Raw genomic sequence first — 111650 nt, forward strand, 5'->3', positions numbered from 1 at the left:
GGCCTGTCCACGGTGCTGATCGGCCTGCTGCCCACCCACGCGCAGATCGGCCTGTGGGCGCCGGCGCTGCTGGCGCTGTGCCGCTTCGGGCAGGGTCTGGGCCTGGGCGGCGAATGGGGCGGGGCGGTGCTGCTGGCCACCGAGAACGCGCCGCCGGGCAAGCGTGCGTGGTACGGCATGTTCCCGCAGCTGGGCGCGCCGATCGGTTTCCTGCTGTCGGCCGGCATCTTCCTGGTGCTCGGTCGCTGCCTGAGCCAGGCCGACTTCCTGCAGTGGGGCTGGCGCATTCCGTTCGTGGCCAGCGCGCTGCTGGTCGGCCTTGGCCTGTGGGTGCGCCTGAACATCCACGAGACCCCCGACTTCAAGCAGGCACTGCAACGCAAGGCGCCGGTGCGGCTGCCGATGTGGACGGTGCTGCGCGATCATCCGGTGCCGATGCTGCTGGGCACGCTGGGCGCGTTCGCCACGTTCGTGCTGTTCTACCTGATGACGGTGTTCAGTCTCGGCCATGGCACCGCCGTGCTCGGCTACAGCCGCGAGCAGTTCCTGCTGATGCAGATGGCCGGCATGCTGTTCTTCGCGCTGGGCATCCCGCTGTCGGCGCGCTATGGCGACCGCTGGGGCACGCGCCGCACGATGATCGTCGCCAGCGTGCTGATCGTCGGCTTCGGCGTGCTGTTCGCGCCGCTGTTCCAGCCGCACAGTCCGTGGCTGGTCACCGCCTTCCTGTGCTTGGGGTTGTTCCTGATGGGCCTGACCTACGGCCCCTGCGGAACCTTCCTGGCCGAGATCTACCCGGTGGAAGTGCGCTATACCGGTGCCTCGCTGTCATTCAACCTGGCCGGCATCCTCGGTGCAGCGCCCGCCCCGTACCTGGCCACCTGGCTGGCCGAACGTTTCGGCCTGGTGGCGGTCGGCTACTACCTGTGCCTGACTGCGGTGGCGACCCTGTGCGCGCTGGTGGCCCTGCATCGGCGCGCGCTGCGGCTCAGCCAAAGAAGCGCTTGAGCGTGCGGCCGAGCCAGCCACCGCCCTGGTGCTCGCGGGCGAACTGGTTCAGGTGCGCCTTGACCTGCTCGGCGTAGGCCTGGTCATCGCCACGGATGTGGTTGAACAGCCAGCGCGAGAGCATGGTACGCAGCTCGTCGCTGATGTCTTCGCCGGCCTGGAAGCGCAGCCGGTACTCGGCCACGCGCTTGATGAAGACTTCATGCACGCGCTTGTGCGCGGCACAGAACGGATAGCCCGCTTCCTCCATCAGCTCTTCCTCGAACGCGAAGTGCGACATGGTGTAGTCGACCACTTCATCGATCACGTCGCCTACCGCCGTACGCTGCAGGCTGGCCTGGGCCACATGCAGATGGTTGAGCATTTCGATGATGCGGCGGTGTTGCTGATCGATCACATCGATACCGATGTTCAGATCGTCCTGCCAGACCAGTAGTGCCATCCCCGGCGCCCCTTCTTGCGTATGTCGGGGCCGACTGTAGAGCCGCCAACCGCAGGCAGCGTTGATCTGGATCAAGGCGCGGCCATCAGGACAGCGCAGGCTCGCGCGGGCGCAGCGGGCTGGCCACCGTCGTGCAGCTGACCCGGTTGCGGCCGCCGGCCTTGGCCAGGTACAGCTGGCGGTCGGCTTCGGAGATCAGCCGGTGCAGCGCGTCGCGTTGCGGGCGCAGGCAGCACAGGCCGATGCTGACGGTCATGCGCAGGCTGGCCGCGCCGATGTCCACGTCCAGTGCGGCGATGCGCTGGCGCAGTTCCTCGAAGTACAGCAGCGCCTCGTCCTGCTCCATGTCCGGCACCAGCAGGCAGAATTCCTCGCCGCCGAAGCGCGCGATCAGGTCCTGGCTGCGCGCATGTGCGGCCACTGCGCCGGCCACTGCGCGCAACGCATCGTCGCCAGCCTCGTGGCCGTAGGTATCGTTGATGTGCTTGAAGTGATCGATGTCGATCATCGCCACCGCCACGCACTGGCCGTGCAGCTGCAGCTGGGGCAGCTGGCGCTGGCTCTGCTCCAGGAAGCAGCGGCGGTTGGGCAGGCCGGTGAGGAAATCACGGGTGGCCAGATCCTGCAGGGTGCCGATCAGTTCCAGCTGATCCACGTTCTGCGAGACACGGCAGAAGAATTCCTCGCGCGAGAACGGCTTGCGCAGGAAGTCGTTGGCGCCGTTCTTCAGGAAGCGCGGGATCAGCGAGGCGTCGGCGTTGCCGGAAATGCCGATCACCGCGACCTTGTCGCGTGAGCGCAGGGTGCGCAGCCGGCGGGTGAACTCCACGCCCTGCATGCCGGGCATTTCCTGATCGACCACCGCCAGGCGGATCGCAGGATGCGCCTCGATCGCGGCCAGGCCCTCGTTGCCGTCAGCGGCCTCGTGCACCTCGTGGCCGTACATGCGCAGCAGTGCGGCGGCATAGCCGCGCGCGGACGGCGAGTCGTCCACCACCAGCGCGGCGATGCGGCGGTTGCGTTCCAGCCGCTGCACCAGCCAGACCAGGTAGTCGATGCTGCCGGGGGTGTTCTTCAGGACGTAGTCGATGATCTGCTGCTGCAGCACGCGCTTGCGCAGGTCCTCGTCATAGACGCTGCTGACCACCACGGTCGGCAGGCCGCGCTTGAGGAAGAACTCCACCACCGTGTCGCGGTCGCCGTCGGCCAGCACCAGTCCCGTCAGCACCAGGAACCAGCCGCCGCCTTCGCTGAGCAGGCGATCGGCCTCGGCCAGGGTGGAAGCGATCACCACCGGCAGTTCCAGGCGCTGCTCGATGGCTTCGCGCAGCATGCTGGTGAATGCACGGGAGTTTTCGACCAGCAGGATCCGCTGCGGCAGCGGATCGGCCAGGTCGCCATCGACGGCGGCCTGCGGCAGCACGGGCATGATGCGGTGGCTCACGAGGGAGGGGCTCGGCACGGATAGCGGCAGTTTCGGGCGTAACTTTAGGACGAAAACGTCCGTGCTCGTCATTTGGCCCATTGCTCAGATGGGAAGCGGTTAGTATCAGGTGGAGGTTCTCGACTTCAACTTCGACCTGGAGGTCACTGTGCGATTTTCATGTTTTGGTGCGGCCACTGGATTTCTGATGCTTGCCGCTGCCCCGGCAATCGCGGGCGGTCCCTCGGATTTTCATGGAAAGCCATTGGCTACGGCTGGGTTGGGGCAGGCCAGTCCGGCTGCAGTCAATCTCAGTCAGGATCCCAGCTGGCAGCTGTATGGATTCCAGCGTGACGGCATCACCTATCTGCAGGTGAACGACCTCCTCGGAAACGTGCAGCTGATCATCGGTAACGCAGGTGGGGCCTACTGGGTGCTGCCGGCAGGCAGCAATGTGGCCAGGGTTTCGCTGCCCCAGCAGAAGATTCAGATACCGGCAGGCGCCAGCCGCTCGCAGATCTACAGCGGCAGCGATTTTTCGCTGGTGCGTTATCGTAGTGGCGGCGAAGTCATCTGGTCGGTTGAAACACCGTAGAGACGTAGAAGTGGGCAGCGGTGTCGGGATGTCCTGCGCCGCTGCGCTTGCCGCGATGAACGCGGGTAGGGGGCGGTTATGGTAAGGCCGGCCCCTTGGCTCACACTGGTCATCAGATCTGAGTCTGCGAGTTTCCCTGCCCGGAGGTCGTCACGTGATCCATAGCGTTGAACGATGCAATGCCGATGGCGGCGGAGTCACCCGTTTCCACCATCGCCATCCGTATCCGATTCCGATGGCACTGCACTGTCCCGCCATAGGCAATCGTCCGGCCAGCCAAGCGCTCGACCGTGGCGGTGACAGTGGACGGCGACAGGCTGCGGTATGAATCCAGTAGTGCGACCGTCATCAGGATGCCGCGGCGTCCTCCTCTCCTGCCGCAACGCACGCGGATGCTGATCTGGCCGGATTCACTGTTGATCAACAGCGAAACGGCATCGGTGAGGGCGCGATAGGCGGCCAGCTGCAGGCCGACACTGAGCTGACAGGGATCGCCGAGCAATCGAGGACGCATCACGCGATGACTCAGGTCCCAGGTTTCGCGTACGCCGCCGGCCTGTAGGGCGACGTAAAGCCCAAGATGTTCCAATGCTGCGGGGTAGACCATGCTGGTTTGTTCGCGGAACTGTCGCGAATGGACAGAAGCCATATGCAGGAGACTGTTCGCTATCGTGGGGTGGCCCTGCGCATTGAGCCAATTCACCACCTCGCTGAGCGAGGTGTCGATGCCGTCCCCCAGCTTCCTCAGGTGCCGCGCGCGCTCACGGAGATCAAGCTCGCTTGCGACCAGTGAATTGCGCGCGTGCTTGAGCGCATCTCTTTCACCCACTTCGCCCAATCGCGAACGGTGGTAGTAGTGGGTGATGCGCGACCCTAACACCAGCAGTGCAGCGCCGGTGACAGCCATGATCTGCTGGGTCGCGAACGCAGCTGGATCGAACGCACCTGTATAGGGGCTTGGGGTGGTCAGGCCAATGATCAAGTTGAGGGACGGCACTCCGATCGCCGCACCTCGCCAGCCATACAGACAAGTGAGCACGACGACTGGCAGCGCCATCAGCAGCTGCATCGATGTCTTGGCGTTTGCTTCGTCCAGGGGCAGTTGTGCGGCATACAGGCCAATCATCGCCATCAGCGTCAGGGCAGCGATTGCAGGCGGGGCGAAACCTGATGTCCAACGGGCGTTGCCAGTACGGCGTGTCCACAGCAACGCAAGCGGTGCAAGGGTCAGTATTCCGATGAAGTCGCCAACGACCAGGCGCGCGATGCTGGCAAGCACCGGCATCTCCGGCGGTGTCGGCCACAGAAGGTGTGCCAACATCAGATTGAGCGCCGTGACCACCAGCGCCGAAGCCGCCGCGACTGAAATCAGCCACGCATTCTTCGTGGTCACCATCATTTTCCGGTGCAGATGCACGATCAGCATCACTGCAGGCATCAGCAGTGCCGAACCAAGCACTATCCAGGCCAGTCCATACTTCTCGATCATTGGCACGCGCATCTGCGCAAAGTAGGCGTATTCGCCCAGCAGCAGGTACGGCCACCATCGAGGGGGGAACAACAGCACCGCAGCCACGCGGACGCCGGCGGGCAGATAGAACTGGTCGAGCGACAACTGGCGAGACGCCCAGCATGCGATGGCGTACAACAGCGCAAGGACCAGCCCCGCCGGGCGGATACGCAACTTCAACTGCAGGCCTTCATTCCACCAGCTCAATCGCACTTCTCCCTCTAGTACGTTCCCTGTCAGTATCCATTCGCCGCGGGACCCGGTTCTGAGGGACGGTATCGGCATGAAATAGATAATGCAATTGCCGATGCGATCTACCGATCAAATGAGAATTCCGTCACGCCCTTCTGAAGGAGTGCTCTTCACATGCCGTGGAGGACCAAAAACTGCCAGTACTTCGGAATCTCTCCGTGTCAGCTCACTGTTTCACCACAACGCATCCCGCAGCTTGTACCACGACATCGCCGCCACCAGCAGCGGCGTGCGCAGCAGCCGGCCGCCGGGGAAGGGCGCATGGCGCAGGCGCTGGAACACGTCCAGGCGCTCGCTCTGGCCGGCGATGGCGGCCGCGATGACCTCCCCGGCCAGCCCGGCGGCGGCCACCCCATGACCGGAGAAGCCCTGCGCGAAGTACAGATTGCCGTCCAGCCGGCCCCAATGCGGGGCGCGGTTGCGGGTGATGTCCACGTAGCCGCCCCAGACCTGGCCCAGGCCCACGTCGGCCAGCTGTGGGAACACCTGGTGCATGCGCCGCTGCATCACCCTGCGCAGACCGGGCGGTGGCAGCGCCGAATAACTGGCACGGCCACCGAACAGCAGCCGGTGGTCGTGGCTGAGGCGGAAGTAGTCCAGTGCCCAGGCGGTGTCGGCTACCGCCATGTTGTTGCCGATCAGCGCCTGGGCACGCTCGGCCCCGATCGGCTCACTGGCGCCGATATAGGTGCCGACCGGCATGATCCGCCGTTCCAGCTCCGGTAGCAGGCCCTGCAGCCAGGCGTTGCCGGCCACCACCAGATGTGCGGCGCGCACGCTGCCCTGCGCGGTGTGCAGGGAAGGCTGCGGCCCACGCTGCACGCGGGTTACCGCCGAATGCTCGTGGATCACCACGCCGGCCGCGCGCGCCGCATCGGCCAGACCGCGCGCATAGGCCAGCGGGTGCAGGTGCGCGCTGAGCGGATCGAACATCGCGGCGCGGTAGCGCGGACTGTCCAGCTGCGCGCGCAGGGCATCACGCTCCCACCACTGCATGGGGTAGTCGTAATGGCGTTGCAGGTGCTCGCAGCTGGCCCGCAGGTCGCGCTCATGGCGCTCGCGGATGGCGACGCTGGCGTGGCCCTCCACCCAGTGGCAGTCGATACCGTGGCGATCGATGCGGGCGCGCATCGCCTGCACCGCGTCGCGCGACCAGTCGAACAGGTGGCGCGCATCTTCACGGCCGAGCTGGCGCTCCAGTTCGTCCACCTCGCAGCCATAGCCGACCAGCGCCTGGCCACCATTGCGGCCGGACGCGCCCCAGCCGATCCGCTGCGCTTCCAGCAGCACCACGCGCTGGCCACGCGCGGCCAGTTCCAGGGCTGCGGTCAGGCCGGTGTAACCGGCGCCCAGCACAGCCACATCGGCCTGCACGTCGTCGCGCAGTGCGGGCAGTGCGGGCGGCTCGGGCAGGCTGGCGGCGTACCAGCTCGGTGGGAAGGCAGCGCTCACCGGGCTCCTCGCGGAGAGGGAGGAAGCGGAGCGGGCGGGGCAGGGCGATCAGCGTTCACCTGGTCAGTTTCGCCGATGCGCGACGGCCCCGGTGTGACGGCGACGTCTTGTCGCCGTCGCACGCCGGCGGGTAACGTGTCCGCACGCCAAGGAGCTTTCCATGCGCCGCCTGCCCTGGGTGGGCCTGCCCACCGACAGCACCGTGCTCGGCCACCACCGTTTCGAGGTGGCCGGCGAGAAGTACGTTCGCGCGCTGGCCGAGGCGGCCGAGGTGACCCCGGTGGTGTTGCCCAGCCTGCAGCCACCGCTGCCGGCCGGTAACTGGCTGCAGGGGCTCAATGGCCTGCTGCTGACCGGCGCGGCCAGCAATATCGAACCGCAGCACTACGAAGGTGGCCGCAGCTGGCCAGGCAATCCACATGACCCGGCCCGCGATGCCAATGCCTTTGCGTTGCTGCACGAGGCACTGGCGCTGGACCTGCCGGTGCTGGCGATCTGCCGCGGCTTCCAGGAGTTGAACGTCGCGCTGGGCGGCAGTCTGCATCCGCAGGTGCACGCGGTGCCTGGCCTGGCCGACCATCGCGAAGATCCGCAGGCGCCGGTGGAGGTGCAGTATGGGCCGGCGCACGCGGTCACGCTGGCCGCCGATGGCTGGCTGGCGCAGTGGCACGGCAGTGGCCGCGCGCAGGTCAATTCGGTACACGGGCAGGGTGTCGCCCGCCTGGCGCAGGGGCTGCAGGTCGAGGCCGTGGCCGACGATGGCCTGATCGAGGCGGCACGCAGCCTGCACCATCGGTTCGTGCTCGGCGTACAGTGGCATCCTGAGTGGCGCGTCATGCAGGCGCCGTTCTATCACGCTATTTTCCGTGCATTCGGCCAAGCTTGCCGGCAGCACCAACAGGACCGACTGGATTCCCGATGAGTTCCCGAACGCGCCCGCGCAAGACGGCCACGCCCCCCGCACCGCAGGAAAGCAGCCTGCTGCGCTGGCTGAAGGAACGGCGCATCACCGAGGTCGAATGCCTGGTGCCGGACATCACCGGCAACGCGCGCGGCAAGATCATTCCGGCCGACAAGTTCTCGCATGACTATGGAACACGGTTGCCGGAGGGCATTTTCGCCACCACCGTCACCGGCGAATTCCCCGATGACTATTACGAGCTGACCTCGCCGTCGGACTCGGACATGATGCTGCGCCCCGACCCGGACACCGTGCGCATGGTGCCGTGGGCAGCCGACGCCACCGCGCAGGTCATCCATGACTGCTACACCAAGACGGGCGAGCCGCATGAACTGGCGCCGCGCAACGTGCTGCGCCGCGTGCTGGCAGCCTACGCCGAGCTTGGCCTGCGCCCGGTGGTGGCGCCCGAGCTGGAATTCTTCCTGGTGCAGAAGAACACCGACCCGGACTTCCCGCTGCTGCCGCCGGCCGGCCGCTCCGGCCGCCCGGAAACGGCGCGGCAGTCGTACTCGATCGATGCGGTCAACGAGTTCGACCCGATCCTCGACCTGATGTACGACTACGCCGACGCGATGAAGCTGGATGTGGATACGCTGATCCACGAATCCGGCGCGGCGCAGCTGGAGGTCAACTTCACCCATGCCGACGCGATGGACCTGGCCGACCAGGTGTTCCTGTTCAAGCGCACCATGCGCGAGGCGGCGATGCGCCATGGTGTGTATGCCACCTTCCTGGCCAAGCCGATGGAGAACGAGCCGGGCAGCGCGATGCACATCCACCAGAGCCTGGTGCGGGTGAGTGACGGCAGCAACGTGTTCGCCGGCGATACCGATGCCGAAGGCGAGTTCAGCCCGGTGTTCGGGCACTATCTGGGCGGCCTGCAGAAGTACGCTCCGCAGGCGATGGCGTTCTTCGCGCCGAACGTGAATTCCTACCGCCGGCTGGTGTTCGGCGAAGTCTCGCCCAGCAACGTGCACTGGGGTTTCGACAACCGCACCTGCGGCCTGCGCGTGCCGCTGGATACGCCGGAAAACATGCGTGTGGAGAGCCGTTTCGCCGGGTCCGACGCCAACCCGTACCTGGCGATGGCCGCGACCCTGGCCTGCGGCCTGCTCGGTATCCGTGAACGGCTTGCCCCGGACGCGCCGGTGACCGGCAGTGCCAAGGAGCTGGGCTACAACCTGCCGCGCTCGCTGGGCGAGGCGCTGGATGGGCTGGAGCAGTGCGGCGAGCTGCAGGCCTTGCTGGGCGAGCGCTTCTGCCGGGCCTACATCTCGGTCAAGCGCAAGGAATATGAGACCTTTTTCCGCGTCATCAGCTCGTGGGAGCGCGAGTTCCTGCTGCTGAACGTCTGAGCATCCGGAATAGAAAAATCCGCCGCCGGGGGGTAGGCTGGCACCCGTCGCCGGCCCCGCCGGCCCCCCTTCCCGCATTCTGGAGCATCCGATGAAGCTGCGTATCCTCACGCTCGGCCTGGCCTCCGCCATGCTCGCCGCCTGTGGCGGTGGCAACGGCGGCGCGCAGGACAGCCAGGTCCTGAACGTCTACAACTACAGCGATTACATCGCCGAGGACACCATTCCGACCTTCGAGAAGGAGAGCGGCATCAAGGTGACCTACGATGTGTTTGACAGTGATGAGATGGTCGAGACCAAGCTGCTGGCCGGCAACAGCGGCTACGACGTGGTGGTACCGACCCTGAACTTCTTCGGTCGCCAGATCCAGGCCGGCGTGTTCCTGCCGCTGGACAAGAGCAAGATCCCGAACCTGGCCAACCTCGATCCGTCGGTGATGAAGCGCATCGCCACCCAGGATCCGGGCAACCAGTACGGCGTGCCGTACATGATCGGCACCACCGGCATCGGCTACAACGTGGACATGCTGAAGCAGCGCTTCGGTGGCAGCACCGACATCGCCAACAGCTGGGACCTGGTGTTCAAGCCGGAGAACATCAGCAAGATGAAGGACTGCGGCGTGACCATCCTGGACACGCCGGCGGACATGATCCCGATCGCGCTGCATTACCTGGGCCTGGACCCGCACAGCGGCGACCCGGCCGATCTGCAGAAGGCGGCCGACCTGCTCAAGTCGATCCGCCCGTACGTGCAGAATTTCCATTCCTCGCAATACGTCGGCTCGCTGGCCAACGGCGGTACCTGCCTGGTGGTGGGCTGGTCGGGTGACATCATCCAGGCCCGCGACCGCGCCGAGGAAGCCAGCAATGGCGTGCACGTGGCCTATTCGATCCCGAAGGAAGGTGCGCCGCAGTGGTTCGACATGCTGGCGATCCCGAAGGATGCCAAGCACCCGGAAGCCGCCTACAAGTTCATCAACTACCTGCTGCAGCCGAAGGTCGCCGCGGCCAACACCAACTTCATCCACTACGCCAACCCGGTGCCGACCGCCACCCCGCTGGTGGACGAGGCGATCCGTACCGATCCGACCATCTATCCGCCGGCCGACGTGGCCGAGAAGATGTTCACCTACTCGATCAATACGCCAGAGACCGACAAGCTCTACACCCGCCTGTGGACCGAGGTGAAGACCGGCAGATAAGCCGGTCCGGCGGCGCCGGGTCATGCCTGGCGCCCGCTCTCCGGGAGGGAGGCGGGCCTTGCCCGGCGAAGGCAGGGGCCGCCCGGCCCCGCCCGCCAGTTGCCGTCATATCCCCTGCGCGCCCCGGCCGGTAGAATGGCGGCCGCTGTCCACCGCCCGCTCCCGGAGCCCCCATGCCCGTTGAAGCCCAGCCGGTAGCCACCGTCGTCGACACGACCGGTGCGCCCGGCTATCTCTCCATTCGCGACCTGCGCAAGGAATTCGACGGTTTCGTCGCCGTCGACGACGTCAATCTGGACGTGCGCAAGGGCGAGATCTTTGCCCTGCTCGGTGGCTCCGGCAGCGGTAAATCGACCCTGCTGCGCTGCCTGGGCGGCTTCGAGACGCCCACCAGGGGCAGCATCACCCTCGATGGCCAACGCCTGGATGCGCTGCCGCCGTACCAGCGGCCGGTCAACATGATGTTCCAGTCCTATGCCCTGTTCCCGCACATGACGGTGGAGCAGAACATCGCCTTCGGGCTGAAGCAGGATGGCCTGGGCAAGGACGCGATCAGCAAGCGCGTTGGCGAGATGCTGGAGCTGGTGCAGATGGGTCATCTGGGCAAGCGCAAGCCGCACCAGCTTTCCGGTGGCCAGCAGCAGCGCGTGGCGCTGGCGCGGTCGCTGGCCAAGGGGCCGAAACTGCTGCTGCTGGATGAGCCGATGGGCGCACTGGACAAGAAGCTGCGCTCGCAGATGCAGCTGGAACTGGTCAGCATCATCGAGTCGTCGGGCGTGACCTGCGTGATGGTCACCCACGACCAGGAAGAAGCGATGACCATGGCCACCCGCATCGCCGTGATGGATGCCGGCTGGATCCAGCAGGTCGGCAAGCCGGACGAGGTCTATGAGCAGCCGGCCAACCGCTTCGTGGCCGAGTTCATCGGTTCGGTCAACCTGTTTGACGGGGTGATCGACGAGGACCTGCCCGAGTACGTGACCGTGCGCTCGCCGCTGTTCCCGGCGCCGATCTACATCGCCCATGGCATCACCTGTTACGAAGGGCAGCCGGTCGCATTCGCGCTGCGCCCGGAGAAGGTGATGATCGGCAAGGACGAGCCGGAAGGGCACACCAACAAGGCGCAGGGCGTGATCGAGGACATCGCCTACTTCGGCAGCCACTCGGTCTACCACGTGCGCCTGCCCAGCGGCGCCAAGGTGCTGGCCAACTTCGCCAACTCGCAGCGTTGGGCCAGTGACGGCCTCACCTGGGGCGACGAGGTGTGGGTGCACTGGCGCGACAACGATGGCGTGGTGCTGACCTCATGAGCACGGCCGGCCTGAAGCGCTGGCTGCCGGGGCTGCGTGCCACGGTGATCGGCATTCCGTACCTGTGGCTGCTGCTGTTCTTCGCAGTGCCGTTCCTGATCGTGCTGATGATCAGCTTCTCGCTCAGCCGGGTTGGCTCGCCGCCGTACACCTGGCTGCTGCAGTATGCCGACGGCGGTTTCTCGCTGAAGCTGAACCTGGAAAACTACCTGGCGCTGTTCCGCGATTCGATCTACGCGCAGGCGTTCCTGAGCTCGATCAGGATCGCGGCGATCTCCACGTTCCTGACCCTGCTGATCGGTTACCCGATGGCCTATGCCATTGCCCGGCTGTCACCGGCTGCGCGCAACGTGGCGATGATGCTGGTGGTGCTGCCGTCGTGGACCTCGTTCCTGATCCGCGTGTATGCGTGGAAGGCGATCCTGGACCGCAACGGCCTGCTCGACCAGTTCCTGCAGTTCACCGGCCTGCAGACGCTGATGACGTCGATGGGCCTGCCCAAGCTGCAGCTGATCGATACCCCGACCGCCGCCTACATCGGCATCGTCTACTGCTACCTGCCGTTCATGGTGCTGCCGCTGTACGCCAATCTGGTCAAGCATGACCACCGTCTACTCGAAGCAGCCTACGACCTCGGCGCCAAGCCGTGGCAGGCGTTCCTGCGCATCACGTTGCCTTTGTCCAGGGCCGGCATCATCGCCGGCTGCATGCTGGTGATGATCCCGGCGGTGGGTGAGTTCGTGATCCCGGAAATGCTCGGTGGTTCGGAGACGCTGATGGTCGGCCGCCAGCTGTGGAACGAGTTCTTCAACAACCGCAACTGGCCGGGCGCTTCGGCGATGGCGGTGGCGATGATCCTGTTGCTGCTGGTGCCGATCCTGCTGTTCAACCGTTCCCAGCAGCGCCTGCTGGAAGGGAAGCAGGCATGAGCCCGCGTACCGCCAAGGGCCTGGGTCTGGGCGTGCTGCTGCTCGGCTTCGCCTTCCTGTACCTGCCGATCCTGCTGTTGATGTTCTATTCGTTCAACAGCTCGCGGCTGGCGATGGTCTGGGCCGGGTTCTCCACCCGCGCCTACAGTGACCTGTTCGCCGACCGCGCGTTGATGGATGCGATGTGGACCAGCCTGGTGGTCGCGTTCTGGACCGCCTGTACCGCCACCGTGCTGGGCACGCTGGCGGCGATGGTGATGACCCGCTTCAAGCGTTTCCGTGGCAAGCCGATGTTCGGTGCGCTGGTCACTGCACCGCTGGTGATGCCGGATGTGATCCTGGGCTTCTCACTGATGGCGCTGCTGGCCTCGATGGGCGCGATCCCCGGCTTCCCGGCGCGCGGCCTGGCCACCATCTGGATCGCGCACGTCACCTTCACCCTGTGCTTCGTCACCGTGGTGGTGTCTTCGCGCCTGCAGGAAATGGACCTGTCGCTGGAAGAAGCGGCGATGGACCTGGGCGCGAGCCGGCTCACCGTGTTCGGCCGCATCACCTTGCCGATCATCGCCCCGGCGCTGGTGGCGGGCTGGCTGCTGGCCTTCACCCTGTCGCTGGATGACGTGGTGGTGGCCAGCTTCGTGGCCACGCCGGGCTCGACCACGCTGCCAATGAAGGTGTTTGCTTCGGTGCGGATGGGCATCAGCCCGAAGATCAACGCGCTGGCCACGCTGCTGGTGTCGGCGGTGTCGATTGCCGCGGTGATCGGCTGGTACATCAATGCGCGTGCGGAGAAGCGCCGCCAGCGCGACCTGCAGCTGGCGCGGCAGGACAACGGCTGACGCCGCTGCAACACCCGGCTCACGGCCGGCGGCGCACAATGGGGGTCACTTTGATGGAGATCCCCCATGACCGTCGAGATCATCGACCCGGCCAACGGCCAGGTGACCTACCGCCATGAACTGATGGGCGCTGCCGATATCGAGCAGCGCCTGCAGGCCGCCACCGAGGCGTTCCCTGGCTGGGCTGCACGTTCGTTGCAGGAGCGCGGGGTGATCCTGCGCCAGATCGCCGAACAGCTGCGCACGCGCCGCGACGACCTGCAGCAGGCGATGACCCACGAGATGGGCAAGCTCAAGGCCGAGGCGCTGGCCGAGGTCGACAAGTGCGCGGCGGCCTGCGAGTACTATGCCGACCATGCCGCCGACTATCTCAAGCCGCAGCTGATCGATACCGAGGCGCAACGCAGCTACGTGCGCTATGAGCCGATCGGCTGCGTGTTCGCGGTGATGCCGTGGAATTTCCCGGTCTGGCAGGTGTTCCGCTTCCTGGCGCCGGCGTTCATGGCCGGCAACGTGGCCCTGCTCAAGCACGCCAGCAACGTGCCGCAGTGTGCCGACCTGATCCTGGCGGTGTGCCGTGACGGTGGCCTGCCTGATGGCGTGTTCGACGTGCTGCACATCGACAACGACCAGGCCGCCGAGGTCCTGCGCGATGCACGGGTGAAGGCAGTGACGCTGACCGGCAGTGAGCGGGCAGGGCGCTCGATTGCCTCCAATGCCGGCAGCCAGTTGAAGAAATCGGTGATGGAACTCGGCGGCAGCGATGCCTTCGTGGTGCTCGACGATGCCGACCTCGACAGGACCGTCGTCGCCGCGGTGAAGTCGCGCTTCGACAACAGTGGCCAGACCTGCATCGCGGCCAAGCGTTTCATCGTGGTCGAGGCGGTGGCCGATGAATTCACCCGTCGCTTTGTCGAGGCGGCGGGCGAGCGCCAGTACGGCGATCCTGATGCGCGTGGCACCACGCTGGCACCGCTGGCCCGGGCTGACCTGCGCGAGGAACTGCACAAGCAGGTGCAGGCCAGCGTGGCCAAGGGCGCGCGCGTGCTGATCGGCGGCGAGCCCATTGCCGGTACGCATGCTGGCTATCCGGCCACCGTGCTCGACCAGGTCGGGCCGGGCATGCCGGCCTATGACGAGGAACTGTTCGGGCCGGTGGCGGCGATCATCCGGGTCAAGGACGAAGCCGAGGCCCTGCGCGTGGCCAATGACACCCGCTTCGGCCTGGGCGGCAGCGTGTGGACCGGCGATCCGGTGCGGGGTGAGCGCTTCGCCCAGCGCATGGAATGCGGCGCCGCATTCGTCAACGCCATCGTCAAGAGCGACGCGCGGCTTCCGTTCGGTGGCAGCAAGCAGTCCGGTTTCGGCCGCGAACTGGCCGAGCACGGCATCCATGAGTTCATGAACATCAAGACCGTCTACGTGGCTTGATGTGGTCGCCTGCGTAGAGCCGAGCCCATGCTCGACGCTACAAAATGCGGGTCACAACCACTTGGCCCGCTTGAACAACCGGTACAGGCCCACACAGACACCCCCCACGCCGACGATCATCAGCGGGTAGGCCCAGGGTTGGCTCAGCTCCGGCATGTGGCTGAAGTTCATGCCATACCAGCTGGTGATCAGCGTCGGCGCGGCCAGCAGCGCGGCCCATGCACCCAGCCGCTTCACCGTTTCACCCTGTGCCAGCGTCACCAGCGACAGGTTCACGCTCAGCGCTGTGCCCAGCATCTCGCGCAGGGTATCGATCACGTCGCTGATGCGCACCGCATGGTCGTGCACATCGCGTACGTACAGCTTTACCTCGTCCGGGATCAGATCGCCCTGGTAGCGCCGGATCTGCGCCAGCACATCCTGCAGCGGCGCCACCGCCATGCGCATCTTGTTCAGTTCGCGTTTGAGCTCATACAGCCGTACCACCGTGCTGCGCTTGTAGGTGTCGGCGAAAATGTCCTTTTCCAGCAGGTCCAGGGTGTCGCGGAAGCGGTGCACGATCGGCAGGTAGTTGTCGACGACGAAGTCGGTAACCGCGTACAGGCAGTACGACGGGCCCATCTTCAACAGCTGTGGCTCGCGCTCGACGCGCGCACGCACCGGCGCGTAGGACAGCGAGGCGCCATGGCGCACCGTCACCAGGAAGCGCGGGCCGAGGAAGGCGTGGGTTTCACCGTACTGGATGCGTTCGTCGACCATCTGCGCAGTGGTCACCACCACGAACAGCGAGTTGCCGTAGGTCTCGACCTTGGGCCGCTGGTGCGCGTTGCGCGCATCCTCGATGGCCAGGTCGTGCAGGCAGAATTCCTCCTGCAGCTTCAGCAGCACATCGTCGTTGGGGTCGTACAGGCCGACCCAGACGAAGCCGTTGCCACTGGCGATGACATCGCTGATGGCGTCCAGGCTGATGTCGTGGCGTTTGCCTTCGTCATCGTAATGGACGCAGTTGATGACGCAGGTCGGGTTGGCCGAAGCGGGGGCCGAAGCAGTGGCGGGCAATGACATGCCCGCCATCGTGCGTCAGTGCCGTGTTTCGGACAAGTGAGGGCGGCGCCCCAGCACCCAGGCCAACGCCACATGGATCGGCAGCAGCAGCACGATCCACTGCACGTTGACCTGTGCCTGCAGGCTCAGCCAGTGCAGCACCAGCGCGGCCACGGCCTGCACCGCCAGCAGCCACAGCACGATCCTGAACATGCGGCCCGGCACGCGCCGGCGCAGCAGGGCGATGGCACCGGGCAGCAGCAGCACGGCCAGCGGCGAAAGCAGCAGCAGGTTGCGGTTGGCCCAGGCAGCGTAGTGGATGCTGAAGCCCCACAGGAACACCAGCAGGCCGCCGGCAACGGTACAGAACAGCCAGAACGGCAGCGCCAGCCCGGCCAGCAGGCGTGGACGCCGGCGCAGCGCCAGCGCACCGGCGGCGGCGGCCAGGCCCAGCAGCAGCCAGGGCCACCCGCGACGCGCGGTCTCCTTCGGTTCCGGATCGATGCGGTGCGGCAGCAGCTCCTGCTCGGACTGCACCAGCGGCCGGCCATCGCTGTTGCGCGCCTGGCGCAGTGCATCGGCCAGCCGCATCGGCACGAACGCTTCCTGCCAGCGTGACAGCGGCTGGTCGGCGAACGGTCCCAGGCCGAGATCGAAGCCCAGCCACATCCACGGTGCCGGCGAAGCCAGGCGCACCGACTCGCTGCGGTAGGTGTTGCCGCGCGAACGCCCTGCCAGCTGCGACTTCAGGCCGCCGCCCAGCGCCTTGTCCAGGGTGTCGCGCACCATCGTGGCGCAGTTGGCGGTGTAGTAGTCGTAGTGGTAGCGCGCGTTTTCCGGCTTCGCGCGCTCGGCCAGATCGGCGGCCATCGCCCGCGCCTGGTCCGGGCGCAGGTCCAGCCACTGCACGCTGGCGCCGCGGCCGGTCTCGTCGTAGTACGACAGATCCTGCTGCAACGGCAGCGCAACCAGGTAATACATCATCTCGCCACGCACGAAGCGGCCGATGAAATCGTCCTCGGACGGATCGAAGTAGCCGAAGTTGTAGGAGGTCGCCTCGCCACTGACCGGATCGAGCACGACGATGGCGTCGTGGCCGAAGCGCTCGAAGAACACCGTACCCGGCTGCATGGTCACCACGCCGATGCGCGGGGCGGGGGCTTCAGTACCAGCAGGCGCCGCAGTGGCCGGCGGGGCTGCCGCCGGCTGCGCGAAGGCGGCCAGCGGCAGGGCCATGGCCAGCACGCACAGTGCCAGCCAGAGGGTCACGATCAGGCCGCGGCGCTTCAAGCGTCGTCCTGCGCGTCCGGCGGCAGCACGGTCACGTGGAAGGCCTGCACCCGGCGCGCATCGGCACGGGCGACGCGGAACATGAAGCGGTCCAGCGCCAGCTCGTCGCCGACTTCCGGCAGATGGCCCACGGCCTCGGTAACCAGGCCACCGATGGTGTCGTAATCCTCGTCGGAGAACGTCGCGCCGAATCGTTCGTTGAAGTCGCCAATCGGGGTCAGCGCATCGACCACGTACTGGCCGTCGGACTGGATGGCGATCTGCGCCGACGGATCCTCGGCCTCGTCATGCTCGTCATCGATCTCGCCGACGATCTGTTCCAGCACGTCCTCGATGGTGACCAGGCCGGCGACACCGCCGTACTCGTCGACCACGATGGCCATGTGGTTGCGTGACAGGCGGAACTCCTTCAGCAGCACGTTGAGCTTCTTCGCCTCCGGGATCAGCACCGCCGGGCGCAGCAGCTCGCGCACGTTGGCCGGCCCGTTGTCGGCCACCACGCCGCGCAGCAGGTCCTTGGCCAGCAGGATGCCAAGGATGTCGTCCTTGTTCTCGCCGTGCACCGGGAAGCGCGAATGGCCGGATTCGACCACCTGCTTCATCAGTTCCAGGAACGGCGCCTCCACCGGCAGCGAGACCATCTGCGAGCGCGAGATCATCACGTCGCCCACGGTCAGCTCGGCCACCGAAATGGCGCCTTCCATCATCTTCAGGGTATCGGCGGCGATCAGGCCCTCTTCCTGCGCGGTGTGCAGGACAGCGACCAGCTCGTCGCGGGTATGGGGTTCGCCGGAGAAGGCCGAGGTCAGGCGTTCAAGCCAGCCGCGCTTCTTTTCACTGGGCTCCGCGGGGGAGCTGCTACTGTCGTCTTCTGACATCTCTGGAAAAAGGGCACCCGGCAAGCCGGGCGTTGGGCCCAGTCTAGCAGGATGTGGCGCCCTGTCAGTGACCGTCGCTGCCCGGGCCGGTGATCGGCGGTGGCGCCAGCGCAGGGCGGGCTGGCGCCTCTTCCTCCGGCAGGTCCAGGCTGTAGGTACAGCCGGCCAGGGTTTTGCCCGGGTGGGAGGCCACCGTGGAGACACTGAGGATGATCGATTCGATCCGGGCCTCACCACTGTCCGCGTCGGTCACGTCGCGGCTGACCAGTTCGCGCCCGGCCATGAACTTGCCGTCCTGGTCGTAACCGGTCTCCAGCGCCAGCCGCCTGGCCAGCGGCCGCGGGTCGGCCTGGTCGAGGATGGCCATGATGCTGGAACCGGCCACGGCCACATGCTCGGTGCGTTCCCCGAACACGCTGATCGGCTGCGCCAGCCGGTATTCGCTCATGAACTGGTTGCCCTGCGGCAGCGGCTGCAGGCCCTGGGCCACGGCCTTGAGCGGGTCGGCCAGCAGCGGCGCCAGTGCGGCCTGGTCGGCCACACCCTGGCGGCATTCGATCAGGGCCGGCAGGTCAAGCGCAGAGGCGGGGGCGGACACGGCAAGCAACAGGGGCAGGGCAATACGCAGCGGCACGACGAGGCTTCCTTTGTAGAGCCGAGCCCGTGCTCGGCTGCATTTCACCCGGGTTTGCAGAGGGCGCCGTGAAGGCGCGTTCAGCGCTCGCCGGCGTAAGGGTCGGCAATGCCGAGCTCGGCGAGGATCTCGCGCTCCAGCTGTTCCATCGCCTCGGCTTCCTTGTCGTCCTCGTGGTCCCAGCCCAGCAGGTGCAGCACGCCGTGCACCGTCAGGTGCGCATAGTGGGCACTGAGCGCCTTGCCCTGTTCGTCGGCCTCGCGGGCCACCACCGGCGCACAGATCACCAGATCGCCCAGCAGCGGGAACTTCACGCCCTTGGGCAGGCCTTCGGGCACTTCGGCCGGGAAGCTGAGCACGTTGGTGGCGTAGTCCTTGCCGCGGTAGTGGCGGTTCAACGACTGTCCTTCCTTGGCATCGACCACGCGGATGGCCAGGTCGGCCTCGCGGATGCGGCCCTTCAGCGCGGCCGCCACCCACTTGCGGAAACTCACCGCCGCCGGCAGGCCGGCACGGGGCAGGGCGTAACTGACGGCGACATCCAGTCGCACGGGACCACGGGTCATGGAGTCGCTCCAGGTTGGATCTGATGCAGGTCGCGGCGATCGTAGGCGCTGACGATGCGCGCCACCAGCGGGTGGCGGACCACATCGCGCGATTCGAAGAAGGTGAAGCTGACGCCGTCGACCTCGCGCAACACGTCGATGGCGTCGCGCAGGCCCGACCTCACATGCTTGGGCAGGTCGGTCTGGGTCAGGTCACCGGTCACCACCGCAGTGGAGCCGAAGCCGAGGCGGGTCAGGAACATCTTCATCTGCTCGATGGTGGTGTTCTGTGCCTCGTCCAGGATCACGAATGCATCGTTGAGCGTGCGGCCGCGCATGTACGCCAGCGGCGCGATCTCGATGACGTTCCGCTCCAGCAGCTTGACCACCTTCTCCACGCCCATCATCTCGTACAGCGCGTCATACAGCGGACGCAGATAGGGGTCCACCTTCTGGCTCAGGTCGCCGGGCAGGAAGCCCAGCTTCTCGCCGGCCTCCACCGCCGGGCGCACCAGGATCAGGCGCTGCACCCGTGATTCGTTCAGCGCTTCCACCGCACTCGCTACGGCCAGGAAGGTCTTGCCGGTACCGGCCGGGCCGATGCCGAAGTTGATGTCATGGGTGGCGATCTGGTGCAGGTAGCGGCCCTGGTTGGCGCCACGGCCGCGCACCGTACCGCGCTTGACCTTGATCGCCACGTCCTGTGCCTCATAGGAGCGCTCGGCGATCTGCTCAAGATTGGCCTGCGCCAGGCGCAGGTGGATGGCGTGGTTGTCGAAGGTGGTCTCAGCGGTCTCGGCGTACAGGGCCTCGATCAGCTTCTGTGCCTCGGCGATGGCGTCCTTCGGGCCGCTGATGCGGAACACGAAGCCGCGATTGGCGATTTCCACGCCCAGTTTCAGTTCGACCTGTCGCAGATGGCCGTCGAATGGGCCACACAGGTTGGCCAGCCGCTCGTTGTCTTCCGGCGACAGGGTGAAGTCTCGATGCTCGATGCTTTTCATTGATCGGGGTGGGGCGGAAGCCTTCCACCACAGTGTCTTCAAGGGGAAACAAGGGTAGCGCGCGGGTGCGCGGACGGCCAGCACAGGCGCGCGCGGGAGTTCTCCACACCGGGTGTGGACGGTACCTGCGCAAACCTGTGGATAGACCTCGCCAATGCTTGTGCCACAAGCTGTATGAGCCGGTGGTGAAAAAAACGTCACGACGGTCGGCCGCTGGGGCGCCGGAAACTTGACGCCCCCCCGCGTGGGTACGAGTATCGGCCCGAGCCCCAAAGGAAACAGGGTCTTCCACCCGGTCCTGCGCTGCGCGCGGACTGCCTGCCTGGCCGCCTCCGGAATTCCGGCGGCGGTGCGGCCAGGTGCAGGGGGAAGCAGGCAGGCAAGCCATCGCCAGGACAGGAGTGCCTGGCTCAGGAGACGTCATGGATGCTTCACAAGCGCGAGTCGCACTCGCTTCGCTGGCCGGGCTGGAGCCTGAGCGCCAGCTGCACCGTCTGCAGGCCGAGGGCCTGCCCCCGCTGCTCGTCGAGCAATGGTGGGGGCACGAGCGTCTCGGCGACGGGTTCGATTACTGGGTGGACGTGCTGCATGTGGATGCGGGCCTGCCCATCAGCGAGGGACCCGGGCGCAAGGCGACGCTGATCACCCGGCTGGACGACGGCCAGGACCATGTCCGTTGCGGTTACATCGCCGCGATGCGCCTGCTGGATACCGACGGAGGGCTGGCGCGCTACCGCCTGCACTGCGTGCCCTGGACCTGGCTGCTGGGGCATGCCCGGCACAGCCGTGTTTACCAGGCGCGCAGCGTGCGCGAGATCGTCGAGGACGTGCTGGGCGGGCATGCCGAACTGGCCCGGTGGCGCTGGAGCGATGATGCGGTGGCCGATCTGGCCGCCGCTCCCGCGCGCAGCTACTGCGTGCAGTACCGGGAATCGGACCTGGCCTTCGTGCAGCGCCTGCTGGCCGAAGAGGGGATTGCCGGTGCGTTCCATAGCGACGCTGAGGGCGCACTGATGCTTGTGCTGTTCTCCGACAGCAGCGCGCAGCCGGAAAATCCGCAGTCGGCCCGCGACGGCGGTATCCGCTTCCATCGCCATGACGGCACCGAGCAGGCCGATGCCCTGCAGGCGCTCGGTGCGCGTCGGCAGCTGGGCAGCAACCGTCTGTCGCTGGTCACCAGCGACTACAAGGGGCCGGTCGTGCGCCATGCGCAGCTGCCGTTGCAGGGCGCCGGCCACAGCCCGCGCGAAGTCTATGATCCGGCCGGTGCGCATGCGTTCGCCGACGCCGGTGATGGTCAGCGACGGGCCCGGTTGGCCGCCGAAGCCCATGAAGCCGGGTTGGGAGGATGGTGGGGGGCGGGTACTGTCCGCAGCCTGCAGGCGGGCCGGTTCATCCGCGTGCTGGCCACTGGCACCGGTTCGTTGCCGGTGATCCTGCCCACCGAGATATTCCATCATGGCTGCAATCCGCTACCGGTCGCGCAGGGGCGTGATCAGGCGCGTGCAGCGCCCCCGGCCCGCTGGCTTTCCGCCAGTGCCACCGTGCCCGGTGCCCCGCTGGAAGCAAGCCCGGCAATGGGCTATGCCAACCGGTTCCGTGGCGTCGACCAGCAGCAGCGCTGGCGTCCGGTCCTGCTCGACGGCACCGGGCAGCGCCTCAACCCGCGACCGATTGCACCGGGTCATCAGAGTGCCACCGTGGTGTCCGGCGCAGGCCGCGACGACGCCGACCTGCATGCCGACAGCCAGGGCCGGATACGGGTCCGCCTGCATCTGCAGGGGGCCTCCGATGCGGCCGCCACCTGTTGGATGCGGGTGGCGCAACGCTACGCCGGGCCGGGCGTCGGGGCGCAGTTCCTGCCCCGCGTGGGCCAGGAAGTGCTGGTGGGTTTCCTTGACGGCGACATCGACCGGCCGCTGGTGCTCGGTGCCCTCTATAACGGTCGCGGCGACGCCGGTATCGCCCCCACGCCTGCCGGGGCGGCCGCAGCGGGCAGTGACAGCGGTCTGTTCAAGCAGGCCGCCGACCACCGCCCGAGCGCGCAGGGCAACGCGGCCGGTGGCCACGCGCCAGCCTGGCATGCCATGGCCGCCGGTGACGACCAGCATCGGCATGCCGGTGCGTTGTGGGGCATCCAGTCACGGGAGTGGTCCGGCAGTGGTTACAACCGCCTGGTCTTCGACGATACCGATGCGCAGCTGCGCCTGCAGCTGGCCAGCAGCCACGCCCACAGCGAGCTGAACCTGGGGCACCTGCTGCACCAGGCCGACAACCATCGCGGTTCCCTGCGCGGTGAGGGTATGGAACTGCGCAGTGATGCCTGGGGTGCGCTGCGCGCCGAACGTGGCGCCTGGCTGAGCGCGCGCCCGCATACGGCATTGTCGCCGGCCGGCGAAGCGGTGCCCGCAGGCGCGCTGCTGCAGCAGGCCACCACGCTGGCGGCGTCCAGCCACAACGTGGCCGCCGTCCACCGCACCGTCGGCCTGGCCAGCCACGCACCGCCGGACGACAGCGCCGGGCTGGCTGGCCTGCAGCGGATTGCCCGTGCCGTCGTGCCAGGCCAGACCTATGACCAGGCCCGCTCGGGCGGCGATGGCCGCGCCACGGCCGGCAACATTCCGCACACCAGTGAACCCACACTGGGGCTGCATGGCCACGCGGGCCTGGCGATGGTCAGCGGTCAGGGCCTCCACTGGAGCAGCGCCTGCCAGGTGGCACTGGCCAGTGGCCAGCACAGCGACGCCAGCGTGGCCGGCAACGCGCGCCTGCACGCGACGCAGGCGGTTGGCATGCTGGCCGCCTGCGGGCGGGGGTTTGCCGGCGACGCAGCTTTGACCGTCGTAGCGGGGCACGCAGCGCTGGACCTCCGCGCCCAGTCCGCCGCGATCACCGTGCAGTCGCGGGCAGCGTTGCGTGCAGCCAGCGCCCAGGCCGCAGTCGAACTGGCCGCGCCGCGCACCCTGCATATCGCCACCGCCGGTGGCGCCAGCCTCACCCTGGAGGGCGGCAACCTGGTGGTGAACTGTCCCGGCACCATCACGGTGCATGCCGGGCAGAAATCCTTCGTCGGGCCTGCGCAGCTCAGCTACGCGCTGCCGGACATGCCGACCAGTACCCTCAGCGAGCAGATTCCGAAGCTGGCCTTCCGCCTGCAGGACATTCCAGGCCCTCAGGGGCATCCGCTGGCAGGCCAGCCCTGGAAGATCGTGCGTACCCGCCAGGCGCTGGACGAGGACATGCGTGATGGCGCGCTGGTACCGGGCAACTGGGCCGAGACCCTTGCCGAAGGCCAGGCTGACGAGCAGGGCGACGTCAGCCTCGATGACACCCTGTGCGCGAAGATCTGGAACGATGCCGGCCGGTTCCCGGGGCGCCTGTTCCTGGTGCATGGGATCGACGTGATTCCCCTGCGGCGTCCGCGCCCCTACAGCAGTTCGCCGGGTGTGCGCGCCACCATGGACACGCTCGAAGCGATCAACTACGGCAAAACCCTGGCCGACCTTCCCGATGATGCGGCGCTGCATGCCTACCGGCAGCGCGCCGAATACGAATTCCAGTCGCTTGTCGACGCCGACCCGGCCCAGCGCAAGGAGATCCAGTGATGGCAGACGGCACCAAGCTGGGCAGCGTCCCGCATACCGCATTGACCTGCCTGGATGGGCAGAAGGGCACCACCAGCGGTGATTACTACGCGCCACCGGACCGCCAGTTCGCGCCGGTGCGGGGCGGCAACAAGGTCGACGCCTATACCGACGGCCGTTCGGCGATGAAGGCGATGGCCGATGCCATCCGCGGCGCGCAGAAGTTCATCTTCATCGCCGACTGGCAGATGAACTTCGACACCGAGCTGGACAGCCGCGGCGGTGGCCATGCCAGCCGCCTGAGCGAACTGTTGTTCGACGCCATCAACCAGCGTGGCGTGGACGTGCGCGTGCTGCTCTACGACAGTGTCGAGGCGGCGGCCTATACGCACGAAAACGAGGCGCGCACGGCCCTGTACAAGATGCAGGATGCCAACACGCCGGGGCAGGTGCAGGTCGGCCTGCACAACCCGGCCACCGGCCGAACCGATGCCTTCAACATCGCCTTCTCGCACCACCAGAAGATCCTGGTGGTGGACGGGAAGATCGGCTTCGTCGGCGGCCTGGACATCGCCCACGGGCGCTGGGACGACGGCAACTTCGACGTCGTCTGCGACCCGGCATTGCATGTGCTCAATGACCACTACAACAACTGCCTGAGCAAGTTTCGGGGCATGACCAGGGCTGAGCAGGACCTGACCCTGGACAAGCCCGATACCAGCCCGGACGCGGCCGGCCGTGTCCGCCCCGGCTTTGCCCAGGCATACGTGCCGGGCCTGGCCATCGCGCTGGACCGGATGAAGGCGCAGTGGGATGCCGGCGCCGCACTGGCCGAACTGCAGGACTATGCGAACAAGCTGGGCGTTCCCGACGCATTGGAGCGCGAAGGCATCCGCAAGCTCGCCGAAATGGTCATTCCGGGCATGGAAGAAGCCGTCAAGGTACAGCGTTCGGTCGCCAAGACCTTCCTGGCCATCCAAGGGTGGTTGACCGAGATCGAAAAGGAATACGCCGACGTCATCGCCGCCTCCAACCGGGCTGCCGACGAGGCGGTCAAGCTGAACGTCGGCGAGGCGGCCGCCGCCGCCGGGCGAGCAGTGGAAGGCTTCACGAAGATCCAGGCGAAGAAGTTCGGCGAGTGGGTCGACGAGCGCAAGGCCGCCATCAAGGACGCCATTCTGGGCCCGATCAAGACGGCCACCACGGTGGCCGGATACGTGCGCGATCCTGACTCGCTGGTCAAGGATGCCAAGACCAAGTACGCCGAGATCGAGAACAAGTTCAACAAGGCCAAGCAGGCATGGGAATCGCTGGTGAAGTGGATCAACGAGCCGGTGGATCGCATCCAGCGGCTGCTTGACAGCGGCCGCCAGCCGCGCATGCCGTGGCAGGACGTGCACGCGCGCCTGCAGGGCCCGGCGGTGTTCGATATCTGCCGCAACTTCATGCACCGCTGGAACGCGATGGTCTGGCAGAACCAGCGTGGCGACCGTGAAATCGGCACGGCGGTGCGCAAGGTCCTGAACCGCGGCATCCGGGGTGCCAACGACTGGACAGGCGCTGGCCTGCCGGAGCAGACCACACTGGCACGTGGCATGGAGCTGACGCCGTTGAGCGATCAATGGCTTCAGTCGATGGGCGGCATGCAGGCGTTGTTCGGTGACCTGACCCAGCCGGGTACGGCCGGCGACGTCAGCGTACAGATCGTGCGGTCCTCGGGTACGGCATTGCATGCGCTGGAGAAGACGGGGTGCAAGGAATTCGGCCTGAACCTGGATGATGCCAGTTGCCTGCAGCCGTACTGGGAGCGCAACCAGCCGATGCACTCCGTCCTCGATGCGATGGTCAACTGCATCGCCTCGGCACGTGCATTTGTCTACCTCGAGACCCAGTTCCTGATTTCGGACTGTGGCTGGTCCGACGCCGAGGCCGGCAGGGCAGTGGAGACGGCGATCAAGGGCGGCGAACGGCGGCCCATGACCGAAGCGGAGAAGAAGAAGGTCGGCTACGTCGACAAGGGCGTGGCCATGAGTGGGCCCATCGGCAAAACCGGCGTCGTGCAGGACCTGGTGAAGCGCAAGCAGGGCGTGAAGTCGGCCGCCAGCAACCCGCTGGTGGCGGCCATCGCCGCGCGCATCCGCCGCGCCATCGTGGCCGGGCAGGGCTTCCATGTGTACATCACCTTGCCCGTGCATCCAGAAGGCAGCCTGTTCGACGGTGCCGTGCTGAAGCAGCAGTACTGGGTGCAGCAGACCCTGCTGCGCGGCGACCGCAGCCTGATCCGTAGCATCTGCCGTTCACTGATCGCGCGCGACAAGGATATCCGCGAGGCGAGCGTGGAAGAGGCCGACCTGCAGGCAGAGGTAAAGGCAGGGCGCTGGAAGGAATACCTGTCGGTAATGAACCTGAGAAGTTATGGGGTCCTGGCCGACATCAACCATAAGAACCACTACGCACCGCATACGATCGGCGCCGACCAGGCCACCCCCTTGTACGTGGTGACCGAGCAGTGTTACGTACACTCCAAGCTGCTGATCGTGGACGACGCCGTGGCCATCATTGGAAGTGCGAACTGCAACGACCGCAGCCTGCTGGGCACGGGTGACACCGAGATCGCCGCAGTGATCGTGGATGGTGCGGCCAAGTCGATGGACCTGGGCAATGGCTTGCAGGTGATAACCCGGAAGTTTGCGCGGGATCTGCGGATGAAGCTTTGGAGGAAGTTCTTGGGGGAGGAGATTCAAGAGCTGCCGGAGAAAAAGAAGAGGCCGTACTCTGCAGTTGGAGCCGCGGGGACGTATCTGCCTTGGTTCCTTATGGCAGATCCAGTTCAGCAGATCGAGCAGCCGGCGAGCACCAGAACTTGGCGGCGGATCAGGGAGATTGCTGACGCCAATTCGGATGCCTATCAGCATGTCTTCACCAATGTCCCACGCGATTCGTTCCCCCGCTATGATTCCGTGTTCCATGGGTTCCCCTCAGCAGGCCTGAGTGACAAGGGACACGTCAAGCGCATGTTGTATGCGCAACCACCTGACCTGCAACCAGACTTCATGCAGGAGCCTAGTGTTGAGAAGGACTATGTGACCAGTGCCGTCGGTCGGCATGATGTTCTCAAGGCGACTGACTTCCTCAAGGGCGAGCCGGGAAGTCCGCGAATTAAGGGCTTTTGGGTCACCATGCCGCTGCTTTGGGGGAGCAACATGGACGATCCGGCTGCCACGATGCCGAGCGAGATCATTGCAGCTATGCCTGTTCAGGGTGATAGGCCAAGTGAATTGGCATACTCGATTCGACATGCTGCCTTGAGTCAAGGAGAAAAGGTGTGAGTGAGTATTTGCTGCTGAAAGCGCTGATTGCGGTGAGTGCTCTGTGCGCCGTCCAAGTTGCGCATGCAGATTGCAGTCCAATAAATGAAAGCGACGCCCGTTTTCAAGGTAACGGTATGGTGGTCAAGTTTACGCCGTGGTCGGCTGGTGGGGGAGATGCGGTGGGCGCCAGTCTCAGTCGCGCGAACGAGGTGGCACCTTACATAAGGATCAGGACCGGTCCTGACTTGGCTAAATTGAAAAATGAGCCATTCGACTCGAATGGCGGTTCGGTCTACTACTTGGAAGCAAGTGGCCAAGGGCAGCGGATCTGCCGTGCTGAGGAATGGAGGCGGCGTGAGTCCAAGCTGATTAATGATGCGCCTGCACAAAGCCTGCATTCTGCAGTCAAGCCGCTGTATCCGTACTTTGAACTGCATAAGGTGCACGAGCTTGATTACGATGTGTCAGGTCAATTGACATCGATTCGGCGGATCGACACGTCGGGCCGTAAGGTCACAACGTTCTGTGCGCTCTACGACGAAAATGGTCGCGTAGAGGTGGCAAATGAGAGCTCTGGGTTGATCGTCTCGGAAGATCCGGATTTTCAGTGCGCGGAGCTTCGAAATAAGCCTGTAAGTGAAGTTACAAGATATTTTTCTTATCGGTCTGATGGATTCCTGGCTTTGGATATGACCAAGAGGGCTACTCGCAAGCTTGGAGAGAGCGCAGAGCAAGAGGATGTCGACTTCGGAACCGAGGCCACGGATGGTGCCTGGTACGCTCAAGGAGATTATTACTTTAACGGTGCCAACTTCCACCACCGCGTTGGTGCATCGTTCCAGATGAGTGACAAACGCGGGCTTACCGGTATTCAGAGTAAATCCTTTGCCATCGCTTCGTCCGACGCCACGCCCATCTTTGAGCAACGCAGTCGAGATGAGGGTAAGGAGTTGAACTATACCTTCCCTGGAGAGCGTGTATCTCCAGATGTGTTGAAGGGGCAGTTTGATGGCGTGATTGCCTATACGCGTGTTCGTGAGTATTTCCACCGCACTGGACAGCGCGTCTTTGAGATTTTCGCGCCCGGCGCGAAGCACCCCCGCGAACGCCAGTGGCGCACGCTGGACCTGAATCGTCAGGAAAACTACGACGCAAATGGCAAGCTCACGCGGGTGATCCTGTCCGGTCCGGTATCCGATGGCGGCGGCTATACCGAGAACCTGCGCGCCTACGCCGAGAAGGGCGTCTTGAAGCTCACGCCTCTCACCAATGGCTACAGCTCTTACCGCGTGTACGACTACGACGCTGCCGGCAAAGAGACCCTGTCGTTCGTGTGCTGGCGCTACGAAGTCTCGACCAACAAGCCCTACGCCCATTTCCCCTGGTGGGAGCCCGATCCCCGTCCCAAGCGCAGCCGTGAAGCCGAACTGCAGTACGGCAGGACGCAGGTGGGCACGCGGTGTGGCACACCAGACGGGAAAATGGTCGTGGAAGGTATGGGTCCGGTGAAGAAGCTGATGGAAACCAGGTACGGTTTTGGGACGACCAAGCTGGGGTTGCCGGGCGAGTAGGACGGGACTTCTATCCCGAACTCGTAACAGGCGCTGGCCTGCCGGAGCAGACCACACTGGCACGTGGCATGGAGCTGACGCCGTTGAGCGATCAATGGCTGCAGTCGATGGGCGGCATGCAGGCGTTGTTCGGTGACCTGACCCAGCCGGGTACGGCCGGCGAGGTCAGCGTACAGATCGTGCGGTCCTCGGGTACGGCATTGCATGCGCTGGAGAAGACGGGGTGCAGGGAATTCGGCCTGAACCTGGATGATGCCAGTTGCCTGCAGCCGTACTGGGAGCGCAACCAGCCGATGCACTCCGTCCTCGATGCGATGGTCAACTGCATCGCCTCGGCACGTGCATTTGTCTACCTCGAGACCCAGTTCCTGATTTCGGACTGTGGCTGGTCCGACGCCGAGGCCGGCAGGACAGTGGAGACGGCGATCAAGGGCGGCGAGCGGTGGCCCATGACCGAAGCGGAGAAGAAGAAAGTCGGCTACGTCGACAAGGGCGTGGCCATGAGTGGGTCCATCGGCAAAACCGGCGTCGTGCAGGACCTGGTGAAGCGCAAGCAGGGCGTGAAGTCGGCCGCCAGCAACCCGCTGGTGGCGGCCATCGCCGCGCGCATCCGCCGCGCCATCGTGGCCGGGCAGGGCTTCCATGTGTACATCACCTTGCCCGTGCATCCAGAAGGCAGCCTGTTCGACGGTGCCGTGCTGAAGCAGCAGTACTGGGTGCAGCAGACCCTGCTGCGCGGCGACCGCAGCCTGATCCGTAGCATCTGCCGTTCACTGATCGCGCGCGACAAGGATATCCGCGAGGCGAGCGTGGAAGAGGCCGACCTGCAGGCAGAGGTGAAGGCAGGGCGCTGGAAGGAATACCTGTCGGTAATGAACCTGAGAAGCTATGGGGTCCTGGCCGACATCAACCATAAGAACCACTACGCACCGCATACGATCGGCGCCGACCAGGCCACCCCCTTGTACGTGGTGACCGAGCAGTGTTACGTACACTCCAAGCTGCTGATCGTGGACGACGCCGTGGCCATCATTGGAAGTGCGAACTGCAACGACCGCAGCCTGCTGGGCACGGGTGACACCGAGATCGCCGCAGTGATCGTGGATGGTGCGGCCAAGTCGATCGACCTGGGCAATGGCTTGCAGGTGATAACCCGGAATTTTGCGCGGGATCTGCGGATGAAGCTCTGGAGGAAGTTCCTGGGGGAGGAGATTGAGGATGTCCCTGGAAAGCTGCAAGGGTATACCGCCGTTGAGGGCAACCCGAATCATCCTCCTTTCCGGAAAAAGTCGTCGCTTGTAGACGTTGGAAAGCCTGCGTCTGGGGCAACTTGGAAGAAGGTGCAAGAGATCGCTGAGTTCAATGCTTCGCTATATCAGCGTGTGTTTCCCAATGTGCCGCGAGACGCAATGAGTCGCTACGATGCAGTTTTCAGTGGCTTTCCGTCGGTAGGTTTGGTCGACGATGGAAGCAAGGTGGGCCGGATGCTCTATGCGCAGCCCTCAGATCCTTCGCCAGAGTTCATGCGTGAAGTGAGTGAAGTCGCCAACGCACGTACGTTGAAGGTAGGGCGTCACAATGTGGAGAAGGTGATGTCACTGCTGGGTCCCAGCAACTTGGAGGGCGGTTTGAAGGGATTCTGGGTGGCAATGCCTTTGATGTGGGGACATGGTATGGACGATCCGGCGGCTCTGATGCCAGCGGAGATCACGCGAACGTGCTTGTTCCAGCGGGTCCAGCATCGGATACGCTGATGGCAAGTCGCCAAGACGGTAACGACGAAGGGCATCAGGCATGAAAGTTGGATGGATATCAGCAACATTACTTGTAGTCGGCACGCTCGCCGTCAGCGCAACTGTTCGCGCTGCTTGTAACGATGCTGAAGCTCCTTTGGTGGCGCCTGCAGCCGGAATGGAAATGCGGCTATCGCCATCAAGCGCAGGAAGGGTCACTTACCGGCTTCCAAGGATCACCGAGAGCAGGAAAGTGAGTCTTCCGGAAATTGTGCCGGAAGCTTCTCTGGTCCATAACAGAGGTTTCGATCGGGATGGTGGGCAGATCATCTATCTTGAATCGGATGGTAAGGGCGGGAAGCGTGTCTGCCGGGTTGAGAACTGGGCAGAAAGATCGGTAGCAGATGCAGGTGCGTCCTCTCCAGCGGGGAAGGAGTTGCCACCAGAAAACCCTGTTCTGAAGAAGGTTTTTCCCTACTTCTACCTCGATGAAGTCCGTGCATATTCCTACGATTCAGCGGGTCGGCTGGGGGAAGTCCGGTTGTCCCGACCGATGTTTCATGGCGGGCGGGAGGAAAGTGTCCGGGACTTCTATCGAATGAATGTTGCAGAGGCCTGTGTTCAGTATGACAACGCTGGTCGCGTGATCATGGTTTCTGGGTCGCCGGGGGCGGAGGCGTCATTGAAGTCCGGTTTCCAATGCTCAGATCTCAGCATGGAAGCGGTGCCATCTCAGGTCACAGCGTACTCCTACTATCCAGATGATCGCGTTGAAGTCATGGATATACGCAAGCCGGATTTAACTTCTGCGCAGAAGAGCGGGCCGCTCGCTCTGCCTGTGGGCGGCGACGAGCACAATGGCGCTTGGTCTGGGCAGGGGGTGGTCTACTTGAAGGACGGCGGCGCTGATCAGATTCTTCGTGAAGTTCACTTCGACTCGAACGAGAAGCATGGATTGGTTCGCTTGAAGAGCTATTCGGCAACCATCGCTCCCTTCGACATGTCACCGGTTTTTTCGCAGAGAGCCTCCAGGCAGGGCGAGGTGCTTCGCTACACGTTTCCCGCCGAGGCTGTACCTTTGAGTGCTGCAGGTGCGCAGTTCAGCGGCATTGGTGGCTACACACGTGTGCGCAGTTATCAGCATCGCTCAGGGAGCGAGATCTATGAGATCTTTGCTCCCGGCGCGAAGCACCCGCGCGAACGCCAGTGGCGCACGCTGGATCTGAATCGTCAGGAAAACTACGACGCAAATGGCAAGCTCACGCGGGTGATCCTGTCCGGTCCGGTATCCGATGGCGACGGCTATACCGAGAACCTGCGCGCCTACGCCGAGAAGGGCGTCTTGAAGCTCACGCCGCTCACCAGCGGTTACAGCTCTTACCGCGTGTATGACTACGACGCTGTCGGCAAAGAGACCCTGTCGTTCGTATGCTGGCGCTACGAAGTCTCGACCAACAAGCCCTACGCCCATTTCCCCTGGTGGGAGCCCGATCCCCGTCCCAAGCGCAGCCGTGAAGCCGAACTGCAGTACGGCAGGACGCAGGTGGGCACGCGGTGTGGCACACCAGACGGGAAAATGGTCGTGGAAGGTATGGGTCCGGTGAAGAAGCTGATGGAAACCAAATACGGCTTCGGTACCACGAAGCTTGGGTTCCCAGGTGAAGAGAAGGATTGACCGGCCCCTGTCGCTGTGCGGTCCCTCCTGCCGCCGGCGCACGTTCCACTGCCAGGCGAGCAATCCGGCCATCCCCTGCCGCTTTTCCACACCGGCTGTGGAATGATGCCGAATCAACCTGTGGATAGGTGGACCAGACCCTGACGGCACAAGACCTGTCACGGCGTGGTGAAAAAACCGCCAGGGCGGATCGGCATCATCGCGGGTGCACGGGGCCGATGGCACCGTAGCGCCGTCGCTGGAGGGGATGGTCATGGGCAACGGCATGCGTGGGTTCGGACTGGTGGGCCTGGCCCTGTTGGCAGGCTGCGGCCAGGCGCCACCGACCGCGCTGGGAACGCTGGAATGGGACCGGATCACCGTGCCGGCCCCGGCGGCCGAAGTGATTGCAGCGGTGGAGGTGCGCGAAGGCCAGCAGGTCAACGCCGGCACCGTGCTGATGCAGCTGGACCCGGCCCGGGGCGATGCACAGTTCGCCGCCGCACAGGCCGACACCGCGCGTGCGCAGGCGCAGTTGGAGGAACTGAAGATCGGTCCGCGCCAGGAGCAGATCGCGCAGGCCCGGGCGCAGCTGACCGCATTGCGCGCGCAGGCCGTCGAGGCCAGTGCGTACTACCGACGCGTACAGCCACTGGCGCGCCAGCGCCTGATCGCGGCCGCCGAGCTGGACCGTGCGCGGGCCGCCGCCGGCAACGCTGAGGCCAGCGTGCGTGCCGCCGAACAGGCCTGGTTGCAGTTGGTGCACGGCAACCGCGCGCAGGATATCGCCCAGGGCCAGGCGGCCGCCGATGCTGCGCAGGCACAGCAGGTGGTGCAGGCCGTGAACCTGCAGAAGCTGCAGTTGCGCGCGCCCCGCGACGGGGTGGTCGATGCCTTGCCCTACCGGCAAGGCGACCAGGCCCCGGTGGGCGCCCCGCTGGCGGTAATGCTGGTCGGCGAGCGTCCCTATGCACGCGTCTATCTGCCGCAGCCATTGCGCCTGCAGGTCAAGGTCGGGCAGGCCGCGCAGGTGCATCTGGAAGGGCGGGGCGCGGCACTGAAGGGGCATGTGCGTTCGATCCGCAGCGAGCCGTCGTTCACCCCCTACTACGCGCTGACCGGCGATGACGTCGCGCGCCTGAGCTACCTGGCCGAGATCGAGGTGGATGAGACCGCCGACATGCAGAAGCTCCCGGCGGGGCTGCCGGTGCGGGTGAGCTTCTGAACACCGGCGACGACATCGCGGTGCATGCACAAGGCCTGACGCGCCGCTTTGGCGATCTGCTGGCCGTGGACAACGTCGACCTGACGGTACCGCGTGGCCAGGTCTACGGTTTTCTGGGGCCCAACGGCTCGGGCAAGTCGACCACGATCCGCATGCTATGCGGCCTGCTGGAGCCGAGTGCCGGGCAGATCGAGGTGCTGGGCCTGTCGGTGCCGGAGCAGGCCGAGGCGCTGCGCCGCCGCATCGGCTACATGACCCAGCGCTTTTCGCTGTACGAAGACCTGTCGGTGCGCGAGAACCTGGAGTTCCTTGCCGCCATCCAGGACCTGCCGCGTGCGCAGGCCCGGCAGCGCGTCGATGTGCTGCTGCAGCAGTATCGCCTGCAGGATCGCCAGCCACAGTTGGCCGGTACGCTCAGCGGCGGGCAGAAGCAGCGCCTGGCCCTGGCCGGTGCCGTGGTGCACGCGCCCGAGCTGCTGTTCCTGGACGAGCCGACCAGTGCGGTCGATCCGGAGTCGCGCCGCGATTTCTGGGAGGCGCTGTTCGAACTGGCCGATGCCGGCACCACGGTGCTGGTCTCGACCCACTACATGGACGAGGCCGAGCGCTGCCACCGGCTGGCGATCCTGGATCGCGGCGCGCTGGTGGCCGATGGCACGCCGGCTGAACTGTGCACGCGGTTGCAGGGACGCACGCTGCAGGTCACGTCCTCGCAGCCACGCCAGGCCAGTCGGGCGCTGGCCGAACTGCCCGGCGTGCTGAGCGTGGCGCAGATCGGCACGCAGCTGCGTGTGCTGTGCAGTGAACATGCCGCCGACCTGACCGCATTGCAGCGCGCCTTGGCCAGTGCCGATCCGCGGGCGCGCATCGCAGCGGTGGCGCCGAACCTGGAAGACGTTTTCGTCGCCGCTACCCGTGGCCGCGGCCGGGAGCCGGCCGCATGAACCTGCGCCGGCTGTGGGCGATCATGCTCAAGGAGTTGCGCCAGCTGCGCCGTGACCGCATCACGCTGGCGATGATCGTCGGCATTCCGGTGATGCAGCTGCTGCTGTTCGGTTATGCGATCAATCTCAACCTGCGCCACCTGGATGCGGGGATTGCCGACCAGGCCAACAGCGCAGCCTCACGCGCGCTGGTGCAGGACATGGTCGCCACCGGTGTGATCACCCCACGCAGCGAAGCCTACAGTCCGGACCAGCTGATGCAGGCGCTGCGCCGCGGCGAGATCAGCGTCGGCATCGTGGTGCCGGCAGATTTCGAGCGTCGCCGTTTTGATGGGCGTGATGCGGTACAGGTGCTGGTCGATGGCAGCGACACCGTGGTGCAGAGCGCGGCGATCCAGCTGGCGCAGGTGCCGCTCGACACGCGCCCGACCAGCAATACACGGCCGCTGCGTGAAGGCAGCATCGCCAGTGGCCAGATCAGCGTGACCAGCTTCTACAACCCGCAGCGGCGCTCAGCGGTGAACATCGTGCCGGGGCTGATCGGGGTGATCCTGACCATGACCCTGGTGATGTTCACGGCGGTAGCGGTAGTGCGCGAACGCGAGCGCGGCAACATGGAACTGCTGATTGCCACGCCGGTCTCGCGCAGCGAACTGATGGTGGGCAAGGTGCTGCCCTATGCAGCCATTGGCCTGCTGCAGACCACGCTGGTGCTGGTCCTGGGCACCTGGCTGTTCCAGGTGCCGATCCGCGGCAGCCTGCTGGACATCTACCTGGCCGCAGTGCTGCTGGTGCTGGCCAACCTGGCGCTGGGCCTGTTGATCTCCACGCGCGCGCGCTCGCAGTTCCAGGCGATGCAGATGACGCTGTTCCTGTTCCTGCCGTCGATCCTGCTGTCCGGCTTCATGTTCCCGTTCGCCGGCATGCCACGGCCGGTGCAGTGGCTGGCCGAAGTGCTGCCGCTGACCCACTTCCTGCGCCTGGTGCGCGGCATCATGCTGCGCGGTGCTTCGCTGTGGGAGCTGTGGCACGACGCGCTGGCGCTGCTGGCCTTCATCGTGGTGATGATGACCCTGGCGATCCTGCGTTTCCGCAAGCGCCTGGACTGAAGAGGGTCGGGGTCGGATCCCCGCAGGGGCTCCGACCCTCTTTACCGACCCGGAGACTTACTCCGCCACCACGCGCGCGCGCAGCGAGTTGGTCAGCGCTTCGGTAATGACCACATCCACGAACTGGCCGATCAGGCGCGCCGGCGCCGGGAAGTTCACCGACCGCATGTTCTCGGTCTTGCCGGTCAGCTCGTTCGGGTTCTTGCGCGAAGGACCTTCCACCAGCACGGTCTGCACGGTACCAACCATCTTCTCGGAAATGCCGGCGGCGTGCGCATTGATCCGTTCCTGCAGGCGCGACAGGCGCGCGTGCTTCTCGGCATCGCTGATCGTGTCCTCCAGGTCGGCCGCCGGGGTGCCCGGGCGGCGCGAATAGATGAAGGAGAAACTGTGGTCGAAGCCGATGTCCTCGATCAGCTTCATGGTTTTCTCGAAATCGGCATCGGTTTCGCCGGGGAAGCCGACGATGAAGTCCGAGCTGATCGAGATGTCCGGGCGCACGGCACGCAGCTTGCGGATCTTCGACTTGAATTCCAGCGCGGTGTAGCCGCGCTTCATCGCCGACAGTATGCGGTCGCTGCCGGCCTGCACCGGCAGGTGCAGGAAGTTGGCCAGCTGCGGCACGTCGCGGAACGCGTCGATCAGCGAATCGCTGAACTCCAGCGGATGCGAGGTGGTGAAACGGATGCGGCCGACGCCGTCGATCTCGGCGATGGTGCGGATCAGCAGGCCGAGGTCGGCGAACTCACCGTCGCCATAGGGGCCGCGATAGGCATTGACGTTCTGGCCGAGCAGGTTGATCTCGCGCACGCCCTGCGCGGCCAGCTGGGCCACTTCCACCACCACATCCTCGAACGGGCGGCTGACCTCGGTGCCGCGGGTGTAGGGCACCACGCAGAACGAGCAGTACTTGGAACAGCCTTCCATGATCGACACGAACGCCGAGGCGCCTTCGGCGCGCGGCTCCGGCAGGCGGTCGAACTTCTCGATCTCGGGGAAGCTGATGTCCACCTGCGGGCGCTTCTGCTCGCGGCGGGCGCGGATCAGTTCCGGCAGCCGGTGCAGGGTCTGCGGGCCGAACACCAGGTCCACGAACGGCGCACGCTTGATGATCGCCTCGCCTTCCTGCGAGGCGACGCAGCCGCCGACGCCGATGATGACCTCGCGGCCCTTGTTCTTCAGGCCCTTCCACACGCCCAGCTGGCTGAACACCTTTTCCTGCGCCTTTTCGCGGATGGAGCAGGTGTTGACCAGGATGACGTCGGCGTCGTCCGGGCTGTCGGTCAGTTCCAGGCCATCGCTGGCGGCAAGCACGTCGGCCATCTTGGCCGAGTCGTACTCGTTCATCTGGCAACCGTGGGTCTTGATGTACAGCTTGCCTTTCACCTGGTCGGGCTTGCGCGGACCGGCGGGCAGGGCAACGAGCGGGGTACCGCCCGGCGTGGCGGGCGGAAAGACGTCTGGCGTCCCGGTCATGGCGCTTAATCCATTCGGGTGGCGGGAAAGCCGGCAATTCTACCCGCATCCCGTGCCACCCGCCGCGCCCGTGTAGCGCCGGGCCCACGCCCGGCTGCTTTCCCCGCGTGCCAAGGGGCCGCCAGGCATCGCCTGGCTCTACTGAAACCAGCCGAGCGTGGGCTCGGCTCTACAAACCGATCGGCGCTCCTTATGCCGCCGCCAGCTCCGCGTCGATCTGCCGCGAACGGTCGAACGCCGTCATCGCGCTCATCCGTTCGATGTAGGCGGCGGTCGCCGGTGCCGGCTGCACCAGGCCAAAGGCCGTGGTCCAGGCCAGCGCATTGCCCCACAGCACGTCGGCGGCACTCATGGTCTCGCCCAGCAGGTACGGGCCCTGCGCCAGCTGGGCCTCGATCACCTGCAGCACGGTCTCGGCATCGTTGTAGGGCGACATCAGGCGCGGCGGCGGCTCGCGGTGCATCGCCTTGTCGATCATTGCCGGTTCGAAGCACGCGCCGTAGAACGCCATCCAGCGCAGGTAGGGGCCGCGCAGGGCATCGCCGATCGGCGGCGCCAGCCCGGCTTCCGGGTACAGGTCGGCCAGATACAGGTAGATCGCCACCTGCTCGGTGACCAGTGCACCGTTGTGGACGATGGCCGGCACCTTGCCCATCGGGTTGATGGCCAGGTAGGCCGGGGCCAGGTTGGCGCCGGCCTTCAGGTCCAGCACCTGCATGCGGTAGTCGGCACCGAGCGCTTCGAGCAGGGCCACCGCGCCGCTGGAGCGGGATCGGGCGGCGTGGTACAGGGTGATCTGGCGTGAGGTCATGGCAGTGCTCCTTGCGTTGGGTGGTGAACTGGAGGCCATCGTGGGGCACTATTGAGGACGACTTCTGTCCTCGATCCTTCATGCGCCATACCGCCCATCGCCTGTTGCGCCTGATCGCCCTGCTGCAGGCCCGCCGCCAGTGGTCCGGGGCCGAACTGGCCGAGCGCATGGGCGTGGACCGGCGCAGCATCCGCCGCGACATCGAGCGCCTGCGCGAACTCGGTTATCCGGTGCAGGCCTCGGCCGGGGTCGGCGGCGGCTATCAGCTTGGGGCGGGTGCACCGGTGCTGCCGATGCTGCTGGACGAGGAGGAAGCGACCACCCTGGCCATTGCCCTGCGCGCGGCCTCGGCCACCGTCGCCGGCATCGATGACACCGCGCGCGGGCTGCTGTCCAAGCTCGACCCGCTGGTGCCGACCCGCCGCCGCCAGCAGGCCGGGGAGGTGCACGCCGCCACCGCAACCCTGTCCGAACTGCCGGCCACCGACGCACGCCTGCTTGGCCGCCTGGCCCAGCATTGCCGGCAGGCGTCGCGGCTGGCTTTCGAGTACCGCAGCGCGCAGGACGCGGTGACCCAGCGCGAGGTCGAAGCCCAGCATCTGGTCAACTATGGCCGCCGCTGGTACCTGCTGGCCTGGGATCTGGGCCGCCAGGACTGGCGCACCCTGCGCGTGGACCGGATGGGAGCGGTGCGCGAATGCACCGAGCCGGGCCTGCATCGGCGCACCCCGGCTCCGCCGGACGTGATGGTGCGGCAGGCGGTCAGCCAGGCACCGTTCGCGTTGCAGGCCATCGTGCGCCTGGCCGGCAGCCATTCCGAGCTGGAGGGCCACATCCCGCCCTGGTGCGGGGTACTGGAGGCCGACGGCGCGGAGCATTGCCTGCTGCGGATGGGGGCCGAGAGCCGCGGCATGATGCTGGCGCAGATCCTCAGCCTGGACCGCGTACCGGTGGCACTGTGGACGACGCCGCCCGGCCTGCGTGAGGAACTGGCGGAACGGCTGGCCGGGCTGGGGCAGGTGCTGGCTGTGCGGCCGGTCACAGGCTGAGCCGCGTGGCTTGGCAAGTTCCGGCGAAGCTGGGACACTCGCCGCCATGAAGGGGATACTGGGGACAACGGCGATCATCATCGCTGCGCTGACCGCTGCGCCGGCCAGCGCCGGAACCCTGTTCAAGTGCCAGGGCGCCGATGGCGTCACCAGCTATGTCAGCAAGCGCGTGGCCGGGGCCCGCTGCAGCACCATCAGCTACAGCCGCGACACCCGCCCGGCGCCGCGTCCCATGATGGCGGCGCCGAAACCGGCGGCGACCCTGGTGGCCAGCATCGAGCGCAACCCGGTCGCGGTCACCGCCAGTGCCGCCGCGCCGGCCGTGGCCGCACCGACGCCGACGCCGACGCCCGCCGCAGCACCCGCGCCGGCAGCGTCACGCGGCGGACGCATGGTCAGTGGCCAGGTCTATTCCTTCATGAAGGATGGCGTGCGCCACTACACCAGCGCACGCCCGACCCAGGTCGCCAACCTCGGCCCGGTGCGCACCATCCGCTACAGCTTCATGGAGCGCTGCTATGCCTGCGGGGTCAACCCGCGGGTCGACTTCGGCACGGTACGCCTGAACACCACCGCGTTCCACAGCGAGATCAGCTCGGCCGCACGCGAGTTCGGCGTGGACGAGGCAGTGGTGCGCGCGATCATCCATGCCGAGTCGGCCTACAACCCGACCGCGCTCAGCCGCGCCGGCGCGCAGGGCCTGATGCAGTTGATGCCGCCCACTGCCGCGCGGTTCGGCGTAAGCGATTCCTACGACGCCGGGCAGAACATCCGCGGTGGCGTGCAGTACCTGGCCTGGTTGTTGAAGCGCTTCAACGGCGATCTGACCCTGGCCGCAGCGGGTTACAACGCAGGTGAGGGCGCGGTCGACCGCCATGGTGGCGTACCGCCCTACAGCGAGACCCAGTACTACGTGCGCCGGGTCGGCCAGCTGGCCGAGCGTTATCGCACCGCCCTGAGTCACCAGTAGGTGCCGACCGGGTAGGTGCCGACTGTTGGTCGGCACTCCTTGCAGAGAGCGTTGTGTGGCGCGCGACGGTTCCGCTACACTCGGCCAAGATTCAATGCGGCTCTGGCCCCCACCGGATCCGCTGGCAGCCTTAAAGCTACCTAATCAATATCGGAGTGCCGGATGGCCAACGATGGGGTACACGATCCAGTCAACACCGGACGTCGGCGTTTTCTTTCTGCCACCACAGCCGTGGTGGGTGCCGTCGGCGTCGGATTCACCGCAGTTCCTTTCATCAAGTCCTGGAACCCCAGTGCCCGCGCCAAGCTTGCCGGCGCACCGGTGGTCGCCGACATCAGCGCCCTGCAGGAAGGCCAACGCCTGATCGTGGAATGGCGTGGCCAGCCGATCTGGATCGTCAAACGGTCCAAGGCCATCCTCGATGCGCTGCACGGGCTGGATGGCCGCCTCAAGGACCCCGAGTCCGGCGAGAAGGACCAGCAGCCGGACTACGTGCTCAAGCAGAACCCCGAGCTGCGCTCGATCAAGCCGGACATCTCCGTGCTGGTCGGCCTGTGCACGCACCTGGGCTGCTCGCCGGAAATGGTCGCCGAGATCCGGCCCGAGCCCTATGACCCGCAGTGGAAGGGCGGCTACTTCTGCCCCTGCCACAAGTCGCGCTTCGACATGTCCGGCCGCGTCTTCAAGGACGTGCCGGCGCCGATCAACCTGAAGGTGCCCGCGCACCACTACCAGGACGACAACACCATCATCATCGGTGTCGATCCGCAGGGGGCTGCCTGATGGCCAATATCCTCAGCCGTACCGCCAGCGGCGTGGCCGACTGGGTCAACGCGCGCGCGCCCGGCCTGATGCCGGTGTACCGCAAGCACGTCAGCGAGTACTACGCGCCGAAGAACTTCAACATCTGGTACTACTTCGGTTCGCTGGCGCTGCTGGTGCTGGTCAACCAGATCGTCACCGGCATCTTCCTGACGATGCACTACAAGACCAACGCCGCCGAGGCGTTCGGCTCCATCGAATACATCATGCGTGATGTGGAGTGGGGCTGGCTGATCCGCTACATGCACTCCACCGGGGCCTCGCTGTTCTTCATCGTGGTCTACCTGCACATGTTCCGCGGGCTGCTCTACGGCAGCTACCAGAAGCCGCGCGAGCTGGTGTGGATCCTCGGCATGCTGATCTACCTGGTGCTGATGGCCGAAGCCTTCATGGGCTACGTACTGCCCTGGGGCCAGATGTCGTTCTGGGGCGCCAAGGTGATCATCTCGCTGTTCGGCGCGATACCGGTGATCGGCAACGGCCTGACCGAATGGATCATGGGTGACTACCTGCCCAGCGACGCCACGCTCAACCGCTTCTTCGCGCTGCACGTCATCGCACTGCCGCTGGTGCTGCTGCTGCTGGTGGTGCTGCATCTGGGCGCGCTGCACGAAGTAGGGTCGAACAACCCCGACGGCGTGGAGATCAAGAAGGGGCCGAAGGGCAACCGGTGGTCGCCGAACGCCCCGGCCGATGGCATTCCGTTCCACCCGTACTACACGCTCAAGGATGGCGTCGGTGCCGGCTTCCTGCTGATCATCGCCGCTTTCATCATCTTCTTCGCGCCGGGTTTCGGCGGGCTGTTCCTGGAGCACGACAACTTCACCGAGGCCAACCGCCTGGTGACCCCGGAGCACATCAAGCCGGTCTGGTACTACACGCCGTACTACGCGATGTTGCGCGTGGTACCGAACAAGCTGGGCGGCGTGCTGGTGATGTTCTCGGCCATCGCGATCCTGTTCCTGGTGCCGTGGCTGGACAAGGCGCGGGTGAAGTCGGTGCGTTACCGCGGCTGGATCTCGAAGGTGATGCTGGGCGTACTGGCGGTGTGCTTTGTGTGGCTGGGCGTGATCGGCTCCGGCCCCGGCACCGACGTGCACGAGACCTACATCGGGCGGGTGCTGACCTTCCTGTACTTCGCGTTCTTCATCACCATGCCGCTATGGACAAGGCTGGACAAGACCAAGCCGGTACCGGAGAGGGTGACCACGCATGACTGAGCGCTGGATGGTCCGGCTGGCCCTGGCGGCCACCCTGATGCTGGGCAGTTTCCTGGCTTCCGCCGCCGAGGGCGGCACCCCGCTGCTGCAGGCCGGCAACGACCTCGGCGACCGGGCGTCGCTGCAGCGCGGCGCGCAGCTGTACATGAATTACTGTTCCGGCTGCCATGCGCTGAAGTACCTGCGCTATTCACGGATGGCGGAGGATCTGGGCCTGACCGAGGAAGAGGTGATGAACAACCTCAACTTCACCGGCGCGGCGATCGGTGACCCGATCCCGGTGGCGATGCCCAAGGAAAACGCCGAGAAGTGGTTCGGAAAGATGCCGCCGGACCTCAGCCTGATCTCGCGTGTACGGGGCAGTGACTGGGTCTACACCTACCTCAAGTCGTTCTACCTGGACAGCAGCCGTCCGCTGGGCTGGAACAACGCCTTGTTCGCCAATGCGTCCATGCCCAACCCGCTGTGGGAGATGCAGGGCCTGCAGCACGCGGTGCATGGCAAGCCCGAGGCACCGGGGATGGACCCGCCGGTGACCGGCCTGAAGATCGAAACGCCGGGTGCGGTCGATCCTGGCCAGTACGACCAGGCGGTGCGTGACATCACCAACTTCCTCGAATATGCCGGCGAGCCGGCCGCGCTCAAGCGCCAGCAACTGGGCGTCTGGGTGATCCTGTTCCTGGCCCTGCTGACCTTCCTGCTGTATCTGCTGAAGAAGGAATACTGGAAGGACGTTCACTGATTCTGCCGCCGGCGGTCATGCAAGCCTATTGGCTTTTGTGATGGCCGGTTGCACACTCGGGGAGGAGTCGACCGCTGGCACGGTGCTGGCGGCGCCGATGCGGCAGGCGGTCTCCTGTCGTAGGAGAGCCTTTGATGGCGGCGAGCGTACGCATGCGCAATACACTGACGCTGTTTTCCTCGAACGACGACGTACTGTGCCACCGTGTACGCCTGGTCCTGGCGGCCAAGGGCGTCACCTTCGACTTCGTTCCGGTCGATCCGCAGAACCCGCCTGAAGACCTGATCGATCTCAATCCGTACCACTCGGTACCGACCCTGGTCGAGCGCGAGCTGGTGCTGTACGCCGCATCGGTGGTCAGCGAATACCTGGACGAGCGCTACCCGCATCCGCCGCTGATGCCGGTCGATCCGCTCTCCCGCGCGCGCATCCGCCTGGCCATGCTGCGCATCGAGCACGACTGGGTGCCGCAGGTGCAGGCCATCCAGCTGGGCAACAAGACCCAGGCCGAGGCCGGGCGCAAGCGCCTGAAGGAACTGCTGACCGCCTCGTTGCCGCTGTTCAAGGCCAGCAAGTTCTTCCTCAATCCGGAAATGAGCCTGGCCGACTGCGCGATGGCACCGATCATCTGGCGCCTGCAGTCACTGGACGTGCCGCTGCCCAAGGACGGCAAGGCGATCGAGGACTACGGCAACCGAATCTTCCGCCACCCCGGTTTCGTCCGCAGCCTGACCGACCAGGAAAAGAAACTGCGCGATCTGCCGGTCTGATCCGGCCACGCCTTACCCGTCTGCACGCCGACCGGTGTGCAGGCGATCTGCCCCGGCGGGGCGCCGGGCGCGTACACTTCACGCATGACCGAAGACTTCTTCCACATGACCAGCCACCGCCCGTACCTGCTGCGGGCGCTGGTGGAATGGATCAACGACAACCAGCTGACTCCGCACATCCTGGTCGATGCCGGCGTTCCCGGCGTACAGGTGCCGCCTTCGGCGGTCAAGGATGGCCGGGTCGTGCTCAATATTGCCGAACGTGCCGTCGTGCGGCTGATGATCGACAACGAGATGGTGAGCTTCTCGGCGCGCTTCTCCGGCACCAGCTATCCGGTGCAGGTGCCGATCAGTGCCGTGCTGGCCGTCTATGCCCGCGAAACCGGGCAGGGCATGGCGCTGCCGGACGATATCCCGGGCAACGAGACGGCGCCGACCAGCGACGAGCTGCTGCATGACGACAGCACGCCGCCGGACGATACGCCTCCGGCCAGCCCGCCGCCGAAGGGGCGCCCGACCCTGCGCGTGGTCAAGTAAGGGTGGGTGCCGGCCGTGGGTCGGCACACCTTCAGCCCTTACACATCCTCGGCATCGTCCACATCCGGCCGGATCTGGCTGATCCGCGCCGCGCCCGGCCCTGTGAATGAAATCAGCTGGTCGCCGCGCAGCACCATGCGACCCACGTGGCGATCGATGCCGTCGTAGGAATACTCGAACTTGAAGGTGCGCTCGAAGCCGAGCCGGCCATCTTCGCCGCGCGACAGGCGCAGGCCGGTGGCGTGCACCGCCTGGTCCAGCCATTGCACGTCGGCTGCGCGGCAGGCATTGCGGCCCAGCTCGACCGCGCGCTCGGCGGCCGAACGCGCCGCGTTCCAGAAGAAATAGATGATTCCGCCGGCAATCAGCAACAGCAGCAGGGTGGGCATGGCGTCAGCCGTCAGAGGTCGATCCGGCAAAGATGGCGGCGAACGCGCGCTGGATCAAGCGCTGCATTCACCGCCGCGGCTGCGGTTCGCTGGATATCGGTTGCGCGGGCACGATGACCGGCTGCGGCGCAGGTGCGGGCTGCACTGGCGTCGCAGTGGGCGAGGGCATCACCAGCGGTGATGTGGCGGTCAGCTGCAGCAGGGCTGCCCAGTCCTGGCGGTTGAAGCTGCATTCGTCCTCGCGGCCCGGCGTGCAGCTGGGGTCGATGCCGGTGCTATTGCGTTCGCGCGCCGGGGGCAGCTTGATCAACCCCGTGCGATCCAGCGGCAGCAACCGCATCGCCACCGTGTTCATCACATTGCCGCCGACCAGATACAGGGTCTGGTCGCCCCCGAGATTTGCCGCCACCACCACTTCACAATGCGACTTCCAGTGGCCCACCGAGCCGTTGCCCAGCGCCTGCACCAGTCCGCTGTAACTGAGGGTGGTGCTGCGGTCACGCAGGAAGCACAGCAGGTCACCGGGCGCCGGCTTAGCCGTGGCCGGGTCGACCAATCGATATGGCACGCCCGAAGGGCCTGCCTGATAGGCGGCGCGGATGTAATCGATGTGGCGTGGCGAGGTGTTGAAGCCAGGCACGCCAGCGCGGACCATCACCCAGGAAATGAACGCGGCCGACCATGGGTTGTCGACCAGGAACGCGCGGCAGTCGCTGTCGGTGTAGCGCGTGCCCAACGGGGCCAGGCAACTGCTGGCGCCGGCGATGCTGCCCATGGCATTGAGCGTGCCGCTGTCACGCCAGTAGCCGGCAACGCGCCGCCAGGCGATCAGCCCATTGTCAGCCAGGTGATCGCTTTCGGCTTCGGTGACGCTGAGGCTGGCGGCGCGGCCATCGCGATCAATGAAGGGACGGAACCACAGCCGGTGCTCGTTGCAGGCGGTGTTGCGGATGGCGACCGCCAACGGGCTCAGGCCGAAGCGGGGCGGCACGTCGCAGGCTTCTGCGGCGGCGGCGGACAAGGGCGCCGCAGCCAGCAGCAGGCAGGCAGGCAAGAGCATCCGGCGCATGCGCGGCTCCTGTGGGGGATGACCGCAGCGTCGCAGAGGCGGCCGTAGCCGAGCCGTGAAGGCGTCCCGGGTCGTGTAGAGCCGGGCCCATGCCCGGCTCATCGCGCGAAGCGCGTGCAGGGCGCGCCGCAGATCGATAAGCAGCCGAGCGTAGGCTCGGTTCTACAAATCCTGCTGGCCTCAGCCCGGCGGCGGGCCCAGCTTCAGCGACAGATCGATGGCCTGCACATGCTTGGTCAGTCCGCCAATGGAAATGCAGTCCACGCCATCTTCGGCAATCGAACGCAACCCGCCCAGGCCCACGCTGCCGGACACCTCCAGCGGAATGCGGCCGGCGGTGATGCGTACGGCCTCGCGGCGCAGGTCCGGGCTGAAGTCATCCAGCAGGATGCGCTCGCAGCCGGCTTCCAGTGCCTGCCGCAGCTGCGCCAGATCTTCCACTTCGACCACCAGCGGCAATGCCGGCCATTGGCGGCGCGCGGCAGCCACCGCCGCAGCCAGCGAACCGGCGGCGCGGATGTGGTTCTCCTTCAGCATCACCGTGTCGTACAGGCCGAACCGGTGGTTCTCGCCGCCGCCGCAGCGGACCGCGTACTTCTGTGCCAGGCGCAGGCCGGGCAAGGTCTTGCGGGTGTCGAGAATGCGCGTGGCGGTACCGGACACGGCGGCCACATAGCGGGCAGTGGTGGTGGCAGTGCCGGACAGCGTCTGCAGGAAGTTCAGCGAGGTGCGCTCGGCACTGACCAGGCTGCGGCTGCGCCCGTGCAGCAGGGCCAGCACGGTGCCGGCGGTGACCGCGTCGCCTTCGGAAACCAGCCATTCGATGCGCACGTCCGGGTCGAGCGCGCGATGGGTGGCATCGAACCAGGGGCGACCGGCAATCACCCCGTCCTGCTTGCACAGCAGGTAGGCGCTGTCGGCCTGGTCGGGCAGCAGGGCGGCGGTGACGTCACCGCTGCCCAGGTCCTCGGCCAGCGCACGCGCGACATCGGCGGCGACCAGGGCCGCATCCGGCGTCGGCAGCGTGCTCATGCGGCCGGGAAGTCGGCGATCTGCGCGGTCGGGATGGCTTCCTCGGCCAGCAGCACCGGGATGCCGTCGTCAACGCGGAACACCTGCTTGCGGTCGCGGGTGACCAGCGCTTCGCGCAGCGGCTGCGCCATCGGGTTGCCATCGGCCTTGTTCACCGCGCCGGCGGAAATGGCCTTGTTGAGCGCTTCCAGGCCCTTGCCATCCAGCAGGGACAGGGGCTGGCGGGTGTCCGGCGACACCAGCAGGTCGAGCAGCTTGCGATCCATGATTCTTCGTCTTGCGTGGAAGATGGCTAGAATACGTCTTTAAGGCAGGTGACGGCCAATGACCCCCAACCCGATCGCGCCGCTTGTCGGCATCGTCATGGGTTCCCGTTCCGACTGGGAAACCATGCAGCACGCCGCCCAGAAGCTTGAAGCCCTGGGTGTTCCGTTCGAAGTGAAGGTGGTGTCCGCGCATCGGACGCCGGATGTGTTGTTCAGTTACGCCGAGCAGGCGGGCCCGCGTGGCCTGCGCGCGATCATCGCCGGTGCCGGCGGGGCGGCGCACCTGCCGGGCATGATCGCCGCCAAGACCGCCGTACCGGTGCTGGGTGTGCCGGTGCAGTCCAAGGCCCTCAACGGCATGGACTCGCTGCTGTCGATCGTGCAGATGCCGGCCGGCATTCCGGTCGCCACCTTCGCCATCGGCAACGCCGGCGCCTCCAACGCGGCGCTGTTCGCCGCGGCGATGCTGGCCAGCGACCAGCCGGCCATCGGTCAGGCGCTCGACGCTTTCCGTGCGCGCCAGACCGAAGATGTGATGGCCCACGACGACCCGCGCCAATGAACCTGACCGTCGGCATTCTGGGCGGCGGCCAGCTGGCCCGCATGATGGTCCTGGCCGGTGCGCCGCTGGGGCTGCGTTTTGAGCTGTACGACCCGGCCGCCGACGCCTGCGGTGGCCCGTTGGCGCCGCTCACCGTGGCGGCGTTCGACGACCGCGCAGCGCTGGCGGCGTTCGCCGCCCGGGTGGACGTGGTCACCTTCGATTTCGAGAATGTGCCAGCCGACAGTGCGCAGTGGCTGGCCGACCAGGTGCCGGTCTACCCGCCGCCGTCGGCGCTGGCGGTGGCCCAGGACCGGTTGAGCGAGAAGACCCTGTTCCAGCAGCTGGGCATTCCGCTGCCGCCCTTCGCTGATATCCGCAGCCGTGACGAACTGGCTGCGAAGGCCGCCGAGTTCGGCCTGCCGTGCATCCTCAAGACCCGCCGCCTCGGTTACGACGGCAAGGGCCAGTTCCGTCTGCGCAGCGAAGCCGACATCGACGCTGCATGGGACGCGCTGGGCGCACAGGTCGAGCGCACCGGGCTGATCCTGGAAGGCTTCGTTGCCTTCCAGCGCGAAGTCAGCGTGGTCGCCGTGCGTGGCCGCGATGGCAGCTTCCAGGCCTGGCCGGTGACCGGCAACTGGCATGTCGACGGCGTGCTGTCGGCCAGCGTGGCGCCGGCGGTGCTGAGCGCCGCCGAGCACGAAGCGGCGGTCGGCTATGCGCGTCGCGTCGCCGAGCACCTGCAGTATGTCGGCGTGTTCGCGCTGGAGCTGTTCTGCCGTGATGGCGAACTGCTGGCCAACGAGATGGCGCCGCGCGTGCACAACTCCGGCCATTGGACCATCGAAGGCAGCGAGACCTCGCAGTTCGAGAACCATCTGCGCGCCGTGCTGGGCCTGCCGCTGGGCAGCACCCGCATGCTCGGCCATGCCTGCATGCTGAACTGGCTGGGGGCGATGCCCGATCCACTGCCGGTGCTGGGCCAGGCCTGCGGTCATTGGCATGACTACGGCAAGCAGCCGCGCGAAGGTCGCAAGGTCGGCCACGCCACGTTGCGCGATGACGATGCTGCCGCGTTGGCCGATGCGCTGGAGCAGATCGGCCTGGAGCTGGATCGGCAGGCGCAGGTGGCGCCGGCGGTGCACGCGCTGCGCAAGCGCTGAGACCGGTAGTGCCGGCCGTTGGCCGGCAGTGCAACGCTGTGGCGCGCCGGTGCAGGCATCGGCGCAACACTCCCGGTGATAGCGTGGAGCTCCTTTCACAGGAGTCACGACCATGCTTGACTGGAATGCCTACCGCAAGGAACTGAAGGGCCGCATCGGCGAGATCGGCAAGCTCTCGCCGGATACGCTCAAGGGCTATGCCACGTTGTCCAACGCGGGCGCCCAGACCAACCATCTTGATGCCAAGACCCGTGAACTGATCGCGCTGGCGGTGGCGGTGACCACCCGCTGCGACGGCTGCATCACCGTGCACGTGGATGCCGCGTTGAAGCAGGGCGCCCGCCGCGAGGAAATCGCCGAGGCGCTGGGCGTGGCGGTCTCGCTCAACGCCGGTGCGGCGCTGGTGTACTCGGCGCGGGTGATGGATGCGGTGGCTGCGCACGAGAGCGCGTGACGCTCCATCTGTAGAGCCGAGCCCATGCTCGGCTGCTGTCCAGCCAGCCGAGCATGGGCTCGGCTCTACAGGAGGTCAGCGCAGCTGGCTTTCGGCGAATTCCCAGTTGACCATCTGCCAGAACGCGTCCAGATAACGCGCGCGATCATTCTGGTAGTCGGTGTAATAGGCATGCTCCCAGACGTCGCAGCACAGCAGCGGGGTGCTTTCACCGGTCAGTGGCGTGCCGGCATTGCGGGTGGCCTGGATGCCCAACTGTCCGCCCGGATGCTGCACCAGCCATACCCAGCCGGAGCCGAACAGGCCCAGCGCGGTGCGGTTGAACTCCTCGCGCAGGCGCTGCACGTCGCCGAACTGGCGCTTGACCAGTTCGCCCAGACGGCCCTGCGGTTCGCCGCCGCCACGCGGGCGCAGGCACTGCCAGTAGAAGCCGTGGTTCCAGGCCTGGGCGGCGGCATCGAACAGCGTGCCCTGGGCGTGGCGGACGATCTCCTCCAGCGACGCTTCCTCCCACTCGGTGCCGAGGATGCCGGCGTTGACCGCATCCACATAGGCGCGATGGTGGCGGCCGTGATGCAGTTCCACGGTCTGGGCGGACAGGTGCGGCTGCAGGGAGCCGGAGAGGTAGGGCAGGGCGGGCAATTCGACAGGCATGGACAGGTTCGTGGCCAAGGGGCGGCGGCAGCGGGTTCCATCGGCTTACAATGGCGGCTACCGTGGGCAGTCTAGCCGACCATCACGGTCGGTTTGTCCGGCGAAGCAAGGAGTGAGGTTGTGGCGGTAATGCAGCAAATCCAGGCCGAGGTCGATCGTTACCCGCTCGTGCTGTTCATGAAGGGCTCTCCGCAGTACCCGATGTGCGGCTTTTCCAGCCGCGCCGTGCAGGCGTTGATGGCCGCCGGTGCCGTGACCCTGCGCACCGTGAACGTGCTCGAGGAGCCGGAGATCCGTGCCAACCTGCCGCGCTTCTCCAATCTTCCGACCTTCCCGCAGCTGTTCATCAACGGCGAGCTGATCGGCGGCTGCGACATCGTCATGGAGCTGTTTGAATCCGGCGAGCTCAAGCGCATCGTCGAAGAGGCCACCCAGGGATGAGTGCCTGGCCATCGGCGTCACCGACGGAGGGGGCGCTCGATGGCCGTCCGTTGCAGGACCGCGTGGTGCTGGTGGCTGGCGCCGGTGGCGGCCTGGGCAGCGCTGCGGCGGTCGCGGCCGCCGCCGCCGGCGCGACGGTGGTGCTGCTGGGACGCAAGCCGCGCCGGCTGGATCGCGTCTATGCCCAGGTCCAGGCCGTTGGCCCCGAACCACTGTTGTACCCGCTGGATCTGGAAGGCGCCGGACCCGATGACTATGCCGAACTGGCCCAGGCCTTGCAGCGCGAGCTGGGGCGGCTGGACGGCGTGCTGGTCTGCGCCGCCCATTTCCCGGGGTTGACGCCGTTCGAGCTGGCCGACCCGGCCAGTTTCGCCCGTGCCCTCCATGTCACCTTGACCGCCCCGGCCTGGCTGGCCCAGGCCTGCCTGCCGCTGCTGCGGCAGCGCGAGGATGCCGCCCTGGTGTTCGCGGTCGATGCCCCCGAACGGGTCGGGCAGGCCTACTGGGGGGGCTATGGCGTGGCCCAGCACGGCCTGCGTGGCCTGATCGCCAGCCTGCACGACGAACTCGGGCGCAGCCCGGTACGGGTCAGTGGTCTTTATCCCGGTCCCCTGCGCACGGCGCTGCGGGCCCGCGCCTACTCGGTCGACCAGGATCCGGCGGCGCAAGGCCCGGAAGCCGCGGCGGCCGCGGCGGTGACCCTGCTGTCCGCCGCTGGGAGCACCTGGCGCGGGCAGATTCTCGACGCCAGTGGGATGCCCCGGGGAGAGTGAGTCCCGTGGAAAGGCGGAGTGAAGAACCCGTCACGATTGCGTTGCGAACCGGTGCCGTTTGTCGCACAACCGTCACATTGATGGCGTAGCGTGTTAATCTAGTGTTAACCGTTAGGGCTGCCTTCAGCCGAGCGGTAGGGAACCCCAGATAACTCTCCGACCAGCCACCCGCAGGGCTGATTGGATGCGCTTTTTTTCCGCCATCGCCAACTCGCATCGAGGCTACCGAAAAATGACCCACCCACTCCGGATGTCCAAGCTTACCCTTGGTCTCGTGGCTGCACTTGCTGCCGCTCCTGCCTTCGCCCAGAGCAGCACCTCCGCCGGTGTCGGCGGCCAGGTGATGTCCGCTGCAGGCCAGCCTGTCGCCGGCGCTGAAGTCACCATCACGCATACCGAGTCGGGCACTGTTTCGCGTGCCACCACCGATGCGTCGGGCCGATACAACGCGCGCGGCCTGCGCGTGGGTGGTCCGTACACCATCACCGTCACCAAGCCCGGTGAAGGCACCAAGACCGAAGAAGGTGTCTACCTGAACCTGAACCAGGTCAACACCGTCAATGCCAACCTGGGCGGTGATCTGGCTGCGACCAACCTGGACGCGGTGAACGTTGTCGCCACGGCCGGCGGCCTGGACCTGTTCAGCGCCAACAAGATGGGCACCGGCACCAACGTGACCCGCGAAACGATGGATGCACTGCCGTCGGCCAGCCGCAACATCCAGGACTACGTCCGCCTGGATCCGCGCATCTCGCAGGTCAGCAAGGCTGACGGCGCGATCTCGGCCGGTGGCCAGAACACCCGTTACAACGCCATCCGCATCGACGGCATCAGCGCCTCCGATCCGTTCGGCCTGGGCTCCAACAACCTGCCGACCGAGCGTCAGCCGGTGTCGATGGACGCCATCCAGGAAATCAACATCGACCTGGCCAACTACGACACCACCATCGCCGGTGGCACCGGCGCGGTGATCAACGCCGTGACCAAGTCGGGTACCAATGAATTCCATGGCACCGTGTACGGTTCGTACCGCGACAAGGACATGGTCCGTTCGCGCCTGGAAGGCGACAAGCAGGACTTCAACGGCTTCGAGGACGAGAAGACCTACGGCATGACCTTCGGCGGCCCGATCGTCAAGGACAAGCTGTTCTTCTTCACCAACTATGAAAAGTACGAGCGCTCGGCTGCCGGCGTCGCCCTGAGCGACACGCCGATCGGCCGTGGCACCATCACCCAGCAGCAGATCACCGATGTCCAGAACTTCCTGGGCAAGCTGGGCTACGACCCGGGCAGCCTGACGGCGCCGAACAGCAAGACCGAGATCGAAGAGTATGCGGTCAAGCTGGACTGGAACATCAACGAGAACCACCGTGCGGCCCTGCGCTACAACAAGATGGAGCAGAACGTCGTTCGCTTCCCGCAGGTCAGCAGCAGCGCCATCTCGCTGAGCAACTTCTGGTACCAGCAGCCGACCCAGTACGAAACCTGGATGGGTGAACTGTTCAGTGACTGGTCCGAGAACTTCTCGACCGAGTTCAAGGTCTCGCACAAGGATTACTCGGCCAACCGCGTTCCGCTGGTCGACATGCCGCAGATCCGCATCAAGTCGGGCAACGATTCGCTGTACGTCGGTACCGAACAGAACACCCACGTCAACATCGTCGAGTCGAAGGAACTGAGCGCCTTTGGTGCCGGTACCTGGTACATCGGTGACCACACCGTCAAGTTCGGCTTCGACTACTCGAAGAATGACCTGATGAACTTCTACGGCCGCAACCTCAACGGCGTGTACGAATTCAACAGCGTCAACGATTTCCTGGCGGGCAAGGCTTCGCGTTACCAGCTGCGTGCTCCGCGCGCCGATGGCAGTCGCAGCGACATCCCGGCCGACTTCACCCTGAAGAACACTGGCGTGTTCGTGCAGGACACCTGGGCGATCAACTACAACCTGAACCTGATGTTCGGCGTGCGCATCGACATGCCTGACTTCAGCACCCAGCGCCTGTACAACCCGCGCATCGAGCAGCTGTACGGCTTCAACAACACCAAGCTGGTCGACAAGAACCTGGTGCAGCCGCGCGTCGGCTTCAACTACACCTTCGACAGCGATCGCCCGACCCAGCTGCGCGGTGGCGTCGGCCTGTTCGGCGGCGCCGCCCCGAACGTGTGGCTGGCAGGTGCCTACCAGAATACCGGCCTGAACTACATCGAGTACGACGAGCGCAGCATCCCGGCCGGTGCCTTCACTCCGGACGGCAACAACCCGTACATCCCGGCCGGCGGCCCGGCTTCGGCCCGTCAGAACGTCGACATCATCGCGCCGGGCACCCGCCTGCCGTCGGTGTGGAAGGCCAACCTGGCGTTCGACCATGAGCTGCCGTGGTACGGCATCGTGGCATCGACCGAAGTGCTGTTCACCAAGGTCAAGGACGGCATCTACTTCGACCGTCTGGATGTGTCGGCGCCGACCGCCTTCGGTCAGGATGGCCGTGCGATCTACTGGAACGCTGCTGGCCGCAACCAGGCCAATACCCGTATCGACAAGGGTGTCGACTACGGCATGTCGACCGGTACCAAGGGTGCGGTTGACCGCGCCAACCGTCCGTCCGACATCGGCGACGTTCTGGTCCTGCGCAACACCGACAAGGGCCGCGGCACCCAGGCCACCTTCTCGCTGGCCAAGCCGCTGACCGAGAACTGGGGCTGGTCGCTGGGTTACACCTACACCAAGTCGACCGAAGTCAGCCCGCTGTCCAGCTCGCAGAACACCTCGAACTGGAACAACACGCTGATCTTCAATGCCAACGAGAACGTGGCCTACAACTCGCGTTATGCGATGAAGGACCGCGTCACCGGCACCCTGGAGTGGAAGCACAACTTCTTCGGTGACAACGCCACCCGCGTCGGCCTGTTCTACGAAGGCCGTTCGGGCCGTCCGTACAGCTACATCTTCTACAACGATGCCAACGGCGACGGTGCTGCCACCAACGACCTGTTCTATGTGCCGAAGGGTCCGGGCGACGTGCTGTTCACCGGCGGTGCCGCGATGGAGAAGCAGTTCTTCGATTGGCTGGCGCAGAACCCGGAACTCGATGCCTACCGTGGCAGCGTGGTCCCGGCCAACCGCCACCGCGCCTCGTGGGTCAACAGCTTCGACGTCCGCGTCAGCCAGGAATTCCCGGGCTTCATGAAGGGTCACAAGGGTGAAGTCGCCCTGGACATCATGAATGTCGGCAACCTGCTGAACAAGAAGTGGGGCCTGATCGACGACTACGGCTTCTACTCGACCCGTCGCGTTGCCAACTACGCAGGTATCGACCCGGCCACCGGCAAGTACGTGTACTCCTTCACCGGTTCGACCGACAACCCGTCGGTGCAGGAAAACAACAACGACAAGGGCAATACCGCCGTGTCGCGTTGGTCGATGCAGCTGACCCTGAAGTACAAGTTCTGATCCATCAGCGCTTGAAGTGGTAAGTGGAAACGGCCGGGGAAACCCGGCCGTTTTCCGTTCAGGCGAAAGTCCTTGCAGGGCGTAGGGCAACGGCGTAGCATCCAGAAATGTGCGCGGCGCCAACGCCGCCGATGCGGTGCCGGAAAGGCGGGCGCGGGCAGCACACATCCAACGGTCGGGCTTCCCGGCCGTTTTGCTTTTTAAGGGGGCGGCAGTACAGTCGGAAACCTTGAAGGAAGCGAAAAATTGGATATGACCACGAACGAAAAATCGGCCCGTGCACTGCCGGTGCAGGATGCGCGGATCTACCCGCGCGGTGGGCTGGATGTGCTGTCGCGGGCCGAGGTGGCCCGCCTGCGCGATGCCTCCGCCGGTGGCATGCACGAGCTGCTGCGCCGCTGCGCGCTGGCCGTGCTGACCAGCGGCAGCGCCTCGGACGATCCGCGCGCCGCGCGCGATCTGTACCCTGATTTCGACATCCAGGTCGCGCAGCAGGATCGCGGCGTGCGCATCGATCTTTCCAATGCGCCGGCGATGGCCTTCGTCGATGGCGAGATCATCCGCGGCGTCGCCGAACTGCTGTTCGCCGTGGTGCGTGACCTGGCCTACATGGCCATCGAAATGGGCCCGGCCTACGCGGCCGAGCTGGAATCGTCCGAGGGCATCACCAACGCGGTGTTCGGCCTGCTGCGCAACGCGCGCATCCTCAACCCGGGCGACCCCAACCTGGTGGTCTGCTGGGGCGGCCACTCGATCTCGCGCGACGAATACCTGTACACCAAGCAGGTCGGCTACGAGCTGGGCCTGCGTGGGCTGGACATCTGTACCGGCTGCGGCCCGGGCGCGATGAAGGGCCCGATGAAGGGCGCCACCATCGCCCACGCCAAGCAGCGCCGTACCGTGACGCGTTACATCGGCCTGACCGAGCCGGGCATCATCGCCGCCGAGTCGCCGAACCCGATCGTCAACCACCTGGTGATCATGCCGGACATCGAGAAGCGCCTGGAGGCCTTCGTCCGTATTGGCCACGGCATCATCGTGTTCGCCGGTGGCGTCGGCACCGCCGAAGAGATCCTGTACCTGCTCGGCATCCTGCTGCGCGAGGAAAACAGGGACCTGCCGTTCCCGCTGATCCTGACCGGCCCGACCGTGGCGGCGCCATACTTCGAGCAGATCGACCGCTTCATCCGCCTGACCCTGGGTGATGCGGCCGCCGAGCGCTACGAGATCATCATCGGCGACCCGGTCGCCGTGGCGAAGAAGATGGCCACCGGCATCAAGCGCGTGCGCGAGCACCGCCTGGCGCAGAAGGACTCGTTCTTCTTCAACTGGTCCATCGAGATTCCGTGGGAATACCAGCAGCCGTTCGTGCCGACCCATGAAGCGATGGCCGCGCTGGACCTGCACCACGGGCGTGCGCCGCACGCGTTGGCGGCCGATCTGCGCCGGGCGTTCTCGGGCATCGTGGCCGGCAACGTGAAGGAAGACGGCATGCGCCGCATCGAGCAGTTCGGGCCGTTCCAGATCCACGGCGACCCGGACATGATGCAGGCGCTGGACGCGTTGCTGCGCGCCTTCGTCGAGCAGCGCCGGATGAAGATTTCCGGCGAATACCAGCCCTGCTACCAGGTGCTGGCCTGATACGCCCGGGGTCGGATCCCGCCGGGCTCCGACCCCATCGCAGGCGGCCCGCAGGCCAGGGCCTGTCAACGCTTTGACGCCTGTCAGCCCGGATTGACCGTTCGTCCTGCCGCCGCTTGCCGGGCGGCAGGGGGATGGCCCATCGTGGCCATCAACACGCTGGGGAGCGTCCAATGTCTTTGCGCCGGGAAAACGGCTTCACGCTGGTTGAGCTGATGGTGACGGTCATGGTTCTGGCCGTGCTCGCCACGATCGCCTTTCCCAGTTTCCAGAGCACGATCCGCTCCAACCGCATCGCGACCACCAGCAACGAGCTGATCGCCTCGTTGTCGCTGGCCCGCAGCGAGGCGGTGCGCAACCGCCGTGGCGCCGGCGTCTGCGCTTCCGCTGCCGGCAGCGCCTGCGACGGCAAGAGCTGGGCCGAGGGCTGGCTGGTCTGGGAAGACAGCAATGGTGATGGCGGCCTGAGCGCCGGCGAGACGGTGCTGCGCTACAGCGCGGGCAAACCGGGCGTGAGTGCGGTGGGCACGCCGGACCTGTCGGTGAGTTTCGATCCGCGCGGGCGCAACCGCGCGGACGCCAGCCTGGATCTGACCCTGCGCCCGGACAGCTGCGGCAAGCAGCCGCTGCAACGAACGCTGCGCATCTCGCCGACCGGGCAGGTCCGGCTGCTGAAGGAGGACTGCAAGTGAACGCGCCCCGTTTCCGTTCGCCACGTGCCGCGCAGGGTGGTTTCAGCCTGATCGAGGTACTGATCGCCATCCTCGTGCTTGGCGTCGGCCTGCTGGGCTTTGCCCTGATGCAGACCATGAACGTGCGCTTCGTGCAGAGCGCCAATTACCGGACCCAGGCGACCAACCTCACCTACGAGATGCTCGACCAGCTGCGCGTGAACCGTGCGCGGGCGCCCTCCTATGTGGGCAACTATGCTGCGACCACCTCGACCAAGAACTGCCTGCCGCCCACCGGCAACGACATCAGCCGCGACGCCTTCACCCTGGACTGGCGCTGCCGCCTGGGCAAGGCGCTGGGCGAGGGCGCCAGCGGCACCGTGGTGCGCAACGGCGATCAGTACACGGTCAGCGTGAGCTGGGGTGACGAACGCTGGAAAGCCGATGCGGGGGATACCACCTTTACTGCCAGGAGTGGCCTGTAATGCGCGCGCCGTCTTCCCCCCGGTCTGCCATCGGCCTGTCGATGGTCGAGTTGATGATCGCCCTGACCATCGGCCTGATCGTGATGCTGGGCGTGGTGCAGGTATTTGCGGCGTCACGCGCGGCCTACCAGCTGTCCGACGGCCTGGCGCGGGTGCAGGAGAACAGCCGCTTCGCGATGGACACGCTGCAGCGTGAAGTGCGCATGGCCGGCCATTTCGGCTGCGTCAACGACCAGGCACGCAACTCGCCGGACAACCCTTCGCTGTTCTCCACGTTTGCGGCTACCCCGCATCCGGCACTGGATTTCCAGACCTCGATCCAGGGCTATGAAGCGACGGCGACCGCGCCGGGCGACGCGGTGACCCTGAGCACCACGCCGGGGACCGGCGGCACCGACTTCAAGCCGGCGCTCCCGGCCCAGTTCGCTGCCGCCATGCCCAACCGTGTCAACGGCAGCGACATCATCGCCCTGCGTTACCTGATGCCCGACGGCGTGCCGATCACCGGCAACGTCGGCAGCGACGGGCAGCCGGTGTTCACCTTCGACAAGGCGCGGCTGGCCGTTCTCAAGAGCGGTGTCTCGAACCCGGGCCTGTATGGCGCGGCCGACTGCGCCAGCGCAACGGTGTTCCAGGCCCGCGCGGTGGATGCAGCGGCAGGCACCATCACCTTCGGCGAGACTCCCAACAACGTCGGCAACTTCACCCGTCCGGTCACGGCCGGCCAGGCAATGCTGCACCGCGCCGAGAGCGCCCTGTACTACGTGGGCTACGACGCGGCCAGCGCGCGTTCCTCGCTGTACCGCGTGCGCTTCAGTGCCGTGCCCAACGGCGCGCTGGTGGCCGGCGCTCCGGAGGCACTGGTGGATGGCGTGGAGAACATGCAGTTGCTGTACGGCCAGGACCGTGGCCTCACCACGGCGTACCCGACCGGTTTCATCGACCGCCAGGGCACCGCGGAAACCGTGCAGGCGTCGACCATTCCTGCCGGCAATGGCTGGCGCCGCGTCGGTGCGGTGCAGTTGGGGCTGGTGATGGCCAGCCCCGATCCGTCCGCTGCGCCGCAGGCCGACCAGAACGCGTCGCTGATCTCGATGGGGGTAACGTTCACCGCCCCGACCGACGGTCGCATGCGCTCGGTCTACCAGACCACCATCGCCCTTCGAAACCGCCTCTTCGGCAACTGAGGCCGCCATGCACCCGCGCCCACGCATCCCTTCCTTCGCATCGGCCCGCCAGCAGCGTGGCGCGGTGCTGTACGTCGCCCTGATCATGCTGATCCTGCTGGCATTGATCGGCATTGCCGGCATGCAGGTTACCGGCATGCAGGAGCGGATGGCGGCCAACTACCTGCGCTCCAACCAGGCCTTCCAGAATGCCGAATCCAGTGCACGTGCGCAGGAGGCGGTGATCCAGGCCGCGATCGGCAGCGGCAATATCTACGAAGCCAACCAGGAAGAATGCAGCCCGGTGTTCGATCCGGCGACCTGGGCCGACGGCAAGACCACGGCCACCGCCATCAACACCCGGCGCCTGGACAAGTGCGTGCCGCGCGGGCCGATCAATGTGGGTGGCAAGAAGAACGAAGAAACCGAGAACATCTACCAGATCACCGTGTTGGCCAGTGACGATCCGGCCAATCCTTCTTCCAGCGCTGTCATCGACACGATCTACATTCCATGAACACTCCGCGCCGCTTTTCCCGCATCGTCTCGACACCCTGGCTGCGCCGGGGCGCGGCTGTGGCCGTGCTGGCCGGCATCGGGGCCCTGGTGTACCCGCTGTTTGCCGCGCTCGGTGACTACGACATCGCGCAGGAACCGCTGTACAGCAAGAAGACGCAGCCGCCACTGATGATGATGGTGATGTCGCGCGACGAGCAGCTGTTCAACAAGGCCTACAGCGATTACAGCGACCTGGACGAGGACGGCACGCTCGATACCACCTACCAGGACAAGTTCGACTACTCGGGATATTTCGACTCCAACCTCTGCTACACGTACAGCAGTGGCCAGTTCAAGGCCACCGCGCAGGCGACCGGTACCCTGAAGCATACCTGCGGCGGTAACTGGTCGGGCAACTTCCTGAACTGGGCGACGATGAGCCGCCTGGATGTGATGCGCTACGTGCTGTACGGCGGCCATCGCATCACCGATTCCAACACCAAGACCGTGCTGGAGCGCGCCCAGATTCCCAACGATCTGCATGCCTGGGTGAAGGTCTACAGCGGCAGCGACATCGGCAATTTCACGCCGTACAAGACCACCACCTCGTTCTGCAATGCCACCATTGCCAGTGGTGGCGCGCCGCTGATGCGTGTGGCCAGTGGCAGCTGGAGCGAATGGGCCTCGACCGCCAGCCGCCAGTGCATCGCCGGGCGCTCCGACGAAGGCAAGGATGACTCGCCGCGATCGGTCGTGGCCGACCTCAATGTGCGCGTCGAGGTGTGCGCGTCCGGCAGCGGCACGTTCCAGGAAGCGTTCTGCCGCAAGTACAACGATGGCGCCACCGACTACCTGAAGCCGGCCGGCCTGCTGCAGTCCTATGGCGAGAGCGGGCGCCTGCGCTTCGGCCTGGTCACCGGCACCTACGCCAACCCGCGCGATGGCGGCGTGGTCCGTCGCAACATCGGCAAGATCGCCGGCAACGGCACCTCGTTCTGCGCGGCCGGTGATGAGATCAATCTGTCCAATGGCCAGTTCTGCAATTCGCTGACCGGTGGTGCCGAAGGCATCATCAATACCATCTCCAACTTCCGCATCGACCAGTGGAACTGGAGCAACAACTGGAACGACTGCAACGCCTACAGCATCCTCAACCGCCAGGGGTTCGGGGGCAACGGCAACCTTACCGATCCGGGCAATGCGTCCAAGACCTGCAGCGCATGGGGCAATCCGCTGGCGGAGATGTATGCCGAAGCGCTGCGCTACATCAAGGGCGAGACCAAGGGCATCTACAGCGCCAGCGGTGACCTGAGCGGCCTGCCCAATGCGGTGTCCTGGAAGGACCCGTACCGTTCGCCGAATGATGGCGGCAACTCCTACTGCGCCACCTGCAACATCCTGGTGATGTCCTCGGGCCTGCCGTCGTTCGACAGCGACAACATCGGCTCGGTCAGCGGGCTGCCGACCGCAGCGAGCTCGACCGACGCCATCGGCAATCTGGAGAACATCACCGGCGGCAACTACATGGCCGGTCGCATCGGCCTGACCGAGCGCTATGCCTCGATCAACACGCACGAAGACATCTGCCGGGCGGCCAAGGTCACCGGACTGTCGCTGGTGCGCGGCATCTGCCCGGACGTGCCCTCCACCGAAGGCAGCTACCTGATGGCCGGCCTGGCCAAGTCGGCCGCCGAGAACGACCTGCGCCCGCGCGTGCAGGACAAGCCGGATTCGTACAAGCTGACCGCGACCACCTATACCGTGGCCATGGCCGAGAGCCTGCCGAAGTTCGAGATCCCGGTGGGCAATGGCAAGATCACCCTGGCCCCGCTGTGCCAGGCCAACAACACCGGTACCGCGAAGATTACCAGCACGGGCTGGCGCAGCTGCTTCCTGGGCTCGGTCGGCATCGGCACCAAGCAGTCGACGGTGTCGCCGAACTTCGTCTACGGGCGCACCTATCGCGCCGATGGCAAGGCCGGCAGCTTCTCGCTGGTCTGGGAAGATTCACTGTGGGGCAACGATCACGACAATGACGTGGTGTCGATGCTCAGCTACTGCGTAGGCGAGACCTGCAACGAAGGCGACAACACCACCTTCCGCAACATCTGCTGGCGTTCCTCCAGCAGCGAATGCAGCAACAACGCGGTGCGTGGCACGGTGGCTGCCGACGAAGTGCTGGTCCGCATCGAGAACCTGTCGGCCTATGCCGGCAACGCGATGCTGACCGGCTACACCATCGTCGGGTCCAATGCCGCCGACAACGTGCAGCGCCTGGTGCTGCGCCCGGGCGACAAGAATGGTTCGGTGTTGACCACCTCCTCGGCGCCGCCTGCGGAATGGACTGGTGCGATCGTGGCGCGCTATCGCCTCGGGACCGGCCAGGCCGGCCAGCTGGAGAGCCCGTTGTGGTACGCCGCCAAGTACGGCGTGCCGGCAGGCAAGAAGTGGGACAGCAAGGTGGCCGGGGTGCCGGACAACTACTTCCTGGCACGCAATCCCGCCAAGCTGAAGTCGGCACTGGAGGCAATCTTCGACAGCGCCGCAGCCGGCGAGGCACCGGTGGGTGGCAGCGCGACCGGCGCACGCGTCAATGCGGGTTCCTTCACTGTGTCCGCGCACTATGCCGTGGCCTCTGGCTCCAACGACTGGACCGGCGATCTCATTGCCAGCCAGGTCACCGCCACCGGCGGCATCGGTGCGGAGCTGTGGCGTGCGTCAACCCGGATGAGCGCCTCCGGCCGCACCATCGTGATGTCGACCGCACCGACCTATGTGAACAAGTCCAACCAGCTGGTGGCGGCAGCGGCGGCGGATTTCACCGCCGACAACGTGCCCGGCCGTGATCGTGCCGAGAAGCTGGGGAACATGGGCCTGAACACCATTCCCAACTGGTTCGGTTCGCGTACCGTGGCCGACCTGGTCAGCTACCTGCGCGGTTCGCCGGTCAGTGGCTTCCGCCCGCGCAGCGTGCTGCTGGGAGACATCGTCAACTCCAGTGTGGAGATCGTGTCCAACAAGGACGACTACGGCTACACCTCCTGGAAGGCGCAGGGTGGGGTGGGCTGGAAGACCACGCTGGGCACGCGCTATCAAGCCTACCTGGATGCCAAGAAGGCCTCCGGCGGGCCACCCTCGATGGCCTACGTCGGTGCCAATGACGGCATGCTGCACGGGTTCAACGCCAGTACCGGCACGGCCGCAGGTACCGAGCAGTTCGCCTTCATTCCCTCGGCGTCGCTGCAGCACATGGCCGAGCTGGCCAACCCGGCCTACGGCCATCGCTACTACGTTGATGGTGGGCTGACCTCGTCCGACGTCTACTACGGCAACGCCTGGCATACCGTGCTGGTGGGCTCGACCGGTGGTGGCGGTGCCAGCCGCGGTCCTTCAGCGACCTCGGTGGGTAATGGTTCGGTGTTCGGGCTGGATATCAGCAATCCGACCGGGTTCACTTCCAGCAACGTGCTGTGGGAGATTTCCGGCAAGACCGAGTCGGACATGGGCTTCGCCTTCGGCAAGCCGGTGGTGGTGCCGGTGGCCGGTTCCGACCCTGACGGTCCGCCGCGCTTCGTCGCCCTGTTCGGCAATGGTGTCAATTCCAGCACTGGTCGTCCTGTGCTGTACGTGGTGGACATCCAGACCGGCCAGGTGCTCAAGCGCCTGTATCCGGCCGGCACCAAGTACGCGATCGCCAATGGCCTCAATCATGTGACTGCGGTGGGCCTGTACAACAGCAGCGGTCTGGCCGACACCGTGTACGGTGGCGACATGCAGGGCAACATCTGGCGCTTCGATCTGCGCGGTGGCGACACCACGGCGTGGAATGTGGGGCTGAGTGGTTCGCCGTTGTTCACCGCAGTCCGCAGTGCGGTGGTGCAGCCGATCACCGGCTCGATCGAAGTCTCGGCCGGTCCGGGCGGAGGCGTCAGCCTGTTCTTCGGCACCGGGCGCTACTTCACCGCCGATGACAACGCCGTGACCCGCAATTCGCCGGTGCAGACCCTGTATGGCATCTGGGACAACCTTTCCAGTGCGGTCAGCGGTCGCGATGTGCTGGTTGGCCAGACCGTCAGTTCCGCCGGCAGCGGCTTCCGTGACATCTCCGGCAATCCGGTGGATTACGCGACCCAGCGCGGCTGGTACGTGGATCTGATTGTTGGCACCGACGTCGAAGGTGAGCGTTTCTTCGGCTATCCGACGCTGCAGGGCGGCAACGTGATGTTCACCACCTACGTGCCGGGGCAGACGGTCTGTGGCACCGGTGGTGGCGTCAACTGGCGCTACCGGTTGAACATGCTCACCGGCCAGCCGGCCATGAGCGGGCTGACCGATGAGCCGGGCGGCGGCAACCCGCTGTGCGGTGCGAACTGCGGCGCCGGTGCGCTGACCCGCGGCGGCGACGTCGCCAGCGGCGCGCCGGTGCTGGGCACCAATGTCAGCAGCACCACGATGAAGGGGTGCGATGCCAGCGATCCGAAGTGCTCGGTCGATGGCTCGATCGACCGCTGCATCGTGGCGTTGAACACGCCCGGCGCCGACACCGCCTACGGCCAGCGCGCCTGCGGCCGGCAGTCCTGGCGCCAGATCCGCTGACCATCATGAACATGAGAATGCCCATGCGTACCCCTGCAACGCGTCGTTCCACCGCCGGCTTCACCCTGATCGAGCTGATGATCACCGTAGCGGTGATCGCCGTGCTCGCGGCCATCGCCCTGCCGTCGTATCAGCGCCATGTGCTGAAGACCAACCGGGCGCTGGCCAAGGCCGATCTGGTGGAGATCGCGCAGCTGCTCGAGCGCTACCACACCGTGCAGAACAGCTATGACGGTTTCTCGCTGCCGTTCGACCAGTCACCGCGGCAGGGCGCCAAGCGCTACACGCTGTCGCTGAGCGGCAAGGCTACGGCCAGCACCTACACGCTGCAGGCAGTGCCGGAAACCGGGCAGGACAAGGATGTGTGCGGCACGCTGACGCTGGATCAGGCCGGGCGCAAGACCCCGGACAAGAAGACCAATGCGGAGTGCTGGTAAGGGTTGCTCATCGCACGTGAAAAAAGGGCTTGCGCTGGCCGCCAAACGCTGGCTAAAATGCGCACCCCGCCCGAATAGCTCAGCCGGTTAGAGCACTTGACTGTTAATCAGGGGGTCGTTGGTTCGAGTCCAACTTCGGGCGCCAGATTCGAAAAAGCCGCGAGAAATCGCGGCTTTTTTCGTTGTGGGCGGCCACTCAGCAGGCGGCGGGCTGTCGTGGCCGTTCGCTGCGCACCCGCCCCGGGACATTGATGATCACGCGACTGTGCTCGTAGCCATCCACGCACAGCACGATGGACTGGTTGGTGCCGGCGTTGCGGCCATCCGGCCGGAACTGCACCTCGGGACGATGATCGCTGGTGTGCAGCTGGACCCGGCGTTGGCTGGTGGTATGGGTGCGCAGCAGCCGGCCGGGGCCTCCGCCGGCCGTGCGTGCCTCGACCCGCACGCGCCAGCCCCGGCTCCAGGCCTGGTCACACTGCTGGCCATCAGACGAGCCACAGACAGATACGCGGCGGCGCTCGGTAACGGCCGTGCTGCGTGCCAGCGACAGGCTGGCGACCAGCTCCCGGCGCAGGCTCTCGGCCTGCAGGTGGCGCAGCGCGCGTTGCCAGGGGCCCCAGGCCAGCGCCAGCGCCACCGCCAGCAGCATGAGGATCAGCAGCAGTTCGATCAGCTGAATGCCACGGGCGGGCCGGGCGGTGGGGGCATGGAGATGGCGAGGCATGGGCCCAGCCTCCGCCCGGAGGCGTTCGGCCGCCATCGGCCAACGCCGTCCCGGCATGCCGGTAAACCCCTCAGCCTGCCGTCACCCCTTGCCTCGTATACTCACGTTTCCCGGGAACTGGCAACACCATGAGCGACCGTTTTGAACTCGTCTCGCCGTACTCGCCGGCGGGCGACCAGCCCGATGCCATCGCGAAGCTGACCAGCAACTTCGAAGCCGGCATCGCCAAGCAGACCCTGCTCGGCGTGACCGGTTCGGGCAAGACCTACACCATCGCCAACGTCATCCAGAACGTGCAGAAGCCGACGCTGATCATGGCGCCGAACAAGACGCTGGCCGCGCAGCTGTATGGCGAGTTCAAGGCGTTCTTCCCGCACAACGCGGTGGAGTACTTCGTCAGCTACTACGACTACTACCAGCCGGAAGCCTACGTGCCCTCGTCGGACACCTTCATCGAGAAGGACAGTTCGATCAACGAGCACATCGAGCAGATGCGGCTGGCGGCGACCAAGACCCTGCTGTCACGTCCGGATGCCATCGTGGTGGCCACGGTGTCGGCCATCTACGGCCTGGGTGCGCCGGAAGACTACCTGTCGCTGCGCCTGATCCTGTCCAAGGGCGAGCGCATCGACCAGCGCGACCTGATCAATCACCTGACCCAGCTGCAGTACACGCGCAACGAATATGAACTGCAGCGCGGTACGTTCCGCGTGCGCGGCGAAGTGATCGACGTGTTCCCGGCTGAATCGGACAGCGAGGCGCTGCGCCTGGAGCTGTTCGATGGCGAGGTCGAGAAGATCACCCTGTTCGATCCGTTGACCGGCGAGACGCTGCGCAACATGCAGCGCTTCACCGTGTACCCGAAGACTCACTATGCCACCACCCGCGAGCGCGTGCTGGCGGCGATCGAGACGATCAAGGTCGAACTGAAGGAGCGCCTGGAGCAGCTGTACGCGCAGAACAAGCTGGTGGAGGCGCAGCGCCTGGCGCAGCGTACCCAGTACGACATCGAAATGATGGCCGAGGTGGGTTTCTGCAACGGCATCGAGAACTACTCGCGGCACCTGACCGGCAAGAATGCCGGCGAGCCGCCGCCGACCCTGTTCGACTACCTGCCGGCCGATGCGTTGCTGGTGATCGACGAATCGCACGTGACCATTCCGCAGATCGGCGCGATGTTCAAGGGCGACCGTTCGCGCAAGGAGACGCTGGTCGAATTCGGGTTCCGGCTGCCCTCGGCGCTGGACAACCGGCCGCTGCGCTTCGAGGAGTGGGAAGAGCGCTGCCCGCGCAGCATCTATGTGTCGGCAACACCGGGGCCGTACGAGTACCGCGAGGCCGGTGACGAGATCACCGAACTGGTGGTGCGCCCGACCGGCCTGATCGATCCGGTGGTGGAGATCCGCCCGGTAGGAACCCAGGTCGACGACCTGATGAGCGAGGCCAACGAACGCATCAAGGCCGGCGATCGCGTGCTGGTCACCACGCTGACCAAGCGCATGGCCGAGAATCTCACCGAGTACCTCACCGAACACGGCATCCGCGTGCGCTATCTGCACTCGGACGTGGACACGGTCGAGCGCGTGGAGATCATCCGCGATCTGCGCCTGGGCAAGTTCGACGTGCTGGTCGGCATCAACCTGCTGCGCGAGGGCCTGGACATGCCCGAGGTGTCACTGGTGGCGATCCTGGATGCCGACAAGGAGGGCTTCCTGCGCTCGACCGGCTCGCTGATCCAGACCATCGGCCGCGCCGCCCGCAATGTGCGCGGCAAGGCGATCCTGTACGCGGACAAGGTGACCCGTTCGATGCAGGCGGCGATCGACGAGACCGACCGTCGTCGCGCCAAGCAGGTCGAGTACAACCAGGAGCACGGCATCGTGCCGCGCTCGGTGGCGCGCCCGATCGTAGACGTGCTGGAGGGGGCCCGCTCGGATGCAGCGGAAAAGGAGGCCAAGAAGGGCAAGGCCAAGGGCAGGGCGGGTGTGGCCGAGGAGGGTGCCGACTACCGTTCACTCAGCCCGGCCCAGCTGGCGGCCCGGCTCAAGGCGCTGGAACAGCAGATGTACCAGCACGCCAAGGACCTGGAGTTCGAGGATGCCGCGCGCGTGCGCGACCAGATCCGGCAGCTGAAGGAGGCCAGCCTCGGCTGAACGCGGCGGTGCAGCATCATCTTCACAAAAGTGTTGCGCTTCACGGCCGGCGTCCGTAATATACGCGGCCTGCACCGACGCAATCGCGGCCCTGCAGATGCAAAACGGGCGGTTAGCTCAGCGGTAGAGCACTACCTTGACATGGTAGGGGTCACAGGTTCGAACCCTGTACCGCCCACCACGAAGTCTCCGGAAATGAGGCTGTCGTGAACTGCAAAGCCCGGCCCTGGCGCCGGGTTTTTACGTAGCAAGGCCAGCCTCCGGGCGGCAAGAACAAGATGGGCGGTTAGCTCAGCGGTAGAGCACTACCTTGACATGGTAGGGGTCACAGGTTCGAACCCTGTACCGCCCACCACGACATCCTCGGCGAGGATCGACGTGAACAGAAGACCCGGCCATCGCGCCGGGTTTTTTGCATTATGGCGACCGTTGTCGAGGCAATTGATATCGCATGAAGCGTGGCGAGAACGACAGGTTTCGGAACTACCGCCGAGCGGGCAGCAGTTCAACGCTGATTACACGCTGCACCCGCCATCGGCCATCCACGCGTTGCCACAGCTGCACGATGTAGGCGCGCTCGGCCGGCCCGTCCGCGCAGCACCGGCGCCCCAGTCGCAGCACCCGGTCCGTGCGTAACGGGAAGAGCTGCAGCGCGTATGCGGTGTCATCACGCTGTGGCGTCGTGCCGGCCGTCTCGTTGAGCAGAATCTGTTGACGCACTGCCGCTTCGGCGGGCCCACCGTGGTCGCCGAACAGGCCGGTGAACAGCAGCATCAGGGCAAGCATCGGCATGGCACGGTGCTCCAGCGGGAAAGTGCATGCAGGCTGGCACGCCACCGCCGGGGCCGCAGCCGGCCTGCGACGAACAGCGGGATTGCGCCGCCAAAGCCAGCCAGGTGGCGATGAATCCGGGCCGGGCAGGCGTAGACTTGCCGCTGCCGCGCAATCGCAGTCATCAAAAGGAGCAGCTGCATGAGCGATCACATTCCGGTTTCCAGGCCCAACCCGCTGTTCGAGCTGCTGTTCGGCGGCAACATGCTGCAAGGCACGTTCAAGGCCGTGATCTGGGTTGCGCTGTTGTCGGCGGTGCTGGCCTGGAGCACGCTGCGCTGACGGCGGCAGCCTTCGTTCAACACCGCGCGCCGCGGGGTGCCCGCAGGATCAGGCGCTGAATGCCTGGCGCAGGCTGTGCAGGGTTGCCTGGCGGTGTTCCTTCGCGCTGGCCTCGCCCATCTCCAGCTCCTGCAGGCGCAGGCCGACCAGTGTCATCGACAGCGCGTAGCCGCGTGCCGCACCGGCGACGCGTGACAGGCCCAGGGCCCGGCGCGCCAGTGCATTCACGTGCTCGATGTCGGGCATCAGGCCCAGGTAGGCACGCTCGGCGCTGTCCAGGTCGGGTGCACGCAGGATTGCGTGCGCTTCGCTGGTGGGGGAGACGGAGGCCATGGGGTGTCCTTGTCCGTGGGCGACCACTGTGCGGGGATGGCTGTGCATGGTGCAGGCGCAACATTGTCAGAACATTGCGCCAGCGAGGCCGGCTGCGATCAGCGCACAACGGCGGCGCCAGGCACTATGATCGGCACCGTTTCCGGTCGCCGAGCCCCTCATGCGCATCCTCCTGGTCGAAGACGATCCCGATCTGTCCCGTGCCCTGCAATCGGGCCTGGAGCGGCAGGGCGTGGTCGCCGACGTGGTCGCCAGCCTGGCCGAAGCCGCCATCGCGCTGCGCGAGCCGGTGCACCAGCTGATGCTGCTCGACCGCCAGCTGCCCGATGGTGATGGTGCCGGTTTTGTTGCCACGGCACGTGCGCTGCGGCCGAATCTGGCCGTCATCATGCTGACCGCCAAGGGCACGCTGTCGGACAAGGTTGAAGGCCTGGATGTTGGCGCCGATGACTACCTCGTCAAGCCGGTCGCGATCGAAGAGTTGATGGCGCGCATCCGCGCGGTCTCGCGGCGACCCTCGGCGATGGTCACGCCCAGCCTGCGGCTGGGACGCATGGAGTTCGATTTCGAATCGCTGCAGGCGCGGGTCGAAGGCCTGCCCTTGCCGTTGCCGCGCCGGCAGGTGCTGGTGCTGCAGGCGCTGGCGATGCGGCAGGGGCGCACGGTCACCCGCAGTGCGCTGGAGGCGGCGGTGTACGGTTTCGATGATGAGATCCAGTCCAACGCGCTCGATGCGCATATCTCCAAGTTGCGCAAGGCGCTGCAACAGGCTGGTGCCGGCGTGGAGATCCACGTGATCCGGGGCGTCGGCTACCTGCTGGCGGAGGCCTGAGATGGCCCGTCCGATCCGTTCCATCACGCTGGGGCTGGCCTGGCGCCTGTTCCTCGCACAGGCGTTCACCGTGTTGTTCGCGGTGGTTGCACTGATCCTGACCTGGGGTGACAAGGACACCTGGGGCATGGACATGTTCATGGCCGAGGCGGTGGCCAAGGCGGTGCACAGCGAAGACGGCCGGCTGGTGCTGGACGAGGCGCGCTGGAACACGCTCGATGCACAGGCCGGTGGCAACCTGTGGTTCGCTGCAGTCGATGACAAGGGTGCCTGGCTCGAGCGTGGCACCCTGCCGGCCGTCCACGCGCCGCTGCTGGCACGCTTGCCGACGCTCGGCGCCACCGAGCTCGGCTCGCTGGTACCGCCCTATCTGGATGTGGCGCGGGTGATGATCCGCAACGAGGAGGGGCGCCGCATCACGGTGATGGTGGGCGGCGCGCCCAAGGGCGGCCTGCTCGACGGCGCGTTGATGGTGCTGCGGCTGATCGGCCTGTGGTTCTTCCTGCCCCTGATCGTGGTCACGCTGCTGGTGATGCCGACGGTGATCCATCGCGCGATGCGCGGCGTGCGCCGTTCCGCGCAGCAGGCCAAGGAGCTGGATATCGGCCAACCGGGCGCACGGCTGGATGCGCAGCTGGTGTCCACCGAAGTGGCGCCACTGGTGGAGGCGTTCAATGATGCGATCGACAAGGTGCAGCAGGGCTACGCTGCGCGGGACAAGTTCCTCGCCGACGCGGCGCATGAACTGCGCGTCCCGATCGCGGTGGTGCAGGCGCGCCTGTCGCAGTTGCCACAGGGCGAGCTGAAGTCGCAGTTGCTGACCGATGTGGCGCGGCTGGGCAATGTGGCCGAGCACCTGCTTGACCTGCAGCGGCTGGATCGTAATGTCGGGGCGTTGCAGCGGCTCGACCTTGCGCTGCTGGTGCGTGAGGCGGCCGCTGATCTGGCGCCGCTGGTGGTGGGGGCCGGCTACGGGTTCGAGGTCGATGCGCCGGACGTGCCGGTCTGGATCCATGGCGATGGCCTGGCCCTGGGGCGGGTGATCGCCAACCTGGTGCACAACGCCATCGTCCACGGCGGTGGCCGCGGCATCATCTGCGTGCGGCTGGATACGCGCGCGTTGCTGGAGGTCAGTGACCAGGGGGCGGGCATTCCGGTGGGGGACCGCGAGGCGATCTTCGAGCCGTTCCATCGCCTGCGCGCGGCGGGCAGCGGCAGCGGCCTGGGCCTGCATCTGGTGAAGGAAATCGTGCAGCATCACGGCGGATCGGTCAGTGTCGGCGAAGCTGCCGGCGGCGGCGCCAGTTTCCGGGTCAACTTCCACCGCGGCAGCGTTCGGCGCTGACCCCAGGGCGGGGCAATCACTGATAGGCAGGCGACGGTCTGCAGCCGCAGGCTGCGGCCATGGGTGCCCATCGATCCGTTCCGGCCGTGTTGGGGCGTGGCTGCGCTGCCGGCCTGGTGCTGGGCGCGCTGGCCTGCGTGCAGCTGCCAGCACTGCCGCCCCTGTGGCCAGGTGCCGTGGCGGCGGTGGGCGCGCTGTGCGCCTGGATGCTGCGCTGGCGGGGGCGGGTGCTGGCGGCAGCGTTGTTCGGCCTGGCCTGGACCGCGCTGCACGGGCATTGGGCATTGCAGCAACAGCTTGCGCCGGGCGCATCGGCGCAGGATGTGGTGGTTCGTGGACGGATCATCGACCTGCCGCAGCATCGCTCGGGGCAAACCCGTTTCCTGCTGCGCGTGGACGATGACGACCCTCTGCCGGTGTTGCGGGGCAAGCGCCTGCAGGTCAGCTGGAATGATCCGTGGCGGGGTACGACGGCAGGCCACCGCAGTGGGCGCCAGCAGCTGCGGGCGGGCGCGCGCTGGCGGCTGGCACTGCGGGTGCGTCCACCGCGCTCGAGGATCAATCCCGGCGGATTCGATGGCGAGCGCCACGCGCTGTTGCAGGCCATCGCCGGCAGCGCCACGGTGCGCGACCCGGCCGGCGCACGCGAGCTGCATCCCGCGTTTGGCCTGCCAGCCTGGCGTGAGCGCAGCAGTGCCGCCATCGCCGCCCAGGTGCCCAGCCCCGGCGCGCGCTTCGTGCAGGCGCTGGCGCTGGGTGATACGCGTGGATTGTCCGATGCCGACTGGGAACAGCTCCGCGCGCTCGGCCTGACCCATCTGGTGGCCATTTCCGGATTCCACGTCGGCGTGGTCGCGGGGCTGGGTGTGCTGCTGTGCCGGCTGCTGTGGTGGCTCTGCCCGCAGCTGGGCCGCCGCTGGCCCCGCCAACAGGCGGCTGCCAGTGCCGCGGCGGTGGCCGCTGCCGGTTACGCGGTGCTGGCCGGAGGCGCGCTGCCGACGGTGCGTACGGCATTGATGATCGGCCTGCTCGCGTTGGCGCGTGGCGGCCGGCGCCCGCTCGGTGTGGCGCACGGGATGTCGCTGGCAGCGCTGGCGCTGCTGCTGCCGGCGCCACTGTCGGTGCTGTCGGCCGGGTTCTGGCTCAGCTTCGGTGGGGTGCTGTGGCTGCTGTGGTGCCTGCCGCAGGCGCCACCGCAGGGCCTGCGCGAAAGACTCTACGGCCTGCTCGCCGCGCAGGGGGTGGCCAGCCTGGGGCTGCTGCCGTTGGGCGTCGCGCTGTTTGGCGGCACCGCCCGGCTGGGGCCCCTGGTCAATCTGCCGATCATTCCCTGGTGGAGCCTGCTGGTGGTGCCGCTGTCATTGCTGGGTACCGGCCTGCAGGCGTTGCATGAGGGCGCGGGACGCTGGGCATGGCGGGCTGCGGCGTGGCTGTTCGAACTCAGCTGGCGCGCGCTGCAGCCGCTTGCGGTCCATCCGCAGGCGATGTGGTGGCTGGCCGAGGCACCCGCTTGGGCGGTACCTGCGGCGCTGCTGGGTGTGTTCTGGTGGTTGCTGCCGCGCGGCGCGGGCGGTGGCCTGGCGGGCCTGTTGCTGTGCCTGCCGCTTCTGTGGCCGGCGCGCGAAGGGCCGGGGGAGGGCGAGCTGGAACTGCTGGTGCATGACGTCGGCCAGGGCACGGCGGTGCTGCTGCGCACGGCGCGGCATGCGCTCTGGTACGACGTCGGGCCACCGGCCGGGGGCGACGGCAATGAACGCACCCTGGTTCCGGCGCTGCGTGCGCTGGGCCAGGCCATGCCACAGCGGGCAGTGCTCAGCCATGATCATTTGGACCACACCGGCAATCTGCCCGCGGTGCGCCGGCAGCATCCGCGCCTGGCGCTGCTGGCGCCCGCCGGCAGCGCCATCGCCGGGGCCCGGCCCTGCCGGGCGGGCCTGCGCTGGCACTGGGATGGCGTCGACTTCCAGATACTGCATCCCGCCGCCGGTAGCGGGCAGGCCGTGAACGAGAGCAGTTGCGTGCTGCGCGTGGCGGGCGCCCACGGCGTGGTACTGCTGCCCGGCGACATCGGCCGGGTTGCCGAAACGGAGCTTTTGGCGACCTCTTCGCCGCAGTTGCGTGCGGATGTGGTGCTGGTCCCCCATCACGGCAGCGGCGGCAGTTCCAGCGCGCCGTGGGTGGCGGCGGTGGCGCCACGGCTGGCACTGGTCTCGGCCGGGCACCAGAACCGCTTCGGCCACCCGCGGCCGGAGGTGGTGCGGCGCTGGCGGGCGCAGGGGGCCGAGGTGGTGGCTACTGCCGAGTCCGGAGCGATCCGCGTATGGCTTGGCGCACAGGGGCTGCAGCTGCGTGAACAGCGCATCCACGCGTCCCGGTGGTGGGATGCCGCTGGGCGGGCGCGGTCGGCTGCTATCCTATCGCCGATCGAACAAGCGGCCGTTGGGCCGGAGGGTTGAAACGTGTGGGAACTGGTCAAGGCCGGTGGCTGGCCGATGGTGCCGCTGCTGCTGTTGGGCGTACTGGCTTTGGCGATCATCCTGGAGCGTTTCTGGTCCCTGCGGCGAACGGAAGTGCTGCCGCCGGGCCTCGGCCAGGAAGTGCGCAACTGGGCCGCGCGCGGCAAGCTCGACCCGGCGCACCTGCAGACCCTGCGCGCCAACTCGCCGCTGGGCGCGCTGCTGGCGGCCGCGCTGGAAGCGCGCAACCGTCCGCGTGACCAGATCCGCGAACGCATCGAAGACACCGGCCGTCACCTGGTGCACCGCATGGAGCGTTTCCTGAACGCGCTGGGCACCATCGCCTCGGCCGGTCCGCTGCTGGGCCTGCTCGGCACCGTGATCGGCATGATCCAGATGTTCCTGGGCATCCTCGACCACGGCGTGGGCGACGTGAACCAGCTGGCCGGCGGCATCGGCAAGGCGCTGGTGTGCACCGCCACCGGCATGATCGTGGCCATTCCGGCGCTCATGTTCCATCGCTACTTCAAGGGCCGCATCCACGGCTATGTGGTGGAGATGGAGCAGGAGGCCAGTGCGCTGCTGGACACCCTCGACGGCCGCCCGGGAGTGATGAACGCCGCGCCGGCAGCGCGTGCGGCCAGCCCTGCCACGGCCAAGGCCTGATCGATGCGTATCGGCAACGACCGATCCCAGGATGAGCCGCATATCGATCTGGTTCCCCTGATCGATGTGATCCTGGTGCTGATCATCTTCTTCGTGGTCACCACCACCTTCGACGCGCGATCGACGCTGCAGGTGCAGCTGCCGACCGCCAGCCAGCAGCCCAACAACGAGCCGCCACGCTCGCTCAGCGTACTGATCAACGCCGAGGGCCGTTATTTCATCAATGACCAGGAAGTGCTGCGCAGCGACGTCGAGTCGGTCAAGCAGACCATCGCCGCCGTGGCCGGCAGTGATCGCAGCCAGCCGGTGCTGCTGCGCGCCGATGCACGCACCCCCTACCAGGCCGTGGTGACCGCGCAGGACGCGCTCGGTCAGCTCGGCTTCCGCCGTATCGCCATTGCAACTGCGCCAGAGGTGCGTCCATGAGTTCCCATCACGCGCCGGTGTGGCCGATCTACAAACGTCTGCTGGGCTATACCCGCACCTACTGGGTGTTCATGGTGGGCGCGGTCATCGCCATGGTGGTCGAAGCCCTGGCCGGCTATCACTTCACCAAGCTGATGGAGCCGCTGGTCAACCGCGGTTTCGTCAACCCCGAACCGCGCATGGCGGTGATCCTGCCGCTGACCATCCTGGGCCTGTTCCTGATGCGCAGCGTGGCCACCTGGGTGAGCGACTACACGCTGGCCAAGACCGGCCGCAGCGTGGTGCGCGATCTGCGCGAGCAGGTGCTGCAGAAGTACCTGCACCTGCCGTCGTCGCATTTCGATACCGAAGCGACGCCGGTGATGGTCAGCCGCCTGAACTTCGATACCGAACAGGTCACCCAGGCCAGTGCCGATGCGCTCAAGACCGTGGTGGCCGATACCCTGACCATCATCGCAATGCTGGCGGTGATGCTGCAGATGAGTGTCAAGGTCACCCTGGCGATGCTGCTGGTGGTGCCGCTGATCGGTGGCATCGTGTCCTACGTGGGCAAGCGCTACCGCCGCATCAGCCGCGGTATCCAGGACGGCATGGGCACGATGGCGCAGACCGCCGAGCAGTCGCTGGCGGCGCAGCAGGAAGTGAAGGTGCACGGCACCCAGCAGCACGAAATCTCGCGCTACTCGCGCCTGGCCAACCGCATGCTGGCGCTGAACATGAAGGTGGAAGTCACCCGCGCCGCCGCGTCCAGCGTAGTGCAGTTCCTGGCCGCACTGGCGCTGGCGGTGATCGTCTGGGTGTCGACCCGTGAAGCGCTGGCCGGTCGCCTCAATGCCGGCCAGTTCATGGGCCTGATGACCTCGATGATGGCCATCATCCCGTCGCTGCGCCGCCTGACCAGCGTGCAGACCTCGATCTCGCGCGGCGTCGCTGCCGCCGAGCGCCTGTTCGGCATCCTCGACATGCCGGTGGAGCGCGACGAGGGCCGCACGACGGTGCAGCGCGTGCGGGGCGAGCTTGCGTTCGAGCACGTGATGCTGCGCTACCGCGAAGACAGCGGCATCGCCCTGGACGACATCAGCTTCGTCGCCAGGCCGGGCACCGTCACGGCCATCGTCGGCCGCTCCGGCAGCGGCAAGACCAGCCTGATCCGGCTGGTGCCGCGCTTCTACGAGCCCAGCGGCGGTGTCATCACCCTCGATGGCGTGGCCCTGGATGATTATCCGCTGGCCGATCTGCGCCGGCAGGTGGCGATCGTCGGGCAGAAGGTGATGTTGTTTGACGACACCATCGCCGCCAACATCGCCTATGGCATGGAAGCAAGCGAGGAACAGATCCGTGCTGCGGCCGAAGCGGCCAACGCCTGGGAATTCATCGCACGCATGCCGCAGCAGCTGCAGACCCCGGTAGGCGAAAACGGTGCGCTGCTGTCCGGCGGCCAGCGCCAGCGCCTGGCGATCGCCCGCGCGATCCTGCGCGATGCCCCGATCCTGATTCTTGATGAAGCCACGGCTGCGCTGGACAACGAATCCGAGCGGCTGGTGCAGGACGCGTTGCAGCGCCTGATGCCGGAGCGCACCACGCTGGTCATCGCCCATCGCCTGTCGACCATCGAACATGCCGACCAGGTCCTGGTGATGGACCACGGCCGCATCGTCGAACGCGGCACCCACCGCGAGCTGCTCGAGATGGGTGGCCTGTACCAGCACCTGCACAGCATGCAGTTCCGCGAAAGGCAGGACTGATGGCCGGCAAGGGTACCCAGACCCCGACGTACTGGTACGACGGCACGCCGGTTCCGTGGGCGATGCGCCTGCTGGCACCGCTGTATGCCGGCGTCACCGCGCTGCGCCGGCGTGCCTACCGGCGCGGCTGGCGCAAGCGCCACGCATTGCCGGTGCCGGTCATCGTGGTCGGCAACATCACCGCAGGCGGTACCGGCAAGACCCCGCTGACCATCGCCCTGGTTGAACGGCTGCGCGCGGCGGGGTGGAAACCGGGCGTGGCCAGCCGTGGTTACGGCCGCGAGGACGCTGATGCACCGCTGTGGGTGCAGGCCGATACGCCGACCGCCAAGGGCGGCGACGAGCCGGTGCTGATCGCCTGGAAGACCGGCGTGCCGGTACGCGTGGACCGCGACCGGGTGGCGGCTGGCAGGGCGCTGGTCGAGGCCGGCTGTGATGTGATCGTCTGCGATGACGGCCTGCAGCACTACCGCTTGGCGCGCGATATCGAGATCGAAGTCGTCGATGCGCAGCGCCGCTATGGCAACGGCCTGATGATTCCGGCCGGGCCGCTGCGTGAGCCGGTCAGCCGCGCCAGCGAATGCGATTTCCGCGTGGTCAATCTCGGCCAGGCCGAGGCGGAGAACGCGGCCCAGGCCTGCGGTTTCGGGCAGTGGCCGATGGCGTTGCAGATCGACAGTGCGCAGCCGCTGGCCGGTGGCCGTGCACGCCCGCTGTCGTACTTCAAGGGCCAGCGCGTGCATGCGGTGGCCGGTATCGCCCATCCACAGCGCTTCTTCGACATGCTGCGTGCGCGTGGGATCGGCGTGGTGCCGCATGCGTTCGCCGACCACCAGGCCTATCAGCCGCAGGATCTGTCGTTCGGCAGCCAGCTGCCGGTGCTGATGACCGAGAAGGATGCGGTGAAATGCCGTGCGTTCGGTAACGACTGGCACTACGCGGTGCCACTGCGCGCCGAGCTGCCCGCCGCGTTCTGGGTGGCGTTGACCGATCGCCTGGACAAGCTGCGACCGAACTGAGTGGCGCGGGGGCGCTTGCATTCACACGCTGCCGGCCACATTCCCCTTGTTACCAGCCTGCCGAGTATCGCCCGCATGACCGAATTTGTTGTCGCCATTCCGGCCCGCTATGCCGCTTCGCGGTTGCCGGGAAAACCCCTGCGCCTGCTGGGCGGTGAGCCGCTGGTGCTGCATGTGGCGCGCCGCGCGCTGCAGGCCGGTGCCCGCGAGGTGTGGGTGGCGACCGACGACCAACGCATTTCCGATGCGCTGTCCGGGTTGGCCGAGGTGAAGGTGGCGATGACCGCTGCGTCGCATGCGTCCGGTACCGACCGCCTGGCCGAGTGTGCGCGTATTGCCGGCTGGGCCGACGATACCGTGGTGGTCAACCTGCAGGGTGACGAACCGTTCGCACCGGCGGCAGGCATCCGCGCGGTGGCAGATGCGCTGGTCGCTGGCAATGCGCCGATGTCGACTCTTGCCACGACCGTCGAGGACGCGCACACCCTGTTCGACCCGAACGTGGTGAAGCTGGTGCGCAACGTACGCAACGAGGCGATGTACTTCAGCCGCGCGCCGATCGCCTGGCACCGCGACGGCTTCGCACGCAGCCGCGACACGCTGCCGGACGGCCACCACTGGCTTCGCCACATCGGCATCTACGGCTACCGTGCCGGATTCCTGCAGCAGTTCGCCGCCATGTCGCCAGGGCAGCTTGAACAGGTCGAATCACTGGAGCAGCTGCGCGTGCTCGAGGCCGGCTACCCGATCAGCGTAGCGATCTCGCCCGAAGCGTTCCCGCCGGGCATCGACACGCCCGAAGACCTGGAGCGCGCCGAGGCGCTGTTGCAGGCGCTGACCGCACGATGAGGCTGCTGGTCGTCTGCCTTGGCAACATCTGCCGTTCGCCGATGGCCGAAGGCGCGTTGCGCGCCCGCCTGGCCGCCTCGCCGCTGGCCGGACGGGTGCAGGTCGATTCGGCCGGCACCGGTGGCTGGCACGTGGGTGAGCCGCCGGATCGGCGCGCGATCGCCTGCGCGGCCGGCCACGGCGTGGATATCGGCGGGCTGCGTGCCCGCCAGTTGCAGGCCTGCGATTTCGACCGGTTCGACTGGATCCTGTGTGCCGACGAGGCCAATCTGCGCGATGCCGGGCGCCTGGCCACGCCCGCTCAACGCGAGCGCCTGGCGCTGTACCTTCCGTGGTCGGGTGGGCAGGGGCCTGACGCTATCCCGGACCCCTACAGCGGGGGCAGCGAGCATTTCCAACAGGTCTGGACGCTGGTGGACGATGCTGCAAAGCGTGCGGTGGCGCGACTGTTGCATGACGCCGACTCCGGCATAATCGGCTCATGAACGTCCAGCCCGTCCCGGACCTGCCCGAGTTTGCCGCCTGGCTCAATGCCACGCCCTGCACGCTGACCGAACTGCGCGGTCGGCCGGTGGCCCTGTTGTTCGTCAATGCCGCCTCCGCGTGGAGCGCGCAGCGCTTGGCCGAGTTCGGCCAATGGCTGTCGCGACACCCCGGCAAGCTGCAGCCGCTGGTGCTGCAGGTACCGCGATTCGATTTCGAGCGTGAGCCCGATGCTGCACTGAAACTGCTGCGCCGGCAGGGGTTGTCGATGCCGGTGCTGCTCGATACCGACTGGGATGGCTGGCGCCGCTTCGGCATCACTGCGTGGCCGACGCTGGTGCTGTTGGATGCCCAGGGGCGCGAACAGCAGCGGCTGGTCGGGCAGGGAGCCCCAGGGGACCTGGAGCGCGCCTTGAACGCGCTGTGCCAGGGCGCGCCATTGGCGCCGCCGCGTGGCGGCAGCGAACTGCATCCGGAGCCGCGCCATCCGCTGCGGTTCCCGCTCGGCCTGGCGGTCAGTACCGAACGGCTCTACATCGCCGACAGTGGCCATCACCGCATCCTTGAATGCAGCCACGGCGGACGCATCCTGCGCCAGTTCGGCCTTGGTACCGCCGACTTCATGGACGGCAACCTGGCCGAGGCGGCGTTCCACCGCCCGCAGGCGCTGGTACTGGAACGCGATTCGCTGTACGTGGCCGACACCGGCAACCACGCCGTGCGCCGTATCAACCTGCTGACGGGCATCGTCGACACGTTGTGCGGCAACGGTCGCCCGGGTGCGCCGGTGGAAGGGCCGGTCGCGCAGGCGCGGCAGGTCTCGCTGGACCATCCGGTCGGCCTGGCCATCGCCGACAACCAGCTGCACATCGCGATGGCCGGCGACAACCGTATCTGGAGTTTCCATCTTGGCCAGCGCAGCCTGCAGTGGCGCGCCGGCAGTGGCTCGATCGATGAGCGCGACGGCAGTGGCCACCTGGCCGCCTTCGCCCAGCCGACCGCGTTGGCCGTGGTGCAGCAGGTGCTGTACGTGGCCGACGCGCTGGGCTCGTCGATCCGCGGGCTGCAGCTGCGCGGCGACCTGGTGCAGACGCTGGTCGGGCAGGGGCCGTGGCGCTTCGGCAGTGAAGACGGCCCGCGCGCGCAGGCCAGCCTGCAGTTCCCGCAGGCGATCGCGCTGAGCCCCGAGGCGCCGCTGCTGTGGATCGCCGATACCGGCAACGGTTGCCTGCGCACGCTGCGGCTGGGCGGCGGTGAACTGACCACCCAGCCGCTGCCGCGCCGCCTGCATGGCCCGGCTGGACTGGCGGTGGGCGCAGGTGCGGTGTGGATCGCCGAGACCGACGCCCACGCCGTGCTGCGATTCGACCCCGACAGCGGCGTGCTCAGCGAAGTCCCGATCAGCGAATGACCGACGTTCCCGCCCCGGCCTTCGACGGCAAGGCCTTCGCGGCCCAGCTCAGCACCGCGCCCGGCGTGTACCGCATGTACGCCGCCGACGACACCCTGCTGTATGTCGGCAAGGCGCGCGCACTGCGCAACCGCGTCGGCAGCTACTTCAATGGCGGCCCGAAGAACGCGCGGATCATGTCGATGATCTCGCAGATCGCGCGCATGGACGTGACCGTGACGCGCTCGGAAGCCGAGGCGTTGCTGCTGGAGAACCAGCTGATCAAGTCGCTGTCGCCGCGCTACAACGTCTCGCTGCGCGACGACAAGACCTATCCGCATGTGCTGCTGACCCGCGAAGACTGGCCGCGCATCGCCCTGCATCGCGGCCCGCGTGCCATTCCCGGCCGCTATTTCGGGCCGTATCCCGGCGTGACCGCAGTGCGCGAAACGCTGAACCTGATGCACAAGCTGTTCAAGCTGCGCAGCTGCGAAGACAGCGTGTTCCGCAACCGCTCGCGGCCGTGCCTGCAGTACCAGATCGGGCGCTGCAGCGCGCCGTGCGTGGAGCTGGTGCCGGCAGCGGAGTACGCCGAGTCGGTACGCCGCGCCGCCCTGTTCCTTGAAGGCAAGAGCGACGAGCTGACCCGTGAACTGGGCGAGCAGATGCAGGCCGCCAGCGAGGCGCTGGAGTTCGAGCAGGCCGCGCGCCTGCGCGACCTGATCTCCTCGCTGCGCAGCATGCAGACCCGCCAGTACGTGGACGGGCGCGCCGCGGACCTCGATGTGCTGGCGGTGGCCATGCAGGGGTCGCAGGCCTGCGTGCTGCTGCTGGCGTTCCGCGATGGCCGCAACCTCGGCACCCGCCCGTTCTTCCCGCGCACCAATGGTGAAGAAAGCCCGGAAGAAGTGCTGGCCGCGTTCGTCTCGCAGTACTACATCGAGTTCGAGCCACCGCGGGAGATCCTGCTGGACCGCGAGATTCCCGACGCCGACCTGCTGGTGGCCGCGCTGTCGGCCTCGGCCGAGCGCAAGGTACAGCTGAAGTGGAACGTACGCGGCGAGCGCGCTGGCTACGTGGAGCTGGCCAGCCGCAACGCGCAGCTGACCCTGGCCACCGAGCTCAACAGCCGCAACGCACAGCACGCACGCAGTGATGCGCTGCGCGATATGCTCGGCCTGGCCGAGCCGGTCAAGCGGGTGGAGTGCTTCGATATCAGCCACACGCTGGGCGAGGCCACCGTGGCCTCGTGCGTGGTGTTCGATGCGGCCGGGCCAGTGCGTGCGCAGTACCGACGCTTCAACATCAGCGGCATCGAGCCGGGCGATGACTATGCGGCCATGCGCCAGGCCATCGACCGTCGCTTCCGCCGTGCGGTGGAAGAGCAGGGCGTGCTGCCGGATGTGCTGCTGATCGACGGTGGTGCCGGGCAGTTGGCCCAGGCCCAGGCCGCATTGGCCGACCTCGGTGTGGAAGGGGTGCTGCTGGTGGGCGTGGCCAAGGGCGTGGAGCGGCGCGCCGGGCATGAAGCGCTGGTGATGCCCGACGGCCGCGAGCTGCGCCCGGGCGCGGCCAACCCGGCGCTGCAGTTCATCCAGCAGGTGCGTGACGAGGCCCACCGCTTCGCCATCACCGGCCACCGCGGCCGCCGCCAGAAGGCGCGGATGACCAGCAAGCTGGAGGACATCCCCGGCATCGGCCCGCGCCGCCGCGCCAGCCTGCTCAAGCATTTCGGCGGCCTGGTGGGCCTGAAAGCCGCCGGCGAAGCGGAAATCGCCAAGGTGGAAGGCATCAATGACGCCCTCGCGGCACGTATCTACGCTAACCTGCACGGGTTGGCCACGCCTGATGCGGCCGAGTAGAGAGAGAAGCACGCAAGCATGAAGTTGACCCTGCCCACCTGGCTCACGTTGTTGCGGATCGTGATGATCCCGGTGCTGGTGCTGGTGTTCTACCTGCCCTACACCTGGACCAACTTCGCTTCGGCGGCGATCTTCGGCCTGGCCGCGATCACCGACTGGCTCGATGGCTGGATCGCACGCCGTTACCAGCTGGAGTCGGCCTTTGGCGCCTTCCTCGACCCGGTCGCGGACAAGCTGATGGTGGCGGTAGCGCTGTTCCTGATCGTGCAGGGTCATCCGACGCCGTGGATGGCCTTCTGGGCGGCGGTCATCGTCGGCCGCGAGATTGCGGTGTCGGCGCTGCGCGAATGGATGGCCGAGCTGGGCCAGCGCGCCAAGGTGCGCGTGGCGATGATCGGCAAGATCAAGACCACCGCGCAGATGGTCGCGCTGCTGTGCCTGCTGTATTCGGTGGCACCGAACGTGCCGGTGGAAGATATCTGGATGGGCTGGCCGGTGTTCCATATCGGCGATTGGACCCTGGCCATTGCTGCGGTGCTGACCCTGTGGTCGGGCCTGCAGTACCTGCACGCCGCCTGGCCGAGCCTGCGCGAAGACGAGCGCGCCGCCCGCGAGCGCTCACGGCAGAAGAAGCTGGGCAACTGAGGCCGGGGTCTGAGCCCCGGGGTCGGATCCCTTTCCGAAGGAAAGGGCTCTGACCCCATCGATGCGCTATCCACGCATGGCGTGGATACGCGATGCAAGGCGCCTCGCCAACCCGGAAAAAGCGCTTGACGGCATCCTTGGAACAGGTAGAATTTCGCCTCCCAAGCGGGAATAGCTCAGTTGGTAGAGCGCAACCTTGCCAAGGTTGAGGTCGCGAGTTCGAGTCTCGTTTCCCGCTCCAGATTCAAGAAGAACGCTCCCGCATGGGGGCGTTTTTCGTTTGCGTGCAATGCACTTCACGGTGCCAGCTTCCATGGCAAGCGGTGCCTGCGCATGGGGATGGAATCCAGGCCGATTCCCCCTCGATATGCAGGGCTGCGCAGCGGAGTCCGCAGTCCGAGGGCCTGAACACGGCGCGGTCGTGCAGATGAAAATTCCTGTTGACGCCGTGCAGCAATATCGACACAATAGCGCTCCTTCGACGCAGGTCGAACGAAATCTGCGGGAATAGCTCAGTTGGTAGAGCGCAACCTTGCCAAGGTTGAGGTCGCGAGTTCGAGTCTCGTTTCCCGCTCCAGATCCAGGAAAACGCTCCCGCAAGGGGGCGTTTTTCGTTTGTCATGACGTTGGCCACGTGGGTCGCTACAGTCGGCCACGAAATTTCATGGTGGGCGTGGCACGTCTGCGTTTGGGATTCCGACATGGGAGTCGCAATCGGCATGACAGGGGCGCAGTGATCGTGGGGGCGATCGGGAGCACCTGGCATGAGGTGGGCTGCAACAAGAGGCAATGACCTGGAATCCGTGCCAGTGTTCCGCACGCTGCAGGCCGTGAAAGGCTGGCGAAAGGCCTTCGCCATCGTTGCCTGAACCGCACGCGTGTTGTGACCGTTTTCGGACCATTTCTCCATGTTCGCTCCACAATCGCACGGTAGCCTTCCTGCTCCTTCTACATGTTGGCGGGCTGGTGGTCAGGCGTATCACTCCAGTGGCGGTGCCCAGGACCGGGCGCGGACGCTCCCTGCAGGCAGTGCTGCGACCCGGCGCGCTGCTCGCAAGTCTCGCATTGGCGGGCTGCGTGTCGGTGCCGGTTCCGGATCTGCCTGATCGCACGCCCAGCACCTGGACCCAGGTGCCGCAGGGCCAGGGCGTGGCGGTGGACGCCAAACAGTGGTGGAAAGTGTTGTCCGACCCAGCGCTGGATGGACTGGTCGATCAGGCCATCGCCGGCAACCTCGACCTGCAGCAGGCCACGCTGCGCCTGCAGGCCGTGCGAATTGTCGCCGGCACGTCCGACTCGCGCTTCCTGCCGGAAATCTCGGCCAGCGCCAAGCAGGTGCAGGATGCCGCTGCGGTCGACACCTACTTCCACGCGGGTATCGAAGCGATCTGGGATCTGGGCCTGTTCGGCGCCGCCGAGAGCGCGCAGTTGAGCGCGCAGGCATCGGCTGGCAACGCCGAAGCACTGCGCAATGCCGCACAGGTGGCGGTGATTGCCGACGTGGTGCGCAGCTATCTGGACCTGACCGTGGCACAGGCGCAGCAGGACCTGCTGGCCCGGCAGCAGACCGTGGATGATCGCGGCGAACAGCTGGCGCTGGTCCGCCAGCGACTGCGCCTGGATGAGCCGGGCGAACTAGATCGCCTGCGTGCACGCCAGGCCGCCACCCGCGCGGCCACTGCACAGGCCCGGGAAAACGCTGACAACGCGGCCCGCGCGCTGGCAGTGTTGCTGGGCCGAGATGGCCCGGATCCGGCCTGGCGCGCCTATCGCACGCCGCCGAAGCTGGGCGCGTTCTCGCTGCAGCAGGTTCCGGCGGACCTGCTGCGGCACCGCCCGCAGATCCTGCTGGCCGAATCGGCGGTGCTGCAGGCTGCGGCCGACAAGGGCTTGGCGCGCGCCGCGATGTTCCCGCGGATCAGCCTCGGCGGTTCCATCCTGTACGCCTACAACCTTACCCAGAATGCCCGATCCAATTCCGATTCCAGCCCGTCGATCGGCCCGTACATCGATATCCCGCTGTGGGACTGGGGCCAGCGCCGTGCGCGCTTCCATGCCGATGAGAAGCAGCTGGATGCCGCGCTGCTGGGCTATCGCAAGGCCGTGCTGGAAGGCGTGAGCGAAGTGGAAGGGGCACTGGGCAGCCTGGCGCGCCAGGACAGCAGCATCCAGTCGCTGCGTGCCGCCAATGATGCCGCCAACCTGCAGGTCAAGCGCCAGGCGCGGCAGGTGCAGCTGGGCCTGTCCAGCGAATTCGATGGTCTGGACACCCAACGCGCCGCACTTGCCTCGCAGTCGGAGCTGATCGGTGCGCAGGGCGCGCGCGTGCTGGCGTTTGCGTCGCTGTACCGCGCGCTTGGCGGCGCACCGTTGCCGGTCGAGACCGGGGACGCGGCGCAATGATCGCGCTGGCCCGCAAGACCCTGGCCTACGAATGGCGCCGGTTCCTGCCGGTGGTGCTGGCGATGTGCTTTGCCGGCGTGCTGTTGATCGTGCAGGCGGCGCTGGTGCTGGGTATCTTCGGCACCGCCGCGATCTACGTGAAGGCGTCCTCGGCGGATATCTGGGCCGGCTTCCCCGGCACCCAGAGCGTCAACTACGGCCATGCGATCAGCGCCGATGTGGAAAGCCACCTGCGCATGGATCCGGATGTCACCCGCGTCGAACCCTACGAGTGGGTGGATGGTGAGTGGCGTTCCAGTGCGCCGGGCGCCGGCAATGTGTCGGTGTACCTGTCCGGCATTTCCACCGGCGACGACGCGATGATGTTCGCGCGCATCCTGCCTGCCGAGTCGCGTGCCCAGCTGCGCGAGCCGGGCGCGGTGATCGTCGACAGCGCCGATCTGGATACGCTGGGCGTGGACCTGCAGAACAACCGTGCCTGGATCAATGGCAAGGCCGTGCGCGTGGTTGCCGCGCAGCCGGGACTGCGTGGCCTCGGCGGTGTCAACGTACTGGCCTCGCTGGATACCGCGCGTGCCATTGCCGGCACCGACCCACGCGAGGGCAGTACCTATTTCGTGGCGGGCCTGCGCTCACCGGAGCTGGCTGACCGAGTGCGTGACCGCTTGGCCGCATCGATGGGCCAGGCCACGCCGGTCGAGTTCTGGACCGCGCCGGCGTTCGCCAGCCGCTCGCAGCAGTATTGGCTGTTCGATACCGGTGCAGGTATCGCCGTGTTGTTCATGGCCGTCATCGTCTGCTTCGTGGGTGCGGTGATCACCAACCAGTCGTTCGCTTCGGTGGTGGCCGGTTCGGTGCGCGAGTACGCCACGCTCAACGCACTCGGTGCAGGCCGCTACGCGCTGGCACGGGTGGTGTTCGAGCAGGCCTTGCTGATCGGCGGTGTCGGCATGTTGCTGGCGGCGGCCTTCAGCACCGTGGTGTTGTTGATCGCGCAGACCCAGCGCGTACCGGTGCAGCTGACGCCGATGGTCATCATCGGCTGCGTGGCACTGGTCGCGGTGATGGCCATGCTGTCCAGCATCATGGCGGTCCGCAGCGTGGTCCGTTCCGATCCATCGTTGCTGCTGCGTTGAGGGCCGGCCGATGACATCCACGCGCGCCGTGGCCCCGACCCTGCAGGCCGACGCACTGGAAAAGGGCTTCATGTCCGGCGATGTGCAGGTGCCGGTGCTGCGCGGCCTGTCGCTGGACATCTATCCGGGCGAGTTGACTTTGGTGTCGGGACCATCCGGCTGCGGCAAGAGCACGCTGTTGTCGCTGCTGTCCGGCCTGTCTTCGCCCGATGGTGGTCGCGTGCACGCACTCGGCCAGGATGTGGGGCACATGACCCGCAGCGAGGTCGAGCGTTTCCGCCTGCACCACGTCGGCTTCGTGTTCCAGGGCTTCAATCTGTTCCCGGCACTGACTGCGCTGGAGCAGGTGCAGCTGCCGCTGGGCTACCGCGGCATGCGCAATCGCGAAAGCGAACCGCTGGCGCGCAAGGCGCTGGAAGAAGTGGGCCTCAGCCACCGCAGCCACATGCGCCCGGCGCAGCTGTCCGGCGGCGAGAAGCAGCGTGTGGCCGTTGCCCGCGCCTTCGCCAAATCGCCGACGCTGATCTTCGCCGACGAACCCACCAGCGCGCTGGACGCCGAGAACGGCCAGCGCGTGATCGACATCCTGCATCGCTACGCACGTGCGCATGGCGCCACCGTGCTGTGCGTGAGCCACGATCCGCGCCTGATCCGGCATGCCGATCGGGTGATCGCCATGGAAGACGGCAGGGTCCGCGACGACCGCCGCCAGAATGCAAACGTAGAGTCCGCCCCATGATCAGAACATCGCACCTGTTTCCGCTCAGCCTGGCCTTGTCTGCTGTCGTGCTGCTCGGCGCCTGCAGCAGGGAGGCGTTTGCGCCCGCAACCATGCCTTCGGGCAAGGCCGCCGCCACCGCCGGCAAGGTTGCAGTCGCGCGCGGCATCATCGACGTCGAGGGTGGCCTGATCGCGCTGGCGCCACCGGTGGATGGCTCGATCACCGCTGCGCCGGTGAAGGAGGGCGCCGTGGTGGAGAAGGGACAACTGCTGCTGTCGCTCGATGGTGCCCTGCTGCAGCAGGAGGTGGCGATGGCCGCCGCCGATCTGGCCCTGGCCAACGATCGCCTGAAGGGCAGCCAGGCGCAATTGCGGGAGCTGGAGCGCAATGCCACCCGCCTGTCCACGGGGGCGAGCGAAGGTGTGTCGTCCAACCAGCAGGCTGATGCGGCCAAGCAGCAGCTGGCCGGCGTGCGTGCTGACGTCGACGTGGCCGGCGCGCAGGTCGATATGGCCCAGCACAAGCTGGAACACGCCAGGCTGAAACTGCAGCAGATGTCGCTGAGTGCACCGGAAGCCGGCACGGTGGTCGGCCAGGTACCGGGCCTTGGGGCCTTCGTGCAGGCCGGCAAGCCAGCGATCTCGCTGCTGCCGGCGCGCCCACTGCAGGTGCGCGCCGAACTCAGCGCCGCCTATGCCGATGCCGTGCAGGTGGGCATGAGGGCCACCGTGGTGCCAGACAGCGATGGTGCCGAGAACGCCAGCACGCTGCCGCCCGCACGCGTGGTACGCATCAGCCCGGTGTTCGCGCAGGCCCGCCTGCCTGAAGACGCAGGGCGTGGCGTGGCCAAGGTGGTGGAATGCGTGCTGGAGTTCGACGGCGAGGCCAAGGCGCGCTTCGGCCAGCATGTGCGGGTGGAGTTCCGGAAGTAGGCCCGGTCAGCCGTTGAGCCAGCGGCGTAGGCGCGGGCAGGCGGAGGCCGGGACCACGACCAGTAGTGCCACAAGAAGAAGGGCGGCAACGGCGAGCACCCAGTTCAGATGCACATCGCGCACGGGTGATTGGTGCATGGCGGTCACGCTCCAAAGTACTGTCCAGCCCAGCCAGGGTAAGGCGCAGACAAACATCCGCGGCCACAGGCGGTGAAACCGCCATGGCTGCACGATCAGGCCCAGGACAACAATCTCCACCAGAATGATCAGCGCGAAAGTGAAGACTGAATCTGTGGGGTAAGGCAGTGTCCCGGACTCGATGTGACGCAGTTGCCAGTAGTCTGGCTTGAAGCCGGCATGGATGAGTGCGAAGGCCAGTAGCAGCCATACAACGGATGCGGATAGCCAGAAGACCTGGACTGTCGTCGGTTTCTGAAAGAAGTTTGGCATCTACTCGGGCAGGTGTCCCTGCTGCTTCCAGAAGTTCACCGCGAACGCATGGTCTTTTGCGAAGTAGGGTGTTCTTCCTTTCAGTAGGCCCGAATTTGTGCCGCGCATTTCCCTTGCGCCACGCTTGAACAGTCGTAGTGCGTCGGCCAGCGCCTCCCCTCCGACAGGATCTATCTGAACCGGCGAGTCTTCAGTGCGCAGGTCTGCCTTGTAACGAATGTGAACGCGCTCCCGTCCATCCATGCAGGTCTCAATGCAGTAGTAGTAGCTTTCGATTACGCTGCTACCGTCGGTCTGTTGCAGTTCCCGTGAAAGGCGGAGCATGGGCTCCTCGCGGTCAGGCCCGCGTTTCTCTTGGCGAAAGGCAGCATGACAGTGACCCACCCAGAATCCGCAACGTTCACCATCGCCGTAGTCGTCGTATGGCTGGCAGATCGGAAGCGCCAGGAGATCGCGTATCTCGGCCGCTGAAATTGTCTCCGTGGTCCTTTGGCGGTTCGATGCGCCTTCCTTAAGAAATCGCCACCCGTCGAGGATGAGTGCGATGAAGGGGGGCTGGATATCATGTGACTCCACCTCGTCCCATTCGCGCTGATCCTGTCCAGCATCGCTGCAGATGTACTTCAGTAGGCTCCAGCCAGATCCAGCACCTCCTATGTAAGGGGCCGTGGTGCTGGCGGTTGCATCAGTGCGGCGCATTGCGAGGCGTGCAGCGATGTTCTTAGATGGATCTTCCATCTGCACGGTGTATACGCGGGCGTCGGCGTCGGCGTCGGCGGTGCCCGCACTTGCTAGAAGTGAGATGCCGCTGCGGCGGAATTCATAGGTCCGGGTATCCATGGGAAGCATGTCTTCTCCACAAATGCGCAGCAGGCTTTCTGGACTGAAAGTGGCATCGCCAAACAGGTTCATTGTGCATTGCATCGGGTCCGGCGCTGACAGAGCCTCTGCACGGATGACGCTCTTTCCGGTAGTGAGCCTTTCCAGCATGGCTCCCGCGTCCAATGACCAGAAGCTGTCCGGACCCTCGGATTCGCGTAACAGACAATCGGGTTCGATGATCTGCTCAATTCCGTCGTCAATGATGGCTTCGTCGTCCATCCTGCGAATGCAGTGAACCGAGCCATCGAATTGCATGGAGTAGTCGGTCTGAATGAGAAGCGCTGCCTGGGTGTTCCCGACCACGTGCAGTTCCCCGTGGTTGTAGTCGCCCCAGAACAGCTCGCGGACCAGAAGGTTGCCGCCTACGCGGATTTCCTGTCCGCCGACGATGGCGTTGGTTGTCGTCAGGTCGCCCGAGACAAGCAATCCGCATGCGCCGTCGGTTTCAAGGCTGTGCACATGGCGTGCTATCTCTGCATTGCCGCGAACCAGGATGAAACGGATGTATGCGCCAAGATCTTCTTCCCGCCACGGGGCCAGCGGGTCGTCCAGGTCCAGCGTGTCGAGCTTGAGGTCGCCATCAACCAAGAGAATCAACTCATCGGGATCACCCCAGACGTATTGCTCTGGTGCGTATGTTGAGTCCTGCGGTACCTCGCCCTTGATGTCGGCGTATCGGACGACCTGAAAGGGGCAGGCTGCAGAAAGTCGCGTGGCAAGTTTCAGGGGCGTAATCGGGCGGTCTCCAGCCATTGCTGGTAACGCTGCGTCAAGCGGATCCGCGTCGTCGGGGAGCTGTGATGCCTGCTGGCTCGACTGCTGCATGATTTATCCCGGTTTGGCAGAGGCATATGCAGAGCAGCGACAGTGAAAGTATTGCCGGCGCTGTGGGCCTCGGGTCAGGTACTGTCCTTCGCCGGTCCGCTGCGGGTCCATGCAACTATTCTGAAATGCGTAGGCCGTCTCTGCGCGTCTTCTCGCTGCGGAAGCCATGCGATGAGCTTATGAACGCCCGCCATGCGCTCACTGCCGACACCATGCACAGCGCCAGCAGCAATCCCAAGTCCAGCAGCAGCAACCACAGCAGGTGCATGCCGCGTACCGGCGGCTGATGCATGGCCGACAGCGCCCACGGCACCGACCACGCCAGCAGCAGAACGAAGGCGATCAACAGGCGCAGCCACAGTCGTTTCAGTCTCCACGGCCGCACGATCAAGGCGGCCACGACCAGTTCAACCGTGCCCAGCAACGCGAACACGATGACGGTGCTGGTCGGGTAGGGCAGTTCGGCGCCTTCCAGTCGGTGCAGCAACCAGTAGTCCGGGGTGAAGCCGGCGTTGACCAAGGCCGCGATCAGCGCCAGCCAGGTCAGCGCGACCAGCAACCAGAACAGGCGGACGTAGCGTCTAGGCATTGGCGATGTCCGTGCTGGCAGGCAGGCGGTTGTGTGATGCATACCACGCGGTCAGGGCGATCGCGGCCAGTGCCAGCAGGCCGGGCCCGACGGTGAAGTAAAGCAGGCGCAGCGGGTGGTTGTGCATCAGCGTCCAGCTGGCGAACGCCAAAGGAATCGTCAGGACCAGCAGCTTGGCAAACAGTGGCCGCAGCACCGCGATCAGCGGCTGGGCGGCAATGAACATCCAGAACAGATAGAACTGGGCGATGCCCAGGCCGATGTCGCGATGCGAAGTGAAGCCGAAATGGTCGCGATACGCGTTCATTCCCAGCGGAATCAGTACCCAGTACAGCAGGGCTACCAGCAGATGCAGCAGCAGGGCGATCAACAGGGGCGTGCCGCGAAGGAACATGGGTGCACGGGACTGGGCGGGGCAGCGTACTCCAGTGCGGACGCCCGTGACCGCGTGATGTGAAGACTGTTGACGACGTGAAGGAATTTGGACACAATAGCGCTCCTTCGACGCAGGTCGAACGGAATCTGCGGGAATAGCTCAGTTGGTAGAGCGCAACCTTGCCAAGGTTGAGGTCGCGAGTTCGAGTCTCGTTTCCCGCTCCAGATTCTACAGGGCCCCGGTAGGGGCCTTGTTTTTCTCCCGCCATGGCAGGGCGGGGCACGTTGGCCCACAAGGCTTTGCGCGCAGTCAGAAAAGTGAAATCGCTGGTGTGTTTTCCGGATTTCCGGTACCATGTCGGCTTACGCGGGAATAGCTCAGTTGGTAGAGCGCAACCTTGCCAAGGTTGAGGTCGCGAGTTCGAGTCTCGTTTCCCGCTCCATGTTCCGACAGGCCCCATCATGGGGTTTTGTCTTGTCAGGGCTCTGGTCCTGGCGCGCAGTACGTTGGCCTCATGGCAGAGTGGCTATGCACCGGATTGCAAATCCGTTTACAGCGGTTCGATTCCGCTTGAGGCCTCCAATTGAAAAGCCCTGACTTCGGTCAGGGCTTTTTTGTTTGTACCGGGTGCCCCTCTGTGCGGCGCCTTGTCGATCGTCGACCTACGGCTCTGCCTGCATCGCGCAGGTGTCCAGCAAGGGCAGCAGGCCCTGCGTACTGAACGTGTTGCGTGCAACGCTGTCGCGCGCGGTAACGCGCTGGCCACCGGCACGGATCTGCTCGAGGATCACGGCCGTGTCGCGATCCAGGATGATCCTTCGATCGCTTGCTTCAGGATGAGCGTCCACCTGTACACCGATCCCGGCGTTGCCAACCTCACTGAACGACACGCCGATGGTGGGCGCCAGCCCCGGCTCGAAGATGAAGAACGGGTAGGGGCGTGAGGCGGCGAGCGGAAAGACCGCGCATCCGCCGACGCTCCCGTCGGTTGCCTCCTTCCGCACCAGTGTCCACGCCGACGATGCGCCTGCGGTCGTACCGTCATCCGCGCGCACCGGTTGCATGCCGAGGACAGCGGCGATGGAGGTGGCAGTGATGAGCAGGGCGTAGCGATTCATGACGATCCTTGTCGTGGCGGCTGGCGAGGGTGGCGGGCGAGGGTGGCGGGCGAGTGGATGCGCAGTATGGCCCGGCGGGTGCACGCCGGCATGCGTCCAGTCTCATTTCCCCGCGACATGGCAAGGCGCTATGGTCGGGTTCCAAGTCTTAGGGAGCTGCAATGGCGAGCAAGGACATGAACGACCGTGGCACGCAGCCGGCAGGCCGGCAATGAACAAATCCTCTGCGGAAGTACGCTGGCTGACGTTCCGGCTGATGAACGGCCAGTCGATCGGGCCGGACCGTTTGAAGGACGGCTGGGTGGTCGCATCGGAAACCCGCCACTGCGGCGTGCGCCGTGAGGCCATCGAAGGTGCCGGCGTGGTCTATGCGCTGTATGCCCCGGCCAACCTGGCCTCGCCACGACGCGCGGAAATGCGCATGCGCGAATTCCTGATGAGCTCCGGCTACACGTTCACGATGGGCACGCTGGGCGGCTGACGCCGCCCGCTTTCGTTTACGGGCGCACGGCAAGGGATTGGCAGGGGTCCCGACCGGGCCGCGTGCATTGTGCAGCACCCTGGTGGTCAGGCCGCTGCGACACGTTGCGCTCAACGCTGGATTGCCTTCAAGGCGTCGACAACCTGTGCTTCAGAGAAGCCACAATGCCCTTCCCCCACTGGCGGCAGCACGCGCGGCAAGGGCCGCGCGCCGGCGCGTGCAGCCATCTGCGGATACACCGCCTGCATGTGCGGCACGATGGTCGGGTCGTTGTGATTGAACTGGATCACCAGCGGTCGCTTCAGTGCGCCGGTCATGGCCAGCGCCTTGCGGACCCGCGCCTGCGCCGCAGGAACAGCGCGGATACGCTGCACGCCGGCATTGAACGCGGTGTCATCGCCAAAGCCGCTGTAGATCACGCCGATGTTGCCAATCGGCATGCCGCCGCTCCGTGTCGCCAGTTCGTGCAGGACCAGCGCGTGCAGGCTGATCGTGCCGGCCAGTGCATCAGCGGAGACCTGCAACCGCCGCGCCAGCAACGCGGCATGCGACGGATCGTGCTGCAGTGCATTGGCAATGCCCTGGTACACCTCGCCCTGCGGCAGCGCGGCGGCGTCGCGCGATACCAGGCCGGCGGGCGGCAGCCCATCGGCCTTGGGGAAGAAATAATCGAATGCGACCAGCGTGGTCAGCAGATCGGCCGCGATCTGTTCGCCACTGAGATTGGCGCCGCACAGCGATACACCGCCCGCGTAGTGCTGCGGGAAGCGTTCGAGGCTGCCGATGGTCACGGCACCGCCCATCGAGAATCCCAGCATCCAGGTGTGGCGGACGTGCTTGAGGTGACCCACTGCCTGCTGGCGCAGGCGTTCCGTATCGGCGATCGCATCGGCCACCGCCCAGCCCTGGCTGGCATAGGCGCTCTGCGCGACGGCGTAACCGGCTGCCAGCAGTGGTGCGGTGCTGTCATTGGCCGCCATGGGGGCGGTACGCGGCACGCCGACCGGTTCGTAGCCATGGGCCAGCATTACCAGGTCGCCATTCCAGCCGGCCGGCACATCCAGCCGCCACGGTGCGCCCTGCAGCTCACCGCTGAGTGTGCGTGCCGCTGTGGGCGCTGCCGCCAGCAAGGTCGTCGAAGGCAACAGCAGGCCCAGGGCAAGAGCACATCGAAGCAAGGGGCGCATCGGGGTCATTCCATGCGGGAATGGCGCCGAGCATAGAGGAATTCGCACGGATCACCCGCCACTTCGTTGCACCGGCCGCGGAAGAGGGCTTCGTGGTGATGCGCTACACCGAGGCAGGCCCGGCATAGCGCGGTCGGTTCAGTCGGCGATGGCCGGCTTGCCCTCGGTAGCGGTCTGCACCAGCGTCCTGCGGAAGGTCTCGACCAGCGGGCGCAGGTTGATGCGGTGCCAGGCCGCCCACAGCGGTGTGCGGTAGCTGAACCACGGCAGCTCGCGCAGCACCACGCCCTCCGGTGCCTGGTGGTCCAGGCTGCGCTGGATTGTGGTCAGGCCCAGCCCGGCGGCAACCAGGCCGAGCGCGGCCAGCGGCTCGGTCGCCTCCATGGCGATGGTCGGGGTGAAACCGGCCTTCGCGCAGGCGGCGATGAAGGTGTCATGGCGCAGCGCGCTTTCCTTGTGCATCACGCCGATCCACTGCTGGCTGGCCAGATCCTCGGGCGTGATGGTCCCTGCGCTGGCCAGTGGGTGGCCGGCCGGCAGCGCCAGCAGCATCGGATCGTTCAGCACCTGCGTGGCTTCCAGGTCCGGATCGTCGAACGCCGGTGGTTCGCAGACCAGGGCGATGTCCAGGCTGCGTTGGCGCAGGCCTTCCAGCTGCACGTCCGACTGCTGGTTGTACAGCGCGATGTGCACGGCAGGACGGTCGCCGCGCAGTTCGCGCAGGGCGGTGGGCAATACGCCGGAGTGCATCGCGTATTCCAGGTAGCCGATGCACAGGCCGCCCTCGTCGCCGCGGCCCAGCCGGCGCGCCAGTGATTCCAGCCGGTTGGCGTGGGTCAGCAGGGCGCGCGCCTCGGCCAGGAAGGTGCGGCCATCGGCGGTCAGCCGGATGCGCTGTTGCGAGCGTTCGAACAGCTGCAGTTCCAGCCTTTCCTCCAGCTGGGCGATCTGCCGGCTGAGCGGGGATTGGGAGATGTGAAGGCGCTCGGCGGCGCGGCCGACGTGTTCATCTTCGGCGACGGCCACGAAATAGCGCAGTTGACGCAGATCGAGCATAAGACCGTCCGGGACTCAAGGTTGATAAATTATGTCTTGGACAGTCTGATCGGGCAACCCTAGCCTAGGCCTCAACCTCAACAACCTCCCCAAGGGGAACCCCATGAGCATCAACACGCTGCTGGCCGGCAAGACCCTCGGCTTCGGTACCGCGCCGCTGGGCAACATGTTCCGTGACATTCCGGAAGCCGAGGCCCAGGCCACGGTCGACGCGGCCTGGGAACAGGGCACCCGCTATTTCGATACGGCCCCGTTCTATGGCGCTGGCCTGGCCGAGATCCGGCTCGGCGACGCGCTGGCCAAGCGCAACCGCGACGACTTCGTGCTCAGCACCAAGGTCGGCCGCCTGATCCTGGACGAAGTGGAAGACACCAGTGCCCGCGACCTTGGCGAGAAGGGCGGCCTGTTCGTCGCCGGCCGCCCCAACAAGCTGGTCAACGACTACTCGGCCGATGCCACCCTGCGCTCGATCGATGACAGCCTCAAGCGCCTGAAGACCGATCGCCTCGATATCGTCTGGGTGCATGACATCGCCCAGGACTTCTACGGCGATGAGTGGCTGTCGTACTTCGAGACCGCACGCCGCGGCGCCTTCAAGGTGCTGACCCGCCTGCGCGAGGAAGGCGTGATCAAGGCCTGGGGCCTGGGCGTCAACCGTGTCGAGCCGATCGAGCTGACCCTGGACCTGGACGAAGCCCGTCCGGACGGCTTCCTGCTGGCCGGCCGCTACTCGCTGCTCGACCACGAGCGTGCACTGCAGCGGGTGATGCCCAAGGCGGCCGAACGCAATACCGGCATCGTGGTCGGCGGTCCGTACAGCTCCGGCGTACTGGCCGGTGGCAGCCACTTCGAGTACCAGAAAGCGTCGCCGGAGATCCTGGCCAAGGTCGAGCGCATCAAGGCCATCGCGGCCGAGTACGGCATCAGCATCAAGGCGGCCGCCCTGCAGTTCTCGCTGGCCAACCCGGCAGTGGCGGCGGTGATTCCGGGCGCCAGCCGACCCGAGCGCATCGCCGAAGACTACGCCGCACTGAAGGAAATCATTCCTGCCGGATTCTGGCGGGAACTGCGCGCCCAGGGCCTGGTCGCGGCCAACGCCCCGCTGCCGATCGACAACATCTGAGCGCCCAAGGAGACATTCCCATGGCAACTGCTTCTGTATCCATCACCGTGCCGACCCCGGCCAACCAGGTCTGGAACCTCATCGGCGGCTTCGATTCACTGCCCGACTGGCTTCCGTACATCCCCCGGAGCACGCTCAGTGAAGGTGGTCGCGTGCGCCATCTGGCCAATCCCGATGGCGATGCCATCGTCGAGCGCCTGGAAGCCTTCGATCAGGCTGATCGCAGTTACACCTACTCGATCCTGCAGGCGCCGTTCCCGGTCACCGGCTATCGCTCCACCCTGCGTGTGGTCGAGCAGGGCGGCGGTTCGCGGATCGACTGGTCCGGTGAGTTCACTGCGGTGGGCGTCAGCGACGAAGAAGCGTCCGCGCTGTTCGAGGGCATCTATCGCGATGGCCTGAAGGCGCTGGAAATCACGCTGGCCGGGTGAATGCCCGTGTGGCGTTGACTGCATGCAGACGCCCCGGCCGGTCCGGGGCGTTTGCGTGTCCGTGCGGGGGGCGCCGGTCCACCGCAGGCGACGCGATGCATGGGAAAGTCCATTGCCTGCTTCGGATTGCCCTGCACGATCTCGATGCGCGCATGCGCGCGCTGGTCGTCGAGGCGCCGGTAGTGGATACGCTGTGGGACGTCGTGGGCGGGATTCTCGAACACGGCTTCATTGCCATCGACCCGGGGGGCGTTGAAGTCTGTGGCCCTTCTGGCCAGAGGGCAGGGCGGTCAGCACCAGGCGGCCGTCGTCCAGAGCGCCCGCGGGATCACGCGGCCAGTGCCGTCCTTTCCAGTGTTGATTCCGATACGATCTGTCGCATTGAGCTTGTCTCGCTTGACCCGGAGTCCCGTCATGGTCGACCGCCTCGCCATTCTGCTTGAACGTTTTGCGGTCACCGCCTCGGTGTTCCATGCCGGCGCGTTGTGCGGCATCAACAGCCTGGAAGGCGAGGACGAGGCCGGTCAGCTGCACCTGGTGCGGCGCGGACCGCTGCAGGTCCGCCACGGCCAGCAGACCGTGCAGGTCGATGTGCCCAGCCTGCTGCTGTATCCGCGCCCGATGCCACACCGTTTCAGCACCGATCCGCAGCACGGTGCCGACATGGCCTGCGCGAATCTGCATTTCGAGGGCGGCCGGCTCAATCCGATCAGTGCGGCGCTGCCTGATTTCATCTGCCTGCCGCTGGCCGAACTGTACGGTGGCAATGCGGCGCTGGAGTTGCTGTTCGAAGAAGCGTTCGAGCAGCGCTGCGGGCGCGCGGCGATGGTCAACCGCCTGTTTGAGGTGGTGATGATCCAGGTATTGCGCCAGTTGATGGAAGGCGGCGAGATGCGCGGTGGCCTGTTCGCCGGACTGGGCCATCCGCGGCTGCGATTGGCGCTGGTGGCGATGCACGAAGCGCCAGCGCAGGCGTGGACGCTGGAAGATCTGGCCGAGGTGGCCGGGATGTCACGCAGTGTGTTTGCGGCCAGCTTCCGCGAGGCGATGGGCACCACGCCGGGCCAGTACCTGCAGGGCTGGCGGGTGGGACTGGCACAGCAGGCGTTGCGTCAGGGCCGCCCGCTGAAGCGAATCGCCGATGAGGTGGGCTACGGCAGCGAAGCGGCACTGTCGCGGGCCTTCAAGGCGCACACCGGGCAGTCACCCCGGCAGTGGCGCGGGCAGGACCGCGCCAGCGCGGCCTGAGCCTCAGCCCAGCGCCAGCCGGGCCAGCTTCATGCCGCCGAACAGGCCGGCCACGCCCAGGGCCACCGAGCCGCCGGCATACAGCGCGGCCAGCCCATGCTGGCCACGCTGCAGCAGCACGCCGATTTCAAGCGCATAGGTGGAGAAGGTCGTGTAGCCGCCCAGGATGCCGGTGGCCAGCAGCAGGCGCAGTTGCGGCGAGGCGCCGTTGCGCAGTGCGAAGGCCTCCACCACCACGCCCATCAGCAGTGCGCCGCTGAGATTGATCAGGAACGTGGACCACGGCCAGGGGCTGCCCATCGCCACCCGTGCGCCGATCAGATTGCAGGCATGGCGCAGGCAGGCGCCCGCGCCGCCTCCGACGAAGACCAGAAGATAGTTGTTCAGTGATTGCATCGCATGCCTCGAGAGCGGGTTCGCAGTGTTGATGGCGAACGCCGAAGGCAGGCGCGACCTGCCATCGACGAACGCCGCGTTCGTCCTGGCAGGAGCCATCAGCCTTTCCAGGCGGTTATCGGGGGAGCCCCATCCCCATCGCCGTCCATGCTACCAGCGCTGGCGTGCATGCGGCAGCGCGTTCAGGACATCGAGGTCTTCAACACCCGGGCCACTTTGCTGCGGCTGAAGCCGTCCATCAACAGCTCGAAGGCCAGCAGGTCCAGTGCGGCGTGGCGACGGTGGTCGATCTCCAGGCCGTTCTCCTCGACCAGGTGGCTGACCAGCTCGTAGGCGTCCTGCCAGACATCCAGATGGGCCTGGCTGGGCATGTAGGCGTTGCCGCGTTCACCGACCCCGCCGCCGCTCACCCCGTACAGCAGTTCGCGCGCGTCCAGCTTGGCCGCATCGGCGATGCGGAACAGCTGTTCGGCCTACACGTGGGCTGGGCTGACATGGTCGTTGAGCCAGTTGCTGATGGTTGCCGTCGTTGAATCGGCGGCACGGGCCAGATCGGCCGGGCGTGGGTGCCCGGCTTTCTTCATGGCGATGGCGAGTCGTTGGCCGAGAGTATTCATCTATGCAAGCCAGCTTAACGCCTGGATCGTAAAGAGGCCTTGTCGCAAGAATCGGTCTGATTAGCAGAGGGACCGATCAATGACTGGATTCTGGAGCAAGCGGCAGGTGCGCGAGCGGCTGGGCTTCCTTACGGACGCCGAACTGGCCCGCTTCTTTGGCATAAGCCGATCCGCAGTGTCGCAATGGCCCAAGGATGGCCCGATTCCTGCGTTGCGGCAGTACATCCTTCATCAGCAATACCCGAACCTGTTCCCGGTCGGTGAGGCAGGCGAACCCGAAATCGCATGATCTGCGCCGCATTCTGTCGCATTTAGCCCGCTAAGCATGAATTGCAAAGAGGGCTTAACAAAATAGGGAAGTTCGATGAAGTTGGTGCCGGCAATTGGCGGTGTCTACTGAATTGGCCCCACTGGGTGACGGGCGTCGTGTCGGGTCTGGCCCATCCGGAGTCCTGGCGCTTGCGTATGCAGTTTTGTGAACGATTAATAATTTCGATCACAAAAGTGAGCGGATGTAATTGACCTGTCGTGAAATCTATGACTAATTGAGATCAACCGGCCGTGAAGCCCGGGAGTCTTTCAGTAGCACGCAAGTGAGTCGGTAGACCGTCAACGATGCAGAACAAGTCCAACGGAGGTCGTATGGAATACGGCATGCATGGCTTGGCTGAACGGGTACGCCGCGAACTGGAAGCCAGCTATCACAAACACGGATGCGGTCCGGCGTTCTGGGATACCTACCAGCAGGTGCTGGACCGCCTGGTTCCTCAGGGGACCGAGCGTACCGAGGTCACCAACGAAATGGCGCTGATCATCGAACAGCTGGGCATCGTACGACGTGCGCAGCTGGTCCCGCCGCACGCCAACGGGTCGCGTTGAAGCGTTGATTCAAAGCAGGCGCCAGGCGCCCCAGGCCAGCAGCGCCAGCAGCATCGACGACAGAACCAGGGTGCGGGGTCGCCATCCGCGCCGCGGCTGCCCTGCCATCGCCTGTGGACTGCAGTAGCGCACCAGGCCGGGTCCGAAACCGGCCTGATGCTGCTGCTGTGCGCAGGCTTCCAGGCAGGCGCCACAGGCCAGGCAGTCGGCCTGCGGTCCCTGGCGGATGTCCAGCTGCATCGGGCAGACGCGGACACAGGCCAGGCAATCGGTGCAGTCGCCCAGCCGGTTGTCGTTGAAGGTCGGCATCGGCCCGGCCAGCAGCGGGTGCGCTGCACGGAATACGTAGTCCTGTGCGGTGGTCGGGTCGAGCAGGCCGCGGCCACGGCCGAGCACGCCGCCCAGGCTGGACGGACGCGGCCCGCGCGGTTCCCCGCGGCGGGCGTCATACAGCATGCGCGGCGTGTACGGGTCGGTCAGCAGGGGCTGCGCGCGCGCGAACGGGCACAGCGAGCGGCAGACCTGTTCGCGCAGGAAGCCTGCATTGCCCCAGGTGGCAGCGGCGTAGAACAGCACCCAGAACGTTTCCCAACCGCTCCATCCAGCGCGGAGCAGGGCGGTCACCAGTTCCGCGATCGGGCTGAACAATCCGACCAAGGTGACGCCGGTCCAGAGTGACAGCAGCGCCCAGGCCAGTTGCGTGGCCGGGCGCGCGGCCCGGGCCGGCAGCAGCCGAACCATGCCGTGGGCGATCCAGTCGAACGCGCGCCGCCACAGGGTCTGTGGGCAGGCATGGCCACACCACACCCGCCCGGCGAGGTGGGTGAGCAGGGCCAGGCCCACGGCCAGCACCGCCAGCAGGCCGATCAGCATGCCGACGTCACCGGGCCAGAGCGTCCAGCCGAACAGGTCGAAGCGCCGCGCGTTGATGTCCAGCAGCAGGGCCTGGTGGCCATCCCAGCGCAGCCATGGAAGCGCGTAGAACAGCGCCAGCAGCGCGGCACTGAGCGCGCCCCGCCAGGGCCAGGGGCGGGATGCACTGGCGCAGGTCGTGCTCATCCCAGCGGCAGCTCGTCGTCGTCGTCGCTGGGCAGCGGTCGTTGCAGGTACCAGGTGACGGCGCTGGACAACGCCGTCACCGCCCAGAACATGAAGAAGCCTGCGGTATAGCCCAGCGCGCGGCTGATGACCGTCCCCGGGAAGCTGATGGCCTGCAGCTGCAGCGGATCGACGAAGGCGAAGAACACCATGCTGGCCACGCCCGCGGCGATGAAACTGGGCCAGAGGATGGCGCCCCAGTGCTGGATCAGTTGCTGGCGGCGGTTGGGAGGCGGTCTGTTCATGCTGTCCCGGATCGAAAAGTGGGCGGCGCGTATACTTCGCCCGGGTTGGCGAAGCATCCGCAGGGCATGCGTCCTGCAAGCATGGCAGCGTAGGTGCAGCCGATTGCGCCGACATTGATCTGGATCAACGGCGATGCCGCGCTGCCGCGGCACACTGCCGGCACGCCTTGGGTACCCCGATGAACGCAGCACCGCCGCCTGTCCTTCCTGTCGCCTCGCCCGGGTTGTGCACCGAGCAGGAAGTGACCCGCCTGGTCCACGACTTCTACGCCCGTGTGCGCGAAGAGGAACGATTGGGGCCGGTGTTCGAGGCGCACGTGCATGACTGGCCGGAGCACCTGGCCCAGCTGGTCGACTTCTGGTCGGCGATGCTGCGCGGCACCCGCCGCTTCAAGGGCTCGCCGATGTCCAAGCACATGGCCATCGAGCTGGACAAGGATCTGTTCGACCGCTGGCTGGTGTTGTTCCGGACCACCACCGCCGAGTGCGCCAACCCGCCCATGCAGGAGCTGGCCAATGACGTGGCCGCGCGCATCGGCGACACCTTCTGGAAGCGCTACCAGATGCTGCGCTGGCCGCAGGTCGGCCTGCCGGTGCTGGGCGTGCCTGGCCAGGATTGATCTGGGTCAAGGCGGTGCCGTCCGTCCGGCGCGATGCTGGCGGCATGGACACGTTCTCTCCCGCCGCCGGTGGCCTGGCCTGGACCTTCGACCCCGATCTGCTGCGCCGGCATGACCGGCCCGGGCCGCGCTACACCTCGTATCCGACCGCGCCGCATTTTCATGAGGGCTTCGACGCCCCGGCGCTGCGCCAGGCAATCGCCGACAGCAACCGGCAGGCCCGGGCGTTGTCGCTGTACGTGCATGTGCCGTTCTGCTCCAGCCCCTGCTTCTACTGTGGGTGCAACCGGATCATCACCCGCGACCGGGGCCGCGGGCACAGCTACGTGTCGCGCGTGCTGGCCGAGGCCGACCTGCTCGCGCCACAGTTCGAGGACGGCCGCGAAGTGATCCAGCTGCATCTGGGCGGCGGCACCCCGAACTTCCTCGATGCCGAGGCGATGACCACGCTGGTGGAAGGCCTGCGCCGCCGCTTTGACTTCAGCGATTCGCCGCAGCGGGATTTTTCGATCGAACTCGACCCGCGCTTCATCGACGCCGGTGACGTGGCCATGCTTGCACGGCTCGGCTTCAATCGCGCCAGCCTGGGCGTGCAGGATTTCGATCCGCAGGTCCAGGCATCGATCAACCGGGTGCAAGGCGTGCGCCAGACGCTGGATATCCTGCGCGCGTGCCGCGACAGCGGCATGCGCTCGGTCAATGTCGACCTGATCTATGGCCTGCCCGGGCAGACCCTGCAGGGATTCGGCCTCACCCTGGAACAGGTGCTGGCGCTGCGCCCTGATCGCCTGGCGGTCTATGGCTACGCGCATCTGCCGCATCTGTTCCGCGCGCAGAAGCAGATCGATGAACGCCGGTTGCCGTCACCGGAGGACAAGCTTGCGTTGCTGGGCCTGGCAGTGGAGAGGCTCTCGGCCGCCGGTTACCAGTACATCGGCATGGATCATTTCGCACTGCCGGAAGAAGATCTTTCGCGTGCACAGCGTGCTGGGCAGCTGCACCGGAACTTCATGGGCTACACCACGCACGCCGATACCGATCTGCTGGGGCTGGGCGTCAGCGCGATCAGCCACATCGGTGCCAGCTACAGCCAGAACCCGCGTGATCTGCCGTCGTGGGAGGAGGCGGTAGACCAGGGCCAGCTGCCGGTCTGGCGTGGCGTTGCGCTGAGTGCGGACGACCAGTTGCGCGCGGAACTGATCCAGCAGCTGATGTGCCAGGGCGAGGTGGACCTGGACGCACTGGGCCAGCGCCATGGCATCGACGCAGGACAGTACTTTGCCGAGGATCTGCGGTCGGTCCGGCAGTTGCAGGCCGATGGCCTGGCCGAGTGCCACGACGGCGTGGTGCGTGCCAGCGAGCCGGGACGGCCGCTGCTGCGGCTGCTGGCGATGTGCTTCGATCCCTACCTGCGCGCGGCGCATGAGCAGCCGCGTTATTCGCGTGCGATCTGACCCTGCGTGGTGCGAAGTGCGTGGTGCCCGGAGCCGGAATCGAACCGGCATGACCTTGCGGTCGGCGGATTTTAAGTCCGATGCGTCTACCAGTTTCGCCATCCGGGCGCGCAGCGCGGTGCCGATTGTAGCCCACCAGTGGCGAGGCGACCGATTCGCCACTGAGCGGTGGCATGCTTAACTGCCGTTCCCATTCATGTCATAGTCCCGGCCATCGTTCCCAGGGGGGGAGCCACCTGATGTCGCTGCACGCGATTGCCTACACCAGCGAGGCCCATGCCGAACTGCGGACAACCGACCTTGACCGCCTGCTGGCCGATGCCACAGCGTTCAATCGTGTGGCCGGCGTCACGGGCGTACTGATGTTCGACGGCCGACGGTTCCTGCACTACCTGGAAGGCCCGGAAGATGGCATCGATTCGGTGTTTCCGCGCATTGCCAATGCGCGCAGCCATGGGCAGCTGCAGCTGCTGTGCCGCGCGCCGGTAGCGCAGCGTGCATTCCCGCGCTGGTCGATGGGCACGCGCCGGATCGACCCGGACCTGCTGGCGCAGATCGTCGATGCGGCTTGGCCCGGGTTCCTGCACGGCAGTGGTGGCTTCGAGCGCCTGCGGCAGGCCTGGACCGGCGCCGATGGCGAACTTGAGCCGGCGGCGGTCGCGCTGGGCTCATGAGACCGCCTTGGCGGCAGGGCGCCGGGGCCGTTACGCTGTAGCCTTTCTGGCCTGGGTTTGCCCGGAGTGGTGCAGAGGATGAGTGTGTTGGTCGAAGCCATGGCAACGCGCGTGCCACCCCGCTGGCTGCGCGTGGTGCATCGATGAGCGCGCCGCTGGCGGCGGCGGTCGCTCCTCGCTTCGCCGTGATCGGCCTTGGCTATGTCGGCCTGCCGTTGGCGGTGGCATTCGGCCGGCACTGGCCGACGCTGGGTTTCGACATCGATCCGCAGCGTATCGCCGAACTCGGCCGTGGGCAGGACCATACGCTGGAGATGGATGCCGACGAGCTGTCCGCCGCGCAACAGCTGCAGTTCGGCAGCGATGCCACGCAGCTGGACGCGGCCAATGTCTACATCGTCACCGTGCCCACGCCGATTGACGCCTACGAGCAACCCGACCTGGAGCCGTTGCGCTCGGCCTCGCGGCTGATCGCCAGCCACCTTCGCGCCGGCGATCTGGTCATCTACGAATCGACGGTCTACCCCGGCACCACCGAGGAAGTGTGCGTGCCCCTGCTGGAACAGGGCTCGGGGCTCCGCTTCAATGAGGACTTCTATTGCGGCTACAGCCCGGAACGGGTCAGCCCCGGCGACCGCCAGCGGCGCCTGGCCGATATCCGCAAGATCACCTCCGGTTCGACGCCGGAGGTCGCCGCTGTCATCGATCAGCTGTACCAGCGCATCATCGCTGCCGGTACCTTTCCGGCGCCGTCGATGCGGGTGGCCGAGGCGGCCAAGGTCGTCGAGAACATCCAGCGTGACGTCAACATCGCGCTGGTCAACGAGTTGGCCCTGATCTTCGACCGGCTCGGCATCGACACCCAGGACGTGCTGGACGCGGCAGGCAGCAAGTGGAACTTCCTGCCGTTCCGGCCCGGCCTGGTCGGCGGTCACTGTATCGGCGTGGATCCGTACTATCTGCTGCACAAATCGGAGAGCGTGGGCTACCACCCGGACCTGATCCACACCGCACGCCAGGTCAACAACCGCGTCGGCGCACATGTGGCGGCGCGCGTGCTGGCGATGCTGGCAGAGCGCGGCCGTGCGCCGGCGCAATCGCGCATCCTGGTATTGGGCGTCACGTTCAAGGAAGACTGCCCGGACCTGCGCAACAGCCGCGCGCTGGAACTGGCGCAGCGCCTGGGCGAGGCCGGCGCCGAGGTGGACGTCAGCGACCCGTGGGTGGGCCCGGCCGCGCTGGCGCAGGCCGGCGTTCAGTGGCTGGCCGAACCGGCGTCCGGTCGCTATGACGCGGTGGTGCTGGCGGTAGCCCATGCCCGCTTCAAGGCCATGGATGAAGGGGCCATCCGTGGCCTGCTGGCACCGGGAGGCCTGGTCTACGACGTGAAATCGGCCTGGCCGCGCAACGTGGTTGACGGTCGCCTGTAAGCGCGCGCGCTGGGCCGCGCGGTAGACTCGGTGGCAGCTGCAATCGAGGAACGCCATGCACCGGTATATCGTCTACCTGCTCGCCATCCTGATGTTTCCTGTCTGCCTGTGGTTGGCCACGTTGTGGCCGGCCTGGTACTGGGGCGTCGGCCTGACCGCCGCCATGGTGGCACTGGGAACCTGGGACCTGCTGCAGAAGCGCAGTACGCTGCGCCGCAACTATCCGGTGATGGCGCACTTCCGTTACGGGCTTGAGTCGATCGGCCCGGAGATCCGCCAGTACTTCGTGCAGAGCGATCTGGAGGACGTACCCTTTTCGCGACAGCAGCGCGCATTGATCTACCAGCGCGCCAAGAACGAGATGGACACGGTGCCGTTCGGTACCCTGCGCAGCACTTATGCGGTGGACTACGAATGGATCAACCATTCGCTGGCGCCGACCGCCATCGCCAAGCATGACTTCCGCGTACTGATCGGCGGCAACTGTGCCAAGCCCTATTCGGCCAGCGTATTCAACATCTCGGCGATGAGTTTTGGCTCGTTGTCGGCCAATGCGATCCGCGCACTGAACGAAGGCGCGCGGCGCGGCGGCTTCTATCACGATACCGGCGAAGGCTCGATCTCGCCGTACCACCGCGAAATGGGCGGTGACCTGGTATGGGAGATCGGCTCGGGCTACTTCGGTTGCCGCGATGAGAAGGGCGGCTTCAGCGAGGAGCGCTTCGTTGCCAATGCCACCCACGATCAGGTCAAGATGATCGAGATCAAGCTGTCGCAGGGCGCCAAGCCGGGCCACGGCGGCGTGCTGCCGGCACCGAAGGTGACGGCCGAGATCTCGGTGACACGTGGCGTTCCCATGGGCGTGGACTGCGTGTCACCGTCGCGTCATTCGGCTTTCTCCACGCCGGTCGAACTGCTGCAGTTCGTGGCCCGCCTGCGTGAGCTGTCCGGTGGCAAGCCGGTCGGTTTCAAGCTGGCCATTGGACATCCGTGGGAATGGTTCGGCATTGCCAAGGCCATGAATGAAACAGGACTGCTGCCCGACTTCATCGTGGTCGATGGGGCCGAGGGTGGCACGGGCGCGGCACCGGCCGAATTCGTCGACCATGTCGGCGTACCGATGCACGAAGCACTGCTGCTGGTGCACAACACCCTGGTCGGCCTGGACCTGCGCGAGCGCATCCGTATCGGTGCGGCGGGAAAGATCACCAGTGCGTTCGACATTGCGCGCACCATTGCGCTCGGCGCCGACTGGTGCAATGCCGGGCGTGGCTTCATGTTCGCACTGGGTTGCATCCAGTCGCTGAGCTGCCACACCGACAAGTGCCCGACCGGCATCGCCACCCAGGACCCGGCTCGCTGGAAACACCTGGATGCCCCGGACAAAGCCACCCGGGTGCACAGCTTCCATGAGCACACGCTGCATGCGTTGAAGGAACTGCTGTGTGCGGCGGGGTTGAACGACCCGGCCGAGCTGGGGCCCGAGCACATCCTGCGCCGGGTATCGCCGGTGGAGATCCGTTCGCTGGCATCGCTGTACCGCTACCTGGAGCCTGGCGAACTGCTGCACAAGGTGCCGGATCACGCGGTGTTCCATGCGTTCTGGGCCGACGCGCGCAGCGATTCGTTCCAGCCACCGCCGAAGATCCAGGCGCTGCGCGCCAGCAAGTCGCGCTGATGTCCCTGTAGCGTCGAGCCATGCTCGACTGCTTTCTGGAACGAAGAACAGTCGAGCATGGCTCGACTCTACAAGGAGATGTCATGCAGTTCAGGGCCGGTACCATCGACGATGTCGCCACGCTGTGGGCATTGCGCACGCGCTGCGTGCGCGAGACCTGCAGCAGCCATTACCCGGCGGAGGTGATCGCACCCTGGTCGGCCTCGCCGCCACCGTCGCAGTATGCGCGGCTGCTGGGGCAGGGCGGCTGCGTGGTGGCCGAGGATGAGCAGGGTGTCCTGCTCGGATTTGGCGTCTTCGATGCCGATGCCAATGAGGTCGATGCCCTGTTCGTCGATCCGGATCGTGGCGGCCAGGGCATCGGCCAGGCGCTGATGCAGCGGTTGCTGGCAATGGCCGATCGCGGGCGGGAGGTGGTGCTGTCGGCGTCACTCAATGCCGTGCCGTTCTATCGACGGCAAGGGTTCATCAGCGTGGGTGAAGCGGCCTACCCACATCCCAGTGGCGTAGCGCTGGCGTCGGTGAGCATGCGCCGGCCGTGGTGAGCGCCCGGGGATTGTAGAGTCGAGCCATGCTCGACTGCCGTTGATTCAGGCGATCAAGCAGTCGAGCATGGCTCGACTCTGCAAGGCTGGCGTCACCGCTCCGCCAACCATCCGATCACGCCCTCGGCCGCGCGCAGGCCGCTGGCGTAGCACGCGGTCAACAGGTAGCCGCCGGTCGGGGCTTCCCAGTCCAGCATCTCGCCGGCACAGAACACGCCGGGCACTTCCCGCAGCATCAGGCCCTCATCCAGTGCATCCAGGCGCACGCCGCCGGCGGTGCTGATCACCTCGGGCATCGGCCGTGGCCGCAGCAGGCGCAGTGGCAACCGCTTGAGCGTGGCGGCGACGGCAGGCAGGTCGTTGCCCGCGTCCTTGCCGAGGATCTCAAATACCAGCGCAGCCTTCACCGCATCCAGGCCGGCCTGGCGGCGCAGGTGTTCGCCGAAGCTGCGCCCCTTGCGCGGGCGCGACAGGTCGGCCAGCAGGCGCGCTTCGTCGCGGCCCGGCACCAGGTCCAGCCACAGCAGGGCGTGGCCGTCGCGATTGATGGTCTCGCGCAGGTCGGCGGCCAGGGCATAGACCAGGCTGCCTTCAATGCCGTAGCCGCTGGCCACGCATTCGCCTTGCAGCGACTGCGGCTGGCCGGCCAGGTCGATCCAGTGCGCGACCACCGGCTTCAGTGGGGCGCCGGCATTGCGTTGGGCGAAGAACGGGGTCCAGTCCACGTCGAAGCCGCAGTTGGCCGACTGCAGCGGCGCGATAGCCACGCCACGCGCCTGCAGGGGGGCGACCCACGCGCCGTCGCTGCCCAGCTGCGGCCAGCTGCCACCGCCCAGCGCCAGCACCGTGGCATCGGCGTGCACGTCAATGCAGCCATCGGCGGTATCAAAGCGCAGTGCGCCGTCGTCGCTCCAGCCGATCCAGCGATGGTTGGCGTGCAGGCGCACGCCCTGTTCCTTCAAGCGGCGCACCCAACCGCGCAGCAACGGAGCGGCTTTGCGGTCGACCGGAAACACGCGGCCGGAGCTGCCGACATAGGTCTCTACGCCGAAACCGGCGGCCCAGTCGCGCAGTGCCTGCGCGTCGAAGCCGTCCAGCCAGCGGCCCACGGCAGCGGCCTGCTCGCGGTAGCGGCTGTCGAACAGCGGCCGCGGATCGGCATGGGTGAGGTTGAGCCCACCCTTGCCGGCGATCAGGAACTTGCGGCCAGGCGAGCCCTTGGCCTCATACAGATCCACGTCCAGCCCGGCCGCGCGCAGGCGCTCGGCCGCGAACAGTCCGGCAGGGCCGCCGCCAATCACGGCAACCCGGTGCGGCGTGTTGGCGTTACGGTTTGACATCGAGCAGCTCGACGTCGAACACCAGCGACGAGCCAGCCGGGATCGGGCCGGCGCGGCGGTCGCCATAGCCATAGTCCGGCGGGATCATCAGCGTGCGCTTGCCACCGACCTTCATCCCGGCCACGCCTTCATCCCAGCCGCGGATGACCTGGCCGGCGCCCAGCGCGAAGGTGAACGGTTCGCCGTGCTTGAAGGAGCTGTCAAAGGTCTTGCCGTGCTTGGTCTCGGTGCGGTTGTCGTAGATCCAGCCGGTGTAGTGCACGGTGACCTTGTTGCCGGAGACGGCTTCGGCACCGGTGCCGGTAACGGTATCGATGCGCTCGAAGGTGGTGAGGGTGCCACCCGGCGGAGGGCCGGCCGGTTCGTTCGAACAGCCAGCGGCGGCAAGGGACAGCAGCAGGGGAAGCAGCAGGCGGCGCATCGGGCGTCTCCGGAAGGGCGCAGGGCGAGGGCGGCAAGGGTAGCGCATCGGCGCCGGGTATCATGGCGGCATGGCAAAACTCCTGCTCAATCTGCGCAATGTCGGTGACGATGAATATGCCGATGTCTGCACCCTGCTGGACCAGCATGGCATCGCCTGGTACCGCACCGAACCCAGTCCTTGGGGCATTTCCAACGGCGGCCTGTGGCTGCGCGAGGATGCCGATCATTCGCGCGCCAAGGCCCTGATGGCCGGCTACCAGGCCGAACGCGGCCCGCGCATCCGTGCCGAGCGCGCGCAGGCGCTGCGTGACGGTACCGCCGAGACCTTCGGCAGCCTGCTGCGGCGGCGCCCGCTGTATGTGGTGATGGTCCTGCTGGCGATGGCGGCTGCGGCGGCCCTGGTGCTGCTGCCGTTCATGCTGCTGCGCGGATAAGGGGGCGGCCGGGTTGCACCCGGCACCCGCAGATCCAACGGCAACGTCAAAAGCTGGTTTCGGTGGGATGGCAGGTTCCGAGTACCTGCCGGGATCCCTCTGCCCTGCTGCGGGATCTGATCCCTGAATCTGTCCGGAGGGGCGCGAGGCGCTAAAATGGCCGGATGATCGCCAACACTGCCGCCTACCATTTCGCCGTCATCGACGCTCCCCAGGCCCTGTGCGACCAGTTGCTGGCGCGTGCCGAAGCAGCCGGGTTGCGCGGCACGATCCTGGTGGCGGGCGAGGGACTGAACCTGTTCCTGGCCGGTGCGCCGGTGGCGATTGAAGGGTTCTATTCGACGCTGCGTGAAGACGCGCGCTTCGTTGACCTGCGGGTCAAGACCAGTCTCAGCGAGCATCAGCCGTTCGCGCGGCTGAAGGCCAAGGTCAAGGACGAGATCATCAGCTTCCGTCGCGACGACGGCCAGCCGCTGGCTTATCCGCGTGCACCGGCGGTCGATCCGGCCACCGTGCAGCGCTGGTTGCGCCAGGGCCACGACGATGCCGGCAAACCGGTGGTGATGCTCGATACGCGCAACCTGCAGGAGGTCGAGTACGGTACCTTCAAGGATGCACTGGTGCTGCCGATCCACAAGTTCACCGACCTGCCCGAGGCGCTGGCGCCGCATCGCGAGGCGCTGAAGGACAGCACCGTGGTCAGCTTCTGCACCGGCGGCATCCGCTGCGAGAAGGCGGCGTTGTGGATGGTCAACGACGGCATGGACAACGTGCTGCAGCTCGAGGGCGGCATCCTGGGCTACTTCGAGGAAGTGGGTGGCGAGGGCTACGAAGGCCGTTGCTTCGTGTTCGACGAGCGTGTGGCGCTGGATGCAGAGCTGAAGCCGATGGTGGACCAGCCGCTGCCCGAGCCGCGTCCCAGCGCGTTCTGACCGCGCTTCTGTAGAGCCGGCCAGCGGCCGGCACTACCGGATCAGCGCTGAACCGGCCCCACGGGAATCAGCATCCTGCCACCGTCACTGGCCGCCACGCCTGGCCGACCCCATGCATGGGGGATCCTGTGACGGAAAACCGCCTGATGATCCCATTGTCGATTCTCGACCTGGCCCCGGTCTGCGAGGGCAGTGACACCACTGCCGCCTTTGCCAACATGCTGGAACTGGCCCAGCACGCCGACGCGCTGGGCTATCGCCGCTACTGGCTGGCCGAACACCACAACATGCCGGGCATCGCCAGTGCGGCCACCGCCGTGCTGATCGGCCACGTCGCCGGTGGCACCCGGCGCATCCGCGTCGGCGCCGGTGGCATCATGCTGCCCAACCATGCACCGCTGCAGGTGGCCGAGCAGTTCGGCACGCTGGCCTCGCTGTATCCGGATCGCATCGATCTCGGCCTGGGCCGTGCGCCAGGCACCGATCAGCCGACCGCGCGCGCACTGCGGCGCTATTTCGACAGCGCCGACCAGTTCCCGCAGGACGTGCGTGAGCTGCTGCACTACTTCGAACCGGTGCAGCCGGGCCAGGCCGTGCAGGCCGTTCCCGGGGGCGGCCTGCGCGTGCCGACGTGGATTCTCGGTTCCAGTCTGTTCGGCGCGCGCATGGCCGCGTCGATGGGCCTGCCGTACGCGTTCGCCTCGCACTTTGCACCTGATGCAATGGACGAGGCATTGGCGGTGTACCGACGCGAGTTCCGTCCCTCGGCCACCTTGAAGCAACCGCATGCGATGCTGGCCCTGAACGTGGTGGCCAGTGACAGCGAGGCCGAGTCGCGTCGCCTGTTCACCAGCCAGCAGCAGAGTTTCGTCAACCTGCGCCGGGGCCGTCCGGGCAAGATTCCGGCGCCGATCGACGACATTGAAGCCTTCTGGGAACCGCACGAAAAGCTGGGCGTGGAACGGGCCCTGGCCTGCACCGTGCTCGGCGATCCGCAGCAGGTGGCCGAGGGTATCGCCGCGTTCGTTGAACGGCATGCGCCCGACGAGCTGATGCTGACCGCCAACCTCTATGACCATCGCGCGCGCCTGCGTTCGTTCGAACTGGCCATGCACGCCTGGCACGCCCGCCACGCGGGCTGAACAATTGCCTCACGGTTCATTGCGCTCAAAGCGCGTCTGATGGGGGCCTCACACCAATGGAGCCCCCCATGGCCGATACCCGCGCCGAACACATCGCCCAGCTGGCCGAGCTGATCAAGGACGTGGAGGTGGCGATGTTCACCACCACCGGCGTTGATGGCCGCCTTTACAGCCGGCCGCTGGCCACCCAGCAGGTCACCTTCGACGGTGACCTGTGGTTCGTGATCACCGCCGACAGCCCGAAAGTGGCCGAGATCGCGCTCGATCCGCGGGTGAACGTGGCGTATGCCTCACCCTCGAAGAACACCTATGTGTCGGTGGCAGGGCGCGCGCGGGTTGTCGACGACCGCGCGAAGGTCGAGGCGCTGTGGTCGCCGGCGATGAAGCTGTTCTTCCCGGGTGGCAGTGACGACCCGAACCTGCGCCTGATCCATGTGCGCGCCGACTCGGCCGAGTACTGGGATGGACCGGGTACGCTGCTGGGGACGGCGCTGAACTTCGTGCTGTCGGCGGTGCAGGACGAGCCGGCGCCGTTGGCCGACAACGGGTTCATTGATCTGCGGTGATGGCCCCATCCACGCCATGCGTGGATCTGCCGGGTGTGACGCGCGTCCCTGCAGTGGATGGGGCGCGTCCGATGTTGGTAGTGCCGGCCGCTGGCCGGCAAACCCGGAAACCTGGCAACCGGCCGGCGGCCGGCCCTGCCGGATTCCGGCTCAGAACCAGCGCTGGAACAGATCCACCGTGTAGCCCACCAGCTGTCCCGAACTGAAACCGAAGAAGGTGATCGCCGCCAGCGCTGCGATCCAGTTGAACAGCATCAGGGCACCATCACGTTCCAGCAGCGCCAGCGAGAACAGCAGCAGCTGGAAGCCGAACAGGAAGTTGGTGAACGGAATCGGCAGCGACAGCAGCAGGCCCAGCAGCACCAGCAGCAGGCCGCTGAAGGCGTGCGCCGGCAGCGGTGTCAGCAACTGCGGCAGGCGCGGTCGGAGCATCTTGTCCAGGCGCCGAAGCGGGCGGTCGATGCGGTCGAGAAAGCGGTGCATGGTGCCGCGCTTCGGCCCGCGCCGGGCGATGAAGCCGGGCAGCCACGGGCGGCGCAGGCAGCACAGCATCTGCAGCCCGATCAGGATCACCAGCGGGCCGCTGACCGCACCGCCCATGCCCGGAATCGGAATGAAGGAAGGCAGGATGGCCACGAACAGGAACACGCCGAATGCGCTCTGCTGCAGGTTGCGCAGGATCTGGCCGAGCGGCATGTGCTCGGCCGGGTCGCCGGAGGCGAACATCTCCAGCAGGGTGCGGATGCCCTCGTTGCGATAGGCCGGGCGGTCGTCGCCCGGGCCGGCCTCAGGCGGTGAGCTCATCGGCCTG

The 111650-nt window shown here is 66.3% G+C and carries 108 protein-coding genes, 9 tRNA genes and 1 riboswitch (1 of these 118 running past the window's edge); of the genes, 79 read left to right on the top strand and 38 right to left on the bottom strand.

The annotated features are described in order from the left end of the window. Positions 1–1008 (top strand): MFS transporter (locus tag ARC23_RS02550; protein ID WP_057495788.1); only part of this gene is annotated, 1008 nt, incomplete at its 5' end. On the opposite strand, the gene ARC23_RS02555 is transcribed toward ARC23_RS02550, so the two are convergent. Together ARC23_RS02555 and ARC23_RS02560 are read right to left on the bottom strand one after the other, a co-directional pair. After that, positions 989–1450 (bottom strand): bacteriohemerythrin, encoded by a 462-nt coding sequence (locus tag ARC23_RS02555; protein ID WP_057495789.1) that lies wholly within the window; start codon positions 1448–1450, stop codon positions 989–991. The genes ARC23_RS02550 and ARC23_RS02555 overlap by 20 nt on opposite strands. Before the next feature lie 85 nt (positions 1451–1535). Beyond that, positions 1536–2879, bottom strand: a complete 1344-nt coding sequence (locus ARC23_RS02560) for a diguanylate cyclase (protein ID WP_057495790.1) — start codon at positions 2877–2879, stop codon at positions 1536–1538. 124 nt (positions 2880–3003) lie between these two features. Here ARC23_RS02560 and ARC23_RS02565 point away from each other — a divergent pair, with 124 nt between their 5' ends. Beyond that, positions 3004–3468: a hypothetical protein gene (locus ARC23_RS02565; RefSeq protein WP_238985174.1), complete on the top strand. Its 465-nt coding sequence runs from the start codon at positions 3004–3006 to the stop codon at positions 3466–3468. Between the two features lie 112 nt (positions 3469–3580). On the opposite strand, the gene ARC23_RS02570 is transcribed toward ARC23_RS02565, so the two are convergent. Together ARC23_RS02570 and ARC23_RS02575 are read right to left on the bottom strand one after the other, a co-directional pair. Beyond that, positions 3581–5191: an MASE1 domain-containing protein gene (locus ARC23_RS02570; RefSeq protein ID WP_238985175.1), complete on the bottom strand. Its 1611-nt coding sequence runs from the start codon at positions 5189–5191 to the stop codon at positions 3581–3583. 213 nt (positions 5192–5404) lie between these two features. After that, a complete protein-coding gene (locus ARC23_RS02575) occupies positions 5405–6682 on the bottom strand; it encodes an NAD(P)/FAD-dependent oxidoreductase (protein ID WP_057495792.1) in 1278 nt (425 codons plus the stop codon). 160 nt (positions 6683–6842) lie between these two features. Between ARC23_RS02575 and ARC23_RS02580 the strand changes: the two genes are divergently transcribed. The 7 genes from ARC23_RS02580 (at position 6843) to ARC23_RS02610 (ending at position 14708) form a co-directional block, all read left to right on the top strand. Next, on the top strand, positions 6843–7604 hold the full coding sequence (locus tag ARC23_RS02580; RefSeq protein WP_057495793.1) for a gamma-glutamyl-gamma-aminobutyrate hydrolase family protein: 762 nt from the start codon (positions 6843–6845) through the stop codon (positions 7602–7604). Then, complete coding sequence (locus tag ARC23_RS02585; RefSeq protein ID WP_057495794.1) at positions 7601–8998, top strand: glutamine synthetase family protein; 1398 nt, start codon at positions 7601–7603, stop codon at positions 8996–8998. The genes ARC23_RS02580 and ARC23_RS02585 overlap by 4 nt, the downstream gene beginning before the upstream one ends. 91 nt (positions 8999–9089) lie before the next feature. Beyond that, positions 9090–10199, top strand: coding sequence for a polyamine ABC transporter substrate-binding protein (locus ARC23_RS02590; protein WP_057495795.1), 1110 nt, complete (start codon positions 9090–9092; stop codon positions 10197–10199). A gap of 173 nt (positions 10200–10372) precedes the next feature. Further along, positions 10373–11509, top strand: coding sequence for an ABC transporter ATP-binding protein (locus ARC23_RS02595; protein ID WP_057495796.1), 1137 nt, complete (start codon positions 10373–10375; stop codon positions 11507–11509). Beyond that, complete coding sequence (locus ARC23_RS02600; protein ID WP_057495797.1) at positions 11506–12438, top strand: ABC transporter permease subunit; 933 nt, start codon at positions 11506–11508, stop codon at positions 12436–12438. Before ARC23_RS02595 ends, ARC23_RS02600 begins: the two co-directional genes overlap by 4 nt. After that, complete coding sequence (locus tag ARC23_RS02605; RefSeq protein WP_057495798.1) at positions 12435–13277, top strand: ABC transporter permease subunit; 843 nt, start codon at positions 12435–12437, stop codon at positions 13275–13277. Before ARC23_RS02600 ends, ARC23_RS02605 begins: the two co-directional genes overlap by 4 nt. 66 nt (positions 13278–13343) lie before the next feature. Then, entirely contained in the window at positions 13344–14708 is a 1365-nt protein-coding gene (locus tag ARC23_RS02610; protein WP_057495799.1) for an NAD-dependent succinate-semialdehyde dehydrogenase, read from the top strand. A gap of 51 nt (positions 14709–14759) precedes the next feature. Here the strand turns inward: ARC23_RS02610 and ARC23_RS02615 are convergent, their stop codons facing one another. From ARC23_RS02615 to ARC23_RS02640, 6 genes are all read right to left on the bottom strand, one after another. Continuing rightward, a complete protein-coding gene (locus ARC23_RS02615; protein ID WP_057495800.1) occupies positions 14760–15782 on the bottom strand; it encodes a magnesium and cobalt transport protein CorA in 1023 nt (340 codons plus the stop codon). A 6-nt stretch (positions 15783–15788) separates the two neighbouring features. After that, positions 15789–17042: a lipoprotein N-acyltransferase Lnb domain-containing protein gene (locus tag ARC23_RS02620; RefSeq protein ID WP_057495801.1), complete on the bottom strand. Its 1254-nt coding sequence runs from the start codon at positions 17040–17042 to the stop codon at positions 15789–15791. Beyond that, entirely contained in the window at positions 17039–17920 is an 882-nt protein-coding gene (locus tag ARC23_RS02625) for an HlyC/CorC family transporter (protein ID WP_057495802.1), read from the bottom strand. Before ARC23_RS02625 ends, ARC23_RS02620 begins: the two co-directional genes overlap by 4 nt. A 64-nt stretch (positions 17921–17984) precedes the next feature. Beyond that, complete coding sequence (locus ARC23_RS02630) at positions 17985–18554, bottom strand: hypothetical protein (RefSeq protein ID WP_057495803.1); 570 nt, start codon at positions 18552–18554, stop codon at positions 17985–17987. Between the two features lie 80 nt (positions 18555–18634). Next, positions 18635–19120 carry an rRNA maturation RNase YbeY gene (gene ybeY, locus ARC23_RS02635; RefSeq protein ID WP_057495804.1) on the bottom strand — a complete coding sequence of 162 codons (486 nt, stop codon included), beginning with the start codon at positions 19118–19120 and terminating at the stop codon, positions 18635–18637. Then, complete coding sequence (locus ARC23_RS02640) at positions 19117–20103, bottom strand: PhoH family protein (protein ID WP_057495805.1); 987 nt, start codon at positions 20101–20103, stop codon at positions 19117–19119. The genes ybeY and ARC23_RS02640 overlap by 4 nt, the downstream gene beginning before the upstream one ends. A 422-nt stretch (positions 20104–20525) precedes the next feature. On the opposite strand from ARC23_RS02640, the gene ARC23_RS02645 reads away from it, so the two are divergent. From ARC23_RS02645 to ARC23_RS02680, 8 genes are all read left to right on the top strand, one after another. Further along, positions 20526–23708 (top strand): type VI secretion system Vgr family protein, encoded by a 3183-nt coding sequence (locus ARC23_RS02645; protein ID WP_080393001.1) that lies wholly within the window; start codon positions 20526–20528, stop codon positions 23706–23708. Between the two features lie 164 nt (positions 23709–23872). Next, positions 23873–27016 carry a phospholipase D-like domain-containing protein gene (locus tag ARC23_RS02650; RefSeq protein WP_238985176.1) on the top strand — a complete coding sequence of 1048 codons (3144 nt, stop codon included), beginning with the start codon at positions 23873–23875 and terminating at the stop codon, positions 27014–27016. Continuing rightward, on the top strand, positions 27013–28569 hold the full coding sequence (locus tag ARC23_RS20680) for a hypothetical protein (RefSeq protein ID WP_152985189.1): 1557 nt from the start codon (positions 27013–27015) through the stop codon (positions 28567–28569). Before ARC23_RS02650 ends, ARC23_RS20680 begins: the two co-directional genes overlap by 4 nt. Before the next feature lie 68 nt (positions 28570–28637). Beyond that, complete coding sequence (locus ARC23_RS02660; protein ID WP_057495807.1) at positions 28638–30323, top strand: phospholipase D-like domain-containing protein; 1686 nt, start codon at positions 28638–28640, stop codon at positions 30321–30323. Positions 30324–30363: 40 nt separating this feature from the next. After that, complete coding sequence (locus tag ARC23_RS20685; protein ID WP_152985190.1) at positions 30364–31977, top strand: hypothetical protein; 1614 nt, start codon at positions 30364–30366, stop codon at positions 31975–31977. Between the two features lie 247 nt (positions 31978–32224). Beyond that, entirely contained in the window at positions 32225–33181 is a 957-nt protein-coding gene (locus ARC23_RS02670) for an HlyD family secretion protein (RefSeq protein WP_057495809.1), read from the top strand. Between the two features lie 20 nt (positions 33182–33201). Continuing rightward, complete coding sequence (locus tag ARC23_RS02675) at positions 33202–34125, top strand: ABC transporter ATP-binding protein (protein WP_057495810.1); 924 nt, start codon at positions 33202–33204, stop codon at positions 34123–34125. After that, positions 34122–35234 carry an ABC transporter permease gene (locus tag ARC23_RS02680; protein WP_057495811.1) on the top strand — a complete coding sequence of 371 codons (1113 nt, stop codon included), beginning with the start codon at positions 34122–34124 and terminating at the stop codon, positions 35232–35234. The genes ARC23_RS02675 and ARC23_RS02680 overlap by 4 nt, the downstream gene beginning before the upstream one ends. Before the next feature lie 57 nt (positions 35235–35291). On the opposite strand, the gene miaB is transcribed toward ARC23_RS02680, so the two are convergent. Then, positions 35292–36710, bottom strand: coding sequence for a tRNA (N6-isopentenyl adenosine(37)-C2)-methylthiotransferase MiaB (gene miaB, locus ARC23_RS02685; protein WP_057495812.1), 1419 nt, complete (start codon positions 36708–36710; stop codon positions 35292–35294). Between the two features lie 190 nt (positions 36711–36900). Then, positions 36901–37521, bottom strand: a complete 621-nt coding sequence (locus tag ARC23_RS02690; protein WP_057495813.1) for a glutathione S-transferase family protein — start codon at positions 37519–37521, stop codon at positions 36901–36903. An 80-nt stretch (positions 37522–37601) separates the two neighbouring features. Here ARC23_RS02690 and ARC23_RS02695 point away from each other — a divergent pair, with 80 nt between their 5' ends. The 7 genes from ARC23_RS02695 (at position 37602) to ARC23_RS02725 (ending at position 43631) form a co-directional block, all read left to right on the top strand. Continuing rightward, positions 37602–38570 (top strand): helix-turn-helix transcriptional regulator, encoded by a 969-nt coding sequence (locus ARC23_RS02695; protein ID WP_057495814.1) that lies wholly within the window; start codon positions 37602–37604, stop codon positions 38568–38570. Between the two features lie 46 nt (positions 38571–38616). Beyond that, positions 38617–39540: a lytic transglycosylase domain-containing protein gene (locus tag ARC23_RS02700; RefSeq protein ID WP_057495815.1), complete on the top strand. Its 924-nt coding sequence runs from the start codon at positions 38617–38619 to the stop codon at positions 39538–39540. Between the two features lie 162 nt (positions 39541–39702). Then, complete coding sequence (gene petA / locus ARC23_RS02705; protein ID WP_004151998.1) at positions 39703–40323, top strand: ubiquinol-cytochrome c reductase iron-sulfur subunit; 621 nt, start codon at positions 39703–39705, stop codon at positions 40321–40323. Then, entirely contained in the window at positions 40323–41582 is a 1260-nt protein-coding gene (locus tag ARC23_RS02710; RefSeq protein ID WP_006429450.1) for a cytochrome b, read from the top strand. The genes petA and ARC23_RS02710 overlap by 1 nt, the downstream gene beginning before the upstream one ends. Beyond that, positions 41575–42324: a cytochrome c1 gene (locus tag ARC23_RS02715; RefSeq protein WP_057495816.1), complete on the top strand. Its 750-nt coding sequence runs from the start codon at positions 41575–41577 to the stop codon at positions 42322–42324. Before ARC23_RS02710 ends, ARC23_RS02715 begins: the two co-directional genes overlap by 8 nt. Positions 42325–42458: 134 nt before the next feature. Further along, the gene (locus ARC23_RS02720; RefSeq protein WP_005408842.1) at positions 42459–43094 is read left to right on the top strand and encodes a glutathione S-transferase N-terminal domain-containing protein; all 636 of its coding nucleotides are present in this window, start codon (positions 42459–42461) and stop codon (positions 43092–43094) included. A gap of 84 nt (positions 43095–43178) precedes the next feature. Then, positions 43179–43631 carry a ClpXP protease specificity-enhancing factor gene (locus ARC23_RS02725; protein WP_057495817.1) on the top strand — a complete coding sequence of 151 codons (453 nt, stop codon included), beginning with the start codon at positions 43179–43181 and terminating at the stop codon, positions 43629–43631. Positions 43632–43669: 38 nt separating this feature from the next. On the opposite strand, the gene ARC23_RS02730 is transcribed toward ARC23_RS02725, so the two are convergent. From ARC23_RS02730 to ARC23_RS02745, 4 genes are all read right to left on the bottom strand, one after another. Then, complete coding sequence (locus ARC23_RS02730; RefSeq protein ID WP_049436544.1) at positions 43670–44020, bottom strand: DUF3301 domain-containing protein; 351 nt, start codon at positions 44018–44020, stop codon at positions 43670–43672. A 67-nt stretch (positions 44021–44087) separates the two neighbouring features. Further along, positions 44088–45089: a DUF2272 domain-containing protein gene (locus ARC23_RS02735; protein ID WP_057495818.1), complete on the bottom strand. Its 1002-nt coding sequence runs from the start codon at positions 45087–45089 to the stop codon at positions 44088–44090. Positions 45090–45269: 180 nt separating this feature from the next. After that, complete coding sequence (nadC, locus tag ARC23_RS02740) at positions 45270–46121, bottom strand: carboxylating nicotinate-nucleotide diphosphorylase (protein ID WP_057495819.1); 852 nt, start codon at positions 46119–46121, stop codon at positions 45270–45272. After that, positions 46118–46387: a Trm112 family protein gene (locus tag ARC23_RS02745; RefSeq protein ID WP_057495820.1), complete on the bottom strand. Its 270-nt coding sequence runs from the start codon at positions 46385–46387 to the stop codon at positions 46118–46120. Before ARC23_RS02745 ends, nadC begins: the two co-directional genes overlap by 4 nt. A 58-nt stretch (positions 46388–46445) precedes the next feature. Here ARC23_RS02745 and purE point away from each other — a divergent pair, with 58 nt between their 5' ends. The 3 genes from purE to ARC23_RS02760 all read left to right on the top strand — a co-directional run bounded on the left by purE (position 46446) and on the right by ARC23_RS02760 (position 48548). Further along, positions 46446–46949, top strand: coding sequence for a 5-(carboxyamino)imidazole ribonucleotide mutase (purE, locus tag ARC23_RS02750; RefSeq protein ID WP_005412808.1), 504 nt, complete (start codon positions 46446–46448; stop codon positions 46947–46949). Next, on the top strand, positions 46946–48094 hold the full coding sequence (locus ARC23_RS02755) for a 5-(carboxyamino)imidazole ribonucleotide synthase (RefSeq protein WP_057495821.1): 1149 nt from the start codon (positions 46946–46948) through the stop codon (positions 48092–48094). Before purE ends, ARC23_RS02755 begins: the two co-directional genes overlap by 4 nt. Positions 48095–48206: 112 nt before the next feature. Continuing rightward, positions 48207–48548 (top strand): carboxymuconolactone decarboxylase family protein, encoded by a 342-nt coding sequence (locus ARC23_RS02760; protein ID WP_057495822.1) that lies wholly within the window; start codon positions 48207–48209, stop codon positions 48546–48548. 75 nt (positions 48549–48623) lie between these two features. On the opposite strand, the gene ARC23_RS02765 is transcribed toward ARC23_RS02760, so the two are convergent. After that, positions 48624–49202, bottom strand: coding sequence for a superoxide dismutase (locus ARC23_RS02765; RefSeq protein WP_057495901.1), 579 nt, complete (start codon positions 49200–49202; stop codon positions 48624–48626). A gap of 120 nt (positions 49203–49322) precedes the next feature. On the opposite strand from ARC23_RS02765, the gene grxD reads away from it, so the two are divergent. The 11 genes from grxD to ARC23_RS02820 all read left to right on the top strand — a co-directional run bounded on the left by grxD (position 49323) and on the right by ARC23_RS02820 (position 63509). Next, the gene (gene grxD, locus ARC23_RS02770; RefSeq protein WP_057495823.1) at positions 49323–49643 is read left to right on the top strand and encodes a Grx4 family monothiol glutaredoxin; all 321 of its coding nucleotides are present in this window, start codon (positions 49323–49325) and stop codon (positions 49641–49643) included. After that, positions 49640–50416, top strand: coding sequence for an SDR family NAD(P)-dependent oxidoreductase (locus ARC23_RS02775; protein ID WP_057495824.1), 777 nt, complete (start codon positions 49640–49642; stop codon positions 50414–50416). Before grxD ends, ARC23_RS02775 begins: the two co-directional genes overlap by 4 nt. Before the next feature lie 232 nt (positions 50417–50648). Further along, the gene (locus ARC23_RS02780; protein ID WP_057495825.1) at positions 50649–53870 is read left to right on the top strand and encodes a TonB-dependent receptor; all 3222 of its coding nucleotides are present in this window, start codon (positions 50649–50651) and stop codon (positions 53868–53870) included. Positions 53871–54122: 252 nt separating this feature from the next. Further along, complete coding sequence (ppnN, locus tag ARC23_RS02785) at positions 54123–55511, top strand: nucleotide 5'-monophosphate nucleosidase PpnN (RefSeq protein ID WP_057495826.1); 1389 nt, start codon at positions 54123–54125, stop codon at positions 55509–55511. 173 nt (positions 55512–55684) lie between these two features. Next, positions 55685–56203 (top strand): GspH/FimT family pseudopilin, encoded by a 519-nt coding sequence (locus ARC23_RS02790; RefSeq protein ID WP_057495827.1) that lies wholly within the window; start codon positions 55685–55687, stop codon positions 56201–56203. Continuing rightward, the gene (gene pilV / locus ARC23_RS02795) at positions 56200–56667 is read left to right on the top strand and encodes a type IV pilus modification protein PilV (RefSeq protein ID WP_057495828.1); all 468 of its coding nucleotides are present in this window, start codon (positions 56200–56202) and stop codon (positions 56665–56667) included. The genes ARC23_RS02790 and pilV overlap by 4 nt, the downstream gene beginning before the upstream one ends. Then, the gene (locus ARC23_RS02800) at positions 56667–57854 is read left to right on the top strand and encodes a PilW family protein (RefSeq protein WP_238985177.1); all 1188 of its coding nucleotides are present in this window, start codon (positions 56667–56669) and stop codon (positions 57852–57854) included. The genes pilV and ARC23_RS02800 overlap by 1 nt, the downstream gene beginning before the upstream one ends. A 7-nt stretch (positions 57855–57861) precedes the next feature. Continuing rightward, positions 57862–58350 (top strand): pilus assembly PilX family protein, encoded by a 489-nt coding sequence (locus ARC23_RS02805; RefSeq protein ID WP_057495829.1) that lies wholly within the window; start codon positions 57862–57864, stop codon positions 58348–58350. After that, a complete protein-coding gene (locus ARC23_RS02810; protein ID WP_057495830.1) occupies positions 58347–62927 on the top strand; it encodes a pilus assembly protein in 4581 nt (1526 codons plus the stop codon). Before ARC23_RS02805 ends, ARC23_RS02810 begins: the two co-directional genes overlap by 4 nt. A 23-nt stretch (positions 62928–62950) precedes the next feature. Continuing rightward, positions 62951–63364, top strand: a complete 414-nt coding sequence (locus ARC23_RS02815; RefSeq protein WP_057495831.1) for a type IV pilin protein — start codon at positions 62951–62953, stop codon at positions 63362–63364. A gap of 68 nt (positions 63365–63432) precedes the next feature. After that, a tRNA-Asn gene (locus ARC23_RS02820) sits at positions 63433–63509 on the top strand. 51 nt (positions 63510–63560) lie between these two features. Here ARC23_RS02820 and ARC23_RS02825 read toward each other — a convergent pair. Then, on the bottom strand, positions 63561–64091 hold the full coding sequence (locus ARC23_RS02825) for a GspH/FimT family protein (RefSeq protein WP_057495832.1): 531 nt from the start codon (positions 64089–64091) through the stop codon (positions 63561–63563). A gap of 128 nt (positions 64092–64219) precedes the next feature. Between ARC23_RS02825 and uvrB the strand changes: the two genes are divergently transcribed. The 3 genes from uvrB (at position 64220) to ARC23_RS02840 (ending at position 66599) form a co-directional block, all read left to right on the top strand. Next, positions 64220–66244, top strand: a complete 2025-nt coding sequence (gene uvrB / locus ARC23_RS02830; RefSeq protein ID WP_057495833.1) for an excinuclease ABC subunit UvrB — start codon at positions 64220–64222, stop codon at positions 66242–66244. A 106-nt stretch (positions 66245–66350) separates the two neighbouring features. Further along, positions 66351–66425: transfer RNA gene (locus ARC23_RS02835), tRNA-Val, on the top strand. Positions 66426–66524: 99 nt separating this feature from the next. Then, a tRNA-Val gene (locus ARC23_RS02840) sits at positions 66525–66599 on the top strand. 128 nt (positions 66600–66727) lie between these two features. Here the strand turns inward: ARC23_RS02840 and ARC23_RS02845 are convergent. Next, positions 66728–67036, bottom strand: a complete 309-nt coding sequence (locus ARC23_RS02845) for a hypothetical protein (RefSeq protein ID WP_057495834.1) — start codon at positions 67034–67036, stop codon at positions 66728–66730. 180 nt (positions 67037–67216) lie between these two features. Here ARC23_RS02845 and ARC23_RS21045 point away from each other — a divergent pair, with 180 nt between their 5' ends. Further along, a complete protein-coding gene (locus ARC23_RS21045; protein ID WP_203226334.1) occupies positions 67217–67357 on the top strand; it encodes a hypothetical protein in 141 nt (46 codons plus the stop codon). A gap of 48 nt (positions 67358–67405) precedes the next feature. Here ARC23_RS21045 and ARC23_RS02850 read toward each other — a convergent pair whose 3' ends face one another. After that, positions 67406–67690: a hypothetical protein gene (locus tag ARC23_RS02850; RefSeq protein ID WP_057495835.1), complete on the bottom strand. Its 285-nt coding sequence runs from the start codon at positions 67688–67690 to the stop codon at positions 67406–67408. A gap of 160 nt (positions 67691–67850) precedes the next feature. Here ARC23_RS02850 and ARC23_RS02855 point away from each other — a divergent pair, with 160 nt between their 5' ends. From ARC23_RS02855 to ARC23_RS02940, 18 genes are all read left to right on the top strand, one after another. Next, the gene (locus tag ARC23_RS02855) at positions 67851–68522 is read left to right on the top strand and encodes a response regulator transcription factor (protein ID WP_057495836.1); all 672 of its coding nucleotides are present in this window, start codon (positions 67851–67853) and stop codon (positions 68520–68522) included. Between the two features lies 1 nt (position 68523). Then, positions 68524–69867, top strand: a complete 1344-nt coding sequence (locus tag ARC23_RS02860) for a sensor histidine kinase (RefSeq protein ID WP_057495837.1) — start codon at positions 68524–68526, stop codon at positions 69865–69867. Between the two features lie 59 nt (positions 69868–69926). After that, a complete protein-coding gene (locus ARC23_RS02865; protein ID WP_057495838.1) occupies positions 69927–72323 on the top strand; it encodes a DNA internalization-related competence protein ComEC/Rec2 in 2397 nt (798 codons plus the stop codon). A 3-nt stretch (positions 72324–72326) separates the two neighbouring features. After that, positions 72327–72989, top strand: coding sequence for a MotA/TolQ/ExbB proton channel family protein (locus tag ARC23_RS02870; RefSeq protein ID WP_057495839.1), 663 nt, complete (start codon positions 72327–72329; stop codon positions 72987–72989). Positions 72990–72992: 3 nt separating this feature from the next. Beyond that, positions 72993–73415, top strand: a complete 423-nt coding sequence (locus ARC23_RS02875; protein WP_014036620.1) for an ExbD/TolR family protein — start codon at positions 72993–72995, stop codon at positions 73413–73415. After that, the gene (gene msbA, locus ARC23_RS02880; RefSeq protein ID WP_057495840.1) at positions 73412–75160 is read left to right on the top strand and encodes a lipid A export permease/ATP-binding protein MsbA; all 1749 of its coding nucleotides are present in this window, start codon (positions 73412–73414) and stop codon (positions 75158–75160) included. Before ARC23_RS02875 ends, msbA begins: the two co-directional genes overlap by 4 nt. Next, positions 75160–76179, top strand: a complete 1020-nt coding sequence (gene lpxK / locus ARC23_RS02885) for a tetraacyldisaccharide 4'-kinase (protein WP_057495841.1) — start codon at positions 75160–75162, stop codon at positions 76177–76179. Before msbA ends, lpxK begins: the two co-directional genes overlap by 1 nt. Positions 76180–76254: 75 nt before the next feature. Beyond that, on the top strand, positions 76255–77028 hold the full coding sequence (gene kdsB, locus ARC23_RS02890) for a 3-deoxy-manno-octulosonate cytidylyltransferase (RefSeq protein WP_057495842.1): 774 nt from the start codon (positions 76255–76257) through the stop codon (positions 77026–77028). Continuing rightward, entirely contained in the window at positions 77025–77513 is a 489-nt protein-coding gene (locus tag ARC23_RS02895; protein WP_057495843.1) for a low molecular weight protein-tyrosine-phosphatase, read from the top strand. Before kdsB ends, ARC23_RS02895 begins: the two co-directional genes overlap by 4 nt. Then, positions 77510–78922, top strand: a complete 1413-nt coding sequence (locus ARC23_RS02900; protein ID WP_057495844.1) for a hypothetical protein — start codon at positions 77510–77512, stop codon at positions 78920–78922. Before ARC23_RS02895 ends, ARC23_RS02900 begins: the two co-directional genes overlap by 4 nt. Beyond that, positions 78919–80763, top strand: a complete 1845-nt coding sequence (gene uvrC / locus ARC23_RS02905) for an excinuclease ABC subunit UvrC (protein WP_057495845.1) — start codon at positions 78919–78921, stop codon at positions 80761–80763. Before ARC23_RS02900 ends, uvrC begins: the two co-directional genes overlap by 4 nt. A gap of 18 nt (positions 80764–80781) precedes the next feature. Beyond that, a complete protein-coding gene (pgsA, locus tag ARC23_RS02910) occupies positions 80782–81408 on the top strand; it encodes a CDP-diacylglycerol--glycerol-3-phosphate 3-phosphatidyltransferase (protein WP_021203601.1) in 627 nt (208 codons plus the stop codon). A gap of 165 nt (positions 81409–81573) precedes the next feature. Continuing rightward, positions 81574–81649, top strand: a tRNA-Gly gene (locus tag ARC23_RS02915). A gap of 260 nt (positions 81650–81909) precedes the next feature. Then, a tRNA-Gly gene (locus ARC23_RS02920) sits at positions 81910–81985 on the top strand. 362 nt (positions 81986–82347) lie between these two features. Further along, positions 82348–83811, top strand: a complete 1464-nt coding sequence (locus ARC23_RS02925; RefSeq protein WP_057495903.1) for an efflux transporter outer membrane subunit — start codon at positions 82348–82350, stop codon at positions 83809–83811. Then, positions 83808–84947, top strand: a complete 1140-nt coding sequence (locus ARC23_RS02930) for an ABC transporter permease (RefSeq protein ID WP_057495846.1) — start codon at positions 83808–83810, stop codon at positions 84945–84947. The genes ARC23_RS02925 and ARC23_RS02930 overlap by 4 nt, the downstream gene beginning before the upstream one ends. Before the next feature lie 10 nt (positions 84948–84957). Further along, positions 84958–85686, top strand: coding sequence for an ABC transporter ATP-binding protein (locus tag ARC23_RS02935; RefSeq protein WP_057495847.1), 729 nt, complete (start codon positions 84958–84960; stop codon positions 85684–85686). Continuing rightward, entirely contained in the window at positions 85683–86600 is a 918-nt protein-coding gene (locus ARC23_RS02940) for an HlyD family secretion protein (protein ID WP_057495848.1), read from the top strand. The genes ARC23_RS02935 and ARC23_RS02940 overlap by 4 nt, the downstream gene beginning before the upstream one ends. A gap of 6 nt (positions 86601–86606) precedes the next feature. Here ARC23_RS02940 and ARC23_RS02945 read toward each other — a convergent pair whose 3' ends face one another. The 4 genes from ARC23_RS02945 to ARC23_RS02960 form a co-directional block, all read right to left on the bottom strand. Continuing rightward, positions 86607–87050: a hypothetical protein gene (locus ARC23_RS02945; RefSeq protein WP_057495849.1), complete on the bottom strand. Its 444-nt coding sequence runs from the start codon at positions 87048–87050 to the stop codon at positions 86607–86609. Then, complete coding sequence (locus ARC23_RS02950) at positions 87051–88757, bottom strand: hypothetical protein (protein ID WP_057495850.1); 1707 nt, start codon at positions 88755–88757, stop codon at positions 87051–87053. It lies immediately after the preceding gene. A 115-nt stretch (positions 88758–88872) separates the two neighbouring features. Continuing rightward, complete coding sequence (locus tag ARC23_RS02955) at positions 88873–89346, bottom strand: hypothetical protein (RefSeq protein WP_057495851.1); 474 nt, start codon at positions 89344–89346, stop codon at positions 88873–88875. After that, complete coding sequence (locus ARC23_RS02960; protein WP_057495852.1) at positions 89339–89740, bottom strand: hypothetical protein; 402 nt, start codon at positions 89738–89740, stop codon at positions 89339–89341. The genes ARC23_RS02955 and ARC23_RS02960 overlap by 8 nt, the downstream gene beginning before the upstream one ends. A gap of 130 nt (positions 89741–89870) precedes the next feature. Between ARC23_RS02960 and ARC23_RS02965 the strand changes: the two genes are divergently transcribed. The 3 genes from ARC23_RS02965 to ARC23_RS02975 all read left to right on the top strand — a co-directional run bounded on the left by ARC23_RS02965 (position 89871) and on the right by ARC23_RS02975 (position 90304). Then, a tRNA-Gly gene (locus tag ARC23_RS02965) sits at positions 89871–89946 on the top strand. Between the two features lie 142 nt (positions 89947–90088). Further along, positions 90089–90164 (top strand) — tRNA-Gly (locus ARC23_RS02970). A 66-nt stretch (positions 90165–90230) separates the two neighbouring features. Further along, a tRNA-Cys gene (locus tag ARC23_RS02975) sits at positions 90231–90304 on the top strand. Positions 90305–90384: 80 nt separating this feature from the next. On the opposite strand, the gene ARC23_RS02980 is transcribed toward ARC23_RS02975, so the two are convergent. Continuing rightward, the gene (locus ARC23_RS02980) at positions 90385–90840 is read right to left on the bottom strand and encodes a hypothetical protein (RefSeq protein ID WP_057495853.1); all 456 of its coding nucleotides are present in this window, start codon (positions 90838–90840) and stop codon (positions 90385–90387) included. A gap of 211 nt (positions 90841–91051) precedes the next feature. On the opposite strand from ARC23_RS02980, the gene ARC23_RS02985 reads away from it, so the two are divergent. Further along, positions 91052–91321, top strand: a complete 270-nt coding sequence (locus tag ARC23_RS02985) for a hypothetical protein (RefSeq protein WP_057495854.1) — start codon at positions 91052–91054, stop codon at positions 91319–91321. Positions 91322–91431: 110 nt separating this feature from the next. On the opposite strand, the gene ARC23_RS02990 is transcribed toward ARC23_RS02985, so the two are convergent. Together ARC23_RS02990 and ARC23_RS02995 are read right to left on the bottom strand one after the other, a co-directional pair. Beyond that, positions 91432–92508: an alpha/beta hydrolase family protein gene (locus ARC23_RS02990; protein WP_057495855.1), complete on the bottom strand. Its 1077-nt coding sequence runs from the start codon at positions 92506–92508 to the stop codon at positions 91432–91434. A gap of 138 nt (positions 92509–92646) precedes the next feature. After that, the gene (locus ARC23_RS02995) at positions 92647–93564 is read right to left on the bottom strand and encodes a LysR family transcriptional regulator (RefSeq protein WP_057495856.1); all 918 of its coding nucleotides are present in this window, start codon (positions 93562–93564) and stop codon (positions 92647–92649) included. A 103-nt stretch (positions 93565–93667) separates the two neighbouring features. On the opposite strand from ARC23_RS02995, the gene ARC23_RS03000 reads away from it, so the two are divergent. After that, positions 93668–94687, top strand: a complete 1020-nt coding sequence (locus tag ARC23_RS03000) for an aldo/keto reductase (protein WP_057495857.1) — start codon at positions 93668–93670, stop codon at positions 94685–94687. 20 nt (positions 94688–94707) lie between these two features. Beyond that, the gene (locus ARC23_RS03005) at positions 94708–95118 is read left to right on the top strand and encodes an SRPBCC family protein (protein ID WP_057495858.1); all 411 of its coding nucleotides are present in this window, start codon (positions 94708–94710) and stop codon (positions 95116–95118) included. Here ARC23_RS03005 and ARC23_RS21150 read toward each other — a convergent pair. Then, positions 95073–95342, bottom strand: a complete 270-nt coding sequence (locus ARC23_RS21150) for a hypothetical protein (protein WP_238985178.1) — start codon at positions 95340–95342, stop codon at positions 95073–95075. The genes ARC23_RS03005 and ARC23_RS21150 overlap by 46 nt on opposite strands. A gap of 190 nt (positions 95343–95532) precedes the next feature. On the opposite strand from ARC23_RS21150, the gene ARC23_RS03010 reads away from it, so the two are divergent. Continuing rightward, positions 95533–96366: an AraC family transcriptional regulator gene (locus ARC23_RS03010; protein ID WP_057495859.1), complete on the top strand. Its 834-nt coding sequence runs from the start codon at positions 95533–95535 to the stop codon at positions 96364–96366. Positions 96367–96369: 3 nt separating this feature from the next. Here ARC23_RS03010 and crcB read toward each other — a convergent pair whose 3' ends face one another. The 3 genes from crcB to ARC23_RS21160 all read right to left on the bottom strand — a co-directional run bounded on the left by crcB (position 96370) and on the right by ARC23_RS21160 (position 97379). Next, positions 96370–96762 carry a fluoride efflux transporter CrcB gene (gene crcB, locus ARC23_RS03015; RefSeq protein ID WP_057495904.1) on the bottom strand — a complete coding sequence of 131 codons (393 nt, stop codon included), beginning with the start codon at positions 96760–96762 and terminating at the stop codon, positions 96370–96372. Between the two features lie 82 nt (positions 96763–96844). Next, positions 96845–96908: riboswitch (Fluoride riboswitch) on the bottom strand. A 36-nt stretch (positions 96909–96944) separates the two neighbouring features. Beyond that, positions 96945–97172, bottom strand: coding sequence for a hypothetical protein (locus ARC23_RS21155; RefSeq protein WP_238985179.1), 228 nt, complete (start codon positions 97170–97172; stop codon positions 96945–96947). Positions 97173–97235: 63 nt separating this feature from the next. Continuing rightward, the gene (locus ARC23_RS21160; protein ID WP_238985180.1) at positions 97236–97379 is read right to left on the bottom strand and encodes a helix-turn-helix domain-containing protein; all 144 of its coding nucleotides are present in this window, start codon (positions 97377–97379) and stop codon (positions 97236–97238) included. 79 nt (positions 97380–97458) lie between these two features. Here ARC23_RS21160 and ARC23_RS03025 point away from each other — a divergent pair, with 79 nt between their 5' ends. Continuing rightward, positions 97459–97668: a helix-turn-helix domain-containing protein gene (locus tag ARC23_RS03025; protein WP_057495860.1), complete on the top strand. Its 210-nt coding sequence runs from the start codon at positions 97459–97461 to the stop codon at positions 97666–97668. Positions 97669–98021: 353 nt separating this feature from the next. Continuing rightward, on the top strand, positions 98022–98258 hold the full coding sequence (locus tag ARC23_RS03030) for a hypothetical protein (RefSeq protein ID WP_019337197.1): 237 nt from the start codon (positions 98022–98024) through the stop codon (positions 98256–98258). Between the two features lie 9 nt (positions 98259–98267). Here ARC23_RS03030 and ARC23_RS03035 read toward each other — a convergent pair whose 3' ends face one another. Together ARC23_RS03035 and ARC23_RS03040 are read right to left on the bottom strand one after the other, a co-directional pair. Next, complete coding sequence (locus tag ARC23_RS03035) at positions 98268–99317, bottom strand: 4Fe-4S dicluster domain-containing protein (protein WP_057495861.1); 1050 nt, start codon at positions 99315–99317, stop codon at positions 98268–98270. After that, positions 99314–99601 carry a hypothetical protein gene (locus ARC23_RS03040; RefSeq protein WP_057495862.1) on the bottom strand — a complete coding sequence of 96 codons (288 nt, stop codon included), beginning with the start codon at positions 99599–99601 and terminating at the stop codon, positions 99314–99316. Before ARC23_RS03040 ends, ARC23_RS03035 begins: the two co-directional genes overlap by 4 nt. A 179-nt stretch (positions 99602–99780) precedes the next feature. On the opposite strand from ARC23_RS03040, the gene ARC23_RS03045 reads away from it, so the two are divergent. Continuing rightward, positions 99781–100221, top strand: a complete 441-nt coding sequence (locus tag ARC23_RS03045) for a group III truncated hemoglobin (RefSeq protein ID WP_057495863.1) — start codon at positions 99781–99783, stop codon at positions 100219–100221. Between the two features lie 44 nt (positions 100222–100265). Continuing rightward, positions 100266–101675, top strand: coding sequence for an oxygen-independent coproporphyrinogen III oxidase (gene hemN, locus ARC23_RS03050; RefSeq protein WP_057495905.1), 1410 nt, complete (start codon positions 100266–100268; stop codon positions 101673–101675). A 21-nt stretch (positions 101676–101696) separates the two neighbouring features. On the opposite strand, the gene ARC23_RS03055 is transcribed toward hemN, so the two are convergent. Further along, positions 101697–101783: transfer RNA gene (locus ARC23_RS03055), tRNA-Leu, on the bottom strand. A 131-nt stretch (positions 101784–101914) separates the two neighbouring features. On the opposite strand from ARC23_RS03055, the gene ARC23_RS03060 reads away from it, so the two are divergent. The 4 genes from ARC23_RS03060 (at position 101915) to ARC23_RS03075 (ending at position 106002) form a co-directional block, all read left to right on the top strand. After that, complete coding sequence (locus ARC23_RS03060; protein WP_057495864.1) at positions 101915–102349, top strand: BLUF domain-containing protein; 435 nt, start codon at positions 101915–101917, stop codon at positions 102347–102349. A 143-nt stretch (positions 102350–102492) separates the two neighbouring features. Further along, the gene (locus ARC23_RS03065) at positions 102493–103779 is read left to right on the top strand and encodes a nucleotide sugar dehydrogenase (RefSeq protein WP_057495865.1); all 1287 of its coding nucleotides are present in this window, start codon (positions 102493–102495) and stop codon (positions 103777–103779) included. 55 nt (positions 103780–103834) lie between these two features. Next, a complete protein-coding gene (locus ARC23_RS03070) occupies positions 103835–105457 on the top strand; it encodes an FMN-binding glutamate synthase family protein (protein WP_057495866.1) in 1623 nt (540 codons plus the stop codon). Positions 105458–105540: 83 nt separating this feature from the next. After that, positions 105541–106002 (top strand): GNAT family N-acetyltransferase, encoded by a 462-nt coding sequence (locus ARC23_RS03075; RefSeq protein WP_057495867.1) that lies wholly within the window; start codon positions 105541–105543, stop codon positions 106000–106002. A 92-nt stretch (positions 106003–106094) separates the two neighbouring features. On the opposite strand, the gene ARC23_RS03080 is transcribed toward ARC23_RS03075, so the two are convergent. Next, positions 106095–107342, bottom strand: coding sequence for a TIGR03862 family flavoprotein (locus tag ARC23_RS03080; protein ID WP_057495868.1), 1248 nt, complete (start codon positions 107340–107342; stop codon positions 106095–106097). Then, positions 107329–107763: an FKBP-type peptidyl-prolyl cis-trans isomerase gene (locus tag ARC23_RS03085; protein ID WP_057495869.1), complete on the bottom strand. Its 435-nt coding sequence runs from the start codon at positions 107761–107763 to the stop codon at positions 107329–107331. Before ARC23_RS03085 ends, ARC23_RS03080 begins: the two co-directional genes overlap by 14 nt. 70 nt (positions 107764–107833) lie before the next feature. Between ARC23_RS03085 and ARC23_RS03090 the strand changes: the two genes are divergently transcribed. The 4 genes from ARC23_RS03090 to ARC23_RS03105 all read left to right on the top strand — a co-directional run bounded on the left by ARC23_RS03090 (position 107834) and on the right by ARC23_RS03105 (position 110839). After that, positions 107834–108199 (top strand): DUF6164 family protein, encoded by a 366-nt coding sequence (locus ARC23_RS03090; protein WP_057495870.1) that lies wholly within the window; start codon positions 107834–107836, stop codon positions 108197–108199. 164 nt (positions 108200–108363) lie between these two features. Continuing rightward, a complete protein-coding gene (locus ARC23_RS03095) occupies positions 108364–109131 on the top strand; it encodes a sulfurtransferase (protein WP_057495871.1) in 768 nt (255 codons plus the stop codon). Between the two features lie 146 nt (positions 109132–109277). Beyond that, positions 109278–110273, top strand: coding sequence for an LLM class flavin-dependent oxidoreductase (locus ARC23_RS03100; protein WP_057495872.1), 996 nt, complete (start codon positions 109278–109280; stop codon positions 110271–110273). Positions 110274–110341: 68 nt separating this feature from the next. Further along, the gene (locus ARC23_RS03105) at positions 110342–110839 is read left to right on the top strand and encodes a pyridoxamine 5'-phosphate oxidase family protein (RefSeq protein WP_057495873.1); all 498 of its coding nucleotides are present in this window, start codon (positions 110342–110344) and stop codon (positions 110837–110839) included. 150 nt (positions 110840–110989) lie between these two features. On the opposite strand, the gene ARC23_RS03110 is transcribed toward ARC23_RS03105, so the two are convergent. Together ARC23_RS03110 and ARC23_RS03115 are read right to left on the bottom strand one after the other, a co-directional pair. Then, entirely contained in the window at positions 110990–111643 is a 654-nt protein-coding gene (locus ARC23_RS03110; protein ID WP_057495874.1) for an exopolysaccharide biosynthesis protein, read from the bottom strand. Next, positions 111627–111650, bottom strand: partial view of a hemolysin family protein gene (locus ARC23_RS03115; RefSeq protein ID WP_203226335.1) — the 3' end only. Its footprint extends 1284 nt past the window's final position; 24 of the gene's 1308 nt are visible here — the last part of the coding sequence; its start codon lies beyond the right edge, outside the window; its stop codon occupies positions 111627–111629. Before ARC23_RS03115 ends, ARC23_RS03110 begins: the two co-directional genes overlap by 17 nt.

Origin of the sequence: Stenotrophomonas beteli, from assembly GCF_001431665.1 — a bacterium.
GTDB lineage: Bacteria > Pseudomonadota > Gammaproteobacteria > Xanthomonadales > Xanthomonadaceae > Stenotrophomonas > Stenotrophomonas beteli.

Coding starts and splice junctions, on each gene's coding strand:
- ARC23_RS02815 (WP_057495831.1), top strand. CDS start 62,951: ATGCGTACCCCTGCAACGCGTCGTTCCACCGCCGGCTTCACCCTGATC.
- ARC23_RS03085 (WP_057495869.1), bottom strand. CDS start 107,763: ATGCGCCGCCTGCTGCTTCCCCTGCTGCTGTCCCTTGCCGCCGCTGGC.
- hemN (WP_057495905.1), top strand. CDS start 100,266: ATGGACACGTTCTCTCCCGCCGCCGGTGGCCTGGCCTGGACCTTCGAC.
- ARC23_RS02895 (WP_057495843.1), top strand. CDS start 77,025: ATGAGGCTGCTGGTCGTCTGCCTTGGCAACATCTGCCGTTCGCCGATG.
- ARC23_RS02980 (WP_057495853.1), bottom strand. CDS start 90,840: ATGAATCGCTACGCCCTGCTCATCACTGCCACCTCCATCGCCGCTGTC.
- ARC23_RS03105 (WP_057495873.1), top strand. CDS start 110,342: ATGGCCGATACCCGCGCCGAACACATCGCCCAGCTGGCCGAGCTGATC.
- ARC23_RS03040 (WP_057495862.1), bottom strand. CDS start 99,601: ATGAACAGACCGCCTCCCAACCGCCGCCAGCAACTGATCCAGCACTGG.
- ARC23_RS02645 (WP_080393001.1), top strand. CDS start 20,526: ATGGATGCTTCACAAGCGCGAGTCGCACTCGCTTCGCTGGCCGGGCTG.
- ARC23_RS02650 (WP_238985176.1), top strand. CDS start 23,873: ATGAAGGCGATGGCCGATGCCATCCGCGGCGCGCAGAAGTTCATCTTC.
- ARC23_RS02590 (WP_057495795.1), top strand. CDS start 9,090: ATGAAGCTGCGTATCCTCACGCTCGGCCTGGCCTCCGCCATGCTCGCC.
- ARC23_RS03100 (WP_057495872.1), top strand. CDS start 109,278: ATGATCCCATTGTCGATTCTCGACCTGGCCCCGGTCTGCGAGGGCAGT.
- crcB (WP_057495904.1), bottom strand. CDS start 96,762: ATGCAATCACTGAACAACTATCTTCTGGTCTTCGTCGGAGGCGGCGCG.
- ARC23_RS02610 (WP_057495799.1), top strand. CDS start 13,344: ATGACCGTCGAGATCATCGACCCGGCCAACGGCCAGGTGACCTACCGC.
- ARC23_RS02900 (WP_057495844.1), top strand. CDS start 77,510: ATGAACGTCCAGCCCGTCCCGGACCTGCCCGAGTTTGCCGCCTGGCTC.
- ARC23_RS02690 (WP_057495813.1), bottom strand. CDS start 37,521: ATGACCTCACGCCAGATCACCCTGTACCACGCCGCCCGATCCCGCTCC.
- ARC23_RS03005 (WP_057495858.1), top strand. CDS start 94,708: ATGGCAACTGCTTCTGTATCCATCACCGTGCCGACCCCGGCCAACCAG.
- ARC23_RS03070 (WP_057495866.1), top strand. CDS start 103,835: ATGCACCGGTATATCGTCTACCTGCTCGCCATCCTGATGTTTCCTGTC.
- ARC23_RS02605 (WP_057495798.1), top strand. CDS start 12,435: ATGAGCCCGCGTACCGCCAAGGGCCTGGGTCTGGGCGTGCTGCTGCTC.
- nadC (WP_057495819.1), bottom strand. CDS start 46,121: ATGAGCACGCTGCCGACGCCGGATGCGGCCCTGGTCGCCGCCGATGTC.
- ARC23_RS02860 (WP_057495837.1), top strand. CDS start 68,524: ATGGCCCGTCCGATCCGTTCCATCACGCTGGGGCTGGCCTGGCGCCTG.
- ARC23_RS02680 (WP_057495811.1), top strand. CDS start 34,122: ATGAACCTGCGCCGGCTGTGGGCGATCATGCTCAAGGAGTTGCGCCAG.
- ARC23_RS02850 (WP_057495835.1), bottom strand. CDS start 67,690: ATGGCCTCCGTCTCCCCCACCAGCGAAGCGCACGCAATCCTGCGTGCA.
- ARC23_RS02695 (WP_057495814.1), top strand. CDS start 37,602: ATGCGCCATACCGCCCATCGCCTGTTGCGCCTGATCGCCCTGCTGCAG.
- pgsA (WP_021203601.1), top strand. CDS start 80,782: ATGAAGTTGACCCTGCCCACCTGGCTCACGTTGTTGCGGATCGTGATG.
- ARC23_RS02875 (WP_014036620.1), top strand. CDS start 72,993: ATGCGTATCGGCAACGACCGATCCCAGGATGAGCCGCATATCGATCTG.
- uvrC (WP_057495845.1), top strand. CDS start 78,919: ATGACCGACGTTCCCGCCCCGGCCTTCGACGGCAAGGCCTTCGCGGCC.
- ARC23_RS02985 (WP_057495854.1), top strand. CDS start 91,052: ATGAACAAATCCTCTGCGGAAGTACGCTGGCTGACGTTCCGGCTGATG.
- ARC23_RS02945 (WP_057495849.1), bottom strand. CDS start 87,050: ATGCCAAACTTCTTTCAGAAACCGACGACAGTCCAGGTCTTCTGGCTA.
- ARC23_RS03065 (WP_057495865.1), top strand. CDS start 102,493: ATGAGCGCGCCGCTGGCGGCGGCGGTCGCTCCTCGCTTCGCCGTGATC.
- ARC23_RS02560 (WP_057495790.1), bottom strand. CDS start 2,879: ATGCCCGTGCTGCCGCAGGCCGCCGTCGATGGCGACCTGGCCGATCCG.
- ARC23_RS02855 (WP_057495836.1), top strand. CDS start 67,851: ATGCGCATCCTCCTGGTCGAAGACGATCCCGATCTGTCCCGTGCCCTG.
- ARC23_RS02790 (WP_057495827.1), top strand. CDS start 55,685: ATGTCTTTGCGCCGGGAAAACGGCTTCACGCTGGTTGAGCTGATGGTG.
- ARC23_RS20685 (WP_152985190.1), top strand. CDS start 30,364: ATGAAAGTTGGATGGATATCAGCAACATTACTTGTAGTCGGCACGCTC.
- ARC23_RS03095 (WP_057495871.1), top strand. CDS start 108,364: ATGATCGCCAACACTGCCGCCTACCATTTCGCCGTCATCGACGCTCCC.
- ARC23_RS21160 (WP_238985180.1), bottom strand. CDS start 97,379: ATGAATACTCTCGGCCAACGACTCGCCATCGCCATGAAGAAAGCCGGG.
- ppnN (WP_057495826.1), top strand. CDS start 54,123: ATGACCACGAACGAAAAATCGGCCCGTGCACTGCCGGTGCAGGATGCG.
- purE (WP_005412808.1), top strand. CDS start 46,446: ATGACCCCCAACCCGATCGCGCCGCTTGTCGGCATCGTCATGGGTTCC.
- ARC23_RS02765 (WP_057495901.1), bottom strand. CDS start 49,202: ATGCCTGTCGAATTGCCCGCCCTGCCCTACCTCTCCGGCTCCCTGCAG.
- msbA (WP_057495840.1), top strand. CDS start 73,412: ATGAGTTCCCATCACGCGCCGGTGTGGCCGATCTACAAACGTCTGCTG.
- ARC23_RS02580 (WP_057495793.1), top strand. CDS start 6,843: ATGCGCCGCCTGCCCTGGGTGGGCCTGCCCACCGACAGCACCGTGCTC.
- ARC23_RS02955 (WP_057495851.1), bottom strand. CDS start 89,346: ATGCCTAGACGCTACGTCCGCCTGTTCTGGTTGCTGGTCGCGCTGACC.
- ybeY (WP_057495804.1), bottom strand. CDS start 19,120: ATGACCCGTGGTCCCGTGCGACTGGATGTCGCCGTCAGTTACGCCCTG.
- ARC23_RS02585 (WP_057495794.1), top strand. CDS start 7,601: ATGAGTTCCCGAACGCGCCCGCGCAAGACGGCCACGCCCCCCGCACCG.
- ARC23_RS03080 (WP_057495868.1), bottom strand. CDS start 107,342: ATGTCAAACCGTAACGCCAACACGCCGCACCGGGTTGCCGTGATTGGC.
- ARC23_RS02555 (WP_057495789.1), bottom strand. CDS start 1,450: ATGGCACTACTGGTCTGGCAGGACGATCTGAACATCGGTATCGATGTG.
- ARC23_RS02935 (WP_057495847.1), top strand. CDS start 84,958: ATGACATCCACGCGCGCCGTGGCCCCGACCCTGCAGGCCGACGCACTG.
- ARC23_RS02825 (WP_057495832.1), bottom strand. CDS start 64,091: ATGCCTCGCCATCTCCATGCCCCCACCGCCCGGCCCGCCCGTGGCATT.
- ARC23_RS02805 (WP_057495829.1), top strand. CDS start 57,862: ATGCACCCGCGCCCACGCATCCCTTCCTTCGCATCGGCCCGCCAGCAG.
- ARC23_RS02960 (WP_057495852.1), bottom strand. CDS start 89,740: ATGTTCCTTCGCGGCACGCCCCTGTTGATCGCCCTGCTGCTGCATCTG.
- ARC23_RS03030 (WP_019337197.1), top strand. CDS start 98,022: ATGGAATACGGCATGCATGGCTTGGCTGAACGGGTACGCCGCGAACTG.
- ARC23_RS03110 (WP_057495874.1), bottom strand. CDS start 111,643: ATGAGCTCACCGCCTGAGGCCGGCCCGGGCGACGACCGCCCGGCCTAT.
- ARC23_RS02725 (WP_057495817.1), top strand. CDS start 43,179: ATGACCGAAGACTTCTTCCACATGACCAGCCACCGCCCGTACCTGCTG.
- kdsB (WP_057495842.1), top strand. CDS start 76,255: ATGACCGAATTTGTTGTCGCCATTCCGGCCCGCTATGCCGCTTCGCGG.
- ARC23_RS02625 (WP_057495802.1), bottom strand. CDS start 17,920: ATGTCAGAAGACGACAGTAGCAGCTCCCCCGCGGAGCCCAGTGAAAAG.
- ARC23_RS02755 (WP_057495821.1), top strand. CDS start 46,946: ATGAACCTGACCGTCGGCATTCTGGGCGGCGGCCAGCTGGCCCGCATG.
- ARC23_RS02930 (WP_057495846.1), top strand. CDS start 83,808: ATGATCGCGCTGGCCCGCAAGACCCTGGCCTACGAATGGCGCCGGTTC.
- petA (WP_004151998.1), top strand. CDS start 39,703: ATGGCCAACGATGGGGTACACGATCCAGTCAACACCGGACGTCGGCGT.
- ARC23_RS02670 (WP_057495809.1), top strand. CDS start 32,225: ATGGTCATGGGCAACGGCATGCGTGGGTTCGGACTGGTGGGCCTGGCC.
- ARC23_RS02780 (WP_057495825.1), top strand. CDS start 50,649: ATGACCCACCCACTCCGGATGTCCAAGCTTACCCTTGGTCTCGTGGCT.
- ARC23_RS03075 (WP_057495867.1), top strand. CDS start 105,541: ATGCAGTTCAGGGCCGGTACCATCGACGATGTCGCCACGCTGTGGGCA.
- ARC23_RS02995 (WP_057495856.1), bottom strand. CDS start 93,564: ATGCTCGATCTGCGTCAACTGCGCTATTTCGTGGCCGTCGCCGAAGAT.
- uvrB (WP_057495833.1), top strand. CDS start 64,220: ATGAGCGACCGTTTTGAACTCGTCTCGCCGTACTCGCCGGCGGGCGAC.
- ARC23_RS02710 (WP_006429450.1), top strand. CDS start 40,323: ATGGCCAATATCCTCAGCCGTACCGCCAGCGGCGTGGCCGACTGGGTC.
- ARC23_RS03090 (WP_057495870.1), top strand. CDS start 107,834: ATGGCAAAACTCCTGCTCAATCTGCGCAATGTCGGTGACGATGAATAT.
- ARC23_RS02950 (WP_057495850.1), bottom strand. CDS start 88,757: ATGCAGCAGTCGAGCCAGCAGGCATCACAGCTCCCCGACGACGCGGAT.
- ARC23_RS02810 (WP_057495830.1), top strand. CDS start 58,347: ATGAACACTCCGCGCCGCTTTTCCCGCATCGTCTCGACACCCTGGCTG.
- ARC23_RS03025 (WP_057495860.1), top strand. CDS start 97,459: ATGACTGGATTCTGGAGCAAGCGGCAGGTGCGCGAGCGGCTGGGCTTC.
- ARC23_RS02660 (WP_057495807.1), top strand. CDS start 28,638: ATGGAGCTGACGCCGTTGAGCGATCAATGGCTGCAGTCGATGGGCGGC.
- ARC23_RS03000 (WP_057495857.1), top strand. CDS start 93,668: ATGAGCATCAACACGCTGCTGGCCGGCAAGACCCTCGGCTTCGGTACC.
- ARC23_RS02990 (WP_057495855.1), bottom strand. CDS start 92,508: ATGCGCCCCTTGCTTCGATGTGCTCTTGCCCTGGGCCTGCTGTTGCCT.
- ARC23_RS02700 (WP_057495815.1), top strand. CDS start 38,617: ATGAAGGGGATACTGGGGACAACGGCGATCATCATCGCTGCGCTGACC.
- lpxK (WP_057495841.1), top strand. CDS start 75,160: ATGGCCGGCAAGGGTACCCAGACCCCGACGTACTGGTACGACGGCACG.
- ARC23_RS03060 (WP_057495864.1), top strand. CDS start 101,915: ATGTCGCTGCACGCGATTGCCTACACCAGCGAGGCCCATGCCGAACTG.
- ARC23_RS02640 (WP_057495805.1), bottom strand. CDS start 20,103: ATGAAAAGCATCGAGCATCGAGACTTCACCCTGTCGCCGGAAGACAAC.
- ARC23_RS02735 (WP_057495818.1), bottom strand. CDS start 45,089: ATGCGCCGGATGCTCTTGCCTGCCTGCCTGCTGCTGGCTGCGGCGCCC.
- ARC23_RS02760 (WP_057495822.1), top strand. CDS start 48,207: ATGCTTGACTGGAATGCCTACCGCAAGGAACTGAAGGGCCGCATCGGC.
- ARC23_RS02775 (WP_057495824.1), top strand. CDS start 49,640: ATGAGTGCCTGGCCATCGGCGTCACCGACGGAGGGGGCGCTCGATGGC.
- ARC23_RS02800 (WP_238985177.1), top strand. CDS start 56,667: ATGCGCGCGCCGTCTTCCCCCCGGTCTGCCATCGGCCTGTCGATGGTC.
- ARC23_RS03045 (WP_057495863.1), top strand. CDS start 99,781: ATGAACGCAGCACCGCCGCCTGTCCTTCCTGTCGCCTCGCCCGGGTTG.
- ARC23_RS03010 (WP_057495859.1), top strand. CDS start 95,533: ATGGTCGACCGCCTCGCCATTCTGCTTGAACGTTTTGCGGTCACCGCC.
- ARC23_RS21045 (WP_203226334.1), top strand. CDS start 67,217: ATGAGCGATCACATTCCGGTTTCCAGGCCCAACCCGCTGTTCGAGCTG.
- ARC23_RS02940 (WP_057495848.1), top strand. CDS start 85,683: ATGATCAGAACATCGCACCTGTTTCCGCTCAGCCTGGCCTTGTCTGCT.
- miaB (WP_057495812.1), bottom strand. CDS start 36,710: ATGACCGGGACGCCAGACGTCTTTCCGCCCGCCACGCCGGGCGGTACC.
- ARC23_RS02745 (WP_057495820.1), bottom strand. CDS start 46,387: ATGGATCGCAAGCTGCTCGACCTGCTGGTGTCGCCGGACACCCGCCAG.
- ARC23_RS02730 (WP_049436544.1), bottom strand. CDS start 44,020: ATGCCCACCCTGCTGCTGTTGCTGATTGCCGGCGGAATCATCTATTTC.
- ARC23_RS02865 (WP_057495838.1), top strand. CDS start 69,927: ATGGGTGCCCATCGATCCGTTCCGGCCGTGTTGGGGCGTGGCTGCGCT.
- ARC23_RS02845 (WP_057495834.1), bottom strand. CDS start 67,036: ATGCCGATGCTTGCCCTGATGCTGCTGTTCACCGGCCTGTTCGGCGAC.
- ARC23_RS02715 (WP_057495816.1), top strand. CDS start 41,575: ATGACTGAGCGCTGGATGGTCCGGCTGGCCCTGGCGGCCACCCTGATG.
- ARC23_RS02720 (WP_005408842.1), top strand. CDS start 42,459: ATGGCGGCGAGCGTACGCATGCGCAATACACTGACGCTGTTTTCCTCG.
- ARC23_RS02600 (WP_057495797.1), top strand. CDS start 11,506: ATGAGCACGGCCGGCCTGAAGCGCTGGCTGCCGGGGCTGCGTGCCACG.
- ARC23_RS02595 (WP_057495796.1), top strand. CDS start 10,373: ATGCCCGTTGAAGCCCAGCCGGTAGCCACCGTCGTCGACACGACCGGT.
- ARC23_RS03035 (WP_057495861.1), bottom strand. CDS start 99,317: ATGAGCACGACCTGCGCCAGTGCATCCCGCCCCTGGCCCTGGCGGGGC.
- ARC23_RS02615 (WP_057495800.1), bottom strand. CDS start 15,782: ATGGCGGGCATGTCATTGCCCGCCACTGCTTCGGCCCCCGCTTCGGCC.